Genomic DNA, 85,471 nt, shown 5'->3' with positions numbered 1-85,471 from the left:
AAACTACCTTCGCCTCCTTATCTGAAATTACTAATGTATAGTCTTCGAATAAAAAATTATTTGGCGGATACTTAACTAACATAAACCATAATGTTGAACCTTTGTAATCCATCTTTTCAAACTCATATGGATAAGAGTGCTCTAATCTTAAAAGGTTAGGATCTAAAACACATTCACCCTCAAGTTTATTATTAGAATGAAAGTTTTTACCAATTTCAATAACCTGTAAAGGTGTTAAATTCATAGTTATGTACCACTAAACTCTGTGGAATCAAATGAATCTGTTGTCATTAACTTCAAAAATTGAAACTATCTACTACTTCTTCTCAATCGGTGCTACACTGGCTAGGAGTTTTTTGAGGCCGACTTCTGGGAAATTGATTTTCAATTCCTGAGTAGATCCACTTCCTGAAACTTCTAGAACAGTTCCTTCCCCCCATTTTTTATGAAGAGCAATATCACCGATAGACCAGCTAGTTTCACTAGAAGCCGATTTTGATCCAGCAGCAAATTGTCCAAAAGGTAGTCCTTTTGATTCAATCGATCTTGGTGCTGCGTTGCGTTTACGATCTTGTAGGGCTTGAGCTAGGCTCATGCCTTGACCAAAGGCGACACCTCCACTACTATAGGATGCTTTGAAGCTACTATTAGCTGGACGCGCCAAACCTTGATAAGTTAACAAATCTGAACTAATCTCATTGATAAAGCGTGTTGGACGATTATAGTTCGTTCGACCAAACAGCAAGCGTGAGTTAGCATTAGTCAGATAGAGAATTTTCTCTGCGCGCGTGATACCGACATAGGCTAGACGGCGTTCCTCTTCTAATTCATCCATGTCTTCTGCTGCACGACTAAGTGGAAAGACATTTTCTTCCATCCCAATCAAGAATACAACTGGAAACTCGAGTCCCTTGGCCGCATGGAGCGTCATCAAGGTTACTTCTGATGTTTCTTGACTGCCAGAGTCTGTATCTGCAATCAAGGCCAAATCGTTCAAGAAGCGACTGAGTTTCTCCAAGCCAGTTTCTTCTTCCTGATTATCTGGATTATCATCGAAATTCTTGGTAACAGAAAGGAACTCCTCGATATTTTCGACACGAGCCTTACTTTCTAAGGTTGCTTGAGCATTGAGAATATCCACGTAGCCTGTCTTTTCCAAGACTGCTTCCACTAACTCAGTAATGCTTAATTGATCCAGTTGCTCCCGCAAATCAAGAATCATATTGGCAAAATCCCAGATTGACTGGGCTGCCTTACCTTTAATCCCTGATAACATGATGTTAGCTGAAGCATCAAGCATCGACATGTTTTGTAGGTTGGCAAAGTCACGGATTTTCTCTACTGTTCCTGGTCCAATGCCACGTTTTGGTTCATTGATAATCCGCTCAAAACTAATATTATCACTCAAATTGGCAATGAGATTCAGATAAGCGATAATATCACGGATTTCCTTACGGCTATAGAACTTTGTTCCACCAACCATAGTATAAGGAATATTAGACTTAAGCAGAGCTTCTTCAATGGTACGAGACTGGGCATTAGTACGGTAAAGAACTGCAAAGTCCTTGTGGAGGAAGTTTTGGCTTCGACCAAGTTCATCGATGGTTTTAGCAACAAAGACAGCCTCGTCCAATTCATCATTAGCACGGTAGTAGACAATTTGTTCCCCATCCGCATTTTGAGTCCATAGATTCTTAGGACGACGATTTTTATTGTTTTTGATAACGTCATTAGCAGCTTGTAGGATGGTTTTGGTTGAGCGGTAATTTTCCTCCAATAAAACAACCTTGGCTTGAGGATAATCCTTCTCAAAATCCAAGATATTCTGCATATCAGCACCACGCCAACCGTAGATAGACTGGTCAGCATCCCCAACTACGCAGATATTTTGGAAACGAGAAGCCAAGAGTTTAACGAGTTGATACTGAGCATGGTTGGTATCTTGATACTCATCAACATGAATGTACTGGAACTTCTGTTGGTAATAAGTCAAAACATCGGGATTTTGATCAAAAAGACGTAGAGTCAACATAATCAAGTCATCAAAGTCCACCGACTCTGACTGACGAAGTTCTTTCTGATATGCCGTATAACACTTAGCTACAATTTGCGTGTACATATCTCCTGCCTGGGCGGCATAAGCTACATCGTCAATCAGATCATTCTTAGCATTGGAAATGGTACCCAAAATAGTGCGTTCATTCCATTTTTTAGGATCCAAGTTCAACTGCTTGAGAATGCGTTTCATGAGCGTTCGCTGTTCTCCAGGATCCACAATCGTGAAATTGCGATTATAGCCAATATGATCCGCATCGCGACGTAGGATACGCACGCACATAGAGTGGAAGGTCGCGATCAAACAATCTTGAGTAGCTGGATTGAGTCCATAAGCACGCTCCTTCATTTCACGCGCCGCTTTATTGGTAAAGGTAATGGCCAAGATATTCCATGGGTTGACCATCTTTTCATCAATTAAGTAAGCAATACGGTGGGTTAGAACACGAGTCTTACCAGATCCCGCCCCCGCCATGATCAGCAAAGGTCCTTCTGTGGTTTGAACGGCCTCGGCTTGACGGTCATTCATTCCCTTTAATAATTCGTTCATTTTCTCTTCCTTATTCTTCAAGTCAATGTTTCTATTATATCAAAAAAGTTTGAAAATAACTTTTCTTAGGAGCCTTCGGATTACTTTAGGTGATTAGACAAGAAAAGGCTGGGACAAAAGTCCTAGCCTCTCAATTCTCTTTTGATTGTCGAGCAAGGCGCAGTGGTTGAGTGGGCTCTACTACGCTGATTTCATCAGCTTTTACAGCCCTACTCAACTGTGCGGAGGTGGGACGACGAAATCGAATTCTAACGAATTACCGATTTCTGTCCCACTCTCAGTAGTTCTTCTATTAGTCCTTTATAGACTGCAAAAGCGTCATTAGGGCTTGGGCAGAACGACGTCCTGCTTCTACGATAAATTCATCAAAGGAAACGGATGCTTCATGGTTGGCATTGTCACTCATGGCACGAACGACTAAGAAAGGAAGGTTCAAAGCATGAGCTGCTTGAGCAATAGCTGCCCCTTCCATCTCTACAGCAAGAACTTGAGGGAAATGCTCTTTTATCGCTTTGATTTTATCTTCTCCAGCAACGAAACTGGCTCCTGTCGCAATCAAACCTAAATGCCAAGTTTGATCCAGTTTAGACAAACTCTCTTGAATCAAACTGATAAACTTTTTGTCTGATTCAAAATAGAGAGGCTGTTGAGCCATTTGTCCGTATTCATAACCAAAAGCAGTCACATCAACATCGTGGTAGGCAAGCTTGTCTGCAATCACTACATCCCCTACTGCGATTCCACTTGCCACTGCACCAGCAGAACCAGTATTAATCACTGCATCTACTTGAAAGTGATCCGCTAAGATAGCTACACTCATCGCAGACATGACTTTACCAATACCACTCTCTACAAGTACAAGCTCAACAGAACCAATCTTACCAGTATGATAGCTATTTCCCAGAACCTTTTCTTCACTGGCATCATCCAAGTGTTGAATCAAGTAAACTAGCTCTTCTGGCATAGCTGCTATAATTCCAATTTTCATGATAGACCCCTTAAATAAATCTCATTGCTAGAATTAACAAAATCAAAAGAAAAATGACTGCAAAAAGAATCTTGTTTAATTTAGAATTAAAGACATTTCTCTTAGTATTTTCAATCCGACGACTTTTGTGAATAGAAGGTTCAACTTCGATTGTCAGTGTATCCTGGCTAAAACCATGATCTCTGGTTCGCGAATAGCCAAAATTTTGAGAAGAAGTCGGTAAAATCTTAGTTTCCTCATCATCTAGCAGGGGAGGACCTGAGATGTCCTCTCCTCGATTGGCACGTTCGATCATTTCATCTGTTAATAAAGGTTTACCCATGGGTTCCTCCACTATTTCTTTGTAATTCCCAGTACTGAATAGCCATGATAGTTTTGGCATCACAAATATCTCCTGACTGGATCAGTGCTTTAGCTTGGTCAAGACTGACTTCAAGTAACTCCAAAGTCTCATCTTCATCCTGCGGACGAGGATTTTCAACTTTTGTCAAATCACTTGCCAAGTAAAGTTTTAAGCGCTCGTTACAGAAACCAATAGCAGAATAGAAATCATACAAAAGAGTCAGTTTTCCAGTGTAGGCAGCTTCTTCTTCCAATTCACGAAGGGCTGCTGCTTCAGGATCGGCGTTTTCTCCAATTTCTAGTTTTCCTGCAGGAATTTCAACAGAAACTTTTTCAATCGCCTTGCGATATTGCTTGACTAGAACAATCTTATTTTCTGGAGTAACTGCTAAGACACATACAGCTCCATTGTGAAAAATCAAATCACGTTGCGCTCTACCTTTGCCAGAAGGTAGTTCAACCTGGTCTTGAACCAATTGGAAGATTGGTCCACTATAGATTTCTTTACGACTTAGGGTCTTTTCTTCAAATTCCATCGCTAGCTCCTATTTATTGTTAGGATGATGAGGGAGGCGAGTTGCATATTCATCCTTATTGACTTGACGACCTCGTCCAATAGCAATGGCATCAGCTGGAACATCCTTAGTAATGGTTGAACCTGCCCCAACAAGAGAGTTATCTCCGAGCTCTACTGGAGCAATAATGGTTGAATTTGATCCAACGAAAACATTGTTGCCAATGGTTGTTTTAAACTTGTGTTGACCATCGTAATTTACAGTAATCGTTCCAGCACCGAAGTTGACATCACTACCAACTTCACAGTTACCAATATAAGTCAAATGACCTGCCTTAGTATTCTCCCCAATGCTTGAACCTTTGACTTCAACAAAGTTCCCGATATGTACATCTTTAGCAAGGCTTGATCCTGGACGGATATGAGCATATGGTCCAACTGTAACGCCATCTGCAACCGTGCTTTCTTCAATCATCGAGTTTGTAATCACAGCCCCTGAACCGATAGTGCTATCAAGGATATAAGTTCCATTGGTCAAAACAGTTCCTGCACCAATCCTACTAGAACCTTTGAGGGTTACATTCGCTTCAATTTGAACTTCTGGAGCGATCTCAACATCAATGTCAATGTAAGTAGCTTCAGGATTCACAAAACTAACCCCATTGACCATATGTGCTTGGTTAATGCGACGACGCATGATACCTTCTGCTGTCGCAAGGGCAACACGGTCATTAACTCCTAGACTTTCATCAAAGTCTTTCAGAGTATAGGCTCCAACTTTTTCGCCTGCTTCACGGAAAATGCCAATCACATCAGTAATGTAGTATTCGCCTTGGGCATTGTTGGTGTTGATATTCTTCAAAGCTTCAAAGAGGCGGGCATTATCAAAGACATAGGTTCCTGTATTGATTTCCTTGATTTGTTTTTCAAAATCAGTCGCATCCTTCTGCTCCACGATACGAAGCACTTCAGCATTCTCGTTACGAACAATACGCCCATAACCAAACGGATCTTCAGCTTCTGCAGTTAGGATTGTAGCTACGTTCTTGTGATTTACGTGGAAATCAATCAAGTTCTTTAGACTTTCACCAGTAATGAGTGGTGTGTCACCAGCAATAACCAATGTTTGTCCAGAAAGTCCTTCAAGAATTGGCTCAGCCATCATTACTGCATGACCAGTTCCCAATTGCTCAGACTGTCTCACAAAATCAGTTTGTCCGGCTAAAACTTGTTCAACAAGCTCAGCCTTATGTCCAACAACTGTAACAGTCTTTTCTGGGTCAATTGCACCTACACTACGAAAAACATGCTCAAGCATTGAAATTCCCGCAACCTTGTGCATGACTTTTGGTAGATCTGACTTCATACGAGTACCTTTACCCGCTGCTAAAATAACTGCATAATTTGCCATAATTTTCTCTTTTCTATAGAAATTCCCTTATATTATATCATAAATTTGCTTTTTCAAACACAAAAGATGGTAAATGCTCTAAAACATCGCATTCTCTAGATGATTTCGAGTATTTTTTTTTGATTTTTTTCACCATTTACGATACACTATAAAAGTATGAGAAAGAAAATAAATCCTGTTTTTATTTTTACTGTATTAGCTACTCTCGTGGGTATTTTAATCATCAATAGACCCAAGTTCGAAGACCATCCAGTCAAAACAAAGCAAAATCCAGTTCAAGTAGAAACTCAAGCTTTACATAATATCAACAAGCCGATTATTGATGTTTCTGGCTGGCAAAGACCATCAGAGATCAATTATGACACCTTAACTCAAAATATTTCAGGTGCAATCGTTCGGGTTCATAGTGGAGCTCAAGCTTCTGTTGAAAACGATGCTTCATTTAAAAATGGGGTTGATAAGGCTTATAAAGAACATATCACAGAATTTCAAAAACGGAATATTCCAGTCGCTGTTTATGCCTTTGTAGCTGGTAAAAATGTCGAAGAAATGGAAAAAGCTGCCGAAGTTTTCTATAATGCTGCTTCTCCCTATAATCCTAGCTACTATTGGTTGGATGTTGAAGACAAGACTATGTCTGACATGAACAAGGGTGTTGAGGCCTTTCGTGCTAAATTAGCTTCATTGGGAGCTAAAAATATCGGTATCTATGTTGGTGTCTACTTTATGGAGGAGCATAGTATCAGTACGGAAAATTTCTCAGCAATCTGGATACCGTCCTATGGAACCAACTCGGGTTACTACGAGAGTGCTCCAAAAACAGATCTTAACTATGAACTTCACCAATACACCTCTCATGGAAGCCTTGGAGGCTTTGAAAATCATCTGGATTTGAACCTTATTTCTTCATCAAAGAACAAGGAAGAAACCTTTAGAAAATTGTTTTTAAATCCTTAATTACTATCACCATAAGCAAGTCAGACATTGCTTTCTGCTTGCTTTTCTTTATTTTTCAGTATTAAATCACTGTTTTATCTTTATAGAATATGAATCTCGGAGGACCTTTATGTTATCATGGCTATCAAAAATTATTAAAGGAATTGTTATTGCTCTCGGTTTCATTCTACCAGGGATTTCTGGTGGCGTCCTTGCTGCTATCTTGGGAATTTACGAAAGAATGATTCGTTTTCTTGCCCATCCTTTTAAGAATTTAAAAGAAGATGTACTCTTTTTCCTTCCTGTCGGTATTGGGATGCTTCTAGGCATCGGACTTTTCTCCTATCCAATCGAGTATCTTTTAGAGAATTATCAAGTGTACGTATTGTGGAGTTTTGCTGGAGCTATCATTGGTACCATCCCAAGTCTTGTCAAAGAATCAACTCGTGACTCTGATAGAGACAAGGTTGACCACATATGGTTTTGGGCAACCTTCATCATCTCAGGTATCGCCCTCTATGCCTTGAATTTTGTAGTTGGTTCTCTATCTGCAAGCTTCCTTAACTTCACACTGGCTGGTTGTTTGTTGGCGCTTGGAATTTTGGTTCCAGGGCTTAGTCCTTCCAATCTTCTCTTGATTCTTGGTCTTTATGGCCCTATGTTAACAGGGTTTAAGACTTTTGATTTATTTGGTACCTTCCTTCCAATAGGAATTGGAGCTGCTGCTACTCTTATAATTTTTTCAAAATTTATGGACTACGCTCTCCGAGTCTATCAATCTCGTGTCTACCACTTTATCATCGGAATTGTTCTTTCAAGCACAATCTTAATCCTCATTCCAAATGCTGGTAATGCTGAAAGCATCAGCTACAGTGGATTATCTCTTGTGTCTTATGTCATCATTGCCTTTTTCTTCGCTCTAGGTATTTGGTTAGGTATTTGGATGAGTCAATTGGAGGATAAGTATAAATAATGGCAAAAAAAGTAAAAGTCAAGAAAACCTTGGTCCAACAAATTTTAACCAAGGCAGGAATAAACCATACAGGTATTCAAATTAATGCCTTGGAAGGTGAGATGCCTCAAGGTTATGAAAAGAGTCAGATTTTCAAGACTCTAGCACTTCTGGGAGATAAGACTGGACCAATTATTGGAATCGTACCTATCACTGAACATCTTTCTGAAAAGAAACTGGCTAAGATTTCTGGTAATAAGAAAGTCAGCATGATTCCACAAAAAGACCTAGAAAAAACAACAGGCTATATCCACGGCGCCAATAATCCAGTTGGAATCCGTCAAAAACATAACTATCCTATCTTTATCGACCAAACTGCTCTTCAACTGAATGAAATGATTGTTTCCGCAGGGGAGGTTGGTCATAGTATCATTATCAATCCTCAAGATCTAGCATCCTTTGTTAAAGCTGAATTTGCAGATATCTTGGAGGCAAGTAACACATGAAATTCTATTTTATTCGTCACGGTAAAACACTTTGGAATCTGGAGGGACGTTTTCAAGGAGCGAGTGGGGATTCTCCACTCTTAGATGAATCTATTGAAATCTTAAAAAAACTAGGTCGGTATCTCCAGGAAACTCCATTTGATGTGATTTATTCTAGTGATCTTCCTCGTGCTAAAACTTCCGCTCAAATTATCCAAAGTCAACTGAAAAACAGCTGTCCATTAGAGGAGATACCCTCACTAAGAGAATGGCAACTTGGAAAACTTGAAGGTGCAAAATTTGCAACCTTGGAATCCATCTATCCCGAGCAATTAAAAGCTTTTCGTACCAATCTAGCAAAATTCGATTCGACTATGTTTGGAGCAGAGTCTGTCTATCAAACAACTCAACGAACCATTCAATTTATCAAATCATTAGAGTCCAAACCTTTTGAACATGTCATGATTGTCGGTCACGGAGCCAATCTCACAGCCAGTATTCGAACTCTTCTAGGCTATGATACTCCACTACTTAGAAAAGATGGCGGTTTAGCAAATGCTAGTGTTACTATTGTCGAAACAGAAGACTTTAAAAACTTTAACCTCTTAGTCTGGAACGACACTTCTTATCAGAATTAGAACAGAACTTAACAATCACAGTTAAGTTCTTTTTAGATTTTGTAGAATATCCGTGAATTTATTTGACTTTTATGATAAAATGGGAGTATCGCAAAAAAGACTCATCGTATCAAGAATTGAGTAAAAACTAGGAGGAAACCATGTCAACAGAACATATGGAAGAACTAAATGACCAGCAGATCGTTCGCCGTGAAAAAATGGCTGCGCTCCGCGAACAAGGAATCGATCCATTCGGTAAACGCTTTGAACGCACTGCTAACTCACAAGAATTAAAAGATAAATATGCTGACCTCGATAAGGAACAACTACATGAATTGAACGAAACTGCTACTATTGCAGGTCGTCTTGTTACCAAACGTGGTAAAGGTAAAGTTGGATTTGCCCACCTTCAAGACCGTGAAGGTCAAATCCAAATCTACGTTCGTAAAGACGCCGTCGGTGAAGAAAACTACGAAATCTTCAAAAAGGCTGACTTAGGAGACTTCCTTGGTGTCGAAGGTGAAGTGATGCGTACAGATATGGGAGAACTCTCTATCAAGGCTACACATATCACTCACTTGTCCAAAGCCCTTCGTCCGCTTCCAGAGAAATTCCACGGTTTAACAGACGTTGAAACTATTTACCGTAAACGTTACCTTGATTTGATTTCAAACCGTGAAAGCTTTGAACGCTTTGTTACTCGCTCAAAAATCATCTCTGAAATCCGTCGTTACCTTGATCAAAAAGGTTTCCTAGAAGTTGAAACACCTGTTCTTCACAACGAAGCTGGTGGTGCTGCTGCTCGTCCATTTATCACACACCACAATGCTCAAAACATTGATATGGTTCTTCGTATCGCGACTGAGCTTCACTTGAAACGTCTTATCGTTGGTGGTATGGAGCGTGTTTATGAGATTGGCCGTATCTTCCGTAACGAAGGAATGGATGCTACACATAACCCTGAGTTTACTTCTATCGAGGTTTACCAAGCATACGCAGACTTCCAAGATATCATGGACTTGACTGAAGGCATCATTCAACACACTGCTAAAGCTGTTAAAGGAGACGGTCCAGTTATCTATCAAGGAACTGAAATCAAGATCAACGAACCATTTAAACGTGTACACATGGTTGATGCTATCAAAGAAATTACAGGTGTTGATTTCTGGAAAGATATGACTTTCGAAGAAGCTAAGGCAATCGCAGCTGAGAAGAAAGTTCCAGTTGAAAAACACTACACTGAAGTTGGTCATATCATCAATGCTTTCTTTGAAGAATTTGTTGAAGAAACTTTGATTCAACCTACCTTTGTCTATGGTCATCCAGTAGCTGTATCTCCACTTGCTAAGAAGAATCCTGAAGATGAGCGCTTTACCGACCGTTTTGAACTCTTCATCATGACTAAAGAATACGGAAATGCCTTTACTGAGTTGAACGACCCAATCGACCAGCTTAGCCGTTTTGAAGCCCAAGCCAAAGCCAAAGAACTTGGTGACGATGAAGCTACAGGTATTGACTACGATTACATCGAAGCCCTTGAATACGGTATGCCTCCAACAGGTGGTTTGGGAATCGGTATCGACCGTCTCTGCATGCTCCTCACTGATACTACTACTATCCGTGATGTATTGCTCTTCCCAACTATGAAATAAAATACAAATCTCCTAGTCACATTCTAGGAGATTTTTTAGTATTAATATAAAAGACAAACTCGATTTCGAGATTGTCTTTTTGTTGTTCAATTAGAATAATCCAAGAACAGTTCCATCACTTTCAACATCCATGTTGAGAGCGGCAGGACGTTTTGGAAGTCCAGGCATGGTCATGACATCACCAGTAAGGGCAACAATAAAGCCTGCACCAAGTTTTGGTACCAATTCACGAATGGTAATTTCAAAGTTTTCAGGTGCTCCAAGTGCGTTTGGATTATCTGAGAAACTGTACTGAGTCTTAGCCATACAGATTGGTAGTTTATCCCAACCATTTTGAACGATTTGTGCAATTTGGGTTTTAGCTTTCTTCTCAAAGTTTACTTTGCTACCACGATAGATTTCAGTTACAATCTTTTCAATTTTTTCTTGAACAGAAAGGTCGTTGTCATACAAACGTGTATAGTTAGCTGGGTTTTCGTCAATTGTTTTGACGAGAGTTTCAGCCAAAGTCACTCCTCCTTCAGCTCCATCAGCCCATACGCTAGCTAGTTCGACTGGAACATCGATTGAAGCACAAAGTTCTTTCAAGGCTGCGATTTCTGCTTCTGTATCAGAGACAAATTCATTGATAGCAACAACTGCTGGAATACCAAACTTACGGATATTCTCAACGTGGCGTTTCAAGTTTGCAAATCCAGCACGTACTGCTTCCACATTTTCCTCTGTAAGAGCATCTTTAGCAACTCCACCATTCATTTTAAGGGCACGAAGAGTCGCTACAATAACTACTGCACTTGGAGCTGTTGGCAAATTTGGAGTCTTGATATCCAGGAACTTCTCTGCACCAAGGTCTGCACCAAAGCCAGCTTCTGTCACTGTGTAATCTGCTAAACGTAGAGCAGTTTTTGTTGCCAATACAGAGTTGCAGCCATGGGCGATATTGGCAAATGGTCCACCATGTACAAAGGCAGGTGTTCCATAGATTGTTTGAACCAAGTTAGGTTTGATAGCATCCTTCAAAATCAATGCCAAGGCACCTTCAACCTGTAGATCACCCACTGAAACAGGTGTACGGTCATAACGGTAACCGATGACGATATTGGCCAAACGACGTTTCAAGTCTTCAATGTCAGTTGCCAAGCAAAGAATAGCCATGATTTCTGAAGCAACAGTGATATCAAATCCATCTTCGCGAGGAATTCCATTAAGAGGACCACCGAGTCCAACAGTTACATGACGAAGAGCACGGTCGTTCAAATCAACAACACGTTTCCAAAGAATACGACGTTGGTCAATTCCTAGCTCGTTTCCTTGGTGCAAGTGATTGTCAATCAAGGCAGAGAGAGCATTGTTTGCAGTTGTGATAGCGTGCATATCCCCAGTAAAGTGAAGGTTGATATCTTCCATTGGTAGTACTTGAGCATAACCACCACCAGCTGCACCTCCTTTAATCCCCATGACTGGTCCAAGAGAAGGTTCGCGAATAGCAATCATCGTTTTCTTACCAATCTTATTCAAAGCATCAGCAAGTCCGATGGTAATGGTTGACTTTCCTTCACCAGCAGGTGTTGGGTTGATAGCTGTAACCAGGATCAATTTACCGACTGGATTACTTTCCACTTCACGAATCTTATCAAAACTAAGCTTAGCCTTGTATTTTCCATATAATTCCAAATCATCGTAAGAGATGCCAAGTTTCTCTACAACATCAACGATTGGTTTTAACTCGATACTCTGTGCAATTTCAATATCTGTTTTCATAACAAACTCCTCTACCTCAAATGTGTTAATTCATTATAACACAAAACAAGATTTTTAACAGACATAAAGCTTGATAACGTTCGTAAATATAGCGTCCTCAAAGGATTTATTGGCTACTATTTAAATTTTTATATGCCTTTATAAGTTTTAACTATAGTTTGAGATTTCGACTAATTTAAAAAGTAGCTATCAATTTCTGATAAATCATGTAGAATTTGATTATCAGAAACTCCTATATGCTCAGCTAATTCAATTGTATACTCAAATCTGAGACGAGTATTGAGTGATAAATCAAATGAGTAATCCTGTAATCGTCCTAGTTTATGATATTTATCTATAATATCATTAAAAATAATCTTGTATTTATCATCTAAGTTTTTGATATGGTTATCTAAGTTTTCCCTGTAATTTTGAATTAATTCCTGCTCCCTATCACTTAAAATCCCTTTACCTATTTCCCAAATTATTGAAGTAGCAATTGAACCTACTACTGCTCCTAAGACAGGGACAGGAATAAGTGTTTGACCAACACATGAACCAATTGTCGCTAATGTTGTATCCAATGTATTGATAGTTATAAAATTTATAAATTCATCCTCAGTAATCTCATTTGTTCTAAATTTAGTAATAATATCTACTATGCCGTAACTTGCTGTTACAAATGCACTTGCATTAGGAGCACTCATTTTGCAAACATTAGTAAGTCCATATATAGCATATCCGGAGATTGCTCCTTTAACAGAACCTTCTAAAGCTTCCAGCCCACAATCCTCCCAGTCATCTCGTTCAAATTCGAAGATATTTTTACCATCAGAATACTTATTATATATACTAAATATTAAAGAGAAACCACCTTGTAGAAGTGCTGCATTTTTTGCAACCCTATTAGCTTCTTTTATATTTGGTAATGCTTTTTTTTGTGCTACTAATCTTTTTTTATTTAATTCTTGTTGTTTCAGTCTAAGTGTTTTACGAATATTCTTCTCTTCAAAATCTAAAAGAGGGTTAATTGAATTTTTTTGAGCATCATCATAATTTAAAACAGATGATTTCATCCAAGATTTATATGAAGTAAGTCCCTTGCTTTTAGTAATATCATTAATCATTTGTCGTATATCCGTAATTTGTTTAATAGACAATCTTTTACCATTAAATTCAACTTCTTTGGCGCCAGTCATAATTTTTTCGTATACTAACACGTGATCTTTTGGAAACATCATTTTCATTTTTTCACTGTAATGAAATGATTGAGCTAATTCATCACGTAAATTATTATAAAACTTCATTTGAATGGTATTTCTGCCAATTAATAAATCGGCTGGTCCATTATCATTCAATACTTTTACAATAGGATTTAATCCTTCAAAAGCTCTCCTAGCATTTACAATACCTGCTTCTGCGAATTCAGCAATAAAACCGTGACCGCCGTACTTACCTCCACGATTCCTTAGAATAACGTCTTCAATGTTATCTCTAGCATAGTTTAGAATTTTAGAGGCATTGTCCTTGTTTAAAATGACCTGTCGAGCTTCATCCTCAATCATTTTCATAGCAATTTGTAAGTCTTGAATTCTAAGATTATTAAGACAATTTACATATGCTCCAATACCTTGATAGAATGCTCTATTAGCAACTTGAACCATCATTTACTTTAATTTCCTTATTGATCATTTCAGTCAGAGAAAGGGTTGAATTTACCAAACTACCTGCTTGATACTTTTCATCATCGGTAAATAAATTATAATCATTTCCAATTAATGAAAGATTAGCAAAGTAAATCCCCTCAGTTTGCTTTTCAATTAAATTAATTAATTCACTAATTTCTATTATTGATTTTTCAGTTTGTCTAATTAATAACTCAATTTTCTTTTGTTCATCAAGCGCTTCTTTAGCTACTTCTTCGTTTTTTTTATTAGCAAAAACACCTGCTCCGACAGACGCTGTTAACATTAAGCCAGCAATCCCCCAACCAACAGGCCCCGCCATAGCTAGAAAGGCATTACCTGCAGCAACACCGCCTCCGCCTGTGGCTATACTGCCTCCACCTAACCAAGCTAATGCCGCACTATTTGCTGCTGCACCTGTCAAACTAGAAATTGCTGTTCCTGTCGATGCGACACCAAAAGTAGTTGCGACTCCCATAGCGGCAGTAGGACCTAAAGTTGCGACTGTCACCCCTAAAGCACTTAAAGAAGCTGTAGCTGCCGTACTACCGCTGGCTAATTCTGCTTCTTTTATTGCCTGAGTAATAGCCAACTGCTTATCTTCGAAATTCTGTATTTCAACAATTATTTCTTCTAATTTTGTTTCAAATTCTTTCGGTTTATTTGCTAATTTACTAATTCTCTCTTCAACGATTTTTACAACTTTAATCGCCTTGTCTCTAGTTTTATAAAGCTCAGTCGATTTATTCGTTAGATCTGTGACTTTTTCATTATATGTTTGAATAGATTCATGGTAATTCGCAACGGCTTCGGACCTTAGTTTACCATTAAAAAGATCTATTGAATCAATTTGTGATTTTGCTTCCGTTGCAATTTTTCCAGCTTGATTGATTGTGCCAGTTGTCACCTCTGTTACTTGTTGAACAGTATCATTCGCTACTGTAGCAGCTTGACCTGAAACGTCTGAAACAACATTTCCTATCTTATTTGATACATCTCCTATTACTTTTACAGAATCTGATAATAAATCTCCTGTAACTTTTCCAGCGCTATCTAAAGCTTTTCCAGCTTCATTAAGTACGCTATTGGTTGTCTTACTAGCATCATCAATTACTTTACTAGCTTCTTTAACCATATTATCTGCAAACTTAAAAAAGTCCATAACGGCTTCCCCTTTTCATATATAACTAAAATAATTATCTTATATCTTAAATTAATTGTCAATAATAATATAGTTATAAAGTTTAGTTAGATTTTATCGCTTTCATTTTACTTACTGCTCATTTTTTTGTACAATAGTTCTATGAAAATTTTAGTTACATCTGGTGGTACAAGCGAAGCCATTGATCGAGTTCGCTCCATTACCAATCACTCTACTGGCAGACTTGGTAAAGTAATAACTGAGACTTTACTAAAGGCTGGTCACCAAGTTTGTCTAATTACTACGCAACAAGCACTAAAACCAGAACCACACTCAAATTTATCCGTCATCGAAATCAGAAATACTTCCGATTTACTCCAAGAGATGAAACGGATTGTCCCTGATTATCAAGTCTTGATTCATTCAATGGCTGTTTCTGACTACAGCCCAGTTTACATGACTGGTCTCGATGAAGTTCAAGCAAGTCAAGATTTAAGTGAATTTTTGCATAAGAAAAATATGGAAACAAAGATCTCCTCTAAGGATGAGGTACAAGTCCTTTTTCTCAAGAAAAATCCTAAAATTATTTCTCTTGTCAAAGAATGGAACCCAAGTATCCATCTCATTGGCTTTAAACTCCTTGTCGATGTTACTGAGGAGCATCTGATTCAAATCGCTAGAGAAAGTCTTAAAAAGAATCAAGCTGATTTGATTGTCGCTAATGACCTTACTCAGATTAATGCTGATCAACACCTAGCTTATCTAGTAGAAGAAAAAGATTATCAGATTGCTGCTAGCAAGCAAGAAATTGCTGACTTGCTAACCAAGAGAATTCAAGAACTTGATTGTTAGAAAGGAAAATTATGGCTCGTATTACACTCGCTGTTACAGGGTCTATCGCCTCTTACAAAGCTGCTGATTTGGTTAGTAACTTGAAGAAACAGGGGCATTCTGTTACGGTACTTATGACCCAGGCTGCGACTGCCTTTATCCAACCTTTAACCCTTCAAGTCTTATCTCAAAATACAGTTCATCTCGATCTTATGCAGGAACCTTATCCTGACAAAGTCAATCATATCGAGCTTGGCAAAGAAACAGACTTATTTATCCTTGCTCCTGCAACCGCTAATACGATTGCAAAACTAGCACACGGTTTCGCAGATAATATGGTGACTGCTACTGCTCTTGCCTTGCCCCACTACGTACCAAAACTAGTAGCACCTGCCATGAATACCAAAATGTATGACCATCCAGCAACTCAAACAAACCTAAATACTTTGGAAACTTATGGTTATACAATTATTTCTCCTAAAGAATCCCTACTGGCCTGTGGCGATGTAGGACGGGGTGCTCTTGCTGATCTTGATACTATTTTACAACTGATAAAGGAAAAACTTCATGAACAAACGCTCTAATATTGCTCCTATTGCTATCTTTTTTGCCAGCATGATTGTCATTCATTTGCTAAGCTCTATTGTCTTTAATGTCTTGCCATTTCCAATTAAACCAACCATTGTCCATATCCCGGTCATCATTGCTAGTATCATCTACGGACCACGGATTGGGGCTATCTTAGGTTTCTTGATGGGAATGATTAGCTTGACAGTCAATACGATTACTATTCTCCCAACTAGCTACCTCTTCTCTCCTTTTGTGCCGAATGGGAATTTAGCTTCACTTGCTATTGCTATTATTCCTCGTATCTTAATTGGTTTAACACCATACTTTGTCTATAAACTCCTCAGAAACAAGGCGGGGCTTATATTTGCGGGAGCGCTCGGTTCTCTTACTAATACTGTATTTGTACTAGGCGGTATCTTCTTCCTCTTTGGAAATGTTTTTGACGGAAATATCCAAAAACTATTAGCTACTGTTATCTCAACAAACTCTATCGCAGAACTGATTATATCAGCAATACTCACCCTAGTTATTGTTCCGAGACTTGAAAAAATCAAAAAATAAGAGGTCGGGAAAATCCCGACCTCGATTTTTATTTGCCCTAAGTCACTGACTCTGTATTTAATTAAGATTACAGATTCCTAAAAGCCCCTTTGACGAAACTATCTAAAAGCTTGATTGTAAAGACTCACCAATATGGGAAAAAATCAATCTTGGAAAGATATTTACTTTCCAACAGCCTTTTATCTACTTATCATTGGGCTAGACGTGCTTCTTCTAAAATCTTTTCGATTTTTGTTGTCAGCAAATCAATGGCTACTGTATTAGTCACACCTTCTGGAATAACGATATCTGCATAACGCTTTGTTGGCTCAATAAATTGATGATACATGGGTTTCACTACACCAAGATACTGGTCAATAACGCTATCTAGACTACGACCACGCTCTTCCATATCACGCTTAATACGGCGAATGATACGAACGTCATCATCTGTATCTACGAAAATCTTGATATCCATTAAATCACGAAGTCGTTTGTCCTCTAAAACTAAGATTCCTTCTACGATAAAGACATCCTGAGGTTCTTGACGATAGGTTTTAGAACTTCTGGTATGGGCAGCATAATCATAGGTAGGAATATCTACAGGACGTCCTGCCAACAACTCTTTGATTTGCGCAATCATCAAATCAGTATCAAAAGCAAAAGGATGGTCATAATTAGTTTTGATTCGTTCTTCAAAGGTTAGATGAGATTGATCTTTATAGTAGGAATCATGCTCAATCATAGCTATTTTCTCGTTTGGAAAATGTGACAAGATTGCTTTAGATACGCTTGTCTTTCCTCCTCCAGATCCCCCTGTTACTCCGATAATGATTGGTCTATTTTGCATTGTAGCCTCCTTGTATTTTCCCTTGTCTATTTTACCATATTTTTGATAAATTTTACAGATGGAGTTTTCTACAAAATAGAAGAAAAATCCTCATAGCTAGAAGCTACAAGGATTTGTAATTGATTAATCGAAGTTAACGTATTCTTTAGAAAGTTCAAGAACTTCTTCCATTGTTGAACATTCTGTAAGAGCGCGGTTAGCGTATTCTTGCATTTTAGCAGTGTCAAGTTTCTTCATCAAGCTACGTGTACGAAGTACAGATGTTGCTGACATAGAGAACTCATCCAAGCCCATTCCGACAAGAAGTGGAACAGCTGTTTGGTCACCAGCCATTTCACCACACATACCAGCCCATTTACCTTCAGCGTGAGCTGCTTTGATAACGTTGTTAATCAAACGAAGGATTGATGGGTTGTATGGTTGGTAAAGGTATGAAACTTGTTCGTTCATACGGTCTGCCGCCATTGTGTATTGGATCAAGTCGTTTGTACCAATTGAGAAGAAGTCAACTTCTTTTGCAAATTGGTCTGCAAGCATTGCTGCCGCAGGAATTTCAATCATGATACCAACTTGGATGTCATCCGCAACTGCAACACCTTCAGCAAGAAGGTTAGCTTTTTCTTCATCGAAGACTGCTTTAGCTGCACGGAATTCTTTCAAAAGCGCAACCATTGGGAACATGATACGCAATTGACCGTGTACAGAAGCACGAAGAAGAGCACGGATTTGAGTGCGGAACATTGCATCTCCAGTTTCAGAGATAGAGATACGAAGTGCACGGAATCCAAGGAATGGGTTCATTTCATGAGGCATATCGAAGTAAGGAAGTTCCTTGTCACCACCGATATCCATTGTACGGACAACAACTGGTTTACCGTTCATTCCTTCAAGAACAGCCTTGTATGCTTCGTACTGCTCGTCTTCAGTTGGGAAGTCTTGAGAATCCATGTACAAGAACTCTGTACGGTAAAGACCGACAGCTTCTGCACCATTGTCATTAACACCTTCAACGTCTTTTGGAGTACCAATGTTTGCTGCCAATTCGAAGTGTTTACCGTCAGCAGTAACTGTTTGAGCATCTTTCAAGAGTGCCCACTCAGCTTTTTGTTGAGCGTAAGCTTCACCAGCTGCTTTAAATTCAGCTGCTTGTTCTTCAGTAGGGTTGATAATTACTTCACCTGTAATACCATTAACGGCAAGTAGGTCACCATCTTTAACGATTTCAGTGATGTTGTTTGTACCCAAAACTGCAGCGATTTCAAGTGTACGAGCCATGATAGCTGAGTGACTTGTACGACCACCAATGTTTGTTACAAAAGCTTTTACAAAGTTTTTGTCCAATTGAGCTGTATCAGATGGAGTCAAGTCGTGAGCAATCACGATCACTTCTTCATTGATAGAAGCTGGGTTTGGCAATTTTTTACCAAGGAGATTAGCCAATACACGTTTTGTTACGTCGCGGATATCCGCTGCACGTTCTTGCATGTATGGGTTGTCTTCCATGCCTTCAAAGATTGTGATAAACATGTCTGTAACTTCTTTCAGACCTGCTTCTGCATTCACTTTCTTAGCACGGATAGTTTCTTTGATTTGACCGATCAATTCAGGGTCAGCAAGAACCATCAAGTGGGCGTCAAATACTTGTGCCGCTTCTTCACCAAGCGTACCTACAGCCTTCTCGCGGATAAGAGAAAGCTCGTTTTGAGAAGCTTCAAGAGCAACATCCAAACGAGCCTCTTCTGCATTTGTATCTTCGACTGTAACAGTCTCGAATGATAAATCCGGTTGAACGAGTAGATATGCTTTTGCAACTGCAACACCGTCAGATGCTGCGATTCCTTTAAGCATTTCTGTCATTTCCTTATGCCAATCCTTCTTTTTCCATTGTTTCTGAGATTGCAGCGATAGCGTCATCAGCGTCTGCACCTTCAGCAGTGATTGTAACGTCAGCACCTTGACCAACACCAAGGCTCATTACACCCATGATAGATTTAAGGTTAACTGATTTACCTTTGTACTCAAGAGTGATATCTGAAGCAAATTTGCTAGCTGTTTGTACCAACAATGTTGCTGGACGTGCGTGAATACCTGTTTCTGCCACTACGTGGAAATCTTTAGAAGCCATAGTTTGACTCTCCTTTAATAGTTTTCTTGTTGAGTTACATATCTGATAACCCTTACAATTTAGTATTATATCACCTTCATTGATATTTTTCAAGTATTTTATGGACTTTCTTCAATTTCCTTTCAGATAACTTGCTGAAAATCTTCTATTAAATTTAGCAAAACACAGTATGTAGTTTTTGTCGAGACACCTATAATGAAATCATTGCTTTTTCTGTAATTATTTTTTAATGCTACACTATATATTGTGTTTGTTAGTAAAATCGGTAAAATAAGTACACAAGATTTAGTTTTAGAAAGTTGACAAAGTTTTTTTTTCTGATATACTAAGAAAGTAATAATTTTTTAAAGAGGAGTTACAGAAATGGTAACCGTATATTCTAAAAACAACTGTGTCCAATGTAAAATGACGAAACGTTTTTTAGACAGTAATAATGTTGAATATAAAGAAATCAATCTTGATGAACAACCTGAATACATTGATCAAGTAAAAGAGCTCGGCTTTAGTGCTGCTCCTATTATTCAGACACCAACAGAAGTTTTCTCTGGTTTCCAACCAGGTAAACTCAAACAACTTGCTTAAGAACCAGGACAAAAGCTTCTATGTCTACCTTAGAAGCCTTTCTTTTGTAATTAGATAAAGGATTTTTTATGGGATTAAAACAACTTGAAGATGTGACTTACTTCCGTCTTAATAATGAAATTAACCGTCCTGTTAATGGACAAATTATGCTTCACAAAGACAAGGAAGCTTTAGAAGCCTTCTTTAAAGAAAATGTTGTACCTAACACAATGGTTTTTGACTCAATAACGGATAAAATCAACTTCCTCATTGAGCATAACTACATTGAGACAGCATTTATCAAGAAATACCGTCCAGAATTTTTGGAAGAACTGCATCAATTTATCAAGGATCAGAACTTCCAATTTAAGTCTTTCATGGCTGCCTATAAATTCTATAATCAGTATGCTCTGAAAACTAATGACGGAGAGTACTATCTTGAAAGCATGGAAGACCGTGTCTTCTTTAATGCCCTTTACTTCGCGGATGGTGATGAAGCGATTGCTATTGATATCGCTAATGAAATCATCCACCAACGTTATCAACCTGCTACTCCTTCTTTCTTGAATGCAGGTCGTGCACGTCGTGGTGAATTGGTATCTTGCTTCTTGATTCAGGTAACAGATGATATGAACTCTATCGGACGTTCTATCAACTCTGCTCTTCAACTTTCACGTATTGGTGGTGGTGTGGGAATTTCCCTCAGCAACCTTCGTGAAGCTGGAGCTCCTATTAAAGGCTATGAGGGTGCTGCTTCTGGTGTCGTACCAGTTATGAAGCTTTTCGAAGACAGCTTCTCTTACTCTAACCAACTCGGTCAACGTCAAGGTGCTGGGGTTGTTTACCTCAATGTCTTTCACCCAGATATCATCGCCTTCCTTTCAACTAAGAAGGAAAACGCCGATGAAAAAGTGCGTGTCAAGACTCTTTCACTTGGTGTTGTGGTTCCAGATAAATTCTACGAATTGGCTCGTAAAAATGAAGAAATGTACCTCTTCAGTCCTTACTCTGTAGAGCTTGAATACGGCGTGCCATTTAACTACATCGATATCACAGAAAAATACGATGAGCTAGTTGCAAATCCAAACATCCGTAAGACAAAAATCAAAGCGCGTGATTTGGAAACTGAAATTTCTAAATTGCAACAAGAATCTGGCTATCCTTATGTAGTAAACATCGATACTGCTAACCGTGCAAATCCTGTCGATGGTAAGATTATCATGAGTAACTTGTGTTCAGAGATTCTTCAAGTCCAAGAACCAAGTCTTATCAATGATGCTCAGGAGTTCCTAAAAATGGGTACTGATGTCTCATGTAACCTTGGTTCAACAAACGTGGTCAACATGATGACTTCACCTGACTTTGGTCGCTCCATCCGTGCTATGGTTCGTGCCCTTACTTTTGTTACAGATAGTTCACACATCGTCGCTGTTCCTACTATCGACCACGGAAACAGCCAAGCTCATACATTTGGACTTGGAGCTATGGGACTTCACAGCTATCTTGCTCAACAATTGATCGAATACGGATCACCTGAGTCTGTTGAATTTACAAGCATCTACTTTATGCTTATGAACTACTGGACCTTGGTTGAGTCAAACAATATCGCACGTGAACGTGGTGTAACCTTCCACAACTTTGAAAAATCAGACTATGCTAACGGAAGCTACTTTGATAAGTATTTAACTGGCGAATTCCTTCCGAAATCAGACCGTGTTAAAGAGCTCTTCAAAGATATCTTTATTCCTACTGCTGCTGACTGGGCTGAACTTCGTGATAAAGTTAAAGCAGATGGACTTTACCACCAAAACCGCCTTGCTGTAGCGCCAAATGGTTCTATCAGCTACATCAACGATGTTTCTGCCTCTATTCACCCAATTACGCAACGTATCGAAGAACGCCAAGAGAAGAAAATTGGTAAGATCTACTATCCTGCTGCTGGTTTGTCAACAGAAACAATTCCTTACTACACTTCTGCTTATGACATGGATATGCGTAAGGTAATTGATGTTTATGCTGCTGCGACTGAGCACGTGGACCAAGGACTTTCACTCACACTCTTCATGCGCAGTGATATCCCAACAGGTCTTTACGAATGGAAATCAGAAAATAAACAAACAACACGTGACTTGTCTATCCTTCGTAACTATGCCTTCAACAAAGGTATCAAGTCTATCTACTACGTCCGTACCTTTACAGATGATGGTGGAGAAGTCGGTGCTAACCAATGTGAGAGCTGTGTGATTTAATTCAACTCTCAAAAAAATTACATTTACTTAATCCATTTAACGTATTTTGCTGATAAAATCATGTAAGAACATAAAAGTCGGGCCTCCGACTTTTTGTTCGATTATAGAATAGAATTATGATAAAATAAGAATGATTATGTTATCGTATTACTACACACAGAAAGAGATTTCAAATGAAAACTTACTACAAAGCTATTAACTGGAATGCCATCGAAGATGTCATCGACAAATCAACCTGGGAAAAGCTGACTGAGCAATTCTGGCTCGATACGCGTATTCCCTTGTCAAATGACCTAGATGACTGGAGAAAGCTTTCTAACAAGGAAAAAGACCTTGTTGGTAAAGTTTTTGGAGGTTTGACCCTTTTGGATACCATGCAATCAGAAACTGGTGTTCAAGCCCTTCGTGCTGATATTCGTACGCCTCACGAGGAAGCTGTTTTTAACAATATCCAATTTATGGAATCTGTTCATGCTAAGTCTTACTCTTCTATCTTCTCAACCTTAAATACCAAGTCTGAAATTGAAGAAATTTTTGAATGGACTAATACCAATCCATATCTTCAGAAAAAAGCTGAAATTATTAATGAAATCTACCTAAACGGAACGCCACTTGAAAAGAAAGTAGCTAGTGTTTTTCTTGAAACCTTCCTCTTCTACTCTGGTTTCTTCACTCCTCTCTACTATCTTGGAAACAACAAGTTGGCCAACGTAGCTGAGATCATCAAGTTGATTATTCGTGACGAGTCTGTACACGGAACCTACATCGGCTACAAATTCCAACTTGGTTTCAATGAATTGCCAGAAGATGAACAAGAAAAACTCAAAGAATGGATGTACGACCTTCTCTATACTCTTTATGAGAATGAAGAAGGCTACACAGAGAGCCTCTATGACGAAGTCGGATGGACTGAAGAGGTTAAAACCTTCCTTCGATACAATGCAAATAAAGCCCTTATGAACTTGGGGCAAGATCCTCTCTTCCCTGATTCAGCTGACGATGTCAACCCGATCGTTATGAATGGGATTTCAACTGGTACATCAAACCACGACTTCTTCTCTCAAGTTGGTAATGGCTATCTACTTGGTGAAGTTGAAGCTATGCAGGATGATGACTATAACTATGGACTAAATTAATACCTAACCTAAAAAAACATCTAAGTTTACAAACTAGATGTTTTTTTTTGTTTATTTTTGTTTTCTTTAAGTTGCTTAGCTGTTTAAAATATGATAAAATAATATTAGATTTGGGGGTGGTTCAATGCTGAAGCAAGAAAAATTAGATACTATTTTAGACATTGTTAATACAAAAGGAACTATCACTGTTAAAGAGATTATGAATCGCCTTGATATTTCCGATATGACAGCTAGACGATATTTACAAGAGTTAGCAGATAAGGATTTGCTGGTTCGAGTTCATGGCGGTGCTGAAAAACTTCGAACAGGTTCCTTATTAAATAATGAGCGTTCTAACGTTGAAAAACAAGGGCTACAAACAGCAGAAAAACAAGAAATTGCTCGCTTTGCAGGTCACTTAGTTGAAGAAAGAGAAACTATTTTCATTGGTCCAGGTACCACATTAGAATTCTTTGCGCGTGAGCTTCCTATCGATAACATTCGTGTTGTTACCAATAGTTTGCCTGTATTTCTTATTCTAAACGAGCGTAAGCTAACTGATCTCATTCTAATCGGTGGTAATTATCGTTCAATTACAGGAGCTTTTGTCGGTACTCTCACTCTTCAAGATATCGCTAGTTTGCAATTTTCAAAAGCCTTCGTTAGTTGTAATGGTATCAAGGATCAAGCTATCGCTACTTTTAGTGAAGACGAAGGTGAAGCGCAGAAATTAGCACTTGAAAACGCCAACAAAAAATATCTCCTAGCTGACCATAGCAAATTTGATAAATTTGATTTCTTCACATTTTACAATATCTCAGATATCGACACCATTATAACGGATTCAAAATTAAGTGACCAAACACTCCAATCACTGTCTAAACAAACTAAAATTATCAAGTCAAAACCTTAAACTCTACAACTAGTCATAGAATTTAGTAGCTACTACTAATTCCATGGCTAGTTTTTTATTTTATATTAAGCGTGCAATCTAAAATATTTCAATTATTTTTCAAATCTATGATTTCTGTATTTTTAATTTAATAGATTCCTCGAATCTGTCTTTTTATATTCCATTTCACGAAGTCATCCTTTTTAGTTTATTATAACAGTTACTTGTATTTTCTATCATTTCCCCTACTTTTTTGATATAATAAATTTAGAATGATTCTTCAAAGGAGGCATCTATGCGTTTTAATCAATTCAGTTACTATCCTGTAAGCCAGCAACAAGCTTTACGGGAATTATCCAGCCTTGGATTCAAGCTTGACCAATCAAATTCTGATAAAGAACTGTTTGAAGCTTTTGTTAGAACTTGCTTTTTCAATTACAAAAATACGGATTATCCCCTCTCAACTTTAGCGGTTGATAAAGAAACTGATCTGCTCACTTTCTTCAACTCTGATCGTGAATTAACTGCAGAAATTTTCTATACTGTTGCCTTTCAGTTGCTTGGTTTCAGCTACTTAACGGACTTTGAAGATGGTCTTGTTTTTCACAAAGAAACGGCATTCCCAATTGTATACGGAGATTTGATTGACAATCTCTATCAACTCCTTAACACGCGCACTAAAAAGGGAAATACCTTGATCGATCAATTGGTTAGCGATGGTCTTATCCCTGAGAACAATGATTACCACTACTTCAATGGTAAGAGCTTGGCAACCTTCTCTGCAAACAATGCTATTCGGGAAGTTGTTTATGTGGAAAGTCGAGTTGATTCTGATAATGATGGACTGCCAGATCTTATCAAGGTAAACATTATTCGTCCATCTTACCACGGCAAAATTCCAGCTGTTATGACGGCAAGTCCTTACCATCAAGGAACCAATGATAAAGCAAGCGATAAAGCTCTTTACAAAATGGAAGTTGAGCTAGAAGTCAAGGAACCGCATGAAATTTCTCTAGAAAAACCAACATTAGACTTGGTTGAACCAGTTGGCCAAGCAGAACTCGTTCCAGAAGCTGAAGAAAAACTGACTCATATCAATAGCAGCTACACACTTAACGACTACTTCCTTCCAAGAGGATTTGCAAATATCTACGTATCTGGTCTTGGAACCAAGGATTCTCAAGGTCAAATGACCAACGGAGATTACCGCCAAGTTGAAGCCTATAAAAATGTTATTGATTGGCTCAATGGTCGTTGTCGTGCCTTCACAGACCACAGTCGTAAACGTCAGGTCAAGGCTGACTGGTCAAATGGAAAAGTTGCCACTACTGGTCTTTCTTATCTAGGAACAATGTCTAATGGTCTTGCAACTACAGGAGTTGATGGTTTAGAAGTCATTATTGCTGAAGCCGGTATTTCTTCTTGGTACAACTATTATCGAGAAAATGGTCTGGTAACAAGCCCTGGTGGCTATCCAGGGGAGGACTTCGATTCATTAGATGAATTAACTTATTCTCGTAATCTCTTAGCTGGTGACTATATTCGTGGAAACGAAGCTCATAAAGAGTCTATAGAAGAACTCAAGAAAAATCTAGACCGTAAAACTGGAGATTATAACCAATTCTGGCATGACAGAAACTACCTACTTAATGCTGAAAAAGTTAAGGCTGAAGTTGTCTTTACCCACGGTTCGCAAGACTGGAATGTCAAACCACTTCACGTCTATCAAATGTTTAATGCTCTTCCAAGTCATATTAATAAACACCTCTTTTATCATAACGGGGCCCATGTTTATATGAACAACTGGCAGTCTATTGATTTCCGTGAATCCATGAATGCTCTTTTGACACAGAAATTATTGGGGCATGAAACTGATTACCGACTTCCAAGAATCGTTTGGCAAGACAATACAGCTCCTCAAACATGGATGACTCTTGAAGATTTTGGAAATCAAACTGACCACAAAACTTTCACATTAGGTACTGAAGAAGCTGTCATTCAAAACCACTATCAAGACTCTGATTTTGAACGATTTGGAAAAACTTACCAAACCTTTAATAATGAACTCTATCAAGGGAAAGTCAATCAAGTTACGATTGACCTGCCAGTGACAGAAGAACTTCATCTCAATGGGCGTGTTAAACTAAACCTCCGTCTCAAATCAAGTACAAACAAAGGCTTACTATCTGCCCAACTTCTCGAACTTGGTCAAAAGAAATACCTACAACCGTATCCAGGAGTCTTGTCTGCTCGTACGATTGATAATGGTCGTTACCACATGCTGGAAAATCTTTGCGAGCTACCGTTTAGCCCAAATGCACAGCGCGTTATCACCAAAGGCTATCTCAATCTTCAAAATCGTCATGATTTACTGAAAATTGAGGAAGTTAAGCCTGATGAATGGATGGAATTTCAATTTGAACTCCAACCAACTATTTACAAACTAAAAGAAGGCGATACAGTACGTCTCGTTCTTTACACAACAGACTTTGAGATTACTGTACGTGACAATACAGACTATCACTTGACTGTCGACCTTGAACAGTCCAATCTTGAGATACCTTTTCAAAGGGAGGTAACTGTAGATGAACAAAGCCGAGCAAAGACACCAGCTCATCCGAGCCTTAATCACTAAACAAAAAATTCATACCCAAACTGAATTACAAGAACTACTGATTGAAAACGGAGTACAGGTCACACAAGCAACACTTTCAAGAGACATTAACCTGATGAATCTTTCTAAGATTCGTGAAGGTGAACACTCCTATTATTCAATCAACACTGACTCTACATCCAAGTGGGAAAAACGGCTAGAAGTCTATATGGAAGAAGCACTCTACATGATGCAACCCGTCCAACACCAGGTTGTTATCAAAACCTATCCAGGTTTGGCACAATCCTTCGGATCTATCTTGGACGCCCTAAACTTCCCTGAAATAGTGGCTACTATCTGTGGAAATGATGTCTGTTTGGTTATCTGCGAGGATAAGGAACAAGCTCAATCTTGCTTTGAACGCCTCAAACAATTTGCACCACCTCTATTTTTTGATCGGTAACAAAAACCCGTGATGGCTATCATCACGGGTTAATTTTATGATTTGCTACTGTCTGCTTGCTTTTTAGTTCTTGCTAGTCTCAAAGCTCTATTTGGATTGAGACGATTAAACAGTTCTTCTAACTTTTTCTCATTCCAGACGTCTGCTGCAGAAACAAAATTTCCATCAGCATCTCGGAAAGATATCGGTTTATCTCCCATAGCTATCTCCTAGTCTACAAACTCAAATTCAAACTTACCGATACGAACCAAATCTCCATCCTTGGCGCCACGAGCACGGAGAGCTTCATCAACTCCCATACCACGCAACTGACGAGCAAACTTCATGACAGACTCATCACGATCAAAGTTAGTCATGTTAAAGAGTTTGATGAGTTTTTCACCTGAAAGTACCCAAGTTGCATCGTCATCACGACTAATTTCAAATGGTTTTTCTTCTTCGTCAAAGCCATAATAAACTTCTTCTTCCATTTCTGACTCGTCATAAAGAAGGAATTCTGGAGTCTTATCAAGGAGCTCTGCTGTTGCATCTAGTAAAGGTGCTAAACCTTGTTTAGTCAAACCTGATATTGGGAAGATTGCTGGTAATTCCTCGAACTCATCAAAGTTAGTTGCCAATTTTTTCTTGAATTCTTCAAGATTCTCTTGGCTTTCTGGCATATCCATCTTATTAGCAACAATGATTTGGGGACGCTCCATCAGACGAAGGTTGTAAGATTCCAACTCTTTGTTAATAGCTAGATAATCTTCGTAAGGATCGCGACCTTCACTGGCTGACATATCGATGATGTGAAGGATAACGCGAGTACGCTCAATATGGCGAAGGAATTGAGTTCCCAAGCCCACACCTTGACTTGCTCCTTCAATCAAACCAGGAAGGTCTGCCACTGCAAAGGACTCACCTGATTGGGTACGGACCATACCAAGATTTGGAACGATTGTTGTAAAGTGATAGGCACCAATTTTAGGTTTTGCAGAGGTAATTACGCTGAGCAGAGTTGATTTTCCAACTGAAGGGAATCCAACCAAACCAACATCCGCAAGAATTTTAAGTTCTAACTGTAATTCGCGCTCCTGACCAGGTTCTCCATTCTCAGAGATCTCTGGAGCAGGATTTTTTGGTGTCGCAAAACGGATGTTCCCACGACCACCACGACCTCCATGAGCCACGATGAACTCTTGGCCGTTCTCTATCAAATCAGTGAGAACTTTCCCAGTCTCCGCATCACGTACAGTTGTACCTTGAGGCACTCGAACAATCAAGTCTTCTGCCCCTCTACCATGCATTCCTTTGGTCATCCCTTTTTCACCCGATTGGGCTTTGAAATGACGATTGTAACGGAAGTCCATCAGGGTACGTAAACCTTCATCTACAACAAAGACAACGTTACCTCCACGGCCTCCATCGCCACCCCATGGACCGCCATTAGGGACGTATTTTTCACGGCGAAAGGCAACCATCCCATCGCCACCATTTCCAGCCTTGACCTTAATCTTGGCTGTATCTAAAAACATACTCATATTCTTTTCTCACTTTAAAAAGGGCTGGGAAATCCCAGTCACCAACTATTACTACTTGCTAGAAAATCTAGCATTTTAAAATCTGCTAAATACACCAATGGCTGTAGCAAAGATACCTGCTAAGGTTACAAACAACATAATCAAAACGACGAATAGTGTCAATTTCTCAAAAAATGTTTTTTTACGTTTTCCATTATCACCAAATGCCATTATTCTCTCCTTTTCTATAATTCCCTATTTTTAATATTCTTCCGAAACTGGAGCAATTGCCCATAAAATTAAGTAAGCAATAAGTCCACTACCATAACAAAAAGCTAGAACTCCCCAGATTACACGTACAATTGTAGGATCAATATCAAAATAATTAGCTAGACCAGCGCATACTCCACCGATTTTTTGATCTCGACTACTTCTCATAAATTTCTTTTTCATTTCTTCATTTCCTTTCTTTGATGATCTTAGTCATTCCAATAATCTCTCAAATCATTCAACTGTTTCTTAGATGCCTTTAACATTCGTTTAGAACTTTTGACTGGAACTGAAACTGCCTGTTGTGGTATATAAAATACTGTCTTTAAAATACGTTTCGTAACAGGTTCATCTGCAGTCAATTCTTTTTCAAAATTGTTTGAGATGATAGCATCCAAATAAAACTCATGGACTCTCTTAGCAAAATTCTCAGCTGAAATTTCATACAATTTTTCAGCCAAAAGTTTCTCATCCATCTTTGGAGTTGCAATTAAAGCTTCTAAAATAGCCCCTGCTAGATCTCTCTCTTCATAATAAAGCGTTCCAAACATTTTATGATTGATGAGGTTATCAAGATAGGGATTTCCATGAGCTATAATTGGTGTCTTGCTAGCCAAACTTTCTAGATAGGTTAACCCCTGAGTCTCACTTGTAGAAGCTGAAATGAAGAAGTCAGCAGCCTTATAGTAAAGTGCTGTCTCACTCGGAGCGATCATACCTGTAAAGATAACAGAATCCTGAATTTGCAAATCTCCTGCTTGCTCCTTGAGGTTTTCCAGATAAGGCCCATCACCAGCAACGACTAATTTCACCTTTTGTTCTTCTTTTAGAACCTCTGCAAATGCAGCTAGTACCGCCTGAATATTCTTCTCGTAAGACACACGCGAAAGGCTAAGAAGCATTTTTTCATCTTCCTTAATACCTAGTTTAACCCGTAAGTCTGCGATATGTTCTGGTCCAATCTCAGGTCGTTCAAACTTGGCTAGCTCAATCCCTGTAGGAATAACACGCTTTTCAACTTTGACCTTATAATCCGATAACAAGTCGCGCACAATTTCACTCGGACAAATCACACCATCAACATCATGAAGGAAGCCTCTCACAAGATACCTGACCATACCTGGACGAATCAACATCCCTTTAGCGATATAGTGAACATAATCTTCGTACTGGGTATGATAGGTATGAATAACAGGGATTTTCAGCTCACGCGCTATCCAAATCCCTAATAAACCAAGAGAAAACTCAGTCTGCGTATGAATAATATCCAGCTTGTATTGTTTTGCTATCTCAAGAGCTTTCGTAAATCCACGATAGGCGAAACGTCGATCCTTAAAGGCAAAGAAAGGAACACTAGGGATACGAATAATCTGCCAGTCTTCATAACGATTAACATCCTTGTCTGTTGTTGTAAAGATAAAGACGGCATGTCCTTGCTTTTCAAGTTCTGTTTTTAAGGTTCGAATACTGGTCGCAACACCCGAGACCTGCGGGAAATAAGTATCTGTAAATAAACCAATTCGCATATACTACCTCATTTTTTTCCTAAATCTGCTTGCTCCCGATAGAATTTTAGCCAGATCTCAAGAAGATGCTCTTCTGAATATTCTCTTGAAATGGCCTTAGCCTTTTCTTTTAATTCTTTTAGTGCTTCTGGATGCTCTCGATATTCCAAGATAGCCGCTTTCATCTCTTCTACATCACTTGTTGGTCTGTAATTTCCTTCAAGAATGACCTTGTAAAGATCTAGATCACGAAGCATAATGGGTGCTTCACAACTCGCAGCTTCTAAAATAGTCATTGGAAAGAGCTCGTTATAACTTGGAAGCAAGAAAAGATCAGCCAAGGCATAGAGTTCTCTCATCCGTTCTGGATCAACAATCCCTGGGAAAATTAGATTTTCAGGAGGGTTATCCATAATTTTTTTATAGCGTTCATAACCATCGGTGATCCCGCCAAATGAGAAACCTCCAGCCCAAATAAAAGTGATATCAGGTAATTCCTCAGCTAGAGTGATAAAGTCATCTATTCCTTTGCGCTTCTGAACCTGACCTGCACCAACGACTACAAACTGATTCTCATCAATCCCCATATCTTTACGAAGTTGTTCGACTTGCTCTATAGGAAGTGGATGCCATTTTTCTTTGTTGACAAAATTAGGAATATAGGTCACTTTTTCACGTGGAATTCCAGCAGCAACCAAATCCTCAATGAAGCTAGGATTGACCACAACCAGATGCTCCATACGGTCATAAAAAGAAAATACATAGCGTTTGACAATCCCCTTTAAGAAGAATGGAATCTTCAAACTACCTTCCAAGGTATCAGGTAAGAAGTGAACATAGCCAATCTTACGTCCAGAACGTTTTTTCTGAAAGGTCGAGAGATAATAAGGAAAATCAATCGTATGAAAATGAGTAACGTCCGCCTCAATCGGTAGATTTTCCGTTACTATCAGTTGGTCTTTCGCATCTCGTTTCAAAAGCTGCACCAGTTCACGGTAAGCACCAGACACACCTTGACCAGCTACCTTTTCACTTGAACTTAGCATATTGATGCGTAATTTCTCTTTTTCCATAGTAACCATTATACCATTTTCTTCAAATAAAATCAGCAAATTAAAAGAGAGATAGTATAAAAGCTGGGAATTTCCTGGCGTCAACACTATTTCTCTTTTTATAATTTATTTACTTGATACCTAATGCAATGCGAGCATAGCGGCTCATTTTCTCAACTGTCCAAGCTGGATACCAAACTAATTTTACTTCAACGTTAGTAACCTCTGGAACATCCGTCATAGCATCATAGATTTGGTCTGTTAAGAGATCTGCTAGTGGACATCCCATTGTCGTTAGCGTCATATCAATCTCAGTCTCACCTGTATCTCCATCAAAACGAATCTCGTAGATCAAGCCTAGATTGACGATATCAATTCCCAATTCAGGGTCAATAACTTCTTCTAACGCTGTCAAAATACGTGTTTTGATGTTTTCAATCTGTTCTTCTGTATAAGCCATTTTCACTCTCCTTCAGCTTAATCTTCAATGAAGTCGCGGAGTGGTTTACTACGACTTGGTTGACGAAGTTTTCTCAAAGCTTTTGCTTCAATCTGACGGATACGTTCACGTGTTACGTTAAAGACTTTTCCAACATCCTCTAGAGTACGCATTTTTCCATCATCAAGGCCAAAACGAAGACGCAAAACATTTTCTTCACGGTCAGTCAAGGTGTCTAGCACTTCATCCAACTGCTCACGCAAAACGATGCGAGTTGTGTAGTCCACTGGATTTTCAATCACTTCGTCCTCGATAAAGTCCCCAAGGTGGCTGTCATCCTCTTCACCGATAGGTGTTTCAAGTGAAACTGGCTCTTGAGCAATTTTGAGGATTTCACGGACCTTGTCTGGTGTCATATCCATGCGTTCAGCGATTTGTTCAGGAGTTGGATCTTGTCCCAATTCTTGGAGAAGATTACGCTGCTCACGGACAAGCTTGTTAATGGTTTCAACCATGTGTACTGGAATACGAATCGTACGAGCTTGGTCAGCAATGGCACGAGTAATAGCCTGACGAATCCACCAAGTCGCATAAGTCGAGAATTTGAATCCTTTAGAGTAGTCAAACTTATCAACCGCCTTCATCAAGCCCATGTTTCCTTCTTGAATCAAGTCAAGGAACTGCATCCCACGTCCAACATATCGTTTAGCGATAGATACTACCAAACGAAGGTTAGCTTCTGCTAGACGTTGTTTAGCTTCGATATCACCCGCTTCAACAGCAAGGGCCAACTCTTTTTCCTCTTCATTTGTAAGCAGAGGCACAACCCCGATTTCTTTCAAATACATACGGACAGGGTCATTGACCTTAGCAGAGGTTGAACCAATCAAATCTTCATCAGTCAACTCTGGTTCTTCCTCAGTGCTCAAAACACGCGCACTTGGATTTCCGTCGTTGTCCGTAATTGAGATACCAGCATCTTGAATGCGTTGCAAAAGATTCTCAATACCTTCCACATCTAAAGTGAAGGGAATTACGAGGGCGTTATTGATTTCATCATCAGTTGCTGTGCCAGTTTTTTTATGATTACGAATAAATTCCGCTACTTGGACGTCAAAGGTTGTTACTTCTTTTTGTTTTGTTGCCATTCTTACTCCATTCTTCTTTTTTGGGCAATTAAGCGTTCTAGCTCTTCTAATGCGGTGTCTGTATCACCGACATGGCTAGCTTCCTGAACTTTCTTTTTAATTTGCAGATTTTCCTGATTCAAAAGAGCTCTTTTTCGAGACTCTTCCACTTCGACTAACTCGTGAGGGGACATCTCAGGTGGCAAATCTAAGGCTAGGACTTGATACCAAGCACTCTCCACTTCTCTGGTCTGATGAGCCAAATCCTCAGACGAGATACTTCCATTATCAATCAGGAGTCCATATAAGGTCTGAAACTCTGGAGTTTCAAAAATAAAGTCATCTCTTAAGCGGTAGTCATTGAGCACCAAAGGATGTTCCATCATTCGGTAGAGGATATGAGCCTCCGCTCTCATCACTGCTGTCAGTTGCTTGGTGACAGACATAGTGATAGGACTAGGACTATAGGTCTCCTTGACCTTCTCCTTTCTCTGTCTAACACGACTTTCATTGACAATATGTTCGACTTGCTGATAGTCAAAAGATGGCAAGTGATCCGTCAAAATGTGAATGTAGGAATTCTGAGCTGTGATAGAGGGTTCCTTGGCGATTAAGGGAGCAATTTTCTCTATGAATTCAATTTGAGCTTGTAGATTTTCACTATTTTCAGGTCTGAAATGATGAATGTAAAACTCAACAGGACTGATGCGTGTATTGGTTAAGAGATAAGCCAAGTCTTGAGGAGAGTTTTTCTGTAGATATTCATCCGGATCCATTGCGTCAGGAATCTGGACTACTTGGACAGGTAAATCTTTAAGTTCATCCAAGGCCTTAGCTGTGGCAGTTTGCCCAGCCTTATCTCCGTCATAGGTGACAATCACTTTTTTGGTAAAGCGTTTCAGATGCTCCACATGTTCACTCGTCAGTGCGGTACCCATAGAAGCAACTGCATTTTCAATACCAGCACGATAAGCCGCAATGACATCCATAAACCCTTCCATCAGGTAGATTTCAGGAGCCTTGCCCGATCCTTTTTTTACCCTCTCCAAATGATATAATTCGTAACTTTTGTTAAAAATTGCCGTCGCTCGACTATTTTTATACTTTCCAGTTTGAGAATCAGTCTCTTGCCATACACGACCAGAAAAAGCAATCACCTTTCCTTGATCATTTGAAAGAGGAAACATAATGCGATTATGAAAGGTATCAAAGAATTGGTTACTCTCAGATAGATAAAACAAACCCGAATCCAGCAAGTCCTTTTCACTATAATCATCAGCTAAACGTTGATAGAGATAAGAGCGTTCTGCTGGAGCTAAACCAATCATAAAATGCTTGAGAACATCATCTGTTAAGCCACGTTTATAGAGATAGTTTCTCGCCTCTTCACCCATCTTAGTCGTCATGAGAATGGCATGATAAAAACGAGCGGCTTTCTCATGCATATCGTAGAGATTTTGATGGGGCGACCTAGGCTGTACAGAACCTTGAACAGGCGCTGCCATCTGAATCCCAAGTCTCTCAGCTAATATCCTCACTGCATCCGCAAAGGTTACCTGCTGATACTCCTCGATAAACTTAAAAACATCTCCAGAACGACCACATCCAAAACAGTGGTAAAATTGCTTATCCTCGACCACGTTAAAGGAAGGGGTCTTTTCACCATGAAAAGGACAGAGCCCTAAAAAGTTCCGTCCAGATTTTTGTAAAGAAATCACTTCTCCTATGATTTCGACAATATTGGTATTGTTTTTGATCTCTTCGATGAGTCTCTTGTCAACCATAGACAATACCTCCATTTTATCACAGTTTACTCTAACTAGTATAGCTTATTTCTGAAAAAAAGTAAACCATTTCATACACTTTACATGAGACTATTTCATAAGTTTCCAGCTATCATGAAAAACTGAATTTTCTGAGCAAATCATTCTAATATTTGAAAGAAATAAAATCCTATTTCACCTGATTTTTGAGATTATTTTTCAATATCCTGCTAATATACTGACCATCTTTTCTACTGATACAAGCTGTTGCATAAGTCAATGGTGCTTTGTATACCACTCCTCTATAGGATGGATCAGTCAATACAGGCATAGAATAATAGGCATTCTTTTTATTTTTAAGATCAATAAACCATTTACCTCCTAGATGCTTACGGAAGGTTTCACCGATATAAACGGTCAAATAATCCAACATCTGGCGGTCTGCTATCAAAACATGGTGGTCATCGTAGTGAGCCAAGATCCAAGCCTCCAAATCATCCAAAGACTTCATGCTATAGTCTAAATGAAGGCCTTGTTCCTCAGCAAACTCCCTAGTAAAATAGTCCATCTTAAATCCAATTTGAAAAATCCATTCTTGAAAATCTTCTTGTGTGTAAGTCATCTTTTTATCTCCTACTCCTATCCAAGTTTAAGATTCTTATACTGATTATACTCCAAAGTAAAACTGATGAATAGGAAAAAACAGTAATATTTAAAATTCACCAAAAAACTTAGAAGCAAAAGCTTACTTCTAAGTTTTTAAGGATACTTGATTTAAAAATTATCTACTCAAAAAGTTGATAGTAATCGGAAATTTTCATCTTGGCTTTTTCATCCTTATTCAAATCTTGGATGATTTGTCCATCTTTCATAACAATGAGGCGATTTCCATACTTGAGAGCATCTTCCATATGGTGGGTAATCATCAAAGCTGTTAGATGGTCCTTGTTGATAAAGTCATTTGTCAATTCCATCAAGGCGACACTTGTTTTAGGGTCAAGAGCAGCTGTGTGTTCATCCAGTAAAAGGAGCTCTGGACGTTTTAAGGTTGCCATCAAGAGACTCAAGGCCTGTCTTTGTCCACCTGACAAGAATTCAATCGGTATATCCAAGTGTTTCTCTAGGCCATTTCCAACTTTCTCAATGGTTGCTTGAAATTCTTCCTTGTAAGCTGAGAGTCTTCTTGGAATGAGACCACGTTTTTCTCCACGAAACTTTGCAATCAAGAGGTTTTCTGCAACGGTCATACGAGGGGCAGTACCCATTTTGGGATCTTGGAAGACACGAGAGAGATACTTAGCACGTTTCTCAGGGCTGAAATGAGTCACATCCTCACCCATGATGCGAATACTACCACTGGTTAAAGGTAAAGTTCCTGCAATGCTATTAAAGAGGGTTGACTTCCCTGCACCATTTCCACCCAAGATTGTGATGAAGTCATGTTCATAAATTTCAAGTGAAACATCGTTTAGAATAATTTTTTCTTCGTCAAAGCCATTTGTCACAATTTTTGTGGCATTTTTTAATTCTACAATTGCTGTCATTTGCTTAACTTGACTCCTTTCAAATATTTATCCTTAAGGGTTGGGATTACTAGACAAGTGGCTAGGATAAGGGCACTGTATAGACGGAGGTAGCTGGTGTTAAAGCCAAGAGCAATAACGCCCCATACCAAGAATTGATAACTGATGGAACCAACTACAATGGTAACCAAGCGTTCTGCAAGGGTAAGACTCTTAAAGAGAACCTCACCGATAATCAAGCTGGCAAGACCAACAACGATAACACCGATACCACGAGAGACATCCGCATAACCTTCTTGTTGAGCGATAAGTGCGCCAGCAAGTGCGATTACACCATTTGACAAGACCAAGCCCATAAGCTCCATACGTCCTGTATTGATACCAAAACTACGAGCCATGTCTGGATTATCCCCTGTAGCGATATAGGCCTGTCCAAGTTTGGTATCTAGGAAGAAAAGCATGAGAAGGATAACCAAAGTCACAAAGATTAAACCTGTCAGTAATTGATTAACCTCTGATGAAAATGGAAGAACATCTTGGATTTGCTTGGTGTTTAAGAGTCCAAGGTTAGCCCGTCCCATAATCATGAGCATGATAGAATGGCAAGAAGTCATGACTAAAATTCCTGATAAAAGAGTTGGAATTTTCCCTTTGGTATATAATAACCCCGCTGCTAAACCAGCAAGACACCCTGCTCCTACAGCCGCTAAAGTCGCAAGAAAAGGATTGACTCCCTGGGTAATTAAAGTCACTGCTACTGCTCCTCCAAGTGGGAAGGAACCCTCAGTTGTCATATCTGGGAAGTTCAAGATTCGAAAGGTCATAAAGATTCCCAAACCTAGGATAGCCCAGACCAATCCCTGTGAAATAATTGATATTAGCATGTTTGATACGTTTCCTTTATTCTAAAAATTGGAGGAGATGTCTCCAACTCCTCCTTTATTCTTATTCGATTACTTGACCTGCTTCTTTGAGAACTGATTCAGGAATTGTGATTCCAAGTTCTTGAGCAACTTTTTTGTTGATCACTGATTTACCAGTTGAGAAGACATTAACTGGTGTATCCGCAGGTTTTTCACCCTTCAAGACTTTGGCAATCATTTTACCAGTAGCAACACCAAGATCGTGTTGGTCAACAACGACTGATGCCAAACCTCCAGCTTCTACCATGGCAGTCGCACTTGGGTAGATTGGTTTTTTAGCTGTTTGATTGCTTGAAACGACAGTTGAGAATGCAGATGCGATTGTGTTATCGATTGGAACCCAGATTGCATCTACTTTACCAGTCATAACGTTCACTGTTGAAGCAATTTCGTTAGTTGATGGAACTGCGAATGTTTCGACTTTCAAACCAGCTTTTTCAGCGTAAGTTTTAAATTCTTCAACTTGTGATTTTGAGTTATCTTCACTACTTGAGTAAAGAGCTCCAACCGTCTTGACATCAGGTGTCAAAGTTTTGATCAATTCAACCTGTTGTTCAGCAGGGTTGTGGTCAGATACCCCTGTGATGTTCCCACCTGGTTTTTCCAAGTTTTGTACAAGGTTAGCACCAATTGGGTCTGTGATAGCTGCCATGATAACAGGAAGGTCTTTTGTTGCACTTGCAAGACCTTGAGCTGCTGGTGTTGCAATACCGACAACGACATCATTTCCATTTGCCACCAATTGTTTACTCATTGTCGCAACCTTACTTTGGTCACCTTCAGAGTTCATAAAGTCGATTTTAACTTGGTCACCTTTATAGCCTTCTTCAGCAAGTCCATCTTGGATACCTTGGTAGATCAAGTCAAGCGATGGGTGGCTTACAAACTGAAGAACACCAACTTTAGCTGTTTTATTAGCTGTCTCAGTTTTAGTTTCTTGTTTCGTTAAGCTAGAATATACCAAGCTTCCTCCAACTACAAGTGCTAATGCTACGATAATACCGAGTAGACGTTTGTTTTTCATAATTTTCTCCTTATTTCTTCTTAACTTATTATTTTTTTATTCAATCACTTATTCAAGCGACGCCATCGTTTGATTTCCATAATTTTTTCCTCCCCACAGAAAAAGTCCTCACACAAAAAACTTGTGTGAGGACGTCGATGCGCGGTGCCACCTCAATTATAGGAACTAGTCCTATCGCTCTTACTCGCTAAAACGAGTTGCACTGTAAGGTGTGCTCACCGAATTCTTATGATTTCAAATTCTTAATAACATTCAGCCCAATTTTCATCACTTCCACCTATCTGTTTCCACCAACCACAGACTCTCTAAAAAATTTCAGTGATTACTTTCTGAATGCTTAAATTATATCATTTTACTAAAACTTGTCAAGGGTTTTCATAAAATATTTTAAATATTAACAAAAATCCCCACGTTTTTTTATAAAATCTAACTTGTATCAACCTGAATTACGTAATCCTGTAGCAATTCCGTTGATAGTTGTATGGATCAATCGTTCTTCATCTGAAGATAGCTCACCACGACGTTGACGCTTAATCAATTCCAACTGAATATAGTTAAGGATATTGAAATAAGGCATCCGGTAGTTGAGACTGTCTTTCAAATAAGTATTTTCTGCCAACAGCTCCTCATGGCCTTCAATAGCCAAGATAACGTCCTTAGTCAACTGCCATTCATCCAAGATAGTATAGTAAATTGCTTGTACTTCTTCACTTTCACACAGTTTAGCGTACTCAAAGGCGATGTTCATATTTGATTTGGACAAGACCATATCAACATTAGATAGGAGTGACTGGAAGAATGGCCAATTTTGATACATATCACGAAGGAATTCAATATTTTTTGGATCTTGGTCAATAAATTCCTTGAAGCTTGAACCAACACCATACCAACCTGGGAACATAACACGACTTTGTGACCATGAGAATACCCAAGGAATCGCACGTAGACCACCGATTTCAGTGATTGTTTTACGAGCTGCTGGACGAGAACCAATATTGAAACTTGAAATAGCCTTGATTGGACTAGATTCAAAGAAATAATCATAGAAATGGTCATTTCCAAATACTAGCTCACGGTAGATATCGTAACTACGTTCTACTACTTGGTCCATGATAGCTTCATAGCGATTTGATGTATTGGTATCACTCTTCTTCTTGGTAATCATACGGTTGATAGCTGCTGAAACCAACATTTCAAGGTTATAGTAGGCAGCATCCTTGTTTCCATATTTGTTTCCGATAACTTCCCCTTGCTCTGTCAAACGGATACGATCCTTGATGGACTTGAGTGGTTGAGAAGCAATAGCATCATAAGTAGGGCCACCACCACGGCCAACGGTACCACCACGACCATGGAAGAAGGTTACTTTGACTCCAAATTCATCACCAATAGCAGTCAATTGTTGTTGGGCCTTATAAAGTGTCCAACAAGATGAGAGATATCCACCGTCTTTGTTACTATCAGAGTAACCAAGCATGATTTCCTGGTAATTGTCTCTAGAAGCAATCCATTTCTTAGCAAGTGGTAGAGAGAAATACTTTCTCATTGTTTCTTCAGAATGGTCCAAGTCCTCAATTGTTTCAAAGAGAGGAACAATCTGAACACGCGCTTTTTCAGCATCAACTAGTCCTACTTCTTTTAGCATGATAGCCAACTCAAGCATATCTGATACGCTAGTTGCGTGAGAGATAATCGTTTGACGAATAACGTCCTCTCCCAAACGATCTTTTAATTCACGCGCAGTTTGGAAAATAGCCAGTTCTTTTTCGAGAAGTTCAGACTTCTCAGCATGAGTTGCAGACAAGATTCGAGGATCTTCTAATAATTCATGCAATAGCAAGTCACATTTTTCATCTTCTGATAAATCACTATAGTGGTCATTGATTCCAGCAGATGCCAATAATTCTGCTACACAGGCTTCGTGGACGCTTGAATCTTGACGCATGTCGATGGAGGCCAAGAAGAAACCAAAGACTTCTACAGCTTCTAAAAGTTCTGCAAATTCACCTGTAAGCAAGGACTCCGCCCTGTTTTCAAGTAATGAATCCTTAATGGTATATAGATCTTTTTTGAACTCTTCAACTGTTTCGTAAAATGGTGGACGATCTTCAGCCAGCTCTTGAATAGCTCCTGAAAGTCGATTGCTAATATAGTCAGTAATCACTCCTTGTTGATGCCCTTGAGTACCAAGAAGACGTTCAACAGGATGGCGTTCATCAGCTGACGAGCCAACCACAGACCATTCTTTTAAATTCAAGAGAGTTTGAATCAATTTGGACTGAATCAAATGAAAGGCACGACGATAGGGTTCTTTCTCACGAAAGACGGATGTATCTCCAGACTGAACAGCCATTTCTTCAACAGCTTTGCTAGTTTTTGACAAATTCGTTGAAAGAGAGAAGGTACGATAAAGACTAGAAATCTTACTGATATAATAGTTCAAAATCACTTCACTTTGAATGGTAGCAGAACGCAGAAGTGTCTCAGCTGTTACAAATGGATTTCCATCACGGTCTCCACCAATCCACATTCCCATAGTAATAGGTTTTGCTTGTTTAAGATCAATTCCTTGTTCTTTTGCTAGACGCTTGTACTCTAACATCAAGTTAGGGACAGCCTGTAGGAAGGAACTATTGTAGTACTCCATCACGTTAGTGATTTCATTGGTTACTTTTAGTTTCTTCTCCCGAATCATATCTGTCTGCATGATAATCTCAATATAGCGACGAAGATCATTATGCCATTTTTCTTTGTTGATGAGCCCCATTCTCACGTCACGGTATTTACGTAAAAGGGTATGGATATGAGTGGTCAAATCTAACATACTCTTACGTTGAACCTGAGTTGGATGGGCCGTCAAAACTGGTACCACGTTCAAGTGTTCAAGAATCTCAGCAGCGTTTTCTTTTTCAGCCACCATTTTGATCGTTGTTGACAATTTACCCAGATAGTCTTGATCGACATTATTTAGATGGTTAATCTCATAAGCCAAGTCAACATCTTCTGAGATGTTAATTAAAAGAGGCAAAATAGAGAAGTATCTAGAAATGTAGACCATCTCATCATTTGAAAGACCTGTTACTACTTTATCTAGCCCTTGATAGTCAAGTTTTGAAGAAAGTTCCTTCAAGTGCATAATCTTATCAAAGGTTTCAGCAGGAAGCATATTTTTTGTGATATCTTCCAGCATATCTGTCAAGATTTGAACTTCTTCTTGTACGACCGTTTTGTTACTATAATTTTCTAACTTTTGAAGAGACATTTTTTTCTCCTTGTTATCTATGTCTTAAAGCTGTGCGTCGTATTCACTAAAAAGTCGCGCACGCTTCTCACTGGCATCAATATTTAATACAAATGCTATGGCTACAGAAAGAACCAAGAGGCTATTCCCCCCTTGCGAAAGGAAAGGGAAGGTTACCCCTGTTGAAGGAATCAAGCCTGAAATACCTCCAATGTTAACAAAAACCTGTATTAGAATCATACCACCAATACCGATTGCTACCATTGAGTTGAAAGGATCCCTTGCTCGAATACCTACCAAAATTATTCGTAGAATTAAGAAGAATAGGAGAGCGAGAATAAGACTTGCCCCTACAAATCCAAACTCTTCAATGACAATCGAAAAGACAAAGTCTGTATGGGCTTCTGGCAGATACCCTCGTTTTTCAATAGAATTTCCTAATCCCAGACCAAACCATCCTCCATTAACCATGGCATAGTAGGAATTGGCCAACTGGTGTCCAGCTCCAGCCAAGTCATTAAATGGGTTGAAAAAAGCACTGAACCGCTTGGCAACATAACCAAATACGGGAATTTTAGAGAATTTCTCAACACCGATTATCCGAATGGCTGTTAAGGAAATCATAGAGACACCAGCTAGTAAGCCCAGAATAGTTGTGAACCACCGATAAGCTATTCCACTGATGGTATACATGAGCAAGGATACCAAAATCAAGATGGTAGCATTCCCAAGGTCAGGGAAGATTGCCAAACTACCAATCATGACCAAGAGGACAAAACGCCAATCATTAAAGGCTCTTGGCAACCACTGATTGAGGGTTAAAACTTGGAAGTCATAAACTGCTATCTCATCTTGTTGTTTTGAAAAACGCTGAGCCAAGTACCAAATGATAATAATCTTTAGATACTCTGCTGGTTGAATCGTGATGGGACCAACCTTGATCCAGCCATATGCTCCATTGATGGGACTACCTATTAACCGTGCCAGAGCTAGGAGTATCAGCTCGACAAACATAATGATAAAGAGCAACCGCTCATTACGAAGAAATCCTAATTTTAATTTATAGATTAAGGCTATTAAGAATAAACTGGCTATCCAGAAAATCCCCTGATTTCGCACTAGATATAATGCACTTTTCCCCTCCTGAATAAGGGTCGCACTAGTTGTCGAATAAACTACTATCAATCCTAAAACGGATAACAGTAAATAAGGAATCAAAATGGAATAATTCAGCAGGTGCCTTTTACTTATTTTCATATGTCACCTATCTTTCGGAAAAATATTTTTATTTTCCCTTATTATTTCTAGTTTTACATGCTATTATACCATTTTTTAGCCTAGAAAAAAACTCTTACAGTATAAACATTCGAATTTTACTCAAAACAGACTCTGGACTAGAATGTCTTGAGTATTCCCCTTATCCGACCTATCGAGCGTTTTAAGTTACTAGGACTTTTAAAACTATAATGTTGATATTTTATAAACTTAAAAACTACCTTACAGACAGAGGAAGGTAGTTCATTACTATCTTAGTTTGAGGTGCTACTGCTGCTGTCAGAAGTTGTTTCGCCTTTGATGTATTGTGTAAAGATATTTTGGAAGGCCTGATCTTTAACTTTAATGTTGGCATCTTGCAATTCTTTACTAATAACACCTTGAACAAAGGTTGCATCATTTTGTTTTTGAGTCAAAATGATTGTTTTAAGTTTTTCTTTATAATCATCCAAGTTAGAAGATTTTTCTGATTTCTTCGTCAACTTAACAATGTAGAAACTACTTGTATAAGCTTGAGTTCCTGGAGCAGTGATAACATCTGAAATTCCGTTGACATCAAGAGCAAAAGCTGCTTTCTTAACTACATCTGGTAATTCTGTTGATGCAGAGTCAAAAGTAATTTCTCCACCATTTTCTTTTGTCTTTTCGTCTGTAGAATTGTCTTTTGCAAGTTGTGCAAAGTCAGCTCCAGACTCTTTTGCTTTGGCAAGAACTTCCTTAGCCTTATCTTCACTGTCAAGTTTAATAATTTGAGCCGTTACTTCTGGAGTATACTCTTCAAAAGCTTTTTTGTAGTTTTCATCTGTTAATTCAGCTTCAGCAGCTTTCTTAACAGCATACTCAACTAATTTACTTGTACGAATTTGAGCTTTACGGCTTTCTGCAGTCATACCTGAACGGGCGAGAATCGTTTGATAGCTATCACCGTATTTCTTTTGTTCTTCTGCAACTGCATCATCTACTTCTTTATCACTTACTTCTGAACCATATTGTTTTTCAAAAACTTTTTGAATGGTCATATTCAGCAAGACTTGTTGAGCAGTAGCATTATTTTTGACTTCTTCAAAGAATTGATGCTCAGTAATAACATCGCCTTTCATGCTAATCAAGTCAGTTCCTTCAGAACTGTTTGAACAAGCAGCCAAAGTAGCTACTGACAACAATGTGATGGCTCCTGCCATTAGTTTTTTCTTCATGTTTACTCCTTTTGTATACTAAATAAAGGTTTACCTTATCTATTTTACCAAATTGTCTTAAAAATATCTGAAATCAATCAATATCAGGCAGTTCTACTTCTGCTTGATTCTTTCTTAGCATGAGAATCCCATCTCCAAGTGGAACCAAGCTAGCGGTTAAGCCAGGATTGTCTAAGGTTGCATCAAATAGTCTTTGCAAGCCACGATAAATCGTCCGTTGTCCACGTCGAACTTCCATAATATCCCTCGCAATATCTCCTCCTTGGAAAATATCATCCAAGACAACGACTCCACCTACTTCGAGGTGTTTGAGGATTTCTGGTAGAAAGACGATGTATTTGGACTTGGCAGAATCCATAAATACAAAATCATAGGTCTCAGTCAACGTTGACAGGACATCTACCGCATCACCTTCTAAGAGAGTGATTTGTTTGCGGCTATCAAATTTTGCAAAATTTTCTTTGGCAAAACCAATCATCTCAGGATTTCGGTCAATAGTGGTGATTTTTGACTTAGGTGAATGCTCTGCCATCAAAAGGGCAGAAAAGCCAATAGCCGTCCCGATTTCTAAAATGTTTTTTGGTTGAATGGTTTCCATAAGGAAACGAAAATAAGCGACGGTTTCATGAGGAATGATAGGAATATTCTCCTTGCGAGCAAAGTTTTCTAGCTCTTTTAGGGAACCCGTCACCTGCTTTTGTCTGTGGCGCATGAACTCGACAATCTCATGCTTGACAACAGGACGTCGCATGTTATGATTGGCATTTTTACTATAAGACTTTACCATCTGCCTTATGCCAATCCTAATTTTTCAACAAGGGCTTCAAACTCATCCAAACGGCGTTCAAAGACTGCAAAGGCATCGTTGAGGTAATCTTCTTTTTCCATGTCAACGCCCGCTTTACGCATGATATTGAGTGGATAGTCTGACTTCCCTGCTTTGAGGTAGTCGATATAGCGATCACGATCCTCTTGGCTACCATGAACAATCTTTTCAGCCAAGGCTGAAGCTGCAGCAAAACCTGTTGAATATTGATATACATAATAGTTATAGTAGAAATGAGGAATTCGAGCCCACTCATACTGGATTTGAGGATTATCTTCCTTGCTCAAGCCATAATATTCTTGGTTCAAGTCAGCATAGAGATTGTTTAGGAACTCACTTGTCAAGACTTCACCATTTTGATCGGCTTGGTGGATAGCATGTTCAAATTCAGCGAATTGAGTTTGGCGGAATACTGTTCCACGGAAACCATCCAAGAAGTTGTTGAGAATCGCAAAGCGTGTTGCGTCATCTTGAACTTCTTGCAATAATTTTTCTGTCAGGATGTTTTCATTAGTAGTTGAAGCAATTTCTGCCAAGAAGATTGAGTAATCTCCGTATGCATAAGGCTGTGTTTCACGCGTATAGCTTGAATGCATACTGTGACCTGTCTCATGTACGAGAGTGAAGAGATTATCTAGGTTATCTTGCCAGTTAAGGAGCATAAAAGCGTTGGTATCATAAGAACCGCCAGAATATGCACCTGAACGCTTGCCTTGATTTTCATACACATCAATCCAACGTTCGCTGAAGGCACGTTTAACTCGGCTCAAGTAATCCTCACCAAGAACTGACAAAGCTTCTTCTGCCTTCTTCAAGGCTTCCTCATAAGTAAAGCTGTATTCCACTGAAGACAATGGTGTATAGACATCATACATTTTGAGGTCTGGAATACCCAAGATTTTTGAGCGAAGAGCCAAATAACGATGCAAGAGCGACAAATGCTTACGAACAGCAGATACTAGATTATCATAAACACTTTCTGGCACAAAGTTTGCTGCAAGAGCTGCTTCACGCGCACTCTTATAGTTTCGAACTTTTGCACGGTAGTTTTGCACTTTAACATTGGTCTGCAAGGTTTTAGCGTAAGTGTGCTGGTATTGCTCATAAGTAGCATAGAGGGCTTCATAAGCTCCACGACGAACCTCACGATTTTTAGATTCTACCAAGCGCATATAAACGCCGTGTGACAATTGTACTTCATTTCCATCTTCATCTTTAACAAATGGAAATACAATATCTGCATTATCTAAAATAGCAAAGGTTTCACTAGCAGCACCGAAGATTTCACCAGCACCTGCAAGCAACTCTTCTTCACGTTGTGAAAGGACATGGTCCTTATTTTGCAATAGTTTATCAAAGAAGTGTTTATAAGGCTGGAGTTTTGGTTCTTCTGCTAAAAAGTTTTGATACTGCTCTTCTGTGATAGCCATAAATTCAGGCTCATAGAAAGAGAAGACTTGATCAAGTTGACTATAAAGAGTCATGGCTTTTGCATAGTATTCTTGATATTTAGCAACTCGTGTATCTTGATCGTTTTTCATGTGTGCATAGACATAAAGTTTTTCAAGGCGACGACTCAAGTCCAGATAACGCTCTGTAATATCAAGAAGACTTTCTGCACTATCCAAGAGATGTCCTTCAAGACTAGCTGCTTGTTTTGTATCTTCCGTTAAAAGGGCGAGTTCTTCTTCCCATTTCTGGTCAGTTTCAAAGATCGTTGATAAATCCCATGTATCTTTTTCATTGATTTCATTTCGTTGTAATACCATAAGTTTCCTCCATCCTTTCTATTTTACCATATTTTTTAAGAAATATTGCTGATAAAAGGCAGGTGGATAGAGCTTTTGTGTGTCAGTTTTTGGTTTTTGTTGATAATAGGCCTGAAAATTGTCGTAATAGCCCTGCAAATCTACAGTTATCTGGCAAAAATGGCCTTTTTCTATAGGCCTTACTTGGGGATACCAGTCTTGAACATCCAAATTTAGTAGATTCTTTCCCTGTGCATAAGCCTCCCCCTGTTTTCTCATCCAGTAAGGGTTTTTATAATAGAGCTGTTGGCGAATGTAGTCGCAAATCGTTTCATCTTGTGATACATCCATACTTGCTATTCTTTGCTTCTGGTAAGGAAGCCGTAAAATCTCTATGAGATTCCTTTGCCCATATGGAAATTCCCTTATTTGATAATAAAGATTCCCCTTCAAATCTTGATGGATCATATATTTCAAGCGTAGCATGCCCCTTTGCTGATCTAATTCCCACAGATGAAAGCCCATATTTTGACTGAAGGAAAGTAGATCTCTTTGGAGCTGAGTCAAACGTTCCCTTAACCAAAGTTTTTGACCGACTAGCCAAAGTACTTGGTAGTCATTTTTTCGATAGCCCAGGCTTCTCTCCTCCAAAAGCTGGCGAGAAATAGGACTACACTGAACTTCTAAGGCAAGCTGTTTATTGACTAAAATATCTGCAATTTGTTTTAGCTGGGGAATGGGACATTCAAGCTCGGCCTTATCATTCTTCAGCGTCCAATTAAAAAGGGCAACCTTATTTTCCAGATGCTCTAAACTCTCATTTTCATAGGAAAAGCCGCACTGGTTGAGGGATACATGGGCAAAATGAGTACGTACATTTTTCCCTTTTCTCAAGCGAACATTAGTCCCACAAGCTGGACAAGTATAGCTTTGTTTAACTAATTTATCCTCCAAGGCATTGACTAGGCTTCCTTCTTCATCTCTGGCTAAAAACATATATACCCCCTTTTCTACTTTATTCGAAAAGGATAAGAAAAAGACTGGGAAAACCCGCCTTTTCAAGAATTATTTAACGAATTAAGAGAGGAATTCTATCCCTTTTTTCTTTTTAATTTCTTTTCTAACATCGGAATAATGTTAGAAATCTGATCATTTTTTATGACTAGGACTCCGTACTCATGGCAACGATTCATATATGCTGGATTTATTTTTCCAGAACAAACAATTAGTTTTAGGCAACTTTCCCCAGCAAAATGGTTGGCGTAAAGTTCTAATTCATTAATCGCCTCTACTGATAAGTCTGTCATTTTACAGGAAATAAAAACAATGGACCGACCTTTACGAAGGACGACATCAATCTCATTTTGTACATTATCAGCCTCAGGGAAAATACCATTCCAATCTATTTCAGCCCCAATCATACATTCATCAAAATACTCTGACTCTAGCGCTAAAAGATAGAGATACAATTCTAAAATGTGACCTTTGCTACGACAAAGGAGTTGGGCTTCGGGGGTAGAAAAAGTATAACTAACACGATTAGAAGTTTCCTCTTCAATATGGAGCAAGTCAGCATCAGTTAATAAGGAAATGATAGATTTAGGGTAAGAATACCGTTTCCCATTATTCTCTAGCACTTTTCCTGTTTCAGAATGAAGATTACTTGTCTTTGCCAGAGCAAAAAATTGAGTTACTTTTAACCATTTTTCTGGATTTGAGAGGGCGCTATTTGCCAATTTTTTAATGGCAGTAATCTGTTTAGGAGTATGGAAAGGTTGCTTGGACTTTAGTAGTTTACCACCACGTAGGGCAATCAACTGTTGGATGGTTAGAGTTGGAACCAACAGGGCCTTTTTCTCCAATTCCCCAAACTTCCAGTCATACTGTAGACCATATTCAACATCTATTGCAAGAAGTTGTATCTTTCTGTCCAAAGCATACTGATAAAGAGATAGAGCTAGTAAAGAGTCACTTCCAAAAACATCAAAGGTTATTTGTTTGTCATTTGTGAGGATAGTATCCAGATTCTCTGCTAGATTTTCAAGACTTAGTTGCCTAAAATGAACCTCTTTTATATGTGGGACTTGATTCGTCAAAAAATGTTTTAATGATAACTTTTCTTCTTCGGAGATTTTTTTCCTAGCAAGAAATAGGATCTCGTCACAGTCACTCACGAAGGCTGGATAAACATTTTTTTTCTAAGGAATGGCGATCATAGATTTCTACTAGCAAACTGGTCATGCTACTACCTCCCTACATAAATATTGTTTATTGGTATGGAAACTTTTAATTATTTGAAAATATCCATAAAACTTTTAGCTACTTATACTCAATGAAAATCAAAGAGCAAACTAGGAAGCGAGCCGCAGGCTGTACTTGAGTACGGCAAAGCGAAGCTGACGTGGTTTGAAGAGATTTTCGAAGAGTATAAACTTTTATTTTTTGTCTACACTTCTAGTATAGCATAATTATAATAATTCACCCTCAAGTCTTTATATAGAAAAACGAATAGAAGATTTTTATATCCTCTATTCGTTTTATTGGATTATTTTATCTTTTTCGCCAACATGGTCGCAAAGCGTAGTTGGATACGATTACCATTTTCATCGCGACGGTGGAGATGCCCTGGATTTTCATTATACTTAACTAATTCCCAGTCCTTGTAATAGTCTGCCAGTTCACCTTCCTTAAAAGTAAATGGGAAGTTCACTGAGCAAGGATAATCTTCCGTATCCATAGCACAAACGATAAGATTATAGCTACCAACAGTAGTTTTCTCTTGCATATTTTTGATAATTACAGGAATGCGATCTGCTTGCAAAAACATCAAAACAACTGTCGAGACGATAAAATCATACTCTTGCCCGATGCTAGCTGAATTGATATCGTAAAGACCAACAGGCATGTCCAAATCTTCCTGCTCCACAATACTTTGCAAGATTTCAAGAGATAATTCATTTTGATCCACGGCTGTCACATCAAAACCTTGTTGGGCTAGAAAGAGGGAATTGCGGCCTTGACCACAACCCAAATCCAAGGCTCGTCCAGGTTTTACTGTCTGCAAGGCCTCTAGAACCTCTGAATGAACAGGATTGGTATTGTATTTTTTAGGGAAATAATCCTCAGGTTTACAATAAAATTCCAAGTACCATTCCACATCATCTGTAGCAGCCTCTACGCGGTGCCAGGCTTGTGGTTGCGCCATGGGATTGTCAGCCCCTGCTTCAAAGAGGTGTTCAGCTAGAACCTCACCATCCTCTGTCAATTCAATAAACTTGAGAGTTCCTTTTAAAACAGTAATCTTGCTCCAAGTCCCCACCTTGGTATTGTGTTTCTGCTGAACAGCTTCAGGCATAGTTTGTTTATTCCACAAAGGCATACGTTTATAGGCAACTAGTTTTTCCATCTTCATTCCTCTTTTTATCGTTGGTTGACTGCTTTCATCACGCGCGCAATATCGCGATTCTGCTCACGTCGCTTGATTGACTCCCGTTTATCGTAATCGTGCTTCCCTTTTGCAAGGCCTAAGAGTAACTTAGCATAACCATCTTTAATATAAACTTTCAGAGGAACTAGTGTCATCCCTGTCCCTTTTGTTTCTTGCTCTAATTTCTGGATTTGCTTTTTATGAAGGAGGAGTTTACGACGACGTTCGGGTTCCTGATTCCAGATATTCCCCTCTTCATAGGGTGCAATATGCACATTGCTCAGCCAAACTTCCCCATTTTTCACTTGGGCAAAACCATCTTTCAGATTGATACGAGCAGCTCGAACACTCTTAATTTCAGTTCCTGTCAGGACCATTCCTGCTTCCAGCGTATCTACGATTGTATAATCGTGGTGCGCCTTTTTATTTTGCGCGACGACCTTTCCCTCGCCCTTTGCCATGCTTAGCTCCTTTCTTGGCTACTTCCTTATAAAAAGGTTTCTTTCCTTTTTTCTTCTTGTCTTTTTGTGAATGCTTGTGCTTATCATTTGAGCGTCCTGATTTTCTCTTGTCTTCCTTCTTATCTGAACGACGACCTCTATCCTTACGACCAGACTGTTTCAAGCCTTTTTCAACGACATCAAATTCACTTGGGATAAAGGAGAAATCGATCTCACCAGTCATCTTATCCGCTCTTTCAACACGAATACGTATCTGCTGTCCCACACGGAAAGTAATTCCTGATTTCTCCCCACGAAGAGTCAAATCACGCTCATTGAAATGATAAAATTCGGGTAGATTTGTGATGTGAATCAAGCCTTCGACTGTATTTGGCAATTCAACAAAAAGACCAAATTTAACGATACTTGAAACAACTGCATCATATTCTTCACCAACGTACTCTTCCATGTATTCAGCTTTTTTCATAGCTTCGACTTCACGCTCTGCCTCGATGGCACGGCGCTCACGGTTAGAAGACTGAGTAGCAATCTCAGGGATAACCTGTTCAAAATGTTCCGCTACATCCTTAGAACGTCCATAGTCACGAATCATCCGGTGAACAAGGAGGTCAGGATAACGACGAATTGGGCTGGTAAAATGGGTGTAATAGTCTGCAGCTAATCCATAATGACCGTGATTATGCTCAGAATAACGAGCCTGCTGCATCGAACGCAGAAGCATCATGGATAATACATCCGCATATGGCTCACCTTCTACAGCACGCATGATGTCTTGAAGGGCTTCTTGACTAATCTCACTGGCAGTTCCATAGATACGTAATCCAAAACTTGAAGCGTAATCAATAAATTTCTGAACTTTTTCAGCTTTAGGTTCCTCATGAATACGATAGATAAAAGGTAGGTCCAGCTTGCTAAAGTGCTCCGCAACTGTTTCGTTAGCCATCAACATAAAGGACTCAATCATACGCTCCGCAACTCCACGCTGACGAAGAACGATATCAACTGGCTTGCCTTTTTTATCTACTAAAATCTTAGCTTCATTGGTATCAAAATTTAAAGCACCACGCTTAATTCGCATACTTTCCAAAGTCTCATGGAGTTTAGCCATCAACTCAATACTTGGAACAATCTTCTGATATTCTTGTCTCTTCTCCTCGTCACCTGCTAAGATGTCATTTACATCACTATAGGTCATACGGAAACTTGTCTTGATAACAGTTTGAGTAATAGTGTAATTACGAACACGACCATGTTTATCAATCTCCATAATAGCAGACTGAGTCAAGCGGTCGACTTGAGGATTGAGGGAACAAATACCGTTCGAAAGGCGTTCTGGAAGCATTGGAACCACCCGGTCTGTTACATAAACGGAGGTCGCACGATTTAAGGCTTCCTTATCAAGGGCAGACCCCTCAGTTACATAGTAAGAAACATCTGCTATATGAACTCCGAGTTCCAGATTTCCATTTTTCAAGGCCTTGATATGCACCGCATCGTCCAAGTCCTTGGCGTCAGCACCGTCAATGGTAAAAGTAATCTCATCTCTCAAGTCCAGACGGCCTTCCATATCCTTTTTAGATGGAACATCAGGCACACTTTCTGCCTCTTTGATAACAGCCTCTGGAAATTCTGAGACAATGTCCATAGACTCCAAAACTTCAAGAACATCAATTCCGACATCTGTTGAATGCCCCACCACATCGAGAACACTCGCGACAAAGAAATCGTGTTTTTTACTTGGGTACTTATCAATAAATACCTTGAGAACTTCTGTCCCTTCTAACTTGAGAGCTGGCTTCTTCACATAAATCGGTTGACTAATTTTCTGATTTTTAGAACGGATATAACCTGCATATTTGGGTTTTTCCTGATCTAGAACGATTTGACCAACAACCGTCGTCAAACTGTGTTCTAGGATGTCGATAATCTTTGCTTCTGCAGCAGTTCCTTTGTTACGGTCAGCAACTTTCTTGATCACAATCTCAACCGTATCACCATCAATAGCGTAGTTAACATCACTTTTTCCAACAAAAAGATCGTCTTCTTCTCCTTCTAGGCTCACGAAACCGAACCCATTTTTATGGGCATGGAAAACCCCTTTTAGGGTAATCTCATGCTTCTTCTTTTGGTCTAGGGTTAGAGTGCCATCTTCTTCAAAGCGAATCTGGTGCTTACGTTCCATCAAGGAAAGGGTTTTGATTAACTCACGGAAGTCTTTAGAACTATCCTTTCCGAGAGCTTGAGCTAGGTCATTTACAGTCACTCGCCCCTTCTCTTGTAAATATTCTTTTATTTTATCTTTCATGTTTACTTTCTAGATTTATAATATTTTCTTTTTGGTGTAAAACCTTATTTCTTTTAAAAATAAAAATAGGCAAAGACCTAGTCTCGCCCATTATTTTCTTATCTACTTGATAATACCGTCAATGCTAAGGCAATGGCTAGCCAGAAAAAGACTAAAATTCCTGTCAAACGTTGCATCACAGCTTCAAAACCACGCGCTTTGCTACGTTCAAACAAATCACCTGCACTGGCATCAAATACATTGCTAGATTGGTTTTTAGTTGGTTGCATGAAAATTGCAATCACAATCACAACAGATAATACTAATAGAATGGTTAATAATAGGTTATACATATCAAACTCCTTAAAATCCCTATTATTCTACCATAATTTCTACTTAGATTCAAGATGTAGAGTCACTTTTCTTTCTTTAGGACAATACTTTAAGACCTCAATCTTGTCTGGATGGGTTTTGGAGTTCTTACTGGTTAGATAATTGATGCTGCCACAAGAGGAGCATTTGAGATTGATTTTTACTCGCACTAGATTTCCTTCACTTTTAATAATGTTCTAAATTGGATAAGGTTAAATAAACAACTGAGAGCTACACAAAGAGCTGTTGCATAAAATACTGAGTGATAGCCAAATTGTCCCGCTACTGCTGATCCTGCTAAGGGACCTATCACTCCTCCTAGATAAAAGAAGACTTGATTAAAGGCAAATACCCTTGAAATGCCAACTTTAGGAGTCATTTTGCTTAGGAGAGCATTGACACCAGGGATCAGAGCTCCTGTTCCCAGACCAAATAGAAAACGATAGAAGCCTAATTGGAATGGGCTAGTCGCATTTGCACATAATAGATATATAAAAACTGAATATACCTGAGCTAGGACAAGTAGTCGATGATTGCCCACTTTATCACCTAATTTACCCATGATACCTGCACTCATCATACTTGAAAATCCCATACTGGATACAATCAAGCCAGAGACAAAAAGAAGGTTCTCTTTCTGTCCCAGATCTCGTACATACAGGGCAAGGATAGGACCGATAGATTGGGCAGCAAATTGAATCACAAAGCTAGTTAGAAATAAATTTATCAGGAGAAAAGGATATTTAACAGAAGTAAAGAGCTCTTTTGTAGGGAGTGCTTTTTCTTTTGGCACTGGTTGAAAGTTTTCTTTGATAAAAAGAATGGTTAAGATAGCAGCCAAGAACAGGAAACCACCAACCAATAAAAAGACATTTCGAATGCCAAAAATTTCGGCAATGAAACCACCGACAAAGGGACCAGTCAAAGTTCCAGCGACAACACCAGTTGATAAAGTCCCTAGAGCGTATCCCAACCTATCTTTGGGGACTTGACTAGCAATTAAAGCTGTCGCATTAGGTACAAATCCTGTAAAAACACCATTAAGAAAGCGTAAGAACAAGAGCCAGAAAACGTTTGGAACAAAGGCCAGACCACCCATAGTAATAGTCATGGCTAGCCCTGCACGAATCATCATGGGTTTTCGACCATACTTGTCTGCTAAGATACCCCAAATTGGTGATACAAAGGCTGCAGAAATGGCTGAGACTGATATAGCTAAACCTGAATAAAAGGCAACTTGATCTCCTTCAATTCCTAACTGTTCGACAAAAATAGGCATGAAAGGAACAACGAGAGAAATGCTGGCTCCTGTTAAAAAGCAACCAAACCAAGCAATACGAAGATTATCCTTCCAGCTAATCTCTTGCATGGGCATCGCCTCCTTCAAGTAAGGTCACTACTTGACTCAAAAGCTGCTCTCGACTGCCGTTATTGTCTAATATATAAGTAGCAAATTTCTTCTTTTCTTCTAAAGGCCACTGTGAAGCTAAACGAGTTTCAGCTGACTCTTTGGATAACTGATCACGGTTCATTAAGCGATCCAGCTGGGTATCTCGGCTTACATAAACTAGCCAAGTTTCATCGAACCATGAAGCATAGTCCTGTTCAAAAAGCAATGGAATATCCATGAAAAACACGTCCTCAGTCTGAGATAACTTGTCTCTCAAAGAGCCCAATTCTTCACGGATGATTTGTCCTTGAGTTTCTTTAGACCATTCTCTATCCTCAGAGTTAGAAAAGATAAGACTGGCTAGTAATGGACGATTCAGTTCCCCATCTTCTAGAAGGACTTTTTCACCGAAATGCTCTACTAAAATCTGAAAAAGTCGTCCACCAGGTTTTTGAAGTTGGTGGACAAGAGCATCCGCATCTACCACTTCAAACCCTTTTTGTCTTAGAAAATTTGTGACGGTGGACTTCCCAGATGCAATACCACCAGTGATTCCGATAATTTTTCTCATCACTTTCTCCTTTGACATTTTGGACAAAAATGGGTTCCACGACCACCGAGTTGAATTTTTTCGATAATGGATCCACAACGTGAACAAGCTTGTCCAGCTTTATCATAGACTTGATGAAAGTCTTGCATGGTCCCATCTTCGCCAAATGCATTGGTATAGGTGCGAATGGTTGAACCGCCTTTCTCAACAGCCTGCCCCAAAACTTCAATGGTTTGATCATGGACTTTTCTAGCCTCTTGGGCGCTTAAACTTTTAGAAGTTCTAGAAGGATGAACTTTCGCTCTCCAGAGAACTTCATCCACGTAGATATTCCCCAATCCAGCAACCAAAGTCTGATCGAGAAGATGTGATTTGATAGGCTTTTTAGATTTCTTCAAGGCACCTCTAAAAATCTCTAAGTCAAAATCTTGTTCAGTAGGTTCTGGTCCAAGCTTTTTAGATACAAAGTAAGCATCTAAGAGTTCAGGAGCAAGCAATTCCATAGTGCCAAACTTGCGTACATCCTCGTAGACTAGAGTGCCTCCATCTTCAAAATGAATCAAAACATGGGCATGCTTACGTTCAGGGGCTTGACCTGGATAATAAAAATACTTGCCTTCCATCCGTAGATGAGAAATCAAGACCTTATCTGTCAGGAAGAAAAGTAAATACTTGCCACGGCGCCCCATCGATTGAATCTCTTGACCAGGCAATTCTTTCTGAAACTGATCCAAATCTGTCTTAATCATCTTAGGATAACGAATGTCAAGACTAGCAATCTTCTTCCCTAGAATCAGTTTTTCAAGACCTCGTCGAACCGTTTCGACCTCAGGTAATTCAGGCATAACTCCTCCTTCTCTAAAAACAAGAAGCAGGCTACTGCCCACCTCTTCTTAATATTCTTTTTCATTATAGCCAAAGTCAGCCAAATCTAGCTTCTTATCTCGCCAGTTTTTCTTAACCTTGACCCAAGTTTCTAGGAAAACCTTGTCCCCTAGCATAAGCTCGATATCACGACGGGCCATAGTCCCAATTTTCTTGAGCATGGCACCACCTTTACCGATGACAATCCCTTTTTGGCTATCACGTTCGACCATGATAGTTGCTCGAATATGAACCTTGTCTGTATCCTCGTCTCTTTTCATTGAGTCCACCACTACTGCAACTGAGTGTGGAATTTCTTCACGAGTTAAGTGTAAGACCTTTTCACGAATCATCTCAGAAACCAAGAATCGTTCTGGATGGTCAGTAATTTGATCCGCAGGGAAATATTGGAAACCTTCCTCAAGATTTTCACTGAGAATATCGACTAGACGAGAAACGTTATTTCCCTGAAGGGCTGAAATCGGAACAATTTCCTTGAAATCCATCTGATTACGGAAATCATCAATTTGAGCCAAGAGTTGATCTGGGTGAACCTTGTCAATCTTATTGACCACCAAAATTACAGGAACCTTAGCAGCCTTGAGTCGTTCGATAATCATATCGTCGCCCTTCCCACGTGGTTCATCAGCAGGAACCATAAAAAGAACAGTATCTACTTCACGAAGAGTGCTGTAGGCTGATTCCACCATGAAATCTCCGAGTGCTGTCTTAGGCTTGTGAATTCCAGGGGTATCGATAAAGACGATTTGTTCCTTATCAGTGGTGTAAATCCCCATGATTTTATTGCGCGTTGTCTGCGCCTTATCACTCATGATAGCAATCTTTTGCCCCATAACGTGATTCAAAAAAGTTGACTTCCCTACATTTGGTCGCCCTAAAATGGCTACAAATCCTGATTTAAATGTCATAATTTCCTCTTACTGTTTAAAATAATAAATCCCAAATCCGTGGGAGAAAGATGAGTGCACCTGTCAAAGCGGCAAAAAGAGAAACCGCAAGCACAGCACCAGCTGCCATGTCTTTAGCTTTTTTTGCCAACATAGAAAAGTGATAGTGACTAGCCAAATCTACTACATTTTCAATAGCTGAATTAATAATCTCAAAAGCTACTACCATGAAAATGCTCAAAAGTAGAAATAACCATTCGATTCGTGACACCTGAAAAACAAAACCTGCAAGAATGACTACAAGAGCCGTCACTGCATGCTTTCTCATATTACGTTCTTCCTTAATCGCAGTAAAAATCCCTGTAATGGCAAATTCTAAACTGGAGATTAGGTCACGATTTTTCCATTTTCGTTTATTGTCTTGTGAGTCCATAGGCTGTCAAAATTTCTTCTTGTAAACCGAACATCTCCGCTTCTTCCTCGGGAGTGTAGTGATCATAGCCGTTAATGTGTAAAAAGCCGTGCACTGCCAAGAAGCCCATTTCACGTTCAAAACTATGACCGTACTCCTCAGCTTGCTCATGTGCCTTATCAATGGAAATGAAAAGCTCACCGATATAAGCATCAAATTCTGACATCATATCTGCCAAGTCGGGATCATTTTCCAGATCTTCCTCATCAAAGGCAATCTCTAACTCCGGCTTATATTCAAGACTGATAACATCTGTTGGACGATCGGTATCACGAAACTCTAGATTGAGTTCATGGCTTCGTTCGTTGGTCACAAATGTGACCGCCATTTCCTTGTCTTCTTTTCCAATTTTTTTTGCAGCAAATTCTAAAATTTCCTGTGTTTGTTCTAAAATTTCTTTTGAAACTTGTCCAGTTTCATCTACCATTTCAATATACATGTGCTTCTCGATTCTCTTTACTTGACTTTATTATATCACATTTCTATGATTTTATTCTACCTTTTTGATATAATACTATGGAATACATTCACGAGGAGAGAACCATGTCATTTGATGGATTTTTTTTACACCACATGGTTGAGGAATTGCGAACTGAACTACTAAATGGTCGCATCCAAAAGATAAATCAACCCTTTGACCAAGAACTGGTCCTGCAAATCCGTAGCAATCGTAAAAGTCATCGTTTGCTCCTGTCTGCCCATCCAGTTTTTGGACGCATCCAGTTAACAGAATCAACATTTGAAAACCCTGCTCAGCCATCTACTTTTATTATGGTATTGAGAAAGTATCTTCAAGGAGCAGTTATCGAGTCAATCGAACAAATTGAAAACGATCGTATCGTGGAAATCACGGTTTCCAATAAAAACGAGATTGGGGACCATATCCAGGCCACGCTTATTATCGAGATTATGGGCAAACATAGCAATATTCTCCTTGTAGATAAGTCTAGTCACAAAATTCTTGAAGTTATCAAGCATATCGGTTTCTCTCAAAATAGCTACCGTACCTTATTACCAGGTGCTACTTATATCGCTCCTCCAAGTACAGAAGCTCTCAATCCTTTTATGGTCAAGGACGAAAAACTCTTTGAGATTCTACAAACCCAAGAGTTAACTGCTAAAAATCTTCAAAACCTCTTTCAGGGTTTGGGAAGAGATACATCAACCGAGTTAGAAAGACAACTGCTTAATGATAAACTAGCCACTTTCCGGAACTTCTTTGGACAAGAAACCAACCCTTGCCTAACAGATAAATCCTTTTCTTGTGTGCCTTTTTCTAGTAAAACAGCGGAGAATTTTGACAGTCTTTCACAATTACTTGATATCTATTATAAGGATAAAGCCGAACGTGACCGAGTGAAACAGCAGGCTAGCGAACTCATACGTCGCGTCGAAAACGAACTACAAAAGAATCGTCAAAAACTAAAGAAACAAGAAAAAGAACTTCTGGCTACCGAAAATGCAGAAGAATTTCGTCAAAAAGGTGAGTTACTAACCACTTTCCTTCATCAAGTTCCCAATGATCAAGATCAAGTCATTTTGGAAAACTACTACACCAACCAGCCTATCACGATTGCACTTGATAAGGCTTTAACTCCAAACCAAAATGCTCAACGCTACTTCAAACGCTATCAGAAATTAAAAGAAGCTGTTAAATACTTGACTGATCTGATTGAAGAAACCAAGGCAACCATTCTCTATCTAGAAAGTGTCGAAACGGTACTCAATCAAGCCGGACTCGATGAAATTGCTGAAATTAGAGAAGAATTAATCCAAACTGGATTTATCCGCAGAAGACAAAGGGAAAAAATCCAAAAACGACAGAAACCTGAGCAGTATCTAGCTAGTGATGGAAAAACGATCATCTTTGTGGGGCGCAATAACCTACAAAACGAGGAATTGACCTTTAAGATGGCCCGTAAAGAAGAACTCTGGTTCCACGCTAAGGACATCCCTGGAAGTCATGTTGTTATCTCAGGCAATCTCAATCCGACTGATGAGGTAAAAACAGACGCAGCGGAACTCGCTGCCTACTTTTCAAAAGGACGTCTCTCCAATCTCGTTCAGGTGGATATGATTGAAGTTAAAAAACTCAACAAACCAACTGGTGGAAAACCTGGTTTTGTCACCTATACTGGGCAAAAGACCCTCCGTGTTACACCCGACCCTGAAAAAATTCAGTCCATGAAAATCAAATAAAGTCTTGTATACTTGTGAGCTGTTACTGCTATAGACTCAAATAAAAATGGGAGGTGCGTTCAATGCTACGGCATATCAAATCTATTTTAACTATTATATTCGGAGCTGCCATTTATGCCTTCGGACTCACGTATTTTGTTGTGCCCCACCACTTATTCGAGGGTGGAGCAACAGGAATCACCTTGATTACCTATTATCTCTTTAACATCCCTATCTCCGTGATGAACCTCATCATCAATATCCCATTATTCATTCTAGCCTGGAAAATATTTGGTGCGAAGACCCTGTACAGCAGCCTACTCGGAACCATTTCCTTATCCATTTGGTTAGCAATCTTTGACAAGATTCCTCTCAGCTTTAATCTTGAGGGAGATCTTGTCATCGTTGCTTTAGTTGCGGGTGTTCTTTTAGGACTTGGTCTAGGTATTATCTTCAATGCTGGTGGTACCACTGGTGGAACAGATATCGTCGCTCGAATTCTTAATAAGTACACCAATATCTCCGTGGGGAAATTACTCTTTGCACTAGACTTCCTCATCTTAATGCTCATTTTAATTATCTTCCAAGACCTTCGTCTCGTTACTTATACACTTCTATTTGACTTCATCGTCTCTAGAGTTATTGACTTGATTGGTGAAGGCGGATATGCTGGAAAAGGTTTTATGATTATCACTCAAAAGCCTATGGAAGTGGCAGATAAAATCAATGAAGAGTTAGGTCGAGGTGTCACCTTCATATCTGGACAAGGTTACTACAGTCAAAAAGATTTAAAAATTATCTACTGTATCGTAGCAAGAAATGAAATGATTAAGATGAAAGAATTGATTCATACGATTGATCCTAAAGCCTTTATCACCATCACTGAAGCTCACGAAATTCTTGGAGAAGGCTTCACCTTTGTAAAAGAAGAAACTTCCTAACACATAGACAACAAAAATAGTAACTTTGAATTTGAAGTTACTATTTTTTTGATGATAAAAACGGAAGAAACAAATCTTCCGTTTTACAAGTCATTATTTTTCAGCTGTAAGTGCAGCCATTGTGATGTAGTTGTATGGTTTGTTGAAGTGTGGCAAGAAGAATAGGTCTGTCAATGCCAATTTTTCAATTGTAACATGTTCTTGGATAGCCAATGAGAACATGTGAATTCCCATGCTGATTGCTGAATCACGAGATACCATTTGAGCACCAAGGATTTCACGGCTGTCTTTATCAAAGACAATCTTGATTGCAACTTCATAGTTATCATGTTTCATAAATTCTGGTTTTTGAAGATCGTTGAAGCCTGTTTCAACAGCATTGTAGCCTGCAGCTTTAGCTTTTTCAAGAGTCAAACCAGTTGAAACCATGTGAAGACCGTAGATAGAGATACCGTTTGATCCTTGAACACCGATTCCTTCAAGCTCATGTCCACAAGCATTGTAAGCACCAACGATACCAGTACGTACAGCGTTTGATGCAAGAGCGATGTAGCTAGTGTCTTTACGAGCGTTGTCATAAACAGTTGCACAGTCACCCACAGCGAACACACCTGGAAGTGAAGTTTCTTGTTTCTTGTTAACAAGGAAAGCACCATTGCGGAAAAGTTCAATCTTGCCATCAGCAAGAGCTGTATTAGGACGGAAACCAACTGCAAGAACAACCATGTCAACATCGAATGTTTCTTTATCAGTGATCAAGCGTTCAACTTTACCGTCACCTTCGATAGCTTTAACAGTTTGTCCAAGTGCCAAGCGGATGTTGTGGTCTTCCAAGTTCTTAGCCATCAATTGCGTGAAGTCTTTGTCGTAGTAACCGTTCAAGACTGTGTCTACGATGTCAACAAGGACAACTTCTTTTCCAAGACGTTCGAATGCTTCAGCAAGCTCAACACCGATGTATCCACCACCGACAACAGCGATACGCTCAAGATGTTTGCTCTTGTCAGCAAGTTTGTTGATAACTTCTTCAGCGTTTTGGTACAATTTAACGAATTGTACATTTTCAAGAGTTGCTTTGAATTCGCGGTTACCCTTAACAATTTCAACACCTTCGATTGGTGGCAAGATTGGAGTTGAACCTGTAGCAAAGATCAATTTTTCGTATGATTCTTTGTGTTCTTTTCCATCAACTTCAGCAGTTACAACTTTGTTATCATAGTCAATTGAAAGAACTGGTGAGTTCATATAAACTTTAGCACCTTTTGCTTCCAATTTTTCTTTATCTGAGTAGAAGAGACCTTCTGGACCATCGATTTGCTCACCAATCCAAAGAGCCATTCCACATCCTAGGAATGAAATGTTTGAGTTTTGGTCAAAGACAACGATTTCATTTTCACTTCCAAAATTGTCCAACATAGTGTTGATACAAGCAGTTCCAGCGTGGTTAGCACCCACGACTACGATTTTACTCATAAGATAATTCCTACCTTTAATTTTTTATTTACCTTTCTAGTATATCATTATCTGTGAGCGTTTACAAGCTTTTTACTTGTTTTCCCTTATTTTCGAAAATACTAGAAACATATATTAATTTATTTTCAGTGTTTTCAAATTAAATTTTAAGGAAATATAGTTTTTTTGAGCATATTTCTTGACTTTTTGTAAAAAATAATTTGTGAAAACGCTGACTTTATGATATTCTATTTATATGGAAATGAAATTTAAATCTTCAGATTGCTTTCATATCTGGATTTACAACTATTTCCAATTGATTTGAAGGGAGTTGATTTTTTGCCTCTCAGTTCATTATCTGAACGGTTAATGGGAACTACGATTACTATTTCCTTGGTACATGAACAAGCGGATAATCTTCTCCGTCAAGCTTTTGATTTGCTCAAAGAACTTGAATTTCGCTTTAATGCGAATAGTACCGAATCGGAATTGATGGAAATTAACTATCAGGCAGGAATTGCCCCAGTTAAGGTCCACCCTGATCTGTTTGAACTGATTTCTTTAGGATTAGAACACAGTCTAGCCTCTGGAAGCAATCTCAATATCAGCATCGGTCCCTTGGTACAAACCTGGCGTATTGGTTTTTCCGATGCAAAAGTTGCTAGTCCTGAAGAAATTTCTTCGGTTTTACCATTGATAGATCCCCGTTTTATCAAACTTGATTCAATTTCTTCTACTGTTTTCTTAGAAAAGAAAGGAATGAAAATTGATTTAGGTTGTCTAGCAAAGGGCTATAGCGCAGATAAGGTTGCTACTTTCTTAAAAGAAAATGGTGTCACTTCTGCTCTTATCAATCTAGGAGGAAATATCCTTACCATTGGTAATAACCAAGCCAGAAATGGACAACCTTGGCAAATTGGTATTCAAGACCCTAATCATCCACGTGGTAATCACCTGATGACCTTATCTATTACTGGAAAGTCAGTTGTTACATCTGGAATTTATGAACGGCATCTTGAAATCGATGGAAAGGATTATCATCACATTTTCGATAGTGAAACGGGCTATCCTATTGAAACGGATTTGGCTAGTTTAACGATTATATCTGACCGCTCAGTTGATGGTGAGATATGGACCACACGATTGTTTGGTGAGCGTAGCGCTTCTATCATGTGGCAAGTCGAAAATATTGATGGTATCGAAACCATCCTCATTGACAAAGATGGACACATCGCTTGTTCATCTGGTATCCAACGGTAATTAATTAATAATGCAAAAGAGAAAGGAAAGCCCATGCTTAAACTTATTGCTATTGTAGGAACTAACTCTAAGCGTTCCACAAACCGCCAACTGCTTCAATATATGCAAAAACACTTTGCTGATAAAGCAGAAATCGAATTGGTCGAAATTAAAGATCTTCCAGTTTTCAACAAACCAGCCGACAAACAAATCCCGGATGAAGCTATGGAAATCGTAGCTAAAATCGAAGCAGCTGATGGTGTTATTATCGGTACTCCAGAATATGACCACTCAATTCCAGCTGTACTTATGAGCGCCCTTGCTTGGATTTCTTACGGAGTATTCCCACTTTTGAATAAACCAGTCATGATTACTGGTGCTTCATATGGTACTCTTGGTTCTTCACGTGCTCAATTGCAACTTCGTCAAATTTTGAATGCTCCTGAGATTAAAGCAACAGTTCTACCTGATGAATTCTTGCTTTCTCATTCTCTTCAAGCATTTGATAAGAATGGTGACTTGGTAGATCTTGATGTTATTAATAAATTAGATGCCATCTTTGATGACTTCCGTATTTTTGTCAAGATTACTGAAAAATTGCGTAGCGCGCAAGAATTGCTTCGCAAAGATGCAGAAGAATTTGACTGGGAAAACTTGTAAGATAGGAGACAAAATAGAATGAAATTTGTTGGACTTGTTGGATCAAACTACGATCAATCATATAACCGCAAACTCTTGGAATTCATCCGTCGTAACTTCAAACTAAAATTTGAATTAGAAGTTCTTGAAATTGATGAAGTTCCAATGTTTAATCAAGATGAAAAATGGGATGAAAGCTTCCAATTACGTCTTCTTTACAACAAAATCACTCGTGCTGATGGTGTCATTATTGCTACTCCAGAGCACAACCACACTATTTCTGCTTCACTTAAGTCAGTCCTTGAATGGCTTTCATACGAAGTTCACCCATTCGAAAACAAACCAGTTATGATTGTGGGTGCTTCATACTACGATCAAGGAACTTCACGTGCTCAAGTTCACCTTCGTAAAATTCTTGATGCACCAGGAGTAAATGCCTACACATTACCAGGTAATGAATTCCTTCTTGGAAAAGCCAAAGAAGCTTTTGATACAAACGGAAATATTATTAACGAAGGAACTGTTAAATTCCTTGAAACTTGCTTAGATAACTTTGTCAAATACGTGGGAGTCGTTTCTAAATTGAAAAAACCAAAACCAATTGAACCAGAAGACTTGGATTGTGGAAAACCAATCGCTACAACTATTACAGAAGTTGATCCTGACGATCCAAACTGGGTAGAAAAAGTTGCAGAAATTACAGGTGCTGTTTCAGGGGATACATACGTTAAACTTGACCATGGTATCCTTACAGTTAACCAAATTGATATGTTCTTGAAAGCTATGCCTTTTGAATTGACATACGCTGACGATAACAACCAATTCCTCTACTACAACAATGCTCACCAAGATCCTGATACAATGTTTGCGAAACGTGTACCACCTCAATCTGGTAGCCGTATGTCAACAGTTCACGGTTCACTTCCACCAGCACGTATGAAAAATGTTGAGTGGGTTATTGGAACTCTTAGAAACGGTAACCAAGAATACGTACGTACAATTGTTCCTGGTTCTCCTGCCGGTGTTATCAACACTCACAACTACCAAGCTATGTACTATCCTGATGGTTCATATGCTGGTATCAATGAAATTGTCTTTAACTTCCAACCATGGCTTGACTGGTACTTGAAAGAAACAGGTCAACGCTTGGTAGGAGGAAGCGGACCGTTTGCTCCTGCTGCTGGAGGTCATGGCGACGCAGATGCTACTTCGGGCGCTTCTGACTCAGCTGATGGCGGCCATGGAGATGCAGACGCTACTTCTGGTGCAAGTAACTAATACTCAATGAAAATCAAAGAGCAATCTAGGAAGCTAGCCGCAGGTTGCTCAAAGCACTGCTTTGAGGTTGTAGATAGAACTGACGAAGTCAGTAACATATATACGGCAAGGTGAAGCTGACGTGGTTTGAATTTGATTTTCGATGAGTATAAAATTTAATACTAAAGGAACCTCTTTAGGTTCCTTTTTTTAAAACAAAAACTCGGTTAGTAAAATCTAACCGAGTTTTCTATATCTCAAAATTATGAATTTGGATCGTCAAGACTACGACCATGCAAGCCTTTTTCACGTTGTACCTGACGAAGTTTTTCAGGAGTCACATCATTTCCATCTTCATCTACGATTTTGATCCCTTCAATGTGATGACGAACTGAACGACGATATCCTTCGATATATTCCTCACGAAGTTTAGCTTGTTCTACTTTTTCTTCTGCAGTCAAGCCTTCAGTTTTTTTCTTTTTCGCAAGCTCATTAATACGAGCGATTTTTTCTGGTGTCATATTTGAACCTCCAATCTACTTTTTAATTTCTATTTTGTATTAAGAAGATTAAAAGCAGCGACAGTTTTTGCTTTATTCACAAGTTCAGTTAGAATAGCTAGGCGATTATTCTTAACATCAACATCCTCTGCCATAACCATTGTATTGTCAAAGAATGCATCAATAACAGGACTAAGAGCAAATAACTGCGTTAATTTATCACTAGCTGAACCTTTCAATTCTAGATTTTCTACTGCTTGAGCTAGTTCTTTTTCCTGTTCATTTTCAAAGAGACTAGTATCAACTTTGACTGAACCTTCTGCTTTTTCCGCTAGGTTAAAGGCACGAGATAAGGATTCAACAGCTGGTTTGTAGTTACTATTTAGAGATGCTTCTTTCAGTGCTTCTGCTGCTTCAATCATATCAGAAACAACAAAGTTTGAACTTGCTAGAACAGCTTCCTTAATATCTTTTGCAGTAGACCCCATCATCTTATCAACACGAGCTTTGATGAAGTTAAGCACTTCTTCTTGATTATCGTAAGTTAGGCTATCAAATGATAAAGCATAAAGGCTAGCAATCAATTCGTCCATTGGAATATTCCAGCCAAAGTCTTCCAAGATACGGACAATCCCTTGTGTTGCACGACGAAGAGCATAAGGGTCATTTGAACCAGATGGAATCAAGCCAACAGAGAAGAAGGACAAGAGAGTATCCAATTTATCAGCTAGTGCAAGGATAGCTCCGACTTTAGACTCAGGAAGAGCACCATCTGCAGAATCTGGAAGGTAATGTTCACGAATAGCTTGTGCTACTGCTGCATTCTCACCAGCGAGAAGAGCATATTTCTCACCCATGATCCCTTGAAGCTCATCAAATTCACCAACCATACCAGTCAAGAGGTCAAACTTATAAATGGTTGCAGCACGAGCAAGGTCAACAGTTTCATCTACCGATAAACCTGCTTTTTCTGCCAAAAGGATAGCAATTTGCCCTGTACGAATCATGTGCTCACGAAGTGAACCAATCTTTTCATGGAAGGTTACGTGTGATAATTTAGCTACAAGATCTTCAATCTTGAGTTTTTGGTCTTCACGCCAGAAGAATTCACCATCTTCAAGACGTGCCACCAAGACTTTCTCATTTCCTCGGATGACATTATCCAAATACTCTGCATTTCCGTTACGAACAGAAATAAAGTTTGGTTTTAGATTTCCATCAAGGTCACGTACTACAAAGTAGCGTTGGTGAGTTTCCATTGAAGTGACCAAAACTTCTTCTGGAACCTCTAGGTACTTAGGATCAAAATTCCCCATGAAGGCAGTTGGGTATTCAACCAAATTCAGAACTTCATTCAAGAGTCCTTCATCAATTTGTACCTGAACACCTTCTGCAGCTTCGATAGCCTTAATTTGCTCACGAATCATATTTTCGCGTTCAGTGCTATCTGCAATAACATAAACTTTGCGCAGGTCTTCTTCATAGCTGTCAGCATGCTGAATTTCTACTTCGTGACCAAGGAAACGATGTCCACGACTGACTCTTCCTGAATGAATATCTAGGAAATCCATATCGAGTGCCACATCATCCAAAAGAACTGTCAATGTATGGACCGGACGGATATATTCAAAGGTATTGTTTGCCCAGTGCATACTTACTGGGAAGCTTAAACTAGCCAACACTTCTGGAATTCCAGCCAAAACTTCCTCAGCTGGTTTTCCAGCTTCATGCTTAGTTACATAGACATATTCTTCACCCTTAATTTCACGAAATTCGATATCATCTACAGTCAAGCCTTTACCACGGACAAACCCTTGCGCTGCTTTAGAAAAGTTTCCTTCTGCATCCAAAGCAATTTTTTTAGAAGGTCCTTTAAAATCTTCAGTCAAATCCGTTTGTTGGTCTGCCAAGCCAAGTACGCGAACAGCCAAACGACGTGGAGTTGAAAAAGTTTGAATTCCTTCGTATGAAAGGCGGTTATTATCCAAAAAAGCTGCCATTTTTTCACCTAGTTGTTTTTCACTTGGTGTGACAACGTAGGCTGGTAACTCTTCGAGTCCTAGTTCTACTAATAAATTTTTTGCCATGTTTTTTCCTTTATAAAATTTCTTCTTTTTAATAGGCACCTTAGGTACTGGGGACGTTGCTAACTAACTTTGTGAGTCTGTGGGGAAATCTTCTGTCTTCTTGACAAAGATTTCCAACAGTCTCATCAAAGTGGATTTAGCCAACTGATTTTTGAACCTAAAGTTTCAAAAATCCCCAGATACCAGTACGGCGGTGCCTATCCCTTTAGCAAGTCTTCGACTTACCTCTGGGTAGTCATGTGGGCTCACCTTGTTTGCCCATTTTCCATTCTTGTAACCTTGCTTATTCTTCCTCTTCTGCTAGGAGTTTTGCACGTGTTGCTTCATCAAGAAGTGGGTATCCAAGTTTCTTGCGTTCTGCCACGAATGTTTTAGCTACGACACGGGCTAAGTTACGAATACGAGCGATATAACCAGCACGTTCTGTAACGGATACAGCACCACGAGCGTCGAGTAAGTTAAAGGTATGTGAACATTTCAAAACGTAGTCATAGGCTGGGTGTACAAGTCCCAATTCCAAAGCACGTCCTGCTTCTTTTTCGAATTTCTCAAAGTTTTCAAGAAGCATATCTTGATCAGAAACTTCAAAGCTGTATTTTGAATGCTCATATTCTGGTTGAAGGAAGATTTCTCCGTATTTAACACCTGGAGCCCACTCAATATCGTAAACTGAGTCTACTTCCTGAATATAAGAAGCTAAACGCTCTAAACCATAAGTAACCTCAGCTGTAACAGGACCAGTTGCCAAGCCACCGACTTGTTGGAAGTAAGTGAATTGAGTGATTTCCATACCGTCAAGCCAAACTTCCCAACCAAGACCTGCTGATCCAGTTGATGGGTTTTCCCAGTTATCTTCAACGAAACGAATATCGTGTTCCAAAGGATTGATTCCCAATTTTTCCAATGACTCAAGGTAGAGCTCTTGGATGTTTGAAGGTGATGGTTTCATGACCACTTGGAATTGATGGTGTTGGTAAAGACGGTTTGGATTTTCCCCGTAACGACCGTCTGCTGGACGACGTGATGGCTCTACATAAGCCGCATTCCATGGCTCAGGACCAATAGCACGAAGGAAAGTATAAGGGCTCATAGTTCCCGCACCCTTTTCGTTGTCATAAGCCTGCATGAGCATACAACCCTGGTCATTCCAGTATTGTTGCAAAGTAAGGATAATTTCCTGGAAAGTCAATTTTTTAGACATTATTTACTCCTTTATTATAAATTCTTATGACCTAGAATACAAAAAGAACCGTGTCTTTGCTCCTAAGTCAAGTGACCTAGGGGCGTCAGAAACGCGGTTCCACCCTAATTTATTACTTCATTATTTTTTAAAATTTACCAAAAGCGCCACACTCATCTCTCAATCACCTGACTCTCACTATCACAGGCTCGCTTGGGATTTACTGATAAGATATTCTTTCTTGTCGTCTATTATAACAAAAAGAAATGAAAAAGTAAAATTATTTTATCACTAGTCCTATATATTTCTCAGCCAAATTAATTTAACGCTTCCCTTTTTGCCCCTTCTCAAACAAAAAGAAAAACCGCTACTCCTAAGAATAGCGGTTTAATCATGTTTTTAAGCTACGAATGTAGTCGCTCTATTATTTAAGAGTAACTGAAGCTCCAGCTTCTTCCAATTTAGCTTTGATTTCTTCAGCTTCTGCAGCTGCAACGCCTTCTTTGATGACACCTGGTGCACCATCAACAAGTTCTTTAGCTTCTTTAAGACCAAGACCTGTGATTTCACGTACAACTTTGATAACGCCGACTTTCTTGTCGCCTGCAGCTGTCAATTCAACGTCAAATGAATCTTTAGCAGCTTCTTCAGCACCACCAGCAGCAGCTACAGCTACAGGAGCAGCTGCAGTTACACCAAATTCTTCTTCGATAGCTTTTACAAGGTCGTTCAATTCAAGGATTGAAGCTTCTTTAATTTCAGCAATAATGTTTTCAATGTTCAATGCCATTGTTATTTCCTCCAAATAAGTTTATATTTTATGTTTATATTTTTGTAGCTAGGCTACGCTGCGTAGCTTAAGATTAAGCTGCGTCTTCTTTGTTGTCTGCAACCGCTTTGACTGCAAGAGCAACATTGCGCACTGGCGCTTGAAGTACAGAAAGGAGCATAGAAAGAAGTCCTTCGCGGTTTGGAAGAGTTGCAAGAGCAACGATTTCTTCTTTTGATGCGACAGCGCCTTCGATTGCACCACCTTTGATTTCAAGTGCGTCAGCGTTTTTAGCAAAGTCGTTCAAGATTTTCGCTGGAGCGATAACATCTTCGTTAGAAAATGCTACAGCAGATGGTCCAACAAATACAGATGCAAGTTCTGCAAGGCCAGCTTTTTCAGCCGCACGACGTAAGATTGAGTTTTTAATAACTTTATACTCAACTTCGCTTCCACGAAGCTCACGACGAAGAACTGTATCTTGTTCAACTGTCAAACCACGAGCGTCTACAACGACGATTGATGCAGCAGCTTTCATTTTTTCAGCTACTACGTCAACTAGTTCCGCTTTTTTAGCAATAATTGCTTCACTCATTAGTGTGTTCACCTCCGTAATTATTTTGCTTGGGGGAATTTTTCCAAAAGAAAAACGCGCCCAAACCTAGACACGAAAGTACAATACGCTTCTTTTTACATGATACGTTTTGTCCTCGGTAGGATATTTATGAGTCGAGCTCCCCTACTGTCTTAGGCAGTTTTTTCAAACCGTATATAATTATACCATACTACTTTGTTTAGTGCAAGAGTTTTTTTCTTATTTTTTAAAAAATTTATTTATTTTTTAACCTTATTTCAAGATAATCTCATCAAAAATCAATTTTAGTTCTTGACTTGTTTGATTTTTTATTGTACTATACAACTGTATATACAGTTAAAAGGAGTTATTATGAATACACAAAAGAAAACACAATTCATGACCTTAACCGCATTGCTAACAGCTATCGCTATTTTGATTCCTTTGGTGATGCCCTTTAAAATTGTCATTCCTCCCGCTTCCTACACTTTAGGAAGTCACGTTGCTATTTTTATCGCTATGTTTCTCTCGCCATGGATGGCTATCTTTGTTATCATAGCTTCTAGTTTAGGATTTCTCATGGCTGGGTATCCGATTGTCATTGTACTTCGCGCCTTTTCCCACATATTCTTTGGAAGTCTGGGTGCTTTCTATCTTCAAAAACATCCTCAAACCTTGGACAATAAGAAATCTTCATTGATTTTTAACTTTGTACTTGGTTTGGTTCATGCTATTGCTGAAGTTTTGGCTTGTGTGATTTTTTATGCTAGTACTGGAACTGACTTAAAAAATATGTTCTATGTCTTGTTTGTATTAGTTGGATTTGGTACTATTATCCATAGTATGGTAGACTATTACTTAGCCTTGGCTGTTTATAAAGCATTGAGAAAACGCCGTTAAGCGTTAAGAGAGAAGAACATGACAAAAAATCGAAAAGAAGCACTTTTACAACTGTTAAAGGAGTCCCAAAAACCTCTAAATGGCCAAACTTTAGCAGACCGTTTTCATGTAACCCGCCAGATTATCGTTCAGGACATTGCTGTTTTACGTGCTGATGGTGCTCCGATCTTATCAACCAATCGTGGCTATATTTATAAAGAAAATAAAACCAATCCTTATGTTCACAAACTGTTTAAAGTTAAGCACGAGATGGAAGAAATTGGTCAAGAACTTCTAGCTATCGTCGATAATGGGGGACGTGTTCAGAATACCTTGATTGATCATCCTGTCTACGGAGAAATTGAAACCTTGCTCAAACTCTCTTGTCGCCGTGACGTTCAGCATTTTTTAGAGCAAGTCGAACGATCTGACTTTAGACCACTTTCTGAATTAACAGATGGCGTCCATTATCACCTAGTCGAAGCTGAAAACGAACAAGACCTCCTCTACATCGAGAAGGCCTTGGATAAGTTAGGTTATTTAGTAAAGGATTAGAAGGTTTTCTTTTCCCATCCATCTTCTGTACGGTGACGATAGAAAAATTCTGACTTATCAGGAGCTTCCATCATCTCCATCAAGAGTAACATATCATAGGCCAGATCCAAGTTGGGAATCTGGTCTTTTTGCACCCAGGACACTTCTCCTTCTTCAGATGATTGGAGAGTGCCAGTGAACTCAGTCGCTTTATAACAAAAGACAATATAGCGTTCACCTGTATCTAGTGGCCAATTTTTAATGCCGACCAGTTGAGGATTTTGAATCGTCAGACCTGTTTCCTCATATATTTCACGAATAACAGATTCTGCAAAAGCCTCTCCATTTTCAACATGGCCTCCTGGAAAAGCATAGCCAGACCAGCGGTTGGTTTCAGGCGATCGATACTGCATAACCACGCGCTGATTTTCAAGGTCTTCTATTAGACAAATATTAGTTAGAATGGTTAATTGTGCTCGAGACATACATAGACTCACTTTCTAATGTTTAATTTTTTTCTACATACTTAACTTTAGATTTCATAATCAAAGGATTAACTAAGTCATGATATTCATGAATTTCATGGAGTAAGAATCCTCTGATGATTCTTATTTCATTTTTTTCCCTAATCACATAGTAGTCTAAATTGATAGGCATAGATGAATCTGGAACCGTGGAGAAAAATAAAAATATCATAAACCAGATTATGAGAGCAACGAATCCACTGAGAGCTTGAAAAATCAGATGATGCCATTGAAAGATTCTAGATTTATAAAAGATAGTCCACGGATGGATAAATAGGGTTAAACAAAGACCAAAGAACCAGAAATTCCACAAGACTGGCGTAAAGGCTAAACCAAAGAGGCCTAAGATAAAATGAATCAGTACAAATACCAGGCACAAAAGATAAATAAACCTAAATACAGTTAGATGTTTCATCATGATTGACTCCTTTTCTTTTCAATATATTTCATCGCTATAGTTATAATAGATGCCAAACTGAAAAAGATCAGATAAGTTGCTATTGGAAACCAAATGTAACGGTGATCTAGGGATAAGAGAGAAGGTAAAATTCCTTTACTATTTTTCCCGCCAATACCAATAAAAAGATGAACCACTAGACCGATACTATTAAGATAGATAAATAAATCTGCATATCTTTTTATCGTCATTCTTGTCCTAGTCAAGTCTAGGAACCAATAGTCAAATAATCGATACACTAGACAAAAAAGATTTATATATATTGGAAAACTATAGTTGATATCTCTGTATGGCGACGGAATAGGAAGGAGTTTAAAAACAAGATTGACACCTAGCCCTATTCCTAAGATTAGACCAAATACCAAGAAGAAACCTAATAATTTATGAGAATTCATCCAAAGCTGAAGATTTTCTTTCCTTGAAAGAATCTTTTTTGTATTTGACTTTCTTTTGTTACTTTTATTTGATTGTATTTTTCCCATTTTCTTCTTTTCTCTTTTTCTTTTCAATATACTTGGAAATTATAATTGTCACAATAGGCACTAGAAAGAAAATGAAATAAGTAACGAGGGGAAACCAGATATAGCGATAGTCTAATGCCCATATCGGAAGTAGTCTTCTTCCTCTTTTAGAGGTCATCCCAATCGTTAACTGTAATACACAAGCAATTCCGTTAGAATATAAAAACACTTCTGCAAAATTTCGCAAGGAAATCCAGTCTTTCCTAAAGTTACGAAGGAAAGTATGATAAGATGCATTCACCAAAAGAACGATATTTAAATAAAGTGGAAAACTATAATGCGGTTCCCGATAGGGACTTGGAATAAGGGTTGTCCCGTACAATAGACATAATATTCCTAGAGCAGAAAAGAACAGAACGCTTGCATCAAGGATCCAGGCAATTGTTGAATGTTGCACAAACCACAGATTCATGCGGTCTAGTAAACCAATCTTTCGATTTGATTTCTGGTGTTTTTTTAATATTTTCTGTCTCTTACTTTTTTGTTTCATGATAGTTTTTTAACTTCTTCTGCTACTTTTTGGAGATGCTCTTCACGCATACTTGCTGTATTCACATCCCGTCCAACTTCACCTAGTACGCACACGCGCTTGGTTTTAATCCCACAGTGATTCAAGACCGCATTTTTCAAAACAGAGATGCCATAGCTATCTGGAATGTTGATAGGACCCGAAAAGATCTTGTACCACCAAGTGGGCGCCATGGAGGTTGCGTAAATACTGGCTGTTTTCCCTTTTAATAACTTTTTAAACTGCTTGCCTCTTAGGTAATTCCAGATAAAACTCCCCTGGCCATTGGCAGAATAGGCAATCCCAGGTGTGAAGACCCAATCAATCCAGCCTTTCATGAGGCTAGGCATACTACTCCACCAGATAGGATAAACAAATATGAAATGATCTGCCCATTGGATTAATTCCTGAGAACGAAGGATAAAAGAATCTTCTTCCATACGTTTTCGATAACCATAACGTAAAACAGGATCAAAGTCTTCTTCATTGAGTTTGATCACTTCAACTTCATGATGATTTGTGTCAATATTTTCTACAATGGTTTGAAAAATAGCCTGACAATAACTTTCCTTATCTGGGTGTCCATTGATGACTAGAATTTTCATTCATCTTCTCCTTCATCTCTTTGTTTCATTCTATCTATTTCACTTTTTATACTTGATTAGTTGATAATGGTTCAAAGATTGATAGATATGTCCTTTAGGAATTTTTATTTGAAGAAAACATCATCCGCAATTCCTTAACAGGTTTTCCAAGGTCAAGTATTTTTTCTTGACCATCAAAAGTAAAACCCATTTTTTGATAGAAAGCAATGGCTCTCTTATTATCTTTCAATACCCATAAATAAATTTCAGAGAAATGATCAAGAGCAACAAATGCAGCATGCATTAACTGTTCACTCACACCTTTTCCATAGTAATCTTTTAAAACATATAAGGCAATGATTTCACCAGCTTGAATGGCCTCATCACGAAAATTTCCATAGCTGATAAATCCAACGACCTGCTTTCCATCCATCGCAATCAAAGTATTTTCTGGATATTTTTGACTAAAGAATCGACATCTTTCTAATGTCATCGTCTCCTGAAATTCCGCGGGTAAAAGATCGTCATAAGCCTCTCTCCACGTTTGCCAGTGAACGAGGGATTTCCCTTCTATCTCTTCAGGAGTTTCCATTGTTTTAATGATAATCTTCATTCTATTTATCCTATCTACCCCAACGCCTCGACTTCCAACATCATGTCACGGATTTGGGCAGCCAACTCGAAATCAAGCACTTCGACGGCTTCTTGCATTTGTTTTTCCAGTTTTTTGACGAGTTCTTTGCGTTCTTGTTTATTGAGGCTATTGATATCGACTTCCTTGTCTTCTTCTTTAGCCACAGTTTTTGTGACAGAAATAAGGTCACGGATTTCCTTCTTAATAGTTTGTGGGACGATGCCATGCTCTTCATTATAGGCCATTTGAATCTTACGACGGCGAGCCGTTTCATCGATAGCTTTTTGCATAGACTGTGTCATTGTGTCAGCATACATAATAACATGCCCTTCACTATTACGGGCTGCACGACCGATGGTTTGGATAAGACCACGCTCATTTCGGAGGAAGCCTTCCTTATCGGCATCGAGAATGGCAACCAAACTTACTTCAGGTACGTCAATCCCTTCACGAAGGAGGTTAATCCCGACTAAGACATCAAAGACTCCTAATCGTAAATCTCGGATAATCTCTGTCCGCTCTAAAGTCTTGATATCCGAGTGCATGTACTTGACCTTGATCCCCATTTCCTTGAAGTAGTCTGTCAAGTCTTCTGCCATTTTCTTGGTCAAGGTTGTGATAAAGGTGCGTTCATTCTTTTCAACACGAGCATTGATTTCACCTAAGAGGTCATCAATCTGTCCCATGGTTGGACGCACTTCTACCTCAGGATCCAAAAGACCTGTTGGACGGATGATTTGTTCAATCACGGTGTCAGTTTGTTCCATCTCGTAATCACCAGGTGTCGCTGAAACGTAGACAATCTGGTGGACATGACTTTCAAACTCTTCACGACGAAGAGGTCGGTTATCCAAGGCGGACGGCAAACGGAAACCGTAGTTAACCAACATTTCCTTACGTGAACGGTCTCCATTGTACATCCCCTTGATTTGCCCCATGGTCATGTGGCTCTCGTCAATCATAATCAGAAAATCATCTGGGAAGAAGTCAAGAAGAGTATAAGGTGGCTCCCCTTCGCTTCGTCCATCCATGTGACGTGAGTAGTTTTCGACACCATTGGTATAACCCATCTCACGCAACATCTCGATATCGTACTCTGTACGCTGTTTCAAACGCTGAGCTTCGAGGAGTTTACCTTCCTTTTCAAAAACAGCTAATTGTTCTTCCAACTCGGCCTGAATCTTGGCAATAGCCACTTCCATGTGGTCATCATTGGTCACAAAGTGAGTGGCTGGGAAAATCGCCAAATGGTCCACTTCGCCCAGAACTTGCCCCGTCAGAGCTTCGACTTCACGAATACGATCAATCTCATCTCCAAAGAACTCAACACGAAAGGCATGCTCATCACGAGAGGCTGGGAAAATTTCCACCACATCCCCACGAACACGAAATCTTCCACGCTGAAAATCAATGTCATTACGCTCAAATTGAATATCGACCAATTCATTAAGCAGTTTATCACGAGAAATCTCAAGACCTGGGCGCAAACTTACTACACTATCAGCATATTCTTTAGGGGAACCCAAACCATAAATACAAGATACAGATGCTACAACGATGACATCGTTACGCTCCAAGAGTGCTGATGTAGCGGAGTGACGGAGTTTATCAATCTCATCGTTAACTGAACTATCTTTTTCGATATAAGTATCACTAGAGGGAACATAGGCTTCTGGCTGGTAGTAATCGTAATAGGACACGAAGTACTCGACGGCATTCTCAGGGAAAAATTCCTTAAACTCCCCGTAGAGCTGGCCTGCTAGGGTCTTATTGTGGGCGATGACTAGGGTTGGTTTATTAACTTTTGAAATCACCTGACTCATGGTATAGGTTTTACCTGTACCAGTCGCCCCCATCAGGATTTGAGCTTTTTCACCACCCTCGATGTTATCTACCAACTGCTCAATAGCCTGCGGTTGATCCCCAGATGGTTGGTATTTAGATACCAGTTTAAATTTGTTGTCTGTAATTCTATTGATCATCTCTTTGTCCTCACATATATAGACCTTATTTTACCATAAATCGCCAGAATTCTCTGAGTTGGGGAATAAAAGGGAAATACAAGATGTAACAAAATAATCCCGTAAATCAGTACATGTTTAAATGACAATATAAATAGACTCATATTAGAAGTGAAGAATAAACAAGACTCTCGATATTACTTCGAAAGTCTTGTCTTTTATTTGAAACAATGCAATATGTAATAAACATCAACATCAATGACTTACAGAAGTAGCAAAGCTTGTTCATCAGCATCATTTTTATGAGACTACTTTACTACTTAACTTCTTGATTCCTTATCAAAAGGTAAAGAGTTGCTCCAAGTGAAAACACCAATTCCATAGCATAAACACATAGTTGCAAATAGGAAGCTCTCCCTAGTATTGTATCCGCAATAATATTGTAAAATAGATAACTAGTCATTGGTTCCACTACTCTTTCTATGAAAGGTTGTAACAAAATAGGAAATAGCAACAAAATAGCTAAACTCCCCATTGGACTTTTGAAAAAATAACTTAAAAAGTAAGAAATTAAAAAGTATTGGATGGAGCCAATCAAATAGAAACTGAAAATTGCTAAACCGACACCATTTTCGCTACTTAAAAAATGAAACCATATATGCAGTACAATGAAATATAAAGTTGATTGTAGTAACACATCAAATAACTCTACGAACAGGATCCTAATTGAACTTAAGATCCTTTTTCCACTAACCAAATAAACTAGTTTTGATTCGTGTGATTGTAAGTCTACAAATGCATTAACACACCCTATAGCAACAGAGAGCATTGATGCAAAAACAAGAGCTTGCTTTAAAGATAAATTTAAAATTGTACCATTGATTGCAACTGGTAACACACTTAGTAGGCACACAAAACCTATCAGAAGCGACTGTATAGCTATCTGATACTTTACGGGTTTTAAGCTATATTTTTTGACGATAAGACTGATAAATATTCTTGCCATTCTTCCTCCCCATTCGCATCTTTTCTACAACAATTATCAATACTAAGAATACAACACCTTCAACTACTAAAAGAATAAATCCATACAATTGGCTCGTTTGAGTCCCTTCAACTCGGCCAAAAGCAAATGACTTTGCTCCAATCAAAGGTAATAGATTCTCTATGTTAGAAGAAAGTCCTCTTAGAACACCTGATAAAGTAATTACTAATAATAAAACGATTGCAATTAATGAAGAAATTGATTTTTTTGTGACTCTTACTAAAAATATAGCTAATAAAGTGAGGACGATTGCAAATATCACAACTCTTGCCGTAACATCTACAAACAATGTGAATTCTAAATAGTTTTTTAAAGTTGAATCTAGAAAAGTGAGTAAAACAACAGCATTTACTATCGAAAATATTACAGTAGAAAGTAGTGATAAGACTATCGAACTTGCAATAAAACCAGTAAGACGAGCTTTCCAGCTAGGAATCAATAATTGGCTAAAATAATCATCACCAAATTGATAATGGGTTGAATAAACTAGTGAAACCAAGATTGGCAAGAAAATTACACTTGCTTGGTAGGGTGAAGATAAGAGAGCATCCCTGACTGTATAGACTGGATTCGATGATAACATAGACGGATCAAGGTTAACTGCTTGGCCATTTCCTTCTACTAAGGCATTTATCACCTGGATATTTTGAATTGTAAAAAATATGCTGACACCCAAAATAAGAAAAAAAGTAAATTTAAAAGTAGGTAAACTACTATATTTATAAAGGTCACTAAAAAAGGAACGCTTTAACATATTATTCACCTTCTTTCCCTTCGAGCGCCTTAAAATATGCTTCCTCAAAAGATCCAAACTGTTTCAAAATGTCTTTGGTAGGACCATCAATAACAATCTTCCCATTAGAAATCCCGACCAAATGATCTACAGTTAATTCTAACTCACTCATATAATGACTTGTCATTAAGACAGTTTTACCTTCACTGACAAAAGATTGTAAAAAATTACGTACCCAGCGTATTCCTTCTGGATCTAGTCCATTGATTGGCTCATCTAAAATTAAAATGTCAGGATTTGCTAATAAGGCTGTTGCTAACCCAAGACGTTGCTTCATCCCTAATGAATAGTCCTTTACTTTTTTATTTTTAGCTTCACTTAACCCCACCAACTCTAAACATTCGTTGCACCTATTTCTGTCAACACCACAAGCCAAGCCAATCCACCGAAGATGCTGAAATCCTGTTCTTGTTGGATAAGGTTGGCAACTGTCGAGGAATGATCCAACAACACAAAAAGGATTATCTCCCAATTGAGAGTATTTTTTGCCATTGATCAATGCCATTCCCGTCTGACTATTTTCTAAACCAAGTAAAATTCTGATTAAAGTCGATTTCCCAGAACCATTTGGTCCAATCAATCCAGTTACCTCACCTTTCTTAGCTTTGAAAGACACGTTTTGCAGGACAATTTTATTATTATATTCCTTATGTAGATTTTGAATTGTTATCATTCATTCTTTTTCCCTTCTGACTTTTTGTGAAATTTCACCTTCACTTGGAGCAAGTATATCAGGAGAATATCAGGAAAAAATCAGAATAAACATTTTTATAATTATTTTTTCATTTCTAACAAATTACTTTCTATGTTTGCTATAATATACACAAGTAATTGGAGGGATTATGAAGTATAAAATTTTAGCAATTGACGATGATGAAAAAATCTTACGATTAATAGGGAATGCATTAGAAGCAAACAACTTTAACGTAGAAATTCGGTCAAATATAGAAGAGATCGATATTTGTGACTTTACTGGATTCGATCTGATTTTACTTGATGTCATGATGCCTATTTCTGGTTTAGAGATTTGTCGCTCCATTCGTTCACAAATTACTACTCCGATCCTGTTTCTAACTGCTAAAGATTTTGAAGAAGATTTACTAAAGGGGATACAAGCTGGAGCAGATGACTACATCACAAAACCATTTAGCATTAAGGAATTGATTGCAAGAATTCAAATGCATCTTCGGAGAGAGGAAAGATTGTGCCAAACCTCTAAAGAAGAATTGATTTCAAATATAACTTTTTATCGAGATAGTCAAGAAGTTTATTATCAATCAAAGAGCATTTCTCTAACTAAGCGAGAATTTGATCTACTTTACCTTTTAGCTAAAAATGAGAACCGAATATTTAGCGCAGAGGAACTTTACGATTACCTCTATCCTGTAAGCTCTGATGTACAGCTACGTTCAATCACCGAATACATCTATCAAATCAGACAAAAATTTAAGGCTCATCAAATTGATCCTATCAAAACGGTTTGGGGAGGAGGATACAAATGGCAAAAGAAATGACAATCAAACAACTCATTCAGCATACCTACCTTAAAATCATTTGGCAATTTCTTCTATGCCTTATACTTTTTTACATAGTTCCCGCTCTTCTATCTTCTGTATCTGGAATCAATGAGAAAAATGCCAATCTCTTTGCTTTATTTTTTAGCGTCAGTTCTTGGATTTATCTTTGCATCATTTTAATTCTCATCATTGTAACAAATATTCGACAATTATTAACCAAGATTCAAAAAGAAATGAACATGGTTTATCATAGTGGTCTATATTTCAAAAAAAATGAAAATCAGCATTTACAGATTAAAGAGTTTATTGAAACAAATGATCTAATAGAAAAAATGCAATCTGATATAAAAAATAGGATTGAAAATGAAAAAGAACAAAAAAAAGAACTCATGTTTCAAGTATCTAGCGCTGCGCATGATCTTCGAACTCCTCTAACTGTCATAAGAGGAAATGCTGAATTCCTACAATCTACCAAGCAAACACCCCAAGTAATGGAATGTCTAAAAGATCTGGAGCAAGCAAGTATTCAGTTAAACGATTATTTCAATCACTTCATCCAATACTCCAAAACTTTTTATGACCATGATATTCAACTTGAAAAGATCTCAATTCAACAATTAACTCGTCAATTAAAGGAACATATCACACCTTTAGTTCCTAGAAATACACACTTTGTTTTTACAAACACAATAAATCCATCGACACAAATTGAAATTCATTCCAATATATTTTTCCGAGCAATCACAAATATTATTAATAATGCAATACAACATCAAAAAGAAAATGATGCACAAATCAACCTAACAATTTCACAAGAAAATAGTCAATTGGTTCTAACTATATGGAATAACCAATCTAGTTTTTCAAAAAACATATTACAAAATGCTGGAAATCTTTTCTATAAAGATGACCAAGCAAGAACCCCCTCTCAAGAAAGTCACTATGGACTTGGTTTATCTTTCGTCAAACGCGTCATGAAACTTCATAATGGAACTATGCACTTAGAAAATAGCAATAATGGTGCACAAGTCAAGCTAATCATTCCTATTATATAGAACAAGCCGAACTCATCATTATGTGTTCGGCTTCTTTTAATTTTTACATCAAAAAAATCAGTATCACAAGAAACCCAATGTCACATCTTCTTACATAAAAACACTAAATATTTGCCAACTTTTTTATTTTCTGCTATAATGGGTAAATATTCTAAAAAGGAGACTAAACATGAAGAAAAAAATCCTTGCATTTTTATTATTTTTATTTCCCTTATTCTCTTTAGGCTATGCTAATGCGGACACTATCAAGATTGTTAGTGATACAGCTTATGCACCCTTTGAGTTTAAAGATACAGACCAGACTTATAAAGGAATTGATGTCGACATTATCAATAAAGTCGCTGAGATAAAAGGATGGAATATCCAAATGTCTTATCCAGGCTTTGATGCTGCTGTCAATGCGGTCCAAGCAGGGCAAGCAGATGCGATCATGGCTGGTATGACAAAAACCAAAGAACGTGAAAACGTCTTTACCATGTCTGATACATACTATGATACAAAAGTTGTCATCGCAACGACTAAGTCTAACAAAATCACTAAGTATGAAGAACTCAGTGGTAAAACTGTTGGTGTTAAAAACGGTACTGCCGCACAACGTTTCCTAGAAAGCATCAAAGATAAATATGGTTTCACTATCAAAACCTTTGATACTGGTGATTTGATGAATAACAGTCTCAGTACAGGGGCTGTAAATGCCATCATGGATGACAAACCAGTCATCGAGTACGCTATTAACCAAGGGCAAGATCTCAGTATCAACATGGACGGAGAAGCCGTTGGAAGCTTTGCTTTTGGAGTTAAAAAAGGTAGCAAGTACGAATACCTGGTTACAGAATTTAACGAAGCTTTGGCTCAGATGAAAAAAGATGGTAGCTTGGACAAAATTATCAATAAATGGACAAGTTCCTCTAAAACTAGTTCACAAGTGACTTCTCTCACTTCTACTACAAGCGCAGGACAAAAAGCTACTCCAGTCAAATCAAAATACGTTATCGCAAGTGATTCTTCATTTGCACCATTCGTTTTCCAAAACTCAAGCAACCAGTACACTGGTATTGATATGGACTTGATCAAGGCTATTGCCGAAGACCAAGGTTTTGAAATTGAAATCACCAACCCAGGTTTTGACGCTGCTATTAACGCGGTCCAATCTGGTCAAGCTGATGGTATGATTGCTGGTATGTCTGTTACAGACGCTCGTAAAGAAACCTTTGATTTCTCTGATTCTTACTATACAGCTAATACTATTCTTGGAGTTAAGGAATCAAGTACCATCTCTTCTTATGAAGATTTGAATGGTAAAACCGTTGGTGTAAAAAACGGTACTGCTTCTCAAACCTTCCTAACTGAAAATCAAAGCAAATATGGTTATAAAATTAAAACCTTTGCAGACGGTTCATCTATGTATGACAGCTTGAACACAGGTTCAATTGACGCCGTAATGGATGACGAACCAGTTCTTAAATACTCTATCAGTCAAGGGCAAAAATTAAAAACACCAATCGAAGGTACTCCAATCGGTGAAACTGCTTTTGCAGTCAAAAAGGGAAGCAATCCTGAATTGATTGAAATGTTCAACAACGGTCTTGCAAATCTTAAAGCAAGTGGTGAGTTCCAAAAGATTCTTGATAAATACCTTGCAACTGATTCAACAAGTGAATCATCAACTGTTGACGAAACTACTATCTTGGGCTTGTTGAAAAACAACTACAAACAACTCTTAAGTGGACTTGGAATTACCCTTTCTCTAGCTTTGATTTCCTTTGCAATTGCGATTGTTATCGGGATTATCTTTGGTATGTTTAGCGTTAGTCCTTATAAATCACTTCGTCTTATTTCAGAAATCTTTGTCGATGTGATTCGTGGTATTCCATTGATGATTCTTGCTGCCTTTATTTTCTGGGGAGTTCCTAACTTTATCGAATCTCTTACAGGCCAACAGAGTCCAATCAATGACTTTGTCGCTGGTACAATCGCCCTCTCCCTAAACTCAGCTGCCTACATCGCTGAAATTGTTCGTGGTGGTATTAAGGCTGTTCCTATTGGACAAATGGAAGCTAGTCGAAGCCTTGGTATCTCTTACAGTAAAACCATGCGTAAGATTGTCTTGCCACAAGCAACCAAACTTATGCTTCCAAACTTCGTCAACCAATTTGTCATCGCTCTTAAAGATACAACTATTGTATCTGCAATCGGTTTGGTCGAACTCTTCCAGACTGGTAAGATTATCATTGCTCGTAACTACCAAAGTTTCAAAATGTATGCAATTCTCGCAGTCTTCTATCTTGTGATTATCACTCTTCTTACTAGACTTGCAAAACGCTTAGAAAAGAGGATTCAATAATGGCTAAATTAAAAATCGATGTCGATAATTTACATAAACAATATGGTAAAAACAAAGTCCTTAAAGGAATCTCAGCAAAATTCTATGAAGGAGATGTTGTTTGTATCATTGGACCTTCTGGTTCAGGTAAATCAACTTTCTTGCGTAGCTTGAATCTCCTTGAGGAAGGTACAAAAGGTCATATCACGGTTAATGGTTATGATTTGACGGATAAAGCAACCAACGTGGACCACGTTCGTGAAAATGTCGGAATGGTGTTCCAGCACTTCAATCTTTTCCCACATATGACGGTATTGGAAAATATCACTTTCGCACCAGTAGAGCATAAGTTGATGACTAAGGCCGAAGCTGAAAAATTGGGAATGGAACTTCTTGAAAAAGTTGGACTCGCTGATAAGGCTAATGCAAATCCTGAAAGCCTATCAGGTGGTCAAAAACAGCGTGTGGCTATCGCTCGTGGTCTAGCCATGAACCCTGATATCATGCTCTTTGACGAACCAACTTCTGCCCTTGACCCTGAGATGGTCGGCGACGTTCTTAACGTTATGAAGGAATTGGCTGAACAAGGTATGACTATGATCATCGTAACCCACGAAATGGGATTCGCCCGCAAGGTTGCCAATCGAGTTATCTTTACTGCAGACGGTGAATTCCTTGAGGACGGTACACCTGACCAAATCTTTGATAACCCACAACACCCGCGTCTTAAAGAATTTTTAGACAAGGTTCTAAACGCCTAGAAAAGGTAGGGCAAAAAGTCTTTATAATCAAAAAAACGCATTGTATCAGGTATAAATGAACTGCACCCCAAAAGTTAGACAGAAAAAATCTAACTTTTGGGGTATTTTTATTATGAAATTAACTTATGATGATAAAGTTCAGATCTATGAACTTAGAAAACAAGGCTATAGCTTAGAGAAGCTGTCAAATAAATTTGGGATAAATATAGTGGATTGAAATAAGATATAAACAATTCGATTAGGAAAGTCAAACTTATTTCTAGAAATATTTTTAGCAGCCCTAATGTACTATTCTAGATTCAATCTGCTATAATTTTGTTGTGTAGCAGATTAAATAGAAAACACTATAGTAGATTCAAATAAGATATCAACAATTCGATTAGGAAAATCAAACTTATTTCTAGAAATATTTTTAGCAGCCCTAATGTACTGTTCTAGATTCAATATGCTATAATTCTAATATTAGGTACATGATTAAATTGATTGATCGTTACGGAATAGAGTTCGTCAAAAAAGGAAAAAATCGTTACTATTCTCCTGATTTAAAACAAGAAATGATTAAT

General features: G+C 38.7%; 83 protein-coding genes, 2 pseudogenes and 1 other annotated feature. Of the genes and pseudogenes, 26 read left to right on the top strand and 59 right to left on the bottom strand.

Features of this window, described 5'->3' with window-relative positions; translation table 11 throughout:
• From O3658_RS02805 to glmU, 6 genes are all read right to left on the bottom strand, one after another.
• Nucleotides 1-244: hypothetical protein (locus O3658_RS02805; RefSeq protein ID WP_371559185.1), on the bottom strand; the 244-nt coding region annotated here is incomplete at its 3' end.
• Nucleotides 245-316: 72 nt separating this feature from the next.
• Nucleotides 317-2,605: a DNA helicase PcrA gene (gene pcrA, locus O3658_RS02800; protein WP_371559183.1), complete on the bottom strand. Its 2,289-nt coding sequence runs from the start codon at nucleotides 2,603-2,605 to the stop codon at nucleotides 317-319.
• A gap of 292 nt (nucleotides 2,606-2,897) precedes the next feature.
• Nucleotides 2,898-3,593, bottom strand: coding sequence for a 5'-methylthioadenosine/adenosylhomocysteine nucleosidase (locus O3658_RS02795; protein WP_371559182.1), 696 nt, complete (start codon nucleotides 3,591-3,593; stop codon nucleotides 2,898-2,900).
• 10 nt (nucleotides 3,594-3,603) lie between these two features.
• Complete coding sequence (macP, locus tag O3658_RS02790) at nucleotides 3,604-3,915, bottom strand: cell wall synthase accessory phosphoprotein MacP (protein ID WP_060955683.1); 312 nt, start codon at nucleotides 3,913-3,915, stop codon at nucleotides 3,604-3,606.
• Nucleotides 3,908-4,471: an NUDIX hydrolase gene (locus O3658_RS02785; protein ID WP_371559180.1), complete on the bottom strand. Its 564-nt coding sequence runs from the start codon at nucleotides 4,469-4,471 to the stop codon at nucleotides 3,908-3,910. The genes macP and O3658_RS02785 overlap by 8 nt, the downstream gene beginning before the upstream one ends.
• Before the next feature lie 9 nt (nucleotides 4,472-4,480).
• Nucleotides 4,481-5,860: a bifunctional UDP-N-acetylglucosamine diphosphorylase/glucosamine-1-phosphate N-acetyltransferase GlmU gene (glmU, locus tag O3658_RS02780; RefSeq protein ID WP_371559179.1), complete on the bottom strand. Its 1,380-nt coding sequence runs from the start codon at nucleotides 5,858-5,860 to the stop codon at nucleotides 4,481-4,483.
• A 156-nt stretch (nucleotides 5,861-6,016) separates the two neighbouring features.
• On the opposite strand from glmU, the gene O3658_RS02775 reads away from it, so the two are divergent.
• From O3658_RS02775 to lysS, 5 genes are all read left to right on the top strand, one after another.
• Nucleotides 6,017-6,817, top strand: coding sequence for a glycoside hydrolase family 25 protein (locus O3658_RS02775; protein WP_248034220.1), 801 nt, complete (start codon nucleotides 6,017-6,019; stop codon nucleotides 6,815-6,817).
• Nucleotides 6,818-6,926: 109 nt separating this feature from the next.
• The gene (locus O3658_RS02770) at nucleotides 6,927-7,769 is read left to right on the top strand and encodes a DUF368 domain-containing protein (RefSeq protein ID WP_248034219.1); all 843 of its coding nucleotides are present in this window, start codon (nucleotides 6,927-6,929) and stop codon (nucleotides 7,767-7,769) included.
• A complete protein-coding gene (locus tag O3658_RS02765) occupies nucleotides 7,769-8,254 on the top strand; it encodes an aminoacyl-tRNA deacylase (protein ID WP_301559664.1) in 486 nt (161 codons plus the stop codon). The genes O3658_RS02770 and O3658_RS02765 overlap by 1 nt, the downstream gene beginning before the upstream one ends.
• On the top strand, nucleotides 8,251-8,871 hold the full coding sequence (locus O3658_RS02760) for a histidine phosphatase family protein (RefSeq protein ID WP_371559177.1): 621 nt from the start codon (nucleotides 8,251-8,253) through the stop codon (nucleotides 8,869-8,871). Before O3658_RS02765 ends, O3658_RS02760 begins: the two co-directional genes overlap by 4 nt.
• A 140-nt stretch (nucleotides 8,872-9,011) precedes the next feature.
• Complete coding sequence (lysS, locus tag O3658_RS02755; protein ID WP_371559176.1) at nucleotides 9,012-10,502, top strand: lysine--tRNA ligase; 1,491 nt, start codon at nucleotides 9,012-9,014, stop codon at nucleotides 10,500-10,502.
• A gap of 90 nt (nucleotides 10,503-10,592) precedes the next feature.
• Here lysS and O3658_RS02750 read toward each other — a convergent pair whose 3' ends face one another.
• The 3 genes from O3658_RS02750 to O3658_RS02740 form a co-directional block, all read right to left on the bottom strand.
• Entirely contained in the window at nucleotides 10,593-12,263 is a 1,671-nt protein-coding gene (locus O3658_RS02750) for a formate--tetrahydrofolate ligase (protein WP_060955676.1), read from the bottom strand.
• Nucleotides 12,264-12,433: 170 nt separating this feature from the next.
• Nucleotides 12,434-13,909, bottom strand: a complete 1,476-nt coding sequence (locus O3658_RS02745) for a hypothetical protein (protein WP_060955675.1) — start codon at nucleotides 13,907-13,909, stop codon at nucleotides 12,434-12,436.
• Nucleotides 13,890-15,089, bottom strand: a complete 1,200-nt coding sequence (locus O3658_RS02740) for a hypothetical protein (RefSeq protein ID WP_371559174.1) — start codon at nucleotides 15,087-15,089, stop codon at nucleotides 13,890-13,892. The genes O3658_RS02745 and O3658_RS02740 overlap by 20 nt, the downstream gene beginning before the upstream one ends.
• Before the next feature lie 141 nt (nucleotides 15,090-15,230).
• Here O3658_RS02740 and O3658_RS02735 point away from each other — a divergent pair, with 141 nt between their 5' ends.
• From O3658_RS02735 to O3658_RS02725, 3 genes are read left to right on the top strand one after another with little or no spacing between them, the layout of a single operon-like run.
• A complete protein-coding gene (locus O3658_RS02735) occupies nucleotides 15,231-15,920 on the top strand; it encodes a phosphopantothenate--cysteine ligase (RefSeq protein ID WP_371559172.1) in 690 nt (229 codons plus the stop codon).
• Between the two features lie 11 nt (nucleotides 15,921-15,931).
• A complete protein-coding gene (gene coaC / locus O3658_RS02730; RefSeq protein WP_371559170.1) occupies nucleotides 15,932-16,483 on the top strand; it encodes a phosphopantothenoylcysteine decarboxylase in 552 nt (183 codons plus the stop codon).
• Nucleotides 16,467-17,030 (top strand): ECF transporter S component, encoded by a 564-nt coding sequence (locus tag O3658_RS02725; RefSeq protein ID WP_049526104.1) that lies wholly within the window; start codon nucleotides 16,467-16,469, stop codon nucleotides 17,028-17,030. Before coaC ends, O3658_RS02725 begins: the two co-directional genes overlap by 17 nt.
• A gap of 190 nt (nucleotides 17,031-17,220) precedes the next feature.
• On the opposite strand, the gene udk is transcribed toward O3658_RS02725, so the two are convergent.
• The 3 genes from udk to O3658_RS02710 all read right to left on the bottom strand — a co-directional run bounded on the left by udk (nucleotide 17,221) and on the right by O3658_RS02710 (nucleotide 19,984).
• Nucleotides 17,221-17,859 carry a uridine kinase gene (udk, locus tag O3658_RS02720; RefSeq protein ID WP_004253618.1) on the bottom strand — a complete coding sequence of 213 codons (639 nt, stop codon included), beginning with the start codon at nucleotides 17,857-17,859 and terminating at the stop codon, nucleotides 17,221-17,223.
• Between the two features lie 123 nt (nucleotides 17,860-17,982).
• Nucleotides 17,983-19,716, bottom strand: a complete 1,734-nt coding sequence (gene ptsP / locus O3658_RS02715; protein ID WP_025171271.1) for a phosphoenolpyruvate--protein phosphotransferase — start codon at nucleotides 19,714-19,716, stop codon at nucleotides 17,983-17,985.
• A gap of 4 nt (nucleotides 19,717-19,720) precedes the next feature.
• Nucleotides 19,721-19,984, bottom strand: coding sequence for a phosphocarrier protein HPr (locus tag O3658_RS02710; RefSeq protein ID WP_000146952.1), 264 nt, complete (start codon nucleotides 19,982-19,984; stop codon nucleotides 19,721-19,723).
• A 363-nt stretch (nucleotides 19,985-20,347) separates the two neighbouring features.
• Between O3658_RS02710 and nrdH the strand changes: the two genes are divergently transcribed.
• The 6 genes from nrdH (at nucleotide 20,348) to O3658_RS02680 (ending at nucleotide 27,857) form a co-directional block, all read left to right on the top strand.
• On the top strand, nucleotides 20,348-20,566 hold the full coding sequence (gene nrdH / locus O3658_RS02705; RefSeq protein ID WP_000259242.1) for a glutaredoxin-like protein NrdH: 219 nt from the start codon (nucleotides 20,348-20,350) through the stop codon (nucleotides 20,564-20,566).
• A gap of 68 nt (nucleotides 20,567-20,634) precedes the next feature.
• A complete protein-coding gene (nrdE, locus tag O3658_RS02700; protein WP_153225716.1) occupies nucleotides 20,635-22,794 on the top strand; it encodes a class 1b ribonucleoside-diphosphate reductase subunit alpha in 2,160 nt (719 codons plus the stop codon).
• Nucleotides 22,795-22,967: 173 nt separating this feature from the next.
• Nucleotides 22,968-23,930, top strand: a complete 963-nt coding sequence (nrdF, locus tag O3658_RS02695) for a class 1b ribonucleoside-diphosphate reductase subunit beta (protein WP_049526102.1) — start codon at nucleotides 22,968-22,970, stop codon at nucleotides 23,928-23,930.
• A 124-nt stretch (nucleotides 23,931-24,054) separates the two neighbouring features.
• Nucleotides 24,055-24,822 (top strand): DeoR/GlpR family DNA-binding transcription regulator, encoded by a 768-nt coding sequence (locus tag O3658_RS02690; RefSeq protein WP_371559169.1) that lies wholly within the window; start codon nucleotides 24,055-24,057, stop codon nucleotides 24,820-24,822.
• A gap of 274 nt (nucleotides 24,823-25,096) precedes the next feature.
• A complete protein-coding gene (locus O3658_RS02685) occupies nucleotides 25,097-27,436 on the top strand; it encodes a Xaa-Pro dipeptidyl-peptidase (protein WP_371559168.1) in 2,340 nt (779 codons plus the stop codon).
• On the top strand, nucleotides 27,387-27,857 hold the full coding sequence (locus O3658_RS02680) for an arginine repressor (RefSeq protein ID WP_075231622.1): 471 nt from the start codon (nucleotides 27,387-27,389) through the stop codon (nucleotides 27,855-27,857). The genes O3658_RS02685 and O3658_RS02680 overlap by 50 nt, the downstream gene beginning before the upstream one ends.
• A gap of 35 nt (nucleotides 27,858-27,892) precedes the next feature.
• On the opposite strand, the gene O3658_RS02675 is transcribed toward O3658_RS02680, so the two are convergent.
• The 31 genes and pseudogenes from O3658_RS02675 to ybeY form a co-directional block, all read right to left on the bottom strand.
• Entirely contained in the window at nucleotides 27,893-28,057 is a 165-nt protein-coding gene (locus tag O3658_RS02675) for a hypothetical protein (RefSeq protein ID WP_371559167.1), read from the bottom strand.
• A 9-nt stretch (nucleotides 28,058-28,066) separates the two neighbouring features.
• Nucleotides 28,067-29,377, bottom strand: a complete 1,311-nt coding sequence (gene obgE / locus O3658_RS02670; RefSeq protein WP_153224708.1) for a GTPase ObgE — start codon at nucleotides 29,375-29,377, stop codon at nucleotides 28,067-28,069.
• A 75-nt stretch (nucleotides 29,378-29,452) separates the two neighbouring features.
• Nucleotides 29,453-29,587, bottom strand: a complete 135-nt coding sequence (locus tag O3658_RS02665; RefSeq protein ID WP_049548929.1) for a DUF4044 domain-containing protein — start codon at nucleotides 29,585-29,587, stop codon at nucleotides 29,453-29,455.
• A gap of 30 nt (nucleotides 29,588-29,617) precedes the next feature.
• Nucleotides 29,618-29,809 (bottom strand): PspC domain-containing protein, encoded by a 192-nt coding sequence (locus tag O3658_RS02660; RefSeq protein ID WP_075229473.1) that lies wholly within the window; start codon nucleotides 29,807-29,809, stop codon nucleotides 29,618-29,620.
• Nucleotides 29,810-29,835: 26 nt separating this feature from the next.
• Nucleotides 29,836-31,152 (bottom strand): glycosyltransferase family 4 protein, encoded by a 1,317-nt coding sequence (locus O3658_RS02655; protein WP_153224709.1) that lies wholly within the window; start codon nucleotides 31,150-31,152, stop codon nucleotides 29,836-29,838.
• A gap of 8 nt (nucleotides 31,153-31,160) precedes the next feature.
• Entirely contained in the window at nucleotides 31,161-32,213 is a 1,053-nt protein-coding gene (locus O3658_RS02650) for a glycosyltransferase family 4 protein (RefSeq protein ID WP_228113854.1), read from the bottom strand.
• Between the two features lie 100 nt (nucleotides 32,214-32,313).
• Nucleotides 32,314-32,643 carry a metal-sulfur cluster assembly factor gene (locus tag O3658_RS02645; protein ID WP_000331926.1) on the bottom strand — a complete coding sequence of 110 codons (330 nt, stop codon included), beginning with the start codon at nucleotides 32,641-32,643 and terminating at the stop codon, nucleotides 32,314-32,316.
• A gap of 17 nt (nucleotides 32,644-32,660) precedes the next feature.
• Nucleotides 32,661-33,770: an RNA polymerase sigma factor RpoD gene (gene rpoD, locus O3658_RS02640; RefSeq protein ID WP_281334960.1), complete on the bottom strand. Its 1,110-nt coding sequence runs from the start codon at nucleotides 33,768-33,770 to the stop codon at nucleotides 32,661-32,663.
• 2 nt (nucleotides 33,771-33,772) lie between these two features.
• Complete coding sequence (gene dnaG, locus O3658_RS02635; protein WP_371559166.1) at nucleotides 33,773-35,533, bottom strand: DNA primase; 1,761 nt, start codon at nucleotides 35,531-35,533, stop codon at nucleotides 33,773-33,775.
• Nucleotides 35,534-35,702: 169 nt separating this feature from the next.
• Nucleotides 35,703-36,134, bottom strand: coding sequence for a hypothetical protein (locus O3658_RS02630; RefSeq protein ID WP_371559165.1), 432 nt, complete (start codon nucleotides 36,132-36,134; stop codon nucleotides 35,703-35,705).
• A 163-nt stretch (nucleotides 36,135-36,297) separates the two neighbouring features.
• Entirely contained in the window at nucleotides 36,298-37,056 is a 759-nt protein-coding gene (locus O3658_RS02625; protein WP_371559164.1) for an ABC transporter ATP-binding protein, read from the bottom strand.
• Entirely contained in the window at nucleotides 37,053-37,919 is an 867-nt protein-coding gene (locus tag O3658_RS02620) for an ABC transporter permease (RefSeq protein ID WP_223140889.1), read from the bottom strand. Before O3658_RS02620 ends, O3658_RS02625 begins: the two co-directional genes overlap by 4 nt.
• 61 nt (nucleotides 37,920-37,980) lie before the next feature.
• Entirely contained in the window at nucleotides 37,981-38,982 is a 1,002-nt protein-coding gene (trpX, locus tag O3658_RS02615; RefSeq protein ID WP_075228342.1) for a tryptophan ABC transporter substrate-binding protein, read from the bottom strand.
• Nucleotides 38,983-39,418: 436 nt separating this feature from the next.
• Nucleotides 39,419-42,244 (bottom strand): phosphoenolpyruvate carboxylase, encoded by a 2,826-nt coding sequence (gene ppc / locus O3658_RS02610; protein WP_371559163.1) that lies wholly within the window; start codon nucleotides 42,242-42,244, stop codon nucleotides 39,419-39,421.
• Between the two features lie 24 nt (nucleotides 42,245-42,268).
• A complete protein-coding gene (gene ftsW, locus O3658_RS02605; RefSeq protein WP_371559161.1) occupies nucleotides 42,269-43,480 on the bottom strand; it encodes a cell division peptidoglycan polymerase FtsW in 1,212 nt (403 codons plus the stop codon).
• A gap of 272 nt (nucleotides 43,481-43,752) precedes the next feature.
• Nucleotides 43,753-44,694 (bottom strand): peptidylprolyl isomerase PrsA, encoded by a 942-nt coding sequence (gene prsA / locus O3658_RS02600; RefSeq protein WP_371559160.1) that lies wholly within the window; start codon nucleotides 44,692-44,694, stop codon nucleotides 43,753-43,755.
• A gap of 73 nt (nucleotides 44,695-44,767) precedes the next feature.
• Nucleotides 44,768-45,481, bottom strand: a complete 714-nt coding sequence (locus tag O3658_RS02595; RefSeq protein ID WP_075230470.1) for an O-methyltransferase — start codon at nucleotides 45,479-45,481, stop codon at nucleotides 44,768-44,770.
• 5 nt (nucleotides 45,482-45,486) lie between these two features.
• Entirely contained in the window at nucleotides 45,487-47,289 is a 1,803-nt protein-coding gene (gene pepF / locus O3658_RS02590; RefSeq protein ID WP_371559159.1) for an oligoendopeptidase F, read from the bottom strand.
• An 18-nt stretch (nucleotides 47,290-47,307) separates the two neighbouring features.
• Nucleotides 47,308-48,264: a competence protein CoiA gene (locus tag O3658_RS02585; RefSeq protein WP_371559158.1), complete on the bottom strand. Its 957-nt coding sequence runs from the start codon at nucleotides 48,262-48,264 to the stop codon at nucleotides 47,308-47,310.
• Between the two features lie 95 nt (nucleotides 48,265-48,359).
• A pseudogene (locus O3658_RS02580) lies at nucleotides 48,360-49,509 on the bottom strand (hypothetical protein).
• 304 nt (nucleotides 49,510-49,813) lie between these two features.
• Entirely contained in the window at nucleotides 49,814-50,674 is an 861-nt protein-coding gene (gene tehB, locus O3658_RS02575; RefSeq protein WP_371559157.1) for an SAM-dependent methyltransferase TehB, read from the bottom strand.
• Nucleotides 50,675-50,688: 14 nt separating this feature from the next.
• Nucleotides 50,689-51,156 carry an SsrA-binding protein SmpB gene (smpB, locus tag O3658_RS02570; protein WP_001051742.1) on the bottom strand — a complete coding sequence of 156 codons (468 nt, stop codon included), beginning with the start codon at nucleotides 51,154-51,156 and terminating at the stop codon, nucleotides 50,689-50,691.
• Nucleotides 51,119-53,461: a ribonuclease R gene (gene rnr, locus O3658_RS02565; protein ID WP_371559156.1), complete on the bottom strand. Its 2,343-nt coding sequence runs from the start codon at nucleotides 53,459-53,461 to the stop codon at nucleotides 51,119-51,121. Before rnr ends, smpB begins: the two co-directional genes overlap by 38 nt.
• A gap of 98 nt (nucleotides 53,462-53,559) precedes the next feature.
• The gene (gene secG / locus O3658_RS02560; RefSeq protein WP_000282514.1) at nucleotides 53,560-53,793 is read right to left on the bottom strand and encodes a preprotein translocase subunit SecG; all 234 of its coding nucleotides are present in this window, start codon (nucleotides 53,791-53,793) and stop codon (nucleotides 53,560-53,562) included.
• 39 nt (nucleotides 53,794-53,832) lie between these two features.
• Entirely contained in the window at nucleotides 53,833-53,982 is a 150-nt protein-coding gene (rpmG, locus tag O3658_RS02555) for a 50S ribosomal protein L33 (RefSeq protein WP_001809104.1), read from the bottom strand.
• A complete protein-coding gene (locus tag O3658_RS02550) occupies nucleotides 53,982-55,181 on the bottom strand; it encodes a multidrug efflux MFS transporter (RefSeq protein WP_371559155.1) in 1,200 nt (399 codons plus the stop codon). Before O3658_RS02550 ends, rpmG begins: the two co-directional genes overlap by 1 nt.
• Nucleotides 55,168-55,773 (bottom strand): dephospho-CoA kinase, encoded by a 606-nt coding sequence (gene coaE, locus O3658_RS02545; protein WP_371559154.1) that lies wholly within the window; start codon nucleotides 55,771-55,773, stop codon nucleotides 55,168-55,170. The genes O3658_RS02550 and coaE overlap by 14 nt, the downstream gene beginning before the upstream one ends.
• Nucleotides 55,773-56,597 carry a DNA-formamidopyrimidine glycosylase gene (mutM, locus tag O3658_RS02540; RefSeq protein ID WP_371559153.1) on the bottom strand — a complete coding sequence of 275 codons (825 nt, stop codon included), beginning with the start codon at nucleotides 56,595-56,597 and terminating at the stop codon, nucleotides 55,773-55,775. Before mutM ends, coaE begins: the two co-directional genes overlap by 1 nt.
• A gap of 48 nt (nucleotides 56,598-56,645) precedes the next feature.
• A complete protein-coding gene (gene era / locus O3658_RS02535) occupies nucleotides 56,646-57,545 on the bottom strand; it encodes a GTPase Era (RefSeq protein WP_045763311.1) in 900 nt (299 codons plus the stop codon).
• A 16-nt stretch (nucleotides 57,546-57,561) separates the two neighbouring features.
• A complete protein-coding gene (locus O3658_RS02530) occupies nucleotides 57,562-57,957 on the bottom strand; it encodes a diacylglycerol kinase family protein (protein WP_371559152.1) in 396 nt (131 codons plus the stop codon).
• Nucleotides 57,938-58,435: an rRNA maturation RNase YbeY gene (gene ybeY / locus O3658_RS02525; protein WP_000275150.1), complete on the bottom strand. Its 498-nt coding sequence runs from the start codon at nucleotides 58,433-58,435 to the stop codon at nucleotides 57,938-57,940. Before ybeY ends, O3658_RS02530 begins: the two co-directional genes overlap by 20 nt.
• Before the next feature lie 104 nt (nucleotides 58,436-58,539).
• Here ybeY and O3658_RS02520 point away from each other — a divergent pair, with 104 nt between their 5' ends.
• Both O3658_RS02520 and O3658_RS02515 read left to right on the top strand, forming a co-directional pair.
• Nucleotides 58,540-60,195 (top strand): NFACT family protein, encoded by a 1,656-nt coding sequence (locus O3658_RS02520; RefSeq protein ID WP_371559151.1) that lies wholly within the window; start codon nucleotides 58,540-58,542, stop codon nucleotides 60,193-60,195.
• Nucleotides 60,196-60,257: 62 nt separating this feature from the next.
• On the top strand, nucleotides 60,258-61,115 hold the full coding sequence (locus tag O3658_RS02515; protein ID WP_301559946.1) for a YitT family protein: 858 nt from the start codon (nucleotides 60,258-60,260) through the stop codon (nucleotides 61,113-61,115).
• Between the two features lie 93 nt (nucleotides 61,116-61,208).
• Here O3658_RS02515 and nox read toward each other — a convergent pair whose 3' ends face one another.
• On the bottom strand, nucleotides 61,209-62,588 hold the full coding sequence (gene nox / locus O3658_RS02510; protein ID WP_371559150.1) for a H2O-forming NADH oxidase: 1,380 nt from the start codon (nucleotides 62,586-62,588) through the stop codon (nucleotides 61,209-61,211).
• Nucleotides 62,589-62,906: 318 nt separating this feature from the next.
• Here nox and O3658_RS02505 point away from each other — a divergent pair, with 318 nt between their 5' ends.
• The 3 genes from O3658_RS02505 to O3658_RS02495 are packed head-to-tail and all read left to right on the top strand — an operon-like array spanning nucleotide 62,907 to nucleotide 65,723.
• Nucleotides 62,907-63,827 (top strand): FAD:protein FMN transferase, encoded by a 921-nt coding sequence (locus tag O3658_RS02505; protein WP_371559149.1) that lies wholly within the window; start codon nucleotides 62,907-62,909, stop codon nucleotides 63,825-63,827.
• A gap of 33 nt (nucleotides 63,828-63,860) precedes the next feature.
• Nucleotides 63,861-64,466 (top strand): NADPH-dependent FMN reductase, encoded by a 606-nt coding sequence (locus O3658_RS02500; protein ID WP_371559148.1) that lies wholly within the window; start codon nucleotides 63,861-63,863, stop codon nucleotides 64,464-64,466.
• A gap of 18 nt (nucleotides 64,467-64,484) precedes the next feature.
• Nucleotides 64,485-65,723 carry an NAD(P)H-dependent oxidoreductase gene (locus tag O3658_RS02495; RefSeq protein ID WP_371559147.1) on the top strand — a complete coding sequence of 413 codons (1,239 nt, stop codon included), beginning with the start codon at nucleotides 64,485-64,487 and terminating at the stop codon, nucleotides 65,721-65,723.
• 242 nt (nucleotides 65,724-65,965) lie between these two features.
• On the opposite strand, the gene O3658_RS02490 is transcribed toward O3658_RS02495, so the two are convergent.
• From O3658_RS02490 to rplJ, 5 genes are all read right to left on the bottom strand, one after another.
• A complete protein-coding gene (locus tag O3658_RS02490; RefSeq protein WP_000187071.1) occupies nucleotides 65,966-66,223 on the bottom strand; it encodes a DUF896 family protein in 258 nt (85 codons plus the stop codon).
• Nucleotides 66,224-66,252: 29 nt separating this feature from the next.
• Entirely contained in the window at nucleotides 66,253-68,289 is a 2,037-nt protein-coding gene (gene glyS, locus O3658_RS02485; RefSeq protein ID WP_371559146.1) for a glycine--tRNA ligase subunit beta, read from the bottom strand.
• Between the two features lie 283 nt (nucleotides 68,290-68,572).
• Entirely contained in the window at nucleotides 68,573-69,490 is a 918-nt protein-coding gene (gene glyQ, locus O3658_RS02480) for a glycine--tRNA ligase subunit alpha (RefSeq protein ID WP_000038760.1), read from the bottom strand.
• 403 nt (nucleotides 69,491-69,893) lie between these two features.
• Nucleotides 69,894-70,259 (bottom strand): 50S ribosomal protein L7/L12, encoded by a 366-nt coding sequence (rplL, locus tag O3658_RS02475; RefSeq protein ID WP_001196968.1) that lies wholly within the window; start codon nucleotides 70,257-70,259, stop codon nucleotides 69,894-69,896.
• A gap of 73 nt (nucleotides 70,260-70,332) precedes the next feature.
• Nucleotides 70,333-70,833 (bottom strand): 50S ribosomal protein L10, encoded by a 501-nt coding sequence (gene rplJ / locus O3658_RS02470; protein ID WP_001287269.1) that lies wholly within the window; start codon nucleotides 70,831-70,833, stop codon nucleotides 70,333-70,335.
• Nucleotides 70,834-70,872: 39 nt separating this feature from the next.
• Nucleotides 70,873-71,008, bottom strand: a sequence feature (ribosomal protein L10 leader region).
• A 176-nt stretch (nucleotides 71,009-71,184) separates the two neighbouring features.
• Between rplJ and O3658_RS02465 the strand changes: the two genes are divergently transcribed.
• Nucleotides 71,185-71,712, top strand: coding sequence for an ECF transporter S component (locus O3658_RS02465; RefSeq protein WP_153224740.1), 528 nt, complete (start codon nucleotides 71,185-71,187; stop codon nucleotides 71,710-71,712).
• 18 nt (nucleotides 71,713-71,730) lie between these two features.
• Entirely contained in the window at nucleotides 71,731-72,246 is a 516-nt protein-coding gene (locus O3658_RS02460) for a transcription repressor NadR (protein ID WP_075228334.1), read from the top strand.
• On the opposite strand, the gene O3658_RS02455 is transcribed toward O3658_RS02460, so the two are convergent.
• The 10 genes from O3658_RS02455 to O3658_RS02410 all read right to left on the bottom strand — a co-directional run bounded on the left by O3658_RS02455 (nucleotide 72,243) and on the right by O3658_RS02410 (nucleotide 79,925).
• Nucleotides 72,243-72,710 (bottom strand): 8-oxo-dGTP diphosphatase, encoded by a 468-nt coding sequence (locus O3658_RS02455; RefSeq protein ID WP_371559145.1) that lies wholly within the window; start codon nucleotides 72,708-72,710, stop codon nucleotides 72,243-72,245. The two genes, O3658_RS02460 and O3658_RS02455, sit on opposite strands and share 4 nt — an antisense overlap.
• 22 nt (nucleotides 72,711-72,732) lie before the next feature.
• A complete protein-coding gene (locus tag O3658_RS02450; protein WP_371559144.1) occupies nucleotides 72,733-73,167 on the bottom strand; it encodes a hypothetical protein in 435 nt (144 codons plus the stop codon).
• Nucleotides 73,164-73,688, bottom strand: coding sequence for a hypothetical protein (locus O3658_RS02445; RefSeq protein WP_223299870.1), 525 nt, complete (start codon nucleotides 73,686-73,688; stop codon nucleotides 73,164-73,166). The genes O3658_RS02450 and O3658_RS02445 overlap by 4 nt, the downstream gene beginning before the upstream one ends.
• A complete protein-coding gene (locus O3658_RS02440; protein ID WP_371559143.1) occupies nucleotides 73,666-74,217 on the bottom strand; it encodes a hypothetical protein in 552 nt (183 codons plus the stop codon). Before O3658_RS02440 ends, O3658_RS02445 begins: the two co-directional genes overlap by 23 nt.
• Nucleotides 74,214-74,840, bottom strand: coding sequence for an NAD(P)H-dependent oxidoreductase (locus O3658_RS02435; RefSeq protein ID WP_371559142.1), 627 nt, complete (start codon nucleotides 74,838-74,840; stop codon nucleotides 74,214-74,216). Before O3658_RS02435 ends, O3658_RS02440 begins: the two co-directional genes overlap by 4 nt.
• A gap of 94 nt (nucleotides 74,841-74,934) precedes the next feature.
• On the bottom strand, nucleotides 74,935-75,432 hold the full coding sequence (locus O3658_RS02430; RefSeq protein ID WP_371559141.1) for an N-acetyltransferase family protein: 498 nt from the start codon (nucleotides 75,430-75,432) through the stop codon (nucleotides 74,935-74,937).
• A 14-nt stretch (nucleotides 75,433-75,446) separates the two neighbouring features.
• Nucleotides 75,447-77,435 (bottom strand): excinuclease ABC subunit UvrB, encoded by a 1,989-nt coding sequence (gene uvrB, locus O3658_RS02425; protein ID WP_371559140.1) that lies wholly within the window; start codon nucleotides 77,433-77,435, stop codon nucleotides 75,447-75,449.
• A 295-nt stretch (nucleotides 77,436-77,730) separates the two neighbouring features.
• Nucleotides 77,731-78,420 carry a hypothetical protein gene (locus O3658_RS02420; RefSeq protein ID WP_371559139.1) on the bottom strand — a complete coding sequence of 230 codons (690 nt, stop codon included), beginning with the start codon at nucleotides 78,418-78,420 and terminating at the stop codon, nucleotides 77,731-77,733.
• Nucleotides 78,380-79,213 (bottom strand): hypothetical protein, encoded by an 834-nt coding sequence (locus O3658_RS02415; RefSeq protein ID WP_371559138.1) that lies wholly within the window; start codon nucleotides 79,211-79,213, stop codon nucleotides 78,380-78,382. Before O3658_RS02415 ends, O3658_RS02420 begins: the two co-directional genes overlap by 41 nt.
• 1 nt (nucleotide 79,214) lies before the next feature.
• Nucleotides 79,215-79,925, bottom strand: a complete 711-nt coding sequence (locus O3658_RS02410; RefSeq protein ID WP_371559137.1) for an ABC transporter ATP-binding protein — start codon at nucleotides 79,923-79,925, stop codon at nucleotides 79,215-79,217.
• A 169-nt stretch (nucleotides 79,926-80,094) separates the two neighbouring features.
• Here O3658_RS02410 and O3658_RS02405 point away from each other — a divergent pair, with 169 nt between their 5' ends.
• From O3658_RS02405 to O3658_RS02385, 5 genes and pseudogenes are all read left to right on the top strand, one after another.
• The gene (locus O3658_RS02405) at nucleotides 80,095-80,766 is read left to right on the top strand and encodes a response regulator transcription factor (protein WP_371559136.1); all 672 of its coding nucleotides are present in this window, start codon (nucleotides 80,095-80,097) and stop codon (nucleotides 80,764-80,766) included.
• Nucleotides 80,751-81,824, top strand: a complete 1,074-nt coding sequence (locus O3658_RS02400; protein ID WP_371559135.1) for a sensor histidine kinase — start codon at nucleotides 80,751-80,753, stop codon at nucleotides 81,822-81,824. Before O3658_RS02405 ends, O3658_RS02400 begins: the two co-directional genes overlap by 16 nt.
• Before the next feature lie 169 nt (nucleotides 81,825-81,993).
• Complete coding sequence (locus O3658_RS02395) at nucleotides 81,994-84,168, top strand: ABC transporter substrate-binding protein/permease (RefSeq protein WP_371559134.1); 2,175 nt, start codon at nucleotides 81,994-81,996, stop codon at nucleotides 84,166-84,168.
• Entirely contained in the window at nucleotides 84,168-84,908 is a 741-nt protein-coding gene (locus O3658_RS02390; RefSeq protein WP_049503260.1) for an amino acid ABC transporter ATP-binding protein, read from the top strand. The genes O3658_RS02395 and O3658_RS02390 overlap by 1 nt, the downstream gene beginning before the upstream one ends.
• Nucleotides 84,909-85,020: 112 nt before the next feature.
• Nucleotides 85,021-85,116: pseudogene (locus O3658_RS02385) on the top strand (transposase); the annotation flags it as partial.
• Nucleotides 85,117-85,471: the final 355 nt, after the last annotated feature.

Origin of the sequence: Streptococcus sp. 27098_8_69 (assembly GCF_041432445.1) — a bacterium.
Classification (GTDB): Bacteria; Bacillota; Bacilli; order Lactobacillales; family Streptococcaceae; genus Streptococcus.
The sequence above is the reverse complement of the archived record's forward strand: the minus strand, read 5'-3'. Positions and strand labels throughout refer to the sequence as shown.

Bases quoted from the DNA above. Each gene is read 5' to 3' on its own strand.
- pcrA (WP_371559183.1), bottom strand. From the start codon at position 2,605: ATGAACGAATTATTAAAGGGAATGAATGACCGTCAAGCCGAGGCCGTT.
- O3658_RS02795 (WP_371559182.1), bottom strand. From the start codon at position 3,593: ATGAAAATTGGAATTATAGCAGCTATGCCAGAAGAGCTAGTTTACTTG.
- macP (WP_060955683.1), bottom strand. From the start codon at position 3,915: ATGGGTAAACCTTTATTAACAGATGAAATGATCGAACGTGCCAATCGA.
- O3658_RS02785 (WP_371559180.1), bottom strand. From the start codon at position 4,471: ATGGAATTTGAAGAAAAGACCCTAAGTCGTAAAGAAATCTATAGTGGA.
- glmU (WP_371559179.1), bottom strand. From the start codon at position 5,860: ATGGCAAATTATGCAGTTATTTTAGCAGCGGGTAAAGGTACTCGTATG.
- O3658_RS02775 (WP_248034220.1), top strand. From the start codon at position 6,017: ATGAGAAAGAAAATAAATCCTGTTTTTATTTTTACTGTATTAGCTACT.
- O3658_RS02770 (WP_248034219.1), top strand. From the start codon at position 6,927: ATGTTATCATGGCTATCAAAAATTATTAAAGGAATTGTTATTGCTCTC.
- O3658_RS02765 (WP_301559664.1), top strand. From the start codon at position 7,769: ATGGCAAAAAAAGTAAAAGTCAAGAAAACCTTGGTCCAACAAATTTTA.
- O3658_RS02760 (WP_371559177.1), top strand. From the start codon at position 8,251: ATGAAATTCTATTTTATTCGTCACGGTAAAACACTTTGGAATCTGGAG.
- lysS (WP_371559176.1), top strand. From the start codon at position 9,012: ATGTCAACAGAACATATGGAAGAACTAAATGACCAGCAGATCGTTCGC.
- O3658_RS02750 (WP_060955676.1), bottom strand. From the start codon at position 12,263: ATGAAAACAGATATTGAAATTGCACAGAGTATCGAGTTAAAACCAATC.
- O3658_RS02745 (WP_060955675.1), bottom strand. From the start codon at position 13,909: ATGATGGTTCAAGTTGCTAATAGAGCATTCTATCAAGGTATTGGAGCA.
- O3658_RS02740 (WP_371559174.1), bottom strand. From the start codon at position 15,089: ATGGACTTTTTTAAGTTTGCAGATAATATGGTTAAAGAAGCTAGTAAA.
- O3658_RS02735 (WP_371559172.1), top strand. From the start codon at position 15,231: ATGAAAATTTTAGTTACATCTGGTGGTACAAGCGAAGCCATTGATCGA.
- coaC (WP_371559170.1), top strand. From the start codon at position 15,932: ATGGCTCGTATTACACTCGCTGTTACAGGGTCTATCGCCTCTTACAAA.
- O3658_RS02725 (WP_049526104.1), top strand. From the start codon at position 16,467: ATGAACAAACGCTCTAATATTGCTCCTATTGCTATCTTTTTTGCCAGC.
- udk (WP_004253618.1), bottom strand. From the start codon at position 17,859: ATGCAAAATAGACCAATCATTATCGGAGTAACAGGGGGATCTGGAGGA.
- ptsP (WP_025171271.1), bottom strand. From the start codon at position 19,716: ATGACAGAAATGCTTAAAGGAATCGCAGCATCTGACGGTGTTGCAGTT.
- O3658_RS02710 (WP_000146952.1), bottom strand. From the start codon at position 19,984: ATGGCTTCTAAAGATTTCCACGTAGTGGCAGAAACAGGTATTCACGCA.
- nrdH (WP_000259242.1), top strand. From the start codon at position 20,348: ATGGTAACCGTATATTCTAAAAACAACTGTGTCCAATGTAAAATGACG.
- nrdE (WP_153225716.1), top strand. From the start codon at position 20,635: ATGGGATTAAAACAACTTGAAGATGTGACTTACTTCCGTCTTAATAAT.
- nrdF (WP_049526102.1), top strand. From the start codon at position 22,968: ATGAAAACTTACTACAAAGCTATTAACTGGAATGCCATCGAAGATGTC.
- O3658_RS02690 (WP_371559169.1), top strand. From the start codon at position 24,055: ATGCTGAAGCAAGAAAAATTAGATACTATTTTAGACATTGTTAATACA.
- O3658_RS02685 (WP_371559168.1), top strand. From the start codon at position 25,097: ATGCGTTTTAATCAATTCAGTTACTATCCTGTAAGCCAGCAACAAGCT.
- O3658_RS02680 (WP_075231622.1), top strand. From the start codon at position 27,387: ATGAACAAAGCCGAGCAAAGACACCAGCTCATCCGAGCCTTAATCACT.
- O3658_RS02675 (WP_371559167.1), bottom strand. From the start codon at position 28,057: ATGGGAGATAAACCGATATCTTTCCGAGATGCTGATGGAAATTTTGTT.
- obgE (WP_153224708.1), bottom strand. From the start codon at position 29,377: ATGAGTATGTTTTTAGATACAGCCAAGATTAAGGTCAAGGCTGGAAAT.
- O3658_RS02665 (WP_049548929.1), bottom strand. From the start codon at position 29,587: ATGGCATTTGGTGATAATGGAAAACGTAAAAAAACATTTTTTGAGAAA.
- O3658_RS02660 (WP_075229473.1), bottom strand. From the start codon at position 29,809: ATGAAAAAGAAATTTATGAGAAGTAGTCGAGATCAAAAAATCGGTGGA.
- O3658_RS02655 (WP_153224709.1), bottom strand. From the start codon at position 31,152: ATGCGAATTGGTTTATTTACAGATACTTATTTCCCGCAGGTCTCGGGT.
- O3658_RS02650 (WP_228113854.1), bottom strand. From the start codon at position 32,213: ATGGTTACTATGGAAAAAGAGAAATTACGCATCAATATGCTAAGTTCA.
- O3658_RS02645 (WP_000331926.1), bottom strand. From the start codon at position 32,643: ATGGCTTATACAGAAGAACAGATTGAAAACATCAAAACACGTATTTTG.
- rpoD (WP_281334960.1), bottom strand. From the start codon at position 33,770: ATGGCAACAAAACAAAAAGAAGTAACAACCTTTGACGTCCAAGTAGCG.
- dnaG (WP_371559166.1), bottom strand. From the start codon at position 35,533: ATGGTTGACAAGAGACTCATCGAAGAGATCAAAAACAATACCAATATT.
- O3658_RS02630 (WP_371559165.1), bottom strand. From the start codon at position 36,134: ATGACTTACACACAAGAAGATTTTCAAGAATGGATTTTTCAAATTGGA.
- O3658_RS02625 (WP_371559164.1), bottom strand. From the start codon at position 37,056: ATGACAGCAATTGTAGAATTAAAAAATGCCACAAAAATTGTGACAAAT.
- O3658_RS02620 (WP_223140889.1), bottom strand. From the start codon at position 37,919: ATGCTAATATCAATTATTTCACAGGGATTGGTCTGGGCTATCCTAGGT.
- trpX (WP_075228342.1), bottom strand. From the start codon at position 38,982: ATGAAAAACAAACGTCTACTCGGTATTATCGTAGCATTAGCACTTGTA.
- ppc (WP_371559163.1), bottom strand. From the start codon at position 42,244: ATGTCTCTTCAAAAGTTAGAAAATTATAGTAACAAAACGGTCGTACAA.
- ftsW (WP_371559161.1), bottom strand. From the start codon at position 43,480: ATGAAAATAAGTAAAAGGCACCTGCTGAATTATTCCATTTTGATTCCT.
- prsA (WP_371559160.1), bottom strand. From the start codon at position 44,694: ATGAAGAAAAAACTAATGGCAGGAGCCATCACATTGTTGTCAGTAGCT.
- O3658_RS02595 (WP_075230470.1), bottom strand. From the start codon at position 45,481: ATGGTAAAGTCTTATAGTAAAAATGCCAATCATAACATGCGACGTCCT.
- pepF (WP_371559159.1), bottom strand. From the start codon at position 47,289: ATGGTATTACAACGAAATGAAATCAATGAAAAAGATACATGGGATTTA.
- O3658_RS02585 (WP_371559158.1), bottom strand. From the start codon at position 48,264: ATGTTTTTAGCCAGAGATGAAGAAGGAAGCCTAGTCAATGCCTTGGAG.
- tehB (WP_371559157.1), bottom strand. From the start codon at position 50,674: ATGGAAAAACTAGTTGCCTATAAACGTATGCCTTTGTGGAATAAACAA.
- smpB (WP_001051742.1), bottom strand. From the start codon at position 51,156: ATGGCAAAGGGCGAGGGAAAGGTCGTCGCGCAAAATAAAAAGGCGCAC.
- rnr (WP_371559156.1), bottom strand. From the start codon at position 53,461: ATGAAAGATAAAATAAAAGAATATTTACAAGAGAAGGGGCGAGTGACT.
- secG (WP_000282514.1), bottom strand. From the start codon at position 53,793: ATGTATAACCTATTATTAACCATTCTATTAGTATTATCTGTTGTGATT.
- O3658_RS02550 (WP_371559155.1), bottom strand. From the start codon at position 55,181: ATGCAAGAGATTAGCTGGAAGGATAATCTTCGTATTGCTTGGTTTGGT.
- coaE (WP_371559154.1), bottom strand. From the start codon at position 55,773: ATGAGAAAAATTATCGGAATCACTGGTGGTATTGCATCTGGGAAGTCC.
- mutM (WP_371559153.1), bottom strand. From the start codon at position 56,597: ATGCCTGAATTACCTGAGGTCGAAACGGTTCGACGAGGTCTTGAAAAA.
- era (WP_045763311.1), bottom strand. From the start codon at position 57,545: ATGACATTTAAATCAGGATTTGTAGCCATTTTAGGGCGACCAAATGTA.
- O3658_RS02530 (WP_371559152.1), bottom strand. From the start codon at position 57,957: ATGGACTCACAAGACAATAAACGAAAATGGAAAAATCGTGACCTAATC.
- ybeY (WP_000275150.1), bottom strand. From the start codon at position 58,435: ATGTATATTGAAATGGTAGATGAAACTGGACAAGTTTCAAAAGAAATT.
- O3658_RS02520 (WP_371559151.1), top strand. From the start codon at position 58,540: ATGTCATTTGATGGATTTTTTTTACACCACATGGTTGAGGAATTGCGA.
- O3658_RS02515 (WP_301559946.1), top strand. From the start codon at position 60,258: ATGCTACGGCATATCAAATCTATTTTAACTATTATATTCGGAGCTGCC.
- nox (WP_371559150.1), bottom strand. From the start codon at position 62,588: ATGAGTAAAATCGTAGTCGTGGGTGCTAACCACGCTGGAACTGCTTGT.
- O3658_RS02500 (WP_371559148.1), top strand. From the start codon at position 63,861: ATGCTTAAACTTATTGCTATTGTAGGAACTAACTCTAAGCGTTCCACA.
- O3658_RS02495 (WP_371559147.1), top strand. From the start codon at position 64,485: ATGAAATTTGTTGGACTTGTTGGATCAAACTACGATCAATCATATAAC.
- O3658_RS02490 (WP_000187071.1), bottom strand. From the start codon at position 66,223: ATGACACCAGAAAAAATCGCTCGTATTAATGAGCTTGCGAAAAAGAAA.
- glyS (WP_371559146.1), bottom strand. From the start codon at position 68,289: ATGGCAAAAAATTTATTAGTAGAACTAGGACTCGAAGAGTTACCAGCC.
- glyQ (WP_000038760.1), bottom strand. From the start codon at position 69,490: ATGTCTAAAAAATTGACTTTCCAGGAAATTATCCTTACTTTGCAACAA.
- rplL (WP_001196968.1), bottom strand. From the start codon at position 70,259: ATGGCATTGAACATTGAAAACATTATTGCTGAAATTAAAGAAGCTTCA.
- rplJ (WP_001287269.1), bottom strand. From the start codon at position 70,833: ATGAGTGAAGCAATTATTGCTAAAAAAGCGGAACTAGTTGACGTAGTA.
- O3658_RS02465 (WP_153224740.1), top strand. From the start codon at position 71,185: ATGAATACACAAAAGAAAACACAATTCATGACCTTAACCGCATTGCTA.
- O3658_RS02460 (WP_075228334.1), top strand. From the start codon at position 71,731: ATGACAAAAAATCGAAAAGAAGCACTTTTACAACTGTTAAAGGAGTCC.
- O3658_RS02455 (WP_371559145.1), bottom strand. From the start codon at position 72,710: ATGTCTCGAGCACAATTAACCATTCTAACTAATATTTGTCTAATAGAA.
- O3658_RS02450 (WP_371559144.1), bottom strand. From the start codon at position 73,167: ATGATGAAACATCTAACTGTATTTAGGTTTATTTATCTTTTGTGCCTG.
- O3658_RS02445 (WP_223299870.1), bottom strand. From the start codon at position 73,688: ATGGGAAAAATACAATCAAATAAAAGTAACAAAAGAAAGTCAAATACA.
- O3658_RS02440 (WP_371559143.1), bottom strand. From the start codon at position 74,217: ATGAAACAAAAAAGTAAGAGACAGAAAATATTAAAAAAACACCAGAAA.
- O3658_RS02435 (WP_371559142.1), bottom strand. From the start codon at position 74,840: ATGAAAATTCTAGTCATCAATGGACACCCAGATAAGGAAAGTTATTGT.
- O3658_RS02430 (WP_371559141.1), bottom strand. From the start codon at position 75,432: ATGAAGATTATCATTAAAACAATGGAAACTCCTGAAGAGATAGAAGGG.
- uvrB (WP_371559140.1), bottom strand. From the start codon at position 77,435: ATGATCAATAGAATTACAGACAACAAATTTAAACTGGTATCTAAATAC.
- O3658_RS02420 (WP_371559139.1), bottom strand. From the start codon at position 78,420: ATGGCAAGAATATTTATCAGTCTTATCGTCAAAAAATATAGCTTAAAA.
- O3658_RS02415 (WP_371559138.1), bottom strand. From the start codon at position 79,213: ATGTTAAAGCGTTCCTTTTTTAGTGACCTTTATAAATATAGTAGTTTA.
- O3658_RS02410 (WP_371559137.1), bottom strand. From the start codon at position 79,925: ATGATAACAATTCAAAATCTACATAAGGAATATAATAATAAAATTGTC.
- O3658_RS02405 (WP_371559136.1), top strand. From the start codon at position 80,095: ATGAAGTATAAAATTTTAGCAATTGACGATGATGAAAAAATCTTACGA.
- O3658_RS02400 (WP_371559135.1), top strand. From the start codon at position 80,751: ATGGCAAAAGAAATGACAATCAAACAACTCATTCAGCATACCTACCTT.
- O3658_RS02395 (WP_371559134.1), top strand. From the start codon at position 81,994: ATGAAGAAAAAAATCCTTGCATTTTTATTATTTTTATTTCCCTTATTC.
- O3658_RS02390 (WP_049503260.1), top strand. From the start codon at position 84,168: ATGGCTAAATTAAAAATCGATGTCGATAATTTACATAAACAATATGGT.